Origin of the sequence: Kitasatospora sp. NPDC057904 (genome assembly GCF_042887925.1) — a bacterium.
Classification (GTDB): domain Bacteria; phylum Actinomycetota; class Actinomycetes; order Streptomycetales; family Streptomycetaceae; genus Kitasatospora.
In genome coordinates this window covers 1-115,343 of record NZ_JBHVOL010000003.1, presented here as the reverse complement: position 1 = coordinate 115,343, position 115,343 = coordinate 1, and the positions used below count along the sequence as shown (strand labels likewise).

Genomic DNA, 115,343 nt, shown 5'->3' with positions numbered 1-115,343 from the left:
CTTCCGCGCCACTCGACCACCGGCGCGTCCGGGGTGGCCGCGGAGCGGGTGACGACGGTGATCTCGTCGGCGACCACGAAGCAGGCGAGCAGGCCGATGCCGAACTGGCCGATGAAGTCGCCGCGGGCGCGCGCCAGTCCGGCGCCGTCCAGGCCGCCGTCGGCGTCCCGCTTGGAGCTGCGGCCGATGGTGGCGAGGAAGGTGTGGACGTCCGCCTCGGTGAGGCCGATGCCGGTGTCGGTGACGGTCAGCTCGTCGTCGGCGCGGACGGTGATCCGGGCCGGCGCCGCCGGGTCGAGCTTCTGGCGGGCGGTGATCGCGTCGACCGCGTTCTGCAGGAGCTCGCGCAGGTAGACGCGGGGGCTGGAGTACAGGTGGTGGGAGAGGAGGTCCACCAGGCCGCGCAGGTCCACCTGGAAGGTGTGCGCACTGGCCGGGCTCTGCGCACTCGTCGGGTTCTCGGATGGGGACACCGGGGGCTCTTTCGATTGCTGGATGGGTGAGGAGGTCCGGGGCCCGGACGGCGCGGCGGGCGTGCGGCGCGCGGTGGCGGGCGGTGGCGGGCGGGTGCCGGCCGTGGCCGTCAGTGGCCGTCAGTGGGTCGCGGCGTCAGTGGGTCGCAGCCGGTTCTATCGGGCGCAACGGTCGCGGTGGGCGCGGAAGTTGGCGACCGGATCGCCGGCCAGGTAGTGCCAGGGGGACTCGGTGACGAGGCCGTCCAGGGCGTCGAACAGCCGGTGCGCGGTCTGGCGCTGGTCGGCCAGCGAGAAGGCCATCGCGAAGGCGTTGAAGGCGGCCTGCCAGCCGCGGGCCGGCGTGAAGTCCGGGTGCAGGACGGACCGGGCCGCGGCCTCCTGGAGCTCCGCGAGGACCGTCGGGCTGGTGAGGTAGGCGTGGTCCTCGCCGTCGGGCAGGTCCAGCCAGCGCTCCAGGTGGGCGAGCGCGACCAGCTCGCCGAGCTGGCTCCCCTCGGGGGCGGCGAGCATCGCCGAGCGGGCGAACTCGTGCATCTCGTCGTGCGAGCCGCCCCACTTGGCGCACAGCTGCTGGAGCCGCTGGCGGTGCGAGGCGGCGTGACCGGGCGCGCGGCGCAGCGCGGCCTCGAAGCGGCAGGTGGCGACGTCCGCGTCGAGCGAGGCGCCGCGGGCGCTGATCTGGAGGAAGTACCACGGCGCCAGCCAGCCGGGCTCGCGCTCGGCGACCTCCAGTAGCTGCTCCTCGGCGGTGTCCAGGCGCTCGTGGAAGAGCTTCCACTGCTCGTCCGTCACGTGCTTGGCGCGGGCTCCCGTGCGGGCCTCCCAGGCCCAGGTGATGTGCCGGGCGCCGGAGAGGAGGAGGGGAAGGGCGTCGTCGGGGTGGTCGGTGACCGCGCGGGCCGTCCAGGCCTCGACGCCGTCGACGTCGGCGAGGGCGCCGAGGATCCACGTCTGGTCGGCCTGGTCCTCGACGGCGGCGAGCGCGGGGCGCAGCGCCGTCCAGTCCCCGGCGGCGGCCTGGCCGAGCATCACGCGGACCGCGTCGTCGCCGAAGGCCGGGTCGAGCGCCGGGGCCGGGCCCGCGGGGACGGGGACGGCGGGCTCGGCCGTCCGCGCCCCGCGCCCGAACCCGAGCCCGCGGCGGCCGGACCGGCCCTGCGTGGCGTCCTCGCCGGAGCGGCGACGGAAAAGCGGCATCGGGTGGTCCCCCTCGAACGTGATCGGCATCTCTCGCATGGCCGCACAGTGGCCGCCCAGATGCAGTACATATCACGCGCACCCGACATCCGTTCGCGCAGCCCGCACCGGGCCTGACGAGGGGGGTAACAGATGACAACGGACAGATAACAGATAACAGATTTCAGCGAACAGATTCTGTTATCTGTTCGCCGTTCGTTGTCCGCCCGCTCACCCGGCGGTCAGATCGGATCGCCGGACCTTCGGTTGATCCGGGCGATCCGATCGACCCGGGAGACCTGGCCGGCCGACGGGCGGCCGGGCGGCCGGGCGAGCCGTCAGAGCGTGGCGAGTCCCGCGTCCGGGGTCTTGCCCGTCTGCGCCTGCTCGATCCGCTTGACCAGCATCGCCGCGAACCGCCGCGTCGCCGCGACGTCCACCGGGCCGCCCTCGGTCGTCACGCTCGCCACCACCGTGCCCGAGCGCAGCACGATGCCGACGCCCTCACTGCCGGCCAACTGCCCCTGGAACACCTGACTTTCACTCCCCAGCACCGCAGCATCCACGGCCTTGAATGGCCCGCTCCGGTACGACGCGTACGTCTCCTTGAGGCGGTCCTTCGCCGCGTCCCGGGTCGCCAGTGTGTCGATCATGAACCGGGCCACCACGTCGCCCGAGGAGAACCGGACCGACCCACTCAGCGGCTTCCCGGTGCAGGGCGCCGCCGCCGTGCAGGTGGTGACGTGGTCGGCGGTGTCGACGCGCCGCTTCTCCTCCTCCCACCCGGCCATCGTCTTGACGTCCGGCAGCACCTGGAGGACCAGCTTGTCGTCCAGCAACACGGCATCCGAGTCCGCCCCGGGCGCCCCGGCCCCGCCAGCGGCCGACGGCGGCACAGCCCCGCCGGCGCCCGCGGCCGGCGGCGTCGCGGCACCGGGTGCAGGCGCCGAGGCCGCGTCGGACGCGCCGCCCGCGGCAGCCGGGCCGGACGCCTGGGCACCGGACGTACCGGCCGCGCCGCCCGCCGCCGCCGACGCGCTCGACCCCGAACTCGCCCTGCCCGCAGCGTCCTTGGTGGTGCCCTTGTCCCCCGACGCGCATCCGCCGAGCACCCCCACCAGCACCCCGACCGCCACTACGGCGGCCGCCCGCCGACCGATCCTGCCCATCGCCCGCTCCCTCCCGGTGTCCGTGACCCATCAAGATAGCCGTTCGCCCTCGGACCAGCCGCGGGCGGCCTCACCCCCCGGGAGCCACCGTCGCCCCGGGACTCCCAGCACCCCGGGAGCCTCACCCCCCCCCCGGGGGAAACGGCACGGCGGCGGGAAACGGAACGGCGGCGGGCGGCGACCTCTCACGAGGCCACCACCCACCGCCGTCACGGTGTCACGCGGTCCGGGCGGTTCAGGCCGCCGGGGCCGGGAAGGTCGGGTACTCGACACCCGAGATGTACTGGACGACCCGGACGACCTGGCACGAGTAGCCGAACTCGTTGTCGTACCACAGGTAGAGGATCGCGTTGTCGCCCTCGACCTTGGTGGCGCCGGCGTCGACGATCGAGGCGTGGCGCGAGCCGATGAAGTCGCTGGACACCGCGTCGGGCGAGTCGATGAAGTCGATCTGGCGCTTCAGCGGCGAGGTCAGCGAGACGTCGCGCAGGTAGTCCAGGACCTCCTCGCGGTTCGTCTCGCGCTTCAGCTGGAGGTTGAGGATGGCGATCGAGACGTCCGGCACGGGCACGCGGATCGAGCTGCCGGTGATCTTCGCCTTGAGGTCCGGCAGCGCCTTGGCGACGGCCGAGGCGGCACCGGTCTCGGTGATCACCATGTTCAGCGGTGCCGAGCGGCCGCGGCGGTCGGCCTTGTGGTAGTTGTCCAGCAGGTTCTGGTCGTTGGTGAACGAGTGGACGGTCTCCACGTGGCCGCGGACGACGCCGTACTCGTCCTCCATCGCCTTCAGCGGCGGGACGATCGCGTTGGTGGTGCAGGAGGCGCAGGAGATGATCTGCTCGTCCGGCTTGATCATGTCGTGGTTGACGCCGTGGACGATGTTCGGGACGTCGCCCTTGCCCGGCGCGGTGAGCACCACCTTGGCGATGCCGGGGCGCAGGTGCTTCGACAGGCCCTCGCGGTCGCGCCAGCGGCCGGTGTTGTCGATCAGGATGGCGTCCTTGATCCCGTACTCCGTGTAGTCGACCTTGGTCGGGTCGTCGGAGTAGATCACGGTGATCTCGTTGCCGTTGGCGATGATCTTGTTGTTCGCCTCGTCGACGGTGATCGTGCCCTGGAACTGGCCGTGGATCGAGTCGCGGCGCAGCAGCGAGGCGCGCTTCACGAGGTCGTCGCCGCCGCCGTTGCGCACGACGATGGCCTTCAGGCGCAGGCCGTTGCCCGAGGCCTTCTCGATCAGCAGGCGGGCGACGAGGCGGCCGATGCGGCCGAACCCGTACAGCACGACGTCCTGGGCGGACCGGCGCTCCAGCTTGTTCTCACCGGTGGCGCCGGCGACGGCGCGGGCGGTGAACTCCTCCACCGTCAGGCCCTGGTCGTCGGCCCGGTAGGTGCTGGCCAGCATCCCGAGGTCGATCTGCGAGGGGCCGAGGTCCAGGGCGGTCAGCGCCTGGAGGAACGGCATGGTGTCGGTGACCGAGAGCTCCTCGCCGGCTATCTGGCGGGCGAAGCGGTGCGTCTTGAGGAGGCTGACCACCGACTTGTTCACCAGGGAACGGCTGTGCAGCAGGACGGTGACGTCCTTCTCGCGGTGCAGCCGCCCGATGATCGGGATCATCGACTCCGCGATCTCCTCGCGGTTCTTCCAGTCCGTGAACACGTCGTCGTTGACAGTCACAAGTCCATCTTTCGAGCTGAGGGTGTTGCCCACATGGTAGCTTCGCGGATTTTCGATCCGGCGGCCTCCCCCGGCCGGCGCTGACCGGGCGACCCTCACGGCTCTAATTTGAACGCGTTCAATTCTCCGTGAACGCGTTCGGAATCGGCGGAGGGAGAAACGGTGGAGACAGGTCGTCGAAGGCGGCGGGCGACGGGCGGTCGAGCACGCCTTCGGGGCGCCGGTGCCGACGGCCGTCCTGGCCCAACCCGCCCTCGCGCTCGGGCTGTACGGCTACCGCTACGGCACGCGGAACGTCCGCAGCGCGTGCCTGGCGATGGGCGCTCCCGCCCTGCTGATCCTGCTGGGCGGCTGCGCCCGCCGGAACGCCGGGCAGCGCGTCCTCGCGGAGACGCGGTGGCTCGCGCAGGCGGCGGCGCGCTGCCTCGTGTGTTGTACGACACCCTTTTACGTGCTGCTGCTGATCCGCATGGCGACGGGCGCCCGCATGCCGGACCGCGGGCGGGTGCGACCACGGGGACGTCGGCGGGATCGCGCTGGGATTCTTCCTGTGCACGGCCGTCCTGGCAGGGCCCGCGCTGGTGCTCCTGCTCCTCCTGGCTCCGCACGCACTGCGCGTCCGTCCGTCCGTCCGGCCGACCGGACGGCCGGACGGACGCGCCCGGTCAGGCCGGGGCCCTCGGCGGGATCCGCTCCCCTCCGGACAACTCGTCCACCACACGCGCGAGTCCGTCACCGCCCGGTGCCATCGGTCCGCTCGCCACGACGCTCCCGCCGATCATCACCGCCGCGTGGTCGCAGAGCCGCTCGACCGGTGCCACGGCCGCACCGGCGAGCAGCACCGAGCCGCCGGCCGCGACGAACTGCGTCAGGACGGCCCCCATGACCGCCGCCGACCGCGCGTCCACCGCGTCGAACGGCTCGTCCACCAGCAGCAGTCGGGGGGCGTGGACCAGCGCGATGGCCAGCCCCATCCGTTTGCGCAGCCCGGGATCGTACTCCGGCGGCGACGCCCGCTGCGCGCCGTCGAGTTCGAGCAGGGCGAGCAGCGCCCCGGCGCGGGCCTCGGCCACCGGCCCCTCCTCGCCGCACAACCGGCCGAGTGAGGAGAGCAGTTCGCGCCCCCGCGGCCACGGCGGCAGGGCCACCAAGTCCGGCACCAGCCCGACCGCCGGGCGGGCGCGCTGCGGATCCGTCCGGACGTCCGCCCCGAAGACCTCCGCCGTGCCCTTGTCCGGCCGCACCAGGCCCGCCGCCATCGCCAGCACGGTGCTCTTGCCGGCCCCGCGCGGACCCACCAGCCCGAAGCAGGACCCGCTCGGCACGCTCAGCTCCACCCCGGCCACGGCCGTCGTCCGCCCGAACCGCTTGCGCAGCCCCGACAACCGCAGTGCCGGCCCACGGACCGCCCCCATCCGCGCACTCCCGTCTCCTCGGCCCCGGCCACCGCACACCGATGGCCCCGGGATCGACGCTAGGCCGCCCGCGCCGGCGAAGGGATGTGCCTTTCTGCAGGGTTCGGGTGCACCTAGCTGCACCCCCGACGGAGAAATGTGCCGATCGGCAGGGTCGGCCGAGCCCGCGCACCGGGGCGACACGCCCCGCCGGGGTTGACCTTCACACCGGTGTGAGGGGGCACCATGAGCCCATGACCGACACTGGGTTCGACCCGTACGCGTTGCTGGAGGCGAGCAGGCTCGGGGTGCTCGCGACGATCAAGGGGGACGGGCGGCCGCAGTTGTCGCCCGTGCTGCCGTACTTCGACCGGGCGGCCGGGGTGGTCCTCGTCTCGACGACCGACGGTCGGGCGAAGACCGCGAACCTGCGGCGCGATCCGCGGGCCGCGCTGGAGGTCACCGGGCCGGACGGCCGCTCGTGGGCCACGGCGGAGGGGACGGTCACGCTCACCGGGCCGGGGACGGACCCGCACGGGCCCGAGGTCGAGGCGCTCGTCGCGTACTACCGGACGGCCGCCGGGGAGCACCCGGACTGGAACGAGTACCGGGCGGTGATGGTGGCGGACCGGCGGGTGCTCGTCACCATGACGGTCGACCACGTGTACGGCGCGGACCTCGCCTGAGGACGAGCCCGGGAGACGCACCGGAAGACGAGCCGGGCACGGACCGAGGACGGACCGGCGACGGACCGGCGACGAGGGCCCCGGGGCGCACGGCCCCGGGGCCCTCGCCCGTCAGCGGTGCCAGCCGCGTTCGGCGATGCGCAGGCCGGCCTGGAAGCGGCTGCGGGCGTCGAGGCGGCCCATCAGTTCGGCGACGACGCGGCGCGTGGTACGGGTGGATAGGTCGAGCCTGCGGGCGACGATCTCGTCGGTGTGCCCGTCGGCCAGGAGCTTGATGATCTCCCTTTCCTGGAGTGTGAGTTCGTTCCCGTCACGAGTCGCGCTCTCGCCGAACGGGGTCGCGTTCAGCCAGGTCTGCTCGAAGAGGGCGTAGGCGGCGGTGACCACGCCGGGGCTGCGGAGTTCGAGGGCTCCGAGGCGGCTGTTGGCGGGGTCGATGGGGACGAGGACGGTCTCCCGGTCGATGACGATCATCAGCAGGGGCACCGTCGGCACGGTCCGGGTCTGTCCGCCGAGCTCCGCCAGCCACCGGGCCGCGGCGAGGGTGGCGGGGTCGTTCCGGAAGCTGTCCTGGTAGATGCAGCGGATCGCGACGCCGCGTTCCAGCAGTTGCTGGTTGAGGGGCTTGCTCGCGGCCTTCGCGTCCGGCGTCTGGGCGCTGTTGGGATTGAGGGACACCATCTCCGTGCGGGTGGCGGCGGCGAGTTCCTCGATCCTCGCGCGGACCGCCTCGATCCCCTCGTGCCGGGTGATCGACTCCCGGGCGCGGGCGCCGTCGTGTTCCGCGGCGATCGTGGCGACGGCCGCCCTGGTGGCCTCGATCCGGCGCTGCCGGTCCGCGAGTTCGGCCTCGGCGCGGGCGAGCAGGGTGGCCAGCCCGACCGACGGGCTGATCGGCAGCAGCTCGTCGGCCGGGCCGCCGGCCGGGCGGAGGAGCGCAAGATCGGCCAGCTCGTCCAACGCCGATCTGACATGACGATCTGTCAGTGTCAGGTGGGCGGCGATGTCCGTGAGCTTCCAGCTCGGCTGGGCGAGCAGAGTCCGGTAGACCCGCTCACCGTCGGACGACAGCCCCAAAGGCTCCAACATCCCTGACACTCCCCCGAGTTGATTCCGCTACGCCGCTCCCCCGCGGCTCGGTCACCACGATTGTGCGCCCGGCGGGGAGCCCCGGCAACGACTTACTGTCAGGATGCGGCCAGGCCGCTTGCTGAACCGCCGCCGACCGTGACAGCAGTCGGGCGGGCAGGCAGAGTAATTCCCGTCGGAGCGGGCGACCGGGACGGAACGCGGGAAGCGGGAATTCCGGATCGATCAGGCGCTCACACCAGCCACGGTGGAATTCCCCGGAATCCGCCGACCGTTCATGAGGGGAATAGTCATGTCGAAGATGAGGACCGTCATCGCGGGATTCGCCGTTGCCGCCGCTGTCGCCATCGCCGGTACCGCGGCGAGCGCGGTCGCGGGCGGCGCGGCGGACGGGACGACCGGCCGGGCGCCGGCGGAGGTCCGCATCCACACCGCCGCCGGGGCGCCCGTCGGCGGGGCGGAGTGGGGCTGCGTCGGAGGCTGCTCCAAGCCGCTGCCGTCCGGCGCGCCGACCCCGGCAGCCGACCCGGACCCGACCCCGGCCGCCACCCCCGACCCGACTCCGGCGGACACGCCCGCCGGCACCCCGACCACACCGCAGGCGCCGGCCGCACCGCAGGGCTGAGCCCGTTGTACCTGGTCACGGTCCGACTGGTGGCGACCGGCCGGACCGCTGACACCGACCACTTCACCCCACCGGGCCCGCCGCACCCGACGCGCCCGCATCTGACCGACACCGCCCTCGCCGCCCTCATCCGGCGGCACGCCCGGCCCTGCGACGGCCTGGAGCACCTGCGGGTGCGCGGCACCGCACACCGGTTCGACGTCGCGGCCTTCGTGAGCGCCGAGAACGCCGCCGCCGCCCGCACCGCGGCGCACGCGATGTGTGCGCGCATTCTCGCCGAATCCCCCGCGCTGCACGGCTGGCGCGTCGCCGGCGACATTCCGGCGCCCTGGATTCTCTGAACTCCCCTTCTTTCCGTCGCATTTCGCAAGTCCGACCAAATATCGCTCCACCGTGCCCGAAACCGCCCGGACCGGCTCTTCCGTGCCGCCCGGTCGCACCGCCCTGGACGAATTCCGAAAGGACACCCGGAAAATGACCGCCGTTTCCCGCCGCCTCGCCGCCGCACTCGCCGCCGTCGCCGTCGCCGGAGCCCTGTTCACCGCCACCGTGTCACCGGCCGAGGCCGGCACGCCCGGCTCCGCCATCGTCACCCAGGCCCGAGCACACATCGGGCAGCACCGCACGGACTTGGGCTTCCCGTCCGAGGAGTGGTGCGCCGATTTCGCCCTCAAGATCTGGCGCGACGCCGGCGTGGAGAACCTGAGCGGCCTCGGCAGTTCCGTGCAGAGCTTCAAGGACTACGGGACCCGCAACAACACCACCTCGAACACCCCGCACGTGGGCGACGCCGCCGTCCACAAGACGGCGGCCATCTCGCACGTGCAGATCGTCATCGGAGTCTCCGCGGACGGCAACATGATCCAGACCATCGGCGGCAACGAGGGCAGCAACAACCTCGAAACCAGCTGGGTCAAATTCGAGGACTGGCACGACTGGCACACCCAGCCCACCGTCTTCGTCAGCCCGGTCGGTCTGACCAACAGCCGCCTGCCGGCCTCGCTGGCGGGTGACGGCCGGGCGTCGGTGGTGAGCGACTCGGCGGACGGGACGCTCACGGCCTGGCACAACGCGGCCGGGTTCGCCCAGATGCCGTTCGACACCTCGGCCGTCATCGGCCAGGGCGTCATGGACCCCACCCGCGTCAAGTTCGCCGACCTCGACGGCGACGGACGCACCGACCTCATCTACGTCCAGCCCGCAGGCAACCCCCAGAACGACCCCGAGGGCACCCTGCGCGCCTGGCACAACGACGGCGGCATGAACACCATGCCCTTCGGCAACAGCGTGATCATCGGCCAAGGCTTCATGGACCCCACCCGCGTCAAGTTCGCCGACCTCGACGGCGACGGACGCGCCGACCTCGTCTACGACCAGCCCGCGAACAACCCCCTCAACGACGCCGACGGCACCCTGCGCGCCTGGCACAACGACGGCGGCATGAACACCATGCCCTTCGGCAACTCCGTCATCATCGGCCAGGGCTTCACCGACCCCACCCACGTCCACCTCGCCGACCTCGACGGCGACGGACGCGCCGACCTCATCTACGACCAGCCCGCGAACAACCCCCAGAACGACCCCGACGGCACCCTGCGCGCCTGGCACAACGACAACGGCTTCACCACCGCCCCCTTCGGCGACAGCGTGATCATCGGCCAGGGCTTCATGGACCCCACCCGCGTCAAGTTCGCCGACCTCGACGGCGACGGACGCGCCGACCTCGTCTACGACCAGCCCGCGAACAACCCCCAGAACGACGCCGACGGCACCCTGCGCGCCTGGCACAACGACAGCGGCATGAACACCATGCCCTTCGGCAACTCCATCATCATCGGCCAGGGCTTCACCAACCCCACCAGCACCTACTTCGCCTGAGCCCCCAGCCGAGCACCCGGGGCGGCGGCCTCACCCGAAGCCGCCGCCCCCGCCCATGCCATCAGCCGATACCTCGCCGACAGGAGTTCCGTCATGCTCTCCCTCCGTTCCCGCGCCACCCGCTTCGCCGCCAAGTCCCTTGCCGTGCTCGCCTTTTCGTCCAGCGCCTTCGGCGCCGCCGCCCCGGCCTCCGCCACCGCGAACGCCACCGCCGCCACCGGGATAGACCTCTGCGCCCAGGTCGCCAAGCAGGCCGGCTTCAGCCGCGACACCCTCGTCACCGCGATCGCCGTCGCCATGGCCGAGTCGCACTGCAACCCGCAGGCTAGCCACGTGAACTCCAACGGCACGGTGGACTACGGGCTCTGGCAGATCAACACCGTCCATCCCCAGGCCCAGGACCCGAACTGCCGTTTCGACCCGCAGTGCAACGCCAACGCGGCCTGGGAGATATCGAAGCACGGGACGAACTTCTGCCCGTGGTCGACCTACGACTCCACGATCTGCACGACCTGGGTCCACAACAACGCCTACAGGACCTACCTCGCAGCGGCGCAGGCCGCCGCCGCCCGGGTATCGGGGGGCGGTTCCGCCTCGCTGGCGGGTGACGGCCGGGCGTCGGTGGTGAGCGACTCGGCGGACGGGACGCTCACGGCCTGGCACAACGCGGCCGGGTTCGCCCAGATGCCGTTCGACACCTCGGCCGTCATCGGGCAGGGCTTCATGGACCCCACCCGCGTCAAGTTCGCCGACCTCGACGGCGACGGACGCACCGACCTCATCTACGACCAGCCCGCAGGCAACCCCCAGAACGACCCCGAGGGCACCCTGCGCGCCTGGCACAACGACGGCGGCATGAACACCATGCCCTTCGGCAACTCCGTCATCATCGGCCAGGGCTTCATGGACCCCACCCGCGTCAAGTTCGCCGACCTCGACGGCGACGGACGCACCGACCTCATCTACGACCAGCCCGCAAACAACCCCCAGAACGACCCCGACGGCACACTCCGCGCCTGGCACAACGACAACGGCTTCACCACCGCCCCCTTCGGCAACAGCCTGATCATCGGCCAGGGCTTCACCGACCCCACCCGCGTCCACCTCGCCGACCTCGACGGCGACGGACGCACCGACCTCATCTACGACCAGCCCGCAAACAACCCCCAGAACGACGCCGACGGCACACTCCGCGCCTGGCACAACGACAACGGCTTCACCACCGCCCCCTTCGGCAACAGCCTGATCATCGGGCAAGGCTTCACCGACCCCACCCGCGTCCACCTCGCCGACCTCGACGGCGACGGACGCACCGATCTCATCTACGACCAGCCCGCAGGCAACCCCCAGAACGACCCCGCCAGCACACTCCGCGCCTGGCACAACGACAACGGCATGAACACCATGCCCTTCGGCAACAGCGTGATCATCGGCCAGGGCTTCACCAACCCCACCAGCACCTACTTCGCCTGAGCCCCAGCCCCCGCCCGCAGCCCCCAGCCCGCAGCCCCACCCCCCGGAAGCCACCTGGCCACCCCAGGTGGCTTCCGCCGTCGGCCGCCCCCGAAAGCGCTCACCCCAGCTGGGCCAGGCCCTCGGTGGCGATGCGCTCGAACACGGCGAGGTCGGCGGCGAAGCACGAGTCCGGGATCGGCCAGTGCACGACCAGCTCGGTGATCCCCAACTCCCGGTACGTTCCCGCCCATTGGACGAAGGCGTCGAGTGAGTCGAGCGGCCGCTCGCCGGTGAAGCCCTGGAGGAGCAGCCGGTCGAGCGAGGCCGCGTCCCGCCCCTCGGCCTCGCACGCGGCGGTGAGCTTCGCGAGCTGTGCGGCGACGACGCCCGGGGCCCGCTCCGCCGGGACGTCCGGGTCGGCCGGGTCCCCGCAGGTGACCCAGCCCTGGCCGTACCGGGCGGCGAGCCTCAGCCCGCGCGGGCCGGTCGCGGCCACGCAGAAGGGCACGCGCGGGCGCTGGACGCAGCCGGGGATGTTCCGGGCCTCGACGGCCGCGTAGTAGCGGCCGTCCCGCGTGGTCGCGTCCCGGCGCAGCAGCGCGTCCAGGAGGGGCACGAACTCGCCGAAGCGGTCGGCCCGTTCCTTCGGGGACCACTCCTCGTGCCCGAGCACCTGCGCGTCGAAGCCCGTCCCGCCGGCGCCGATGCCGACCGTGAGCCGTCCGCCCGAGACGTCGTCGAGCGTGATCAACTCCTTGGCCAGGGTGACCGGGTGGCGGAAGTTGGGGTTGGTGACGAGGGTCCCGAGGCGGATGCGTTCGGTCGCGGTGGCCGCCGCCGTCAGGGTGGGCAGCGCGCCGAACCAGGGTTCGTCGCGGAACGACTGCCACGACAGGTGGTCGTAGGTGTAGGCGGCGTGGAAGCCGAGCTCTTCGGCCCGCCGCCAGAGCTTCCGTCCCTCGCCCCACCGGTGGACGGGGAGGATCACGGTGCTGAGGCGCATGCGGCCGACTGTAACCCGTCGGTTCCGCGCGCCGGCGGCGACAGGCCCCGGTCGGCGGTCGGCCCTCGTGGGGCGGCGCCCTGGCCGCAGCGCCGTCGGCCGGGTGGAACCGGTGCCTCCACTCCTCCGTCGCTGTCCTCAACTACCCGTCTCCTCGTATCCGTTCCGCGCCATCACGCGCAGCAGTGGATCCGGGACCGACCGCCCCGACACAGCGATGAACCCCTATCCGACCGCCCCCACCCCACTACCGGGCGCTCCGCGGGCATGCGAAAGGGGACGGCCCCCCTGGTGCGGGAGGAGGGCCGTCCCCGATGTCTTCACCTCACGTCAGAAGTGCCGCAGCAGCTCGTCGAAGCGCGCCAGTCGCAGCGTCGCGTCCTCGGGTCGCAGCTCCTCGTGCTCCATGACCCAGGTGTGCTCGTGCGGGATGAAGACGGCCTTCAGCCCGGCACGGACGGCGGGCAGGATGTCCGACTTGGGCGAGTTGCCGATCATCCAGGTGCGGCCGGCGTCCAGGCCGAGCTCGGCGGTGAGCCGCCGGTAGGTGTCCTCGTCCTTCTCCGGCACGATGTGGACGCTCCGGAAGTGGTGGGCGACGCCGGAGGCGTCCACCTTCCACTGCTGTTCCTCCACCGCCCCCTTGGTGAGCAGCAGCAGCTCGTGGCGCGGGGCGAGGGCGGCGAGCGTCTCGGCCACGCCTTCGATCAGCTCGACCCGACGGTCCGTCAACGGCCGTAGCAGCTCGGTGATCCGGGCGTCGTCCTCATCCGTCGCCACCCGGCCGCGGACCTCCTGGAGGCACTCGCGCAGGCTCAGCCGGAACACCTCGGAGCCGTAGCCGTGCGCCGCCACGTTCCGCGCCTCGATACCGTCGAGCAGGGCCCTCGTCCGCGCCTCGTCCCCGGGAGCGGCCACCCAGTCGATGAAGCCGTCGATGACGCGCTCGAAGAGAACGTTGTTCTCCCACAGTGTGTCGTCGGCGTCGAAGACGAGCGTCTGGCCCTTGAGCATCTGCTCCACTGATCCACCTCACATGTACGGCAGGACGCCCGACGCTACCCGTTCCGCTTCCGCCCGCCACCCGATTTTCCCGGCCGCCCGGCACCGCGCTCAGGCCCCCAGCAGCCGCCCGGCGCGGTCGATCGTCTCCCGGAAGTTCGCCTCCGTGGTCCGCTCCCGGGCCTGCGCCACGGTGAGCCACTCCAGCGGCGACTGCGGGTTCTCCGGCCGTACGGCCTCGGGCGTCGCGGTGGCCAGCAGGAAGCGCAGGTCCGCGTGCTCGTGCGCCGGTTCGCGGGTCGAGGCGGGCACCGGCACCACGGCGACGTGCACGAGCGCCGCGTCGGGCCAGGGCGCGAGGTCCGTCAGCCCGGTCTCCTCCAGCCCCTCCCGCAGCGCGACCGCCAGGGCCTCCGTCTCCCCGGGATCGCCGTGCCCGCCGACGTGCAGCCACGCCTGCTGCCGCACGTGCCACCGCAGCAGCACCCGCCCGCTCTCCGGGTGCACGATCAGCGCGGACGCCGTGAAGTGCAGCGGCGTCCCGCGGTCCCACGCGTCCACGCCGCTCCCGAGGAGCCCGCGCGCCCGCTCGACGTCCGCCGCCTCGACCGCTCCCCGCGCCCGGTAGTCCCCGAGCAGTTCCACAGGCCCCGTCCCACTCACCACGCCGACACCCTCCACACGCCCCTTGCCCCGCAAGCCCGTTGACCACGTCAGCCCCCACCGTACCGGGCACGCGCGCTCCCCCGGCCGAATTGAATCCGGGCCGGCCGTCGCCCCTACGGCCGCGTGAACGTCACGTGCGTGACGCCGCTCGGGGTCGTGACCGACTCCACCTGGAAGCGCTCCTCCAGGCCCTCCAGGCCGTCCCACAGGCGCTCGCCGCGGCCGAGGACGATGGGGACGACCACGACGTGGAGGTGGTCGACCAGGTCCGCGGCGAGGAAGGCGCGGACGGTGCTCGGGCCGCCGCCGATCCGCACGTCCAGGCCGCCCGCGGCCTCGCGCGCCTGGTGGAGCACCTCGTGCGGGGTGCCGTCGACGAAATGGAAGGTGGTTCCGCCGTCCATCTCGACGGACGGGCGCGGGTGGTGGGTGAGGACGAACACCGGGGTGTGGAACGGCGGGTTGGCGCCCCACCAGCCGGTCCAGTCGTGGTCCTCCCAAGGCCCCTGCTGGGGGCCGAACTTGCGGCGTCCCATGATCTCCGCCCCGATGCCCTCACCCCACGCGCGCGCCACGGCGTCGTCGACGCCCGTGCTGCCGCCCTCGGCCCCTTGCATCTCGCGGAACGTCCGGGTCCCGAAGAACCACTGGTGGAGCCGCGTCCCGGCGTGGCCGAACGGCTGGTCGAGGCTCTGGCCCTCCCCGGTGCCGTAGCCGTCGAGGGAGATCGAGAAGTTGTGGACTCGCACGCGGGACACGACGTGGCCTCCTGCCATCGATCCGGGGTGCGGCGGCTCACCGCACTCACCGCTGCCGAGCGTAACCGCGCCCGGCACCGTATCCCGGCAGCCCCCGGCCGCGCGTCGTACCGCCCACCGCGGCCGCCCGCGATCCTGTCGGTGCTCCGCGCCAGAATGGGACCATGCACTCCCTGGAGACCACGCCCGAGACCCGCGATCGGATGAGCAAACAACGCAGCCACGACACGAAGATCGAGGTGGTGCTCCGCAGCACCCTGCACGCCGCCGGACTGCGCTTCCGGAAACACCGCAGGCCACTCACGGGGGTGCGCCGAGAGGCGGACATCGTCTTCGGTCCTTCGCGCGTCGCGGTCTTCGTCGACGGCTGTTTCTGGCACGCCTGCCCCGAGCACGCGACGTGGCCGAAGAACAACGCCGAGTTCTGGCGGGAGAAGATCGAGAAGAACCGCGCGCGGGACCGCGACACGGATGCCCGCCTCGCCGAGGCCGGCTGGTTGGCGGTCCGGGTCTGGGAGCACGAGAAGGCCGCCGAGGCCGCCGAACGGATCGCCGCCGTGGTCCGGGAACGGCGACCGCAGCGCAGGGCTGCGCGTAGCACGAACACGGACTGAGTAGGTCGTGGCAGCCGTCGCCGGCTAGACTCTCGCCACATGACCAGCTCGGACGCCGCCGCCTTCCATCTCGAGGTTCCGTACATTCTGGACCTCTTCGCCGGTCCAGGCGGTCTGGACGTGGCTGCGCACATGCTGGACGTGCCGTCGCTCGGGATCGAGTGGGACAAGGACGCCTGTGACACGCGGTACGCGGCCGGGCTCAAGACGTGGCACGCGGACGTCAGCGAGGTCCGGCGCAACCGCTTCCACGAGCTGCCTCCCGGCCTGAACGTCCTGGCCGGCGGTCCGCCCTGCCAGACGTACTCGGTCGCCGGCAACGGCGCCGGGCGCAAGGCGCTGGACAAGGTCGAGAAGCTCATCCACGAGTTGGTGGCCGGTGTCGGCGAGAAGGAGATCGACGAGGAGCTGAAGAAGCTGGGCGGCGACGGCAGGACCGCCCTCGTCCTGGAACCGCTCCGGTACGCGATCAAGGCCCTCGACTGCGAGAACCGCGACAAGCGACCGTTCGACGTGATCGTCCTGGAGCAGGTTCCCGCGGTCAAGGCGCTGTGGCAGGTCTACAAGGAGGCCTTGGAGACGGGCCTGCCCCGGGAGGACGGCACGAGGGTCCGGTACAAGGTGGCCGAGGTGAAGACCCTGCACACCGAGGCGTACGGCGTCCCCCAGACCCGCCGCCGGACGATCCTGATCGCGCGGCTCGACAAGCACCCCGCTCCCCCGCTCCCCGCCCCCACCCACCACACCTTCAATCCGCACAAGCCGGAGCAGGGCGGCCCGGAGGAGAAGCAGACCGCGCTGCCGGTGGACGGGACCACCGTGCTGCTCGAGCCGTGGGTCTCGATGGAGAGGGTCCTGACGAGCCGTAAGGGCCCCTTCGAGATCGTGTCGAACTACGGCAGCGGAGGCGATCCCAAGAAGCGCGGCATCCGCACGTACCGGCAGCCGTCGTTCACCGTCACGGGCAAGGTCTCCCGCAACGCCGTCCGTCGACACCCGGACGGCCCGGCACTGGACCCGGACCGCCTGACCATCCCCGAGGCCGGCATCCTCCAGACGTTCCCCCCCGACTACCCCTGGGACGGCGGCGACCGATCGCAGCAGGTGGGCAACGCCGTGCCTCCGCTGTTCGGCATGCACGTGCTCGCGGCAGCGCTCTCCCTGCCCCTCCCGCCGGAGGAGAAGCTCCGCGGGAGCTGGGGCCGACTCGACCCGAAGTCGGCCGAATACGCGCAGCTGCGTACCGACGGTTGCAAGGCTCCGGACGGTTGCGGACCCGACTGTCCGGAGCCCGAGGGTCAGTCCGCTCCTTCTTCCTCCTCCGATTCGTCCCGCCCGCGGACCGGCGCGTCCGCCAGGAGATCGGCGAAGTAGTCCGCCAGGACGGTGACCGAGAGCTCCGGCGCGCGTTCCTCGTCGGGACCGGTCGGGAGCACGTTCCTGGACACCTGGCGCGCGGTCTCGGCCTCGTCGATCCAGTCGAGCAGCGGACGGGGGTCCCGCTCCGGGTGGTCGGGGGCGATCACGTCGTACATCAGCGTCGCCGCGGCGGCGTTGACGGCGCCGGCCAGGGCGTTGGCCTCGCGGCCGGTGGCGACCGAACCCTTCTCGACCAGCCGGACGATCGCCTGGGCGGTGGGTCGGTGGTTGACGAGGGACATCCGGAGCGCGGTGTTGAGGATGTCCTGGTTGCCGCAGGCCGTGACCACGGGACCGTAGTCCGAGCCGTCACGGAAGAGCTCCGCCGCCCACCAGAGCCGGGCGAAGGCCTGCTTGTGGTACGAGCCCCGGAAGCGTTCGGCTGCCACCTTGGCGACCTTGCCGTCCTTGGGCTCCGAGAGGTGCCGCCAGACCACGTAGTCCGGGGCGACCCCGAGCGCGAGGTAGTTCCAGAAACCGGGATCGGCCGCCTCGCGGCGACTGAGGCGGAGCACCGAGTGGAGGCGGGGGGCGAGCCAGGCGTCGGCCTGGGTGGTCTTGAGCCCGCCGTTCCGGCAGTAGGCCATGGCGTCCTCGGCCAGGTCGCGGACGGGCCGCAGCTCGCCGCGCCGGTCGGCGTGCGGGAGCGGTTCGGTGACCTGGTTGAGCGCGATGCTCGGCACGTCCTCGCGGCCGGTGAGCAGGCCCTCGGTGAGGAAGTCGCCCACCTCGGCGTTCGGCAGCAGGGCGAGGCGCTCCGGGAAGTGGCTGGGCCGGTCGGTCATGCGTCCCCCTGCGTGAGGCGTTCCAGATCGCGGATGGTGGTGGAAAGCGTCCGGGGGACGTTGGCCCGCCGGGAGGCGGCGAAGTGGATCCGGGACTGGAGTTCCCCCCACCCTGCGGCGGAGGAACCGATGCGCGCCGCGTGAACCTCCCGAAGCGCCTCCTCGGGCCGGCGGTCGGGGTACATGTCGGGAAGCATCTCGCGCAGCACCTCGCCCTGCCAGCCGTGCGGGAACACCGGGGTACCGTCGTCCTCCACCTCGAGGTCTCCGACGGCCGAGTGGAAGACGGCCGTCCAGACCTCGGAGCACATCTGCGCGAGGAGGAGTTCCCGGACGGTCTTCTCCGGGCCCGTGCCGCCGTCGGCGCCGATCAGGTCGCCGAGGCCGTCGAAGTCGATGTTGACGCGCACGGCCGGGATCCGGCCGGTGGTGTCGACCAGCCAGGGAGAATCCTTGTAGCGCTGGAGTCGACTCGCCCCTGCGCCGAAGTTCACCATCTTGACTTCGAGTTCACGGGCGAGCAGCGGCACGACCTCGATGACGTCGACGAACCACTCCGCGTCGGAGGTGGCGATCACCCGGCCGGGCACGCCGTCGACGGTGGCCACGACGTGGACGACGAGCGATGCCCGGTCGAGGAGGTCGCGCCGGTAGAGGTACAGCTCGGCGGTCCGGTCCCGGCCGTCGTCGGAGACCGGGGAGAACTCCACGCTCGTCCGGGTGTTGGTGGCCCGCTCGGTCAGGACCGCGACGACCTTGACGTCCTGCCACGGCCCCGAGGGATCGAGCGCCCTGGCCGGGAGGCCTACGGAGAGCCGCAACCGGGCCTGCGTCCAGTCGGGGCGGTCCTCGTCCGGCCCGAGTGCGACGACGCGCTCGACGGTGGAGAGGTACTTGCTCTCCACGTCCTCCCACGGCTCGCCCTCGGCCTTGGTCTGGGCGCTCTCGACGCGCCAGGACACGTTGCCGGTCAGCCGCCGGTAAGGGTAGACCTTCACGCCTGCTCCCCCTTTCCGATGCGGAGTTCGACGACCAGCCCGGTGAGTTGGGCCCGGACCGGGTGGCGCGACACGTCGGTGACACCGCGGAAGACAGCCTTGCGGCTGCCCGGCGACAGCTGCAGGGCCCCGTCGACGACCTCGCACCCGCTGATGGCGACGAGGTCCCTCCAGGGCGCGGCCGGACGAGGGCCGGAACGCACGTCGAACTTTGCGACCGGTGTGACCGGACGGTCCGTGTCCGCGCCGGACGGGACCCTGAGGTCCACGGTGACCGACCAGGCTCCCGTCTCGTCGATCAACGCGTCCACGTTGTCCAGTTCGGGCAGGACCGCGGCCGCTGCAGGGCGCGGCTTCTTCGCGCCGCCGCCCACCTTGAGCCGGCCGGCGATCTTGGCCTCTCCCCCGTTTCGGCGCTTCGCCCGCGGCACGGCGACCAGGTCGCGCACCGCGGTGTTCGCCGCCGTGGTCAGGGCGGCGATGCGCCGGTAGGCGGAGGGCGAGTAGGCGAGGCGCAGTTCCTCCGTCTGCCCCCACTTGTCGTGCTCGGGCGGTTCGGAAGCACGGAGGAACTCCTCGGCCGCCTCGGCGCCGGGGGCGTCCGGGCCCGCCGCACGACCGGTGAGGAGGATGGCCTGGAAGGGGTCGGTGCCGATCGGGAGGTTGGTGACCGGACTGTCCTTGACGGTCATGCGGTTGCCCCGCATGGAGACCAGCCGGTTGGAACCGCCATCGGCGTCTTCGGCGGCGGTGACCAGGACCACCGCCTCGTGCGTCACTCCACCGCGCACCTGGCCTCCGTGCAGAGGCACGTTGAGCGTGACGGCGGTTCGGGCGACCTGCCCGGGGCCCGTGAGGCGGTCGACGGTGGTCCCCTCCAGGAAGGCACGCAGGGCACGGGTACGGGAGGGCTGGGTGACGACCGGATCCACGTCCTCGTCACGCACGAGGGAGCCGTCGATGTAGGTACGGACGGACGCTTCCAGGTGCGGCTTGTGGTCGCCACCGCCGGTCATGGCGGCCCAGAAGTTGCGGCCGAGCGCGTCGACGAGCCGGGCGTGCATGCGGAGGACGGCGTCGTGCTCGTTCTCCTCGGCTTCCACCTCGTCTTCGGTGCCCTTGGCGGGCACTCGGCTGGCGACGTCGTGAGCACCGACGATGAGGAAGGAGGTGCCGGGCGCCGCGCTCTCGCGGGTGAGGTAGAGCTTCTCGACGGTATCCTCGTCCGCCCACCAGGAGCGGGCCACGTCCGCGGACTTGGTGGTCGAGTCGGGGCGCCCGAACCAGGCCGGCCCCGCGAACTCCCGGCCGTCGACCTCACGCCAGGGCAGATCGAGCCGGCCGATCAGCCGACGTTCGGTTCGACCCTCGTGAGGTTCCGAGAGCGTGGAGTTCATCAGCACGAGGCCGAGCCGGCTGGTCGCCCACAGGGTGGCCTTGCCCAGGCCGTAGGAACCGCCCGCCCCGAGGTCCCGCTTCTGGCTGTCGAGTTGACGCCGGACGACGGCAGCGAAGATCCCGTCGTCGTAGTCGCCACCGGTCAGGCCGGTGGCGTTGTAGTCGTCGATCCGGAGCAGCACCAGGCGGTGGCTCTGGTACATGTCACGCAGTCCACCGGCGATCGTGCGCGCGACCTTGCCCTGCTTGCCGTTGTCGACGGTCAGCGCGTCGTAGTGCGGAAGGAGGTTCTCCCAATCGATGGCCTCACGGAACCGGGCAACGGCCTCGCCGGAGAGGTGGTGCAGCGTGTAGCGCACCCGAACCGGCTCCGCCGGGTCAAGGCGCGCGTCGAGACTGTTCTGCGTGGCCTCGCGGGCGAGGACCTCGACGTCGGCCTCGAACGCGAACGCGGCGGCGTTGCCGTACTCGCGGCCGCCGTCGGCGTGCGCCGGCCGGTGGTACCAGGAGACGGGAAGCCCCAGTTGAGCGTCGGCACTGCGAGTGTGGATGGTCTCCAGGTCGGTGTTGAGCACCTCGGCGATCAGCCGGATGGTGTCGTCGCGGGGCACGGAACGGCCCACGATCCAGGCCGAGACCGCTGCCCGGGTCACGCCCAAGTCCTCCGCGAGCTCCGTCTGGCTCTTCCCTGCGTTCTTGAGCTGGCGCGCCAGCCAGGGGCCGAAGTCCTCAGCCGCCTTCACGTCCCACCTGCTTCCGCATGGCTTGTTTCACGAGGTGGGAGCCACGCTACCGCACCACTGTTGACAGCGACACCCCATTGTCAATCAGCCTTTGACGGGTGCCATGTCCGGCGCAAACAAACCCCGAACGCAATCGAAAACTCCAGCCCGGGACCCGATCCCATTTGCCCGAATTCCCCCAAAAAAGCCTCGAATAGGCCCGGCGAACCTGGGTCCACAGGCCCCCCATCAGGCCTCTTGCGCGCCGACGGAGCCCGTGGCAGACTTGTCGCCACTTCCACGGCGAACGTCATGGAAAGTGGCCCTCGAATGGGCCCGGCTTCGTTGTTTTCCTGGGGGGAATTCATTACGGCCGCCTCCGGAATCGCTTCCTGGATTCCGTGGATTCTCGCGCGGTCCGCTTTCCCTCCTGCCCCACCTCGCACCACTTCGTCGCATGGTCCACGAAAGCGAAAGCGCAGGTAACCCCGGTGTCCCCGCAGAATTCCCCGCATGCCATTCAGTTCATCTGCCGCACCGCCATGTTCACCGTGCACCAGGACCGTTGACGGAACGTCCGACGTACAGCGCCGCCCGACCTCTCCCTCCGCACCCGAAGTGGAACCATCCGTGGCCGACCTGCAGTCCCCCGTGATCCGCACCGTCGTCGAACAGTCCCTCCGCGTCCTGGAGACGTACGGCATCGACGCGGGCCTGATCCCCGAACACGCCAACGGCGAACGCCGCATCACCCAGGGCGGGTACGGCGACCGCCAGCTCTTCGAGCTCGTCCAGAACGCGGCCGACGAGCTGCGTGACGAGCCCGGCGGCCGGATCCACGTCGTCCTCACCGAAACCCATCTGTACTGCGCCAACCAGGGCAACCCGGTGACCCCCGAGGGCGCGGAGACCATCCTGCGCATGAGCATGTCCCGCAAGCGCGGCGGGCAGATCGGCAGGTTCGGCGTGGGGGTGAAGTCCGTCCTGGTGGTGACGGACGCACCCGAATTCTTCTGCCTCGAAGGGAGCTTCGGCTTCGACCGGGCCTGGTCCTACGAGTTGATCCGCAACGTTCCCGGTGTGCGCGAGCGGCTCGGCGAGGACTTCGAGGCGCCCGTACTGCGCATGGCCCGCGAGCTGGACATGGTCGCCGAGCGCCTCCGCGACCAGGTACTGGACGAACTGCTGGAGTGGGCCACCACGGTGGTCCGCCTGCCGCTGCTCCCCGGCGCCGCCGCCCGGCTGGGCAAGGACATGCACGGGCACCAGGGCGTGGCCGGTCACGACACCCGCGAGGAGTTCCCCTCCGGCTTCCACCTCTTCTCCCCGCACGTGGGGCAGGTCGGCCTGGAGGACCGCCGGCCCCGTCCGATCGCACGCCGGGCGCTGCGCTCCGAGCGGGCCGGCAGCCTGCACACGATCCACGAGGAGCGGGTCGGCAAGCCGCCGGCAACGTCGCAGTGGCGGGTCTTCACCCGCACCCACGAGCCCACCGAGGTCGCCCGGCGCGACGCCGGCGAGCTGCACGACCGACTGACCGTCGACCTGGCCTGGGCGGTCCCGGCGTACAGCCCGGACGAGCGGACCGGACTGCTCGGCGCCGCCGACGCGCGGGGGCGCGGCCGGTTCTGGTCGTTCTTCCCGACCAAGTACGAGATGACTCTCAGCGGCATCCTGAACGGGGCGTGGAAGACCAACGAGGACAGGCAGAACCTGCTGGACTCCTCGCCGTTCAACGTCGAGATGATCCGGACCGCCGCCGGTCTGGTGGTCGATTCCCTGCCCGAACTCGCGCCGGCGGAGGACCCCGGGGCGTACCTCCCGCTGTTGCCGGGCCGTTCCAAGGGCGTGGAGACGATCAGTTGGGCCGACCGGCTGCTCACCGAGCAGATCTGGGCCACCACCGCGGTGCGCCCGTCGCTGCCCGACCAGGACGGTGTCCTGCGCGTTCCGGCCGGCCTGAACATCCACCCGGATCTGGGGAAGGACAGCACTGCGGTCAACCGCTGGCTGCGGGCCTGGCACGCGTACCCGGGGCGCCCGCGCAACTGGGTGCACCCCTCGGCCGAGGCCACCGACCTGCGGACGGGCAAGGTCCAGCACATCCTCGCCGCGGCCCGTCGGCAGCGGGCCTCGATCGTCGAGTGGCTGGAGGCGCTGGTCTCCGACGGCACCGCGGAGGCTTCGGCGGCCGCGATCCGGATCGTCGCCGACATGATCGCTTCGAACGCCGGCTGCGCCGCCGAGGCCCGCACGGCCAGGATCGTACTCACCGAGGAGAACGGCCTGGTCGCCCCGCGGGGACGCGAGGTGTACCGCCGGACCGAGGAGGACGGCCTGCGGGAGTCGCTGGTCTACGTGGATCGCGCTCTGTCCGACGACCTGTCGCTGCACTCCGCCCTCACCGTTCTCGGCATCCAGGAGGCCGACGTCCGGGGGCGTTTCGTGAGCGTCCTCGACCAGGGCTTCGGCTCGTACGGCCCGCAGGAGTGGAACCGGTTCTGGGAGCTCTTCCACCGTGCGGGCGCCTCCGTCGTGGGCCACGAGGTGACCAAGCGGGTGGAGTCGCCGCTGGAGACGCTGATGGTGCGAACGGCTGACGGCCATTTCCACGCCATGCGCGAGTGCATGCTCCCCGGTGTCGTCGTCGCCGCGGAGAGCGACCCCGCGATCGCGGTGGACATGCGCTTCCACTCCGACGACGCGGGATTCTTCCGCGAGTTGGGCCTGCGGGACCGCCCGACCGGCAAGCACAGGCCCGAGGAGGAGCCCTGGTTCGAGGAGTACCGGACGGCCGTGCACGCGGCGTACTGCCGCACGCTGGACGACCGGGCGAGTCGACCGACCCTGGCCAGGATCAGGATCGAGGGCTCGCCCGTCGGCGGGCCGCTCCACCTGCTGCCCCGTCTCTCGGAGCCCGCACGCGCGGCCTTCCTCCGGGAGCTGCCCGAGGACGCGCTGGTCGAGCACTGGACCCGGCAGATCGGGGCTCAGGTCGACTCCCGCCGATCGGTGTCGTCCCCCATCCGTTGGATGCTCTCCCGACACGGACTCGTCGAGACCTCGCAGGGCCTCAAGCCTCTCAAGGAGGCCGTGGGGCCACAGCTCGGCGCCTATCGCGACGTGCTTCCGGTCGCGTCGATCAGCGGGGAGAAGGCCCGGAAGCTGGGGCTCGCCGACAGCGTCGAGAAGGTCCGTCCGAAGCAGTGGGAGCAGCTCCTGGAGAAGCTTCAGGAGAGTGAGGACGACACGTTCGTCGGATCCACCTACGCCCTGCTGACCCGGCTGGAGATCCCCTTCCCCGAGGACTCGCTGACCCGGTGCCGGGTCGGCGACGCCTGGGACACCCGGGCGGACAGCGAGATCGCCGTGGCCGCGAACCCGGAGGAGTACCGCTCCTTGCAGACCGAACGGGTGCCTGCGCTGCTGATGCCGAACCAGGAGTCCGCCGACCTCATGGTCGAGCACTGGGGCATGCTGCGCCACGACGACGTCGTGAGTCGGGAGACCCGGCACGAGTCGAGCGTGGAACCGATTCCGCTGGTCGAGGAGTTCCCGACGCTGCGACAGAAGATGGGCACTTCCGTCGGCACGTACTCCCTGCTGCGCTGCTCCACGCTGGAGGAGGTCGTCCGCACTCCGCACGGCGCACGGGCGAAATCCCTGGAGAGCGCCCGCCAGAACAACGTGATCAAGGTCCTGGACTCCCTGGACCGGCTGGGCACGCTCCGGGCGGTGGACCGTGAATTGGGTCTGCGGATGGGAGAGGCCGGCTGCCGGTCCCTCCTGGAGGCCCAAGACCGTCAGGAGCAGGACGAGAAGGTGCGGTCCGCGCTCAAGGCGATCCGCGAGGCCGCGGACGTGACGACCAAGCTGGAACTGCTGATCGGCGCGGAGGCCCTGCGAGACCGGCTCCCCGCCGGCCTCATGGATGCCGAACGCCAGGACCCGGACGGGCAGGAGCCCACCGGTCGGCGGATCGCACAGATGGCGTTCAACGCGCACGGCGACACCGTGTTGAAGACCCACACGCGCGACATCCAGGAGCGCTTCCCCAGCGCCCCGTCCTCCTACAGCGGAGGACCGGCGGCGGTCTCCTTCGTCGCCGAACTCGGTCTGCCCGCGCCGTTCGCAGGCCACCGAGCCCCCGTCCTGGAACAGAGCCTGACCGTGGAGGGCCCCCGGGACTTCCCACGCCTGCACGACTACCAGGAACGGCTCGCGCTCAACATCTTCGAGATGCTGGACCGACTCGCCCCGCAGCGGGCCATGCTCTCGCTGCCCACCGGCGCCGGAAAGACCCGCGTCACCGCCGAGGCCGTCATCCGCTGGGTCAAGCAGACGGGCACGCTCAAGGGCCCGATCCTGTGGATCGCCCAGACCGAGGAACTGTGCGAGCAGGCCGTGCAGAGCTGGCAGTTCGTCTGGAGCAAGGCCGGCGCGCAGGATCGGCTGACGATCAACCGGCTGTGGACCTCGAACGAGGCCGCCCCGATCACGGACGGTCCGCAGCTCGTGGTGGCCACCGACGCCAAACTGCGGGTGTGCCTCGAGACCGACCGCTACGCCTGGTTGCGCGAGGCCGCCCTGGTGGTGGTGGACGAGGCTCACGTGGCGACCAGCCCGAGCTACACCGAGATCCTGAGCCTGCTCGGTCTGACCCAGCACCGGACCGATCGGCACCTGCTCGGTCTCACCGCCACACCGTTCCGGGGCCACAACGAGGAGGAGACCCGCCGGTTGGTCAACAGGTTCGGCGCGCGCCGGCTGGACGAGGGAGTCTTCCCCTCCGACGATGCCTACGGTCACCTCCAGGAGATCGGCGTGCTGGCACGCGTCGAGCACCGGGAGTTGACCGGCGGCATCATCGAACTGTCCCGCCAGGAGCGTGAGAGCGCCGAGCAGTTCAGCCTGCTGTCCAAGGCCGCCGAACAGCGACTGGCGGAGGACCACGACCGCAGCCGCCGCATCGTCGAGGAGGTCGCGGCGATGGACGAGAACTGGCCCGTCCTGGTGTTCGCCACCTCCGTGGAGCACGCCAAGCTCCTGGCGGCCATGCTGATGGACCAGAAGATCTCCGCGACCTCGGTGGACGCGACCACCTCCGACGCCGACCGCCGGGCCCGGATCCGGGAGTTCCGAGACGGCCGGGTGCGGGTGCTCACCAACTACGGCGTCCTCACCCAGGGGTTCGACGCGCCGGCCACCCGCGCGGTGGTCGTCGCCCGCCCCGTCTACAGCCCGAACGTGTACCAGCAGATGATCGGACGCGGTCTGCGCGGGCCCCGCAACGGCGGCAAGGACACCTGCCTCATCCTCAACGTCCGCGACAACATCCGGAACTTCGACAGCGCCCTCGCGTTCACCCGGTTCGAGCACCTGTGGAGCGCCCGATGACCCTCTCCCCTGCGGACGGCCCCGCCCTCACCGCCGAACAGCAGGCCGTCGTCGACCAGCCGTGGGACGCCCGGCTCCTGGTCACCGCCGGCGCGGGCACGGGCAAGACCCACACGCTGGTGCGTCGCATGGACGCGCTCATCGGCCGCACCGACCCGGACGAGGCGCTGGAGGCCTCCGAGCTGCTGGTCCTCAGCTTCTCCCGCGCCGCGGTCCGCGAGCTGCGGGACCGGATCGCCCGGCACGGAGAACACGCTCGACGGGTACGGGTCCAGACCTTCGATTCCTGGGCGTACTCCCTGCTGCTGCAGGCGTACCCGGACGGGGAGTGGTCGGCGCTCTCCTTCGCCGAACGCATCCGGGCCGCCACCGAGGCGATCGAGAAGGGTGCGCTCGAAGCCCTGGAGGCCGGCCCTCCCGCGCACGTCGTCGTCGACGAGGTGCAGGACCTGGTGGGTACTCGCCGGGAAATGGTGGAGTCGCTGCTCGACCGGCTCCAGGATTCCTCAGGGTTCACCCTGGTCGGCGACCCCGCCCAGGCGATCTACGACTTCCAGATCGAGGACCCGGAGGAGTACGCCGATCGTGCCGACCTCTTCCTGCGCTGGGTGCGGGTCTCCTACGCGGACGACCTGGTCGAGCTCCGTCTGACCCGGAACTTCCGGTCGGTCACTCCCGAGGCCCGCACCGCGCTCCCGCTCGGCCCCGCCGTCCAGGGCATCGGCAGTGCCGCCGAGGGCGCGGACGCGTCCGCCGAGCGCCTCCACGGGGAGCTGCGCGAACTCCTCCTCGACCTCCCCGACCTGGGTCCGCTCACCAACTCCTTCACCTTGGACTCGCTCCGGTCGTTCCCGGGCACCTGCGCGATCCTGTGCCGGGACAACCGACAGGCGCTGGTGCTCTCGGAACTCCTGCACACCCAAGCGGTCCCGCACGCCCTGCGACGTTCGCTCCAGGACCGACCGGTGCCGCACTGGGTCGCCGAAGTGCTCCGTCGCACCCGGGCCGTCACTCTCGACGAGCAGCAGCTGCGCGCACTGCTCACGGCGATCCCGTTGCCCGAAGGCACCGACGTCGACCGCGTGTGGCGCTCCCTGCGGGTGGCGGCACGCGGCGCCGGTCGCGGCACGCTCGACGTGGCGCGGCTGCGCCGTCTGGTGGTGGAGCGCCGGTTCCCGGACGAGCTGGCGGATCCGGAACCGGCGCGCCTGGTGGTGTCCACGGTGCACCGCTCCAAGGGCCTGGAGTTCGACCGGGTGGTCCTGCTCAACCCGCCGGCCATGACCGAACTACGGCGCCGGACCCCCGAGCTCGACGTCCCGGCCGAGGCGCGCGCGCTCTACGTGGCGATGACCCGTGCTCGGGAGGACCTGTACCGGCTCGCCGCGCCCGACACGGCGACGGTACTCCGGCACAAGCCGACCGGACGGTGGTACCGGGGAGTCCCGAACCCGAGCCACTGGTGGCGCCGCGACGGGGTCGAGGTGCGGGCCGGCGACGTGGACACGCTGGAACCTGCCGACGCCCCGGTCGATGCCCCCGCGGCCCAGGCCTACCTGCTGGAGCGGGTGCGTCCGGGCGACGCGGTGACCTTCCGGTTGCGCGACGACCTCCCCACCGGCCCCGAGCAGAGCCCCCGGTACGCCTTGCTGCACGGAGATCGGGAGATCGGCGACGCCTCCGAAGCCTTCAGGAGCCATTTGCACTCCGTCCTGAAGGTCGGCACGAACTGGGAAATCTGCTGGCCCGTGGAGGTCTCCGGACTGCGGATCGACTGCCTGGAATCGGTCGCGGGCAGCCGGGCGGCCGGAACCAACGCGGGCCTGGGCAACCAAGGGGTGTGGATCGCCCCCCGCATCAGTGGAATCGGACGGTTCCGGCACGCCGCCGGAACCGAGGAGGAGCAGGAATGACCATCCACGCAGGACGGCACGCCGGGCACTACGAGGTCCGCGAGGACCTGGTGGCCCGGCTCCGCCGAGAGCTGCTCGGCCCCGACACCGACGCCTCCGTCGAGGACCGCGCCGAGGTCCTCGACCAGGACGCTCCGATCACCCGCTATCCGATCGGCGTGCTCTTCCCCCGCCCTGCGGACTCCGCGGCCGGCCGTCGCCTCCTGGAGGACGCCGCCGAGCAGGACGGCCTCGACGAGGAACCCGTGAGCAGGGCGGACAGCCCCGACGAATCCGGGGCGGCCGCCGAACGCCCCAACGCCGGCGACCGCCGTCCGTCCTCCGTCGGCCTGACCTTCGCGGTCGACCTCGACGCATGCCGGGAGATCGTGGTCTCGGCCCGCGCCGCCGCATACGAGCCGGAGGACTCCGCAGGGCGCAAGGTCTCGGCCCGCCGGAGCGAGGCCCGCACCACCGCCGACCAGCGGGAGCACTGGCGCCGGGTCGAGCTGGACCTGCCGGATACCACGGTCGACGTGACGTACCCGGGCCGCGGTGCCTCCCGCGACCTGCTCGACGGCACGGCCCGGCTGGAAGTCAACGTCCGCCGGCCCTCGCCGGAGACCGGTACGGTCACCGTCACGGTCACCCTGGTGAACATCCAGAAGGTCGGCGAGCGCGAACTGCAGGACGCCTTCGCCCTCTTCCAGACCGGGCTGACGGTCCGGGCCGGCAACGGATCGAGCGCCTTCGTGGAGCGCCCGGGCGCGCTGTCCGCCGTCGATTCCGAGCTGGAGACCAGCCGACTGCTGCACCGCCACGCCCCCACCTTCGCCGCGGGCCACGGCTGCGCGGCCGTGTGGGACTGGACCCCGTCTCCGATCGGCCTCACCGACGTGGTGCGAGCGGGCGTGGCCGAGGTCCGCACCGAGTTCGTGCCCACCCACGAAGTGCTGCTCACCGACTCCAACCCGACGATCGACGCGAGCGCCCTCACCATGCTCGGACTCGCCGAAGCCGACGACGCCGAGGTGACCTCCGCTCTGGAAGGGCTCGCCCTGGGCTACGAACGGTGGATCGACCGGAAGCGGGACGAAGCCGCCGCCCTCGCCGGCACCCCGTACGAGCAGGCCGCCGACGACCAGGTCCACGCGTGCGAGGAGGCGCTGGCTCGGATCCGCGAGGGCATCGCCCTGCTGCACGACAAGCCCGACCTGATGCGGGCGTTCCGCCTGGCCAACCGGGCGATGGCGACCCAGCGTGCCAGGGCCGCCTGGGTCAAGAACGGCCGAGCGGGCGAGCCGGACCCGGCCTCGGCGCGCTGGCGACCCTTCCAGATCGCCTTTGTACTGCTCTGCCTGGCCGGGGTGGACGATCCGAAGCACCCCGACCGTGGTGTGTCCGACCTGCTCTGGTTCCCCACCGGTGGTGGCAAGACCGAGGCGTACCTGGGCCTGATCGCGCTGACCACCTTCCTGCGCCGGATGCGCCTGGACACGGCGGGTGGCGGTGTCACCGTCCTCATGCGCTACACCCTGCGCCTCCTGACGCTGCAGCAGTTCGAACGCGCGGCCATCCTGATCTGTGCAATGGAACGGATGCGTCGGGAGAACCCCGGCGAGCTGGGCCACGAGGAGATCTCCATCGGCATGTGGGTGGGGCGTTCCGCCACCCCGAACACCCTGGACGTCGCCGCCCGGCAGCTCGGTACCGCCCGCTCCGGCCGGGTGCTCCAGAAGGAGAACCCCGTCCAACTGCACGCCTGTCCGTGGTGCGGCACCGCCCTCGACGCCCACCACTACTCGGTGGACGACGAAGCCCAACGGATGGACGTGCGTTGCCCCGGTGCGAACTGCGACTTCTCCGACGGACTGCCCGTACACCTGGTCGACCAGGCGGTGTACGCGGCCCGGCCCACCCTGGTGATCGCGACCGTCGACAAGTTCGCCTCGATGCCCTGGCGCGCGCAGACCGCCGCCCTCTTCAACCGGGACCGTCAGGACGCCACCCCTCCACCGGAGTTGATCGTGCAGGACGAACTGCACCTGATCTCCGGCCCGCTGGGCACCCTGACCGGCCTGTACGAGACGGCCGTCGACGTCCTCGCCGACCGCCCCAAGGTCATCGCCTCGACCGCGACCATCCGCCGGGCCGCCGACCAGGGCAGGGCACTGTTCTCCCGCGAGGTCCGGCAGTTCCCGCCCGCCGGTCTGGACGCCCGCGACTCCTGGTTCGCCGTGGAGACGCCGGCGAGCGAGAAGGCGTCCCGCCGCTACGTGGGGTTGCTCGCCCCGGGCACCAGCCAGTCCACCCTGCTGATCCGCACCTACGCCACCCTGCTCCACCAGGCAATGCGTGCCGACACCACGGACGAGGTGCGGGACGCGTACTGGACGCTGGTCGGCTACTTCAACAGCCTGCGTCTGCTGTCCGCTGCCGAACTCCAGGTGCACGACGACGTCGTGGCCTACCTGGACCACCTCGCCGACCGCGACGGGTGCGCACCGCGATCCGTCGGCAACCACTCCGAGCTGACCAGCCGGGTCGACGCCAGCGAGATCCCGGCCCGTCTCAAGCAGATCGAGCGCCGGCTGGCGGACGACGCGGCGGACGTGGTGGACGTCCTCCTCGCCACGAACATGATCGCCGTCGGCGTGGACGTGGACCGGCTCGGCCTGATGGCCGTCATGGGCCAGCCTCAGACCACCGCCGAATACATCCAGGCCACCAGCCGGGTGGGCCGCGCCCACCCCGGTCTGGTCGCGGTGATGCTCAACGCCGGCCGCTCACGGGACCGTTCGCACTACGAGAACTTCCAGCACTTCCACTCCGCGCTCTACCGCGAGGTCGAGTCCACCTCGGTGACGCCCTTCTCTGCCCGCGCACGCGCCCGCGGACTGCACGCGGTGATCGTCGCCCTGGCCCGCATCGCGATCCCCGTCGCCCGCAGGGACGAGGACGCGGGGAGGATCCACCTCTTCCGGGACGAGCTGCGGGAGACGATCCGCCCGCTGATCCTCGAACGGGTCGCGAGGGTCTCCCCGGCGGATACCGCAGCCAAGGAGGTCGCCCACGTCGCCGCGGCCTTCGACGAGTTCGTGGACTGGTGGTACGACGAGGCCGAGGCACACGGCGGTCTGTACTACGAACCGAAGCGCGGGCGCTCCGTCCCCTCGCTGCTCAAGCCCTACAACGACGCCCTGGAGGACGTCGAGGCATGGGAGACCCTGTGGTCCCTGCGCGACGTCGACGCCGAGTCCGCCCTGTTCATGGAGGCATCCCGATGACCCCGCCCCCGTCCCGCCGCCGGCGCGGCACCGACGGCTCCACCGCACCGGCCCGCAACCTGCCCCGCCGCGGTGCGGTCCGCCGGGCCCAGGCCATCACCACCTACGGCGTGGGGTCGCTCATCGCCGTCGACCAGGAGTCCTTCATCGTCGCGGGCATCGACGGTGCCGCGGAGCACTGGCCCCACGACGAGGCACCGGTGATCCGCGAACCCCGCCTCGCCCGGGTGTTGGACGTGCGACACTTCCGGCTTCCACCCGCCTCCGCCGACGACAGTCGGGACGGCATCCGGGTCCGCCGCTTCCCGCTCTGGCACCATTGCCCCGAGTGTCACGCCCTGGACCACGTGGGCAAGTTCAACCCGCCTCCCGGACGCAACGAGTGCGGCGAGTGCGCCGAGCCACTGGTCCCCTCCCGCTTCGTGGTCGCCTGCGAGGACGGGCACATCTCCGACTTCCCGTACCGGGCTTGGCTGCACCGACGGCTGCGCGGGGAAGGCACGGTCGTCACCTGTGACGGCCGGATGAGCCTCCGGTCGTCGGGCCGAACCTCGTCGCTTCGCTCGGTGGTGCTCTCCTGTTCCTGCGGAGTGCCCGAGGTGTCCATGGAGGGATCCTTCCGGGCCGGCGCCCTCAAGGAGCTGAACATCGGCTGCAAGGGCGAACGGCCGTGGCTGAAGGACGCACCCAAGGACTCCTGCCTCCTGACACCCCGCACCCTCCAGCGCGGTTCGTCCTCCGTCTGGCAGCCGGTGCTCCGCTCGGCCCTGTCCATCCCGCCGTGGAGCGACACCAGGGTGAACGCCCTGGACAAGCATTGGGACAAGCTCCGCGGCTGCACCAGCCTCGTGGAGATGGAGATCCACCTGAAGCACATCTTCGACGGGGTGCCCTCTCCGGTGACCGCCCAGGAAGCCTTGGACCTGGTCGCTGCCATGGAGGCCGAGGACCCCTCCGGCGAAGACGCTCCCGACCGCGACCAGGAGCAGCGCTACCGGGCCCTGCGCGGCCTCGAGTACCAACGCCTGTGCGCCGGCAACCCCGAGGAGTTCGGCCACCATACCGAGCAGTTCGTCTGCGAGCCGCCGGTCGGCGACGAGAAGCCCCTGACCGGCCTGGGCCTCGTCGCCCCGATGCTGGTGAAGAAGCTCCGCGAGGTCCGCGCGCTCAAGGCCTTCACCCGGGTCATCGACCCCGAGACCTCCTCCGAGGGCCACGAGGCGCCGCTGTCCCTCTCTCCCACCGACTGGCTTCCCGCCATGGAGGTGCACGGCGAGGGCGTGTTCCTCCGCTTCGACGAGGAGAAGGTCGACGCCTGGGCCGAACTCCCGGCCGTCGCGGCCCGCGTGGCCCGGATGCGGCACCGCCATCAGCAGGTCCTCACCGAGCGGGCCTCCGACCCGACCCGGGCCCCGGTCTCGCCCGCCGATCCCCGCATGGCCCTGCTGCACACCTTCGCGCACGTGATGATCAACGAGTGGAGCCTGGACTCGGGGTACCCGGCTGCCTCCCTCCGTGAGCGGATCTACTCCGGCGACGAGATGGCGGGCGTCCTGATCTACACGGCCACCAGCGACTCGGCCGGGAGCCTCGGCGGACTGGTCGCCCAGGGGGAGATCGAGCGACTCGCCCGGGCCGTGCGCTCGGCCGTCCACCGCGCCGAATGGTGTTCCGCCGACCCGCTCTGCGTCGAGACCGAGATCTCCGGTGCGGGCGGCACCAACCTGGCCGCCTGTCACGCCTGCGTGATGCTCCCGGAGACCAGCTGCGAACACAACAACGGCCTGCTCGACCGGGCCCTGATCGTCGGTACCCCCGAGGACCCGTCGATCGGCTTCCTTTCACACCTGCTCACCCACTGAGCACCGAGCAGTGACGCCCGCGGCGGACGGCACCCTTGTGTGCCGCCCCGCCGCGGGCGTCACCGTCACACCGCGACTCGGGTCACCGCCGGTCCCGCTATGCAGGTGCGGGCAGGCCCAACGCCGCCCGGATTGCGAGCCCGAGAGCCCGGGCCACCGGGGGCGGCGACGCGTGCCCCACTTGCCGATAGCGGACCGTCTTCCCACCGGCGAAGGCCCAGTCGTCGGGGAAGCCCTGAAGCCGGGCCGCCTGTTCGACCGTCAGCTTCACCATGTCCGTGCCGTCCGGCGAAGGGTCCCAGCCGTCCTCGGGTCCGGGGACCCGGTCGGCGACGGTCCCTCCGTTCACCCTCATGCGGGCCCACGAGCGCTTCGATCCGGTCGGGCCCAGATCCGGCCCACCGCGGTTCCAGGAACCTCCGACCAGGGTCGGGGCGATCTCCCGGGCCTGCTCGGCCCAAGCCTCGGCATGCGGCCATCCGCGGGCCGCCATCGAGTCGCCCAACGCCTCCCCCACCGTCAACGGCGGCTCACCGTTCGGTGCCGGCGGCACGAAGTCATGCATGCCGTCGTCCTTCAATGCCACCAGGATCCCCTGCTTGCGGTCCTGGGGCACGCCGTGCCACTTCGCGTTGACGACGAACCAGTCGTACGTGTATCCGAGGTGTCGGAGCTCGACCTCGACCTGGGAGCGGATGGGTTCGTACTCGGGCTTGACGGCCAGCTCGGAGACGTTCTCGATGAGCAGGGCACGCGGCTGCACACCGTGCAGGAGCATGACCGTCGCTTCGAGCAGGCGGAATTCCGCGTCGCTGTCCTCGCGCCCCACCGCCGCACTGGCCTTCACCCGGGGCAGACCGGCCGCCACGAGGTCCACGTCGTAGACCTCCTGGTGCTCCTCCGGAACGAAGTCGAGGAGATCGGCCTCCAGGACGTGCCACTCCGGGCGGTTCAGCCTCAACGTCTCGCAGGCCACCGGACGGTTGTCCAGCAGCAGCACGGGATCGAACCCGGCCTGCTCCAAACCGAGCGCGAGCCCGCCCGCCCCGGCGCACACGGCGAGGGAGGTCAGGCGTTCGCGACGGGACTCTTCCATGATCACCATCTGCACTCGTCGGGAACTCGGCGAAGGCTGACGCCCTGAGCCACCGATGATCGCATCTCCCACCCACACACGTCGATGGTGCGGATGCGCACGACATGTGGTCGGGCAGGGTGGCCACGGATGCCGGCCGCTCGCTCTCGGACAGTCGTGGGCGCAGCGAGCTTCCTCGGTGACGGCACGGAGCTTGTCGTCCAGCGATTCGGGCGCGGTGCTCTCGTTCTCGACCAGTGCGGTGGCCGCCGTGCCCCTGTCTTCGTGATCGTCGCTGTCACGCCTGCCACAGGTGCTCCATGCGAGTGTAGGCCAACCCCCGACCGAAGTTCTCGATGTTGTCGGCAACGTTGAGGATCAGGCAGGAGGCCTTCCCGCCATTGAGCTCGCCTCGCAGACCACGACCGATCATCTGGATATAGGTGTTCGGGCTGAAGGTCGGACGGGCGACCACCACGGCACGCACCGCGGGAGCGTCGAATCCCTGAGTCAGCACCTTGAAGTTGGTGAGGACCCGGATACCGCCGCCCCGGAAGGCCGCGATGCGCCTGCGGCGCGTGCTCGGAGGAGTTTGACCGTCGATCGAGGCGGCGGTGATGCCCCGGTCCTGGAGCAACGCGGCCAGCACCTGCGCGTGTTCGACCGAGGTGGCGAAGACCAGGACCGGCCAGTTCGCCGGGAGCTGTTCGATCCGGTCCACGATGCGGCGCGTCCGCTCCACGTCCTGCGCCAGCCTCCGAACGACGTCTGCCGGCAGCGCCATCGCGTGAGTGCGCTCCATCTCACGCACTTGGAGCTCGTCCAGGACACAGGAAGAACCGAGCAGTTCCTCGTGCTCGACCTTGGCCAGCACACGGAGCGACTGCAGGTGCGCGTAGGGATCGTCGTCCGCGAACACACCCTTGTCGAGGCGCTTGTGCCCGAACCGCGATGCCAGGGCCTTCGTCTCCTCCGTGTTGTCACCACGGAAGGCAGTAGCGGTCAGGCCCACGAGGTGTCGCGAGGTCCGGCGCTGATCGATGCCGAGGGCATCGAAGATCCGGGTGTAGGTACGGGGTACGGCGAAGTGGGCCTCGTCGACGATGACCAGCGAGCAGTCACGCAGCCAGGCGTAGTTGTCCTGCGGCAACCGCTTCACGGCTGTGTCGTCGATCGCCACGACGACCTGCGGCCCGTCGGCGACGGGAACGGCCGCCGGGAGACCACCCCACATGCGGGTGACGCGCAGCGACTGCGCGGAACCCTCGCTCTGCCACACGTAGGCCCAGGTCTCGATGGCCTGCTCGGCCAACTCCTGGCTCTGGGCGATCCACAGCACCGGACCCTTCAACAGGCCGTCGCGGATCGCCCGGACTGTGGCCTCGGCCGCGATCCGGGTCTTCCCGGATCCTGTCGGAACCTGCAGCATGGCGCGCTTCTCTTCGTGCTGAGCAAGGTGCGCGTACATCCGGTCCACCAGGGCTTCCTGGTACCCGTGCAGGGCGAACGGCCGCCGAGGGCCGGGAACCGTCTCGTAAGGCGCGGGCGAAACAGGCGTCTCGGGGTCACCGGCCCAGCCCTCGGGAAACCCGTAGGCACTGACGAACCGCTGTGCAGTCGCACCACCGGTCCAGGAGTACGGCACCTGGAAACCGACGTCGGTCAAAGCCGACGACAGAACGCGCAGGACGTCCTCGCCGTGCGCCGCGATGAGCAGTTGTGCGGCCCGGAGCCCGGTCGTGGGGGTGCCCCCGATCTCGGCGTCCGCCAAGGCGAGTCCCGGGGGGAGCTCTTCGAGGAGCCGCTTCTCCCCAAGGGCGAGGAGCAACTTCTTCGCCTGGTCGGCCTCCTGGCGCACGCGCAGGAAGCGTTCGCTTTCGCGATCCTTGACTTGCAGACGCAGCAGATCCCGACAGCCCTCGACGCCCAGACGCAGCCCCACCAGACGGTCGATGGCCCGAAGGGTCGCCTCCTCGTCCTGTTCCTCCGCGAGCAGGACGGTGTACCCGTCGAGGGCCTCGGTCAGTGGCTCCTCACGCCGCCCTTCAGGCCGCCCCCGCACGATCTTGACCAGGTCGGAGCAGTGCGCCAGCTTCCATGCGGTACCGCGGGGCAACACCTGGCGAAGACGCGGGAACAGGTCGGTGAGCGGGACCGGGGCCTCCGAGAGCACCGCGTGGATCTCCTCGATCAGCAGGTCCGAGGGGAGTCGGAAGCGGTGCCGGTCGATCAGGAACGCGGCGTCCTCCTCTGTGGGCACGAGAAGAGCGGGCACCCGTTCGCGCAGGAGCACGTCGTACTGTTCACGGTCCGCAGTGACGGCGACATCGTTGCTCTTCGCCGCATCGTCCCCGGCACTGCATCGGAACGCATGGTTGGCGCTGTCCACCACACCCACGGGCGCGGACCGCAGCAGGAAGGTGTAGGCGGCTCCGACGAACCGGGAATCCGTCGCGGTGTCGATCCGCTCGACGAGCTCGTCCCAGAGCGCCCGCGGCACGTCCGTCGTCCTCGCGGGAAGGCCTAGCGCGCGGGCGTACCGGACCGGTATGTCGGCCTTCGGCAGGAACGCGCCGTCGACGTCGAGTTCGGGGCTTACACAGGCGCCGGGCCGGCGGTGGGACAGTGTGGTCGCCAACCAGCCCTCCTGGCGAAGGATCCAGATCAGCGGAGAGTCGACGCTCAACCGGCTGCCTACGCCGTTGGTGCGCGCACAGGACCAGTCCGCCGTGTTACCTTCCGGCGGCAGCTCCTGGGCGAACGCCGCCTTCCCCTCCCGTGACAGTTCCCGGAGCAGGTCGATTGGACCGGGCGGGTACGTACCCATGAGGCTGACCGACGAGGAGCGGGGGCGGGTGGTGTCCGCGGGCAGGGACGCGCAGTACTGGTGGTACATGACCTTGCTGTACTCGACGTAGCAGGCCGCACCATAGGGCGCCGTGTTCGCCGCGGGACGGTCGACCGCGCCCAGCTCGCGCAACAGGTCGACGTCACCGGCGTGGAAGGCGGGGTCGATCAATACCGTCCGGTCACGCTGCCCGTCCGCCGGGATGACCGGCCCCGCAAGCAACGTCTGATGAACGAAGCGGTAGACCCCGGAGGCTGTGCGTACTTTCAACAGCCTGAGCGGGTCCGGCAGGATCTCCCTGAGGATCCCGGCGGCGGAGCCTGGATCCACCGTGCGGACCAGCTGCCAGAAGTCCTCCCAGTCGGCGTTGCGGTAGCGGGTGAAGCCCGCGCTCGCCGCTGCCCTCAGGCGCCCTGCCGGGTTCGCTTCCTGAATGCCGAGCTGCCCGAGCACTTCCGTCAGATCAGGAGCCTCGGCGATCGACGGGTGCAGATACACGGTGCTCTCGTAGGGCAGGCGGGTGCCGCCGTGTCGCCGGTACACCGTCCCGTCGGCTGCGGATCGGAAGTCTCCTCGTTCGGTGAGGAGGATCCTCGCCGAACGAGCTTCGGTGGCCTGCGCCGCGTTGCCGGCCTCGGTGATGGCAGCCGCGATCACCAGGGCCCGCTTCGCCCCTTCGACGGACCGGTCCTCGACGAGGGCCTCCAACCATTCGCGCAGCGAGGACACCGCGCCGCCGGCAGCCTGGAGGATGTCCCTCGCACGAGAGCGCCGGTCACGGCTCTCGACGCTGTGGTGGCACCAGTTCCGGGGACGCCCGGGATGGTCGGACCACATGTGCAACCAGTCCGGGTCGAGACCTTCCGGATGGAGCTTCAGTTCGAGCGGGAGCTGCAACAGGCCTTCTTGATCCGGCAGGGACGGGAGGCGGGCAGCAACCGCCAGCACAGAGTCGCTCAACAGGGCATCGCCCCACTGGGACGCCTCACGGCCTCGTGCGGTCAGGAGAGTGAGGTACGACCCCGGATCCGTCGACTCGATCAACTTCGGAATCGAGGTGACGACAAGTTCGGCAGCCTTCCGGACCAATTCCTCGTTGAACACGCTCTTGGTGAGATTCTGACGGTCCTCCGGCGTACGCCACGGCGCGTTCAGAATTCCCGTTAGGGTCGTGTCGTAGTGCGTAGGGAAGTACGCCCAGAAATTACCACGCTTCGCACGCAGCGGGTGCCCCTTTGCAGGAACGGCCCAGGATATGGTGATGACCGGGCGGTCGTGAAGCTCGCCGGCAGCAGCAGCGGCTTCCTCACTCGGACTGTGGTCCCAGCTGAATACGGACCATCGCTCACCGGGACGCAGGTCGTCGTTGAAGCGCTCGACCAATCGATGGTCACCCGGGTCGACCCGCTGCGTCAACTCCCTCCTGAGCCCATGCCCGGGGCGTTTGTCCTCCAACACCAATCGATCGAGGTGTGCCGAGAAGAGCATGAAGTGCGCGGGGAAGTTCACAATGTCCCGCGCAAGCCTTTCGCGTGCGCCTTCGTTCAGGGGAAGCACCACCACGGTCGATGCCCATCCCATGAGCTCATCGAGATACCCGTCGAACTTTCGATCCACCGCCAGGTCGAGAGGCTGCGCCATTCGGAGAACGGGAGTAGGGTCGAAATCCGTGAGCTCCGGGACGATTTCCCGGATCCTCAGCCCCGACCATTTCTTGTCAAATCCGAAAGATCCTGTGCGACTGTAGAAGCGAGGCGTATCCGAGACGCTCAGGACGGACTTGACCCCCACGCCGAAGCGCCCGATCTTCCCCGTCCGCTTCCTCGACACAGCCATGCGCAGGATCGTGTCGGCACCCTCCGGCGTCATAGGGGCGCCGGTGTTCGCGCAATAGAGATGCGTCTCCGTCAACAACACATGGATCTTCGTGTCGCCATCGGCCTCCCACTCCAGGTTCTCGTCCGCACCGTTCTGCACCAGCTCGTACAGCTGGCGCTCGCCGTAGCCGCCCTGCGTGATGCGACGCTCGTTGTTCGCGTGTTCCCGCACATGGCCCGGATCGACCCGATAGACATCGAGCACACGGCGCGAGAGTTCTTCCACGACGGCGACCACATCGTTTTCGTACGACCCCGAGGCAGGCATGGACACGACACCCCTCCGATTGACATTGCCGCGACAATTTCGACGGGGAACGGCGGCTTGATTCGCGACCGTCCCGACCGCCCCATCAAATGTCGAACAACAGCGCTAATTCATCGACACGGCAGACCCCCGACTCCGCGATCAACCCATCGGTCGACACCGGAGCCCGGGGTGCACACGATAACCGGACCCCATGGGGCACACAAGAAAACGCCCGACCGGGTGAACCGGGGGCCGAAACCGACCGGGCCAGCACTCACATCGACCCATGCGCTTTGTCACGACCAGTCCGATTTGCCCGACCATTGGGGAATCGAAGCCGTCGAAACGCCTGAGACATTCGCACGGACGACACCCTCCCGCACATACTGCCCGATTCACACCGGCCAGACCCTCTCGCCCATATCACGAACTCGACAATCCCGCGTGCAACTTCGAGATCCTCGTTATCGATTTGCGAAGACCTCGACAACAGGCGTCACACGAATCGAGACCAGTGATGACGCCGAGCGCTTCCGGGCGTCCAGGGGCCGACGCTCGACGTCCCAACGCTCCACGCCCCCGATCACCCCGTCAGGCTCGCCGCACGCCTGCGGCGAGGGCGGCGGCCAGGGACTGGACGGCGGTCAGGCCGGCCGGGAGGTCCGGGGCGTCGAGGAGGAGCTTGACGAAGGCCGAGCCGACGATCACGCCGTCGGCGAAGCCGGCGACCTCGCGGGCCTGTTCGGCGGTGGAGACGCCGAGGCCGACGCAGGCGGGCAGGTCGGTCGTGGTGCGGGTGCGGCGGACGAGATCCTGGGCCTGGTCGCCGACCGACGTGCGGGGTGCCGGTGACGCCCATGAGCGAGGCCGCGTAGAGGAATCCGCAGCCGGCGGCCGTGATGGTGGCCAGGCGGGCGTCCCGGCTGCTGGGGGCGACGACGAAGACGGTCGCCAGGTTGTGCCTGGCCGCGTGCTCGCGCCGCAGCGCGGACTCCTGGACCGGCAGGTCGGGCAGGATGCAGCCCGCGCCGCCCGCCGCCGCCAGTTCGGTGGTGAAGCGCTCGACGCCGTAGCGGTCGACGGGGTTCCAGTAGGTCATGACCAGGACCGGCGCGCCGGTCGCCTCGTACGCCTCGTACGCCTCGCGCACGGTGCGCAGCACGTCGGCGATCTTCACGCCGCCGCGCAGGGCGATGTCGTCGGCGGTCTGGATGACCGCGCCGTCCAGGATGGGGTCGCTGTGCGGCAGGCCGGCCTCGACGACGTCGGCGCCGCCCGCCAGGACGGCCTTGACCGCGTCGATGGCGCCGTCCACGGTCGGGAAGCCAGCCGGGAGGTAGGCGACCAGGGCCGCCCGGTCCTCGGCGCGGGCCTTCGCGAGGGTGGCGCTCAGCGGCTCCGGGTTCCCGGTGTGCTCGGTGCTCACTTGGTCGTGCCCTCTGCGGTGCCCTCGTACAGGCCGAAGTAGCGCGCGGCCGTGTCCATCTCCTTGTCGCCGCGTCCGGACAGGTTGACCACGATGAGGCCGTCCGGCCCCAGTTCCCTGCCCAGGTCGAGGGCGCCGGCCAGCGCGTGGGCGCTCTCGATGGCCGGGATGATGCCCTCGGTGCGGGAGAGCAGGCGCAGGGCTTGCATCGCGGCGTCGTCCGTGACGGCGCGGTACTCGCCGCGGCCGCTGTCCTTGAGGTAAGAGCGCTCGGGGCCGATGCCGGGGTAGTCCAGGCCGGCCGAGATCGAGTACGGCTCGGTGATCTGGCCCTCCTCGTCCTGGAGGACGTAGGAGCGGGAGCCGTGCAGGACGCAGAGCTCGCCGGCGGTCACGGTGGCCGCGTGCTCGCCGGTCTCGACGCCGTGTCCGGCGGGCTCGAAGCCGACCAGGCGGACGCCGGCGTCCGGGACGAAGGCGTGGAAGAGGCCGATGGCGTTGGAGCCGCCGCCGACGCAGGCCGCGACGGCGTCGGGCAGGCGCCCGGTGCGCTCCAGGATCTGGCGCCGGGCCTCGACGCCGATGACGCGGTGGAAGTCGCGGACCATGGCTTCGTGTTTACAACAGGCGCGTATACCGCAGGTCAGAGCCCCTCCCCCGGCCTCCGGGAGCACGGCAAGCTGATCACGAGAGAAGGCGACCGGAACAGCTCGGTCCGCATTTCACCAGATCACCCAGAACAGGATCACCCCCATGCAGTCGCTCTCCGTGCGCATCGCCCTCGTGGTCTCCACCCTCACTGCTGCGCTCGCGCTCTTTATCAGCCACACCGACGCCGATTCGGCCACCCCCCGCGTCATCGCCGACAACGGCTGGTCCTAACCGCCCCCTCCCCTCCCCTCCCCCACCCCACCCCGCCCCCCGCGTCGAGCGGGCCCGGGAGCCGCCCCCTCCGCCGCACCCATCACCCCCCAGCCGGCCAGCCGGCCAGCCGAGAGGCCAACGCAAACCCACCAGCTCACGGTGTATCAAAAAGGCCGTTCCCACACACAGCAGAACGGCCTACGCCCTGCGAAAGCAACGCGGGATGACACGATTTGAACCCGCGTTGGCGAAGGCTCAGGTGTTCGGGTACGAGCTCAGGCTCTCCGTTGTAGGTTTGGCCCTGTCATCAGCGCGGCCCGCCGGGCTTCCCTCCAGGGACATGCCCCCACCCGCACGAGTCACTTCGTGCTGCCTGGGAGCATTCCTTGCTGTTCCGCGACTCCGCGTCCGCGGTCGCCGCCGAGAGCCTGGCCGGATCACTGTTCGTGCGCCTCATCGACCAGTTCGTCCACAAGCACGGCCACAAGCCCAGCCCGTCCGAGGTGCGTTCGTGGGAACGGAGCATCCCGGTCCTGACCAATGCTCTGCTGGACGCCGGGCTCGGCATGGTGGAGGTGCTCCTCGAGTACTCGCTTCCGCTCAACAGCAAGCGCGCGGACGTCATACTCGCCGGCGTCCACCCGGGCACGGGCGCACCGTCGTACGTGGTGGTCGAGCTCAAGCAGTGGAGCAGCGCGCTTCCGGAGGACGGCGAGCCGCTGCTCTGCCGGGTCGACGCGTACACCCGACCGGTGCTGAACCCGATCGAGCAGGTCCGCGGCTACTGCGACTACCTGATCTCCTTCAACGGTGCGCTCGCCGCTCATCCCGAGCGGCTGTCCGGCGTGGCCTTCCTCCACAACGCGACGGAGTTCGGCGTCCAGGGCCTCTACGAGGTGCCGCAGGACGAGCGCGGCCGGCTCTTCACCGCCGAGCGCCGCGGGGAGTTCGTGCAGTACCTCCGTTCGAAGCTGAAGCCGGCCTCCGGCGCGGAGGCGGCGGATCAGTTGCTCGCGGGCAAGGTGGCCCCGTCCAAGCAGCTGATGGCGGTCGCCGCCGAAGAGGTCCGCGAGCGCGAGCAGTTCGTCCTGCTGGACGAGCAGAAGGTCGCCTACGAGCTGGTACTGCGCGCGGTCCGTCAGGCGCAGCGGTCCGACCACAAGGAGGTCGTCGTCATCACGGGCGGCCCCGGCACCGGGAAGAGCGTCATCGCGCTGTCCCTCCTCGGCGATCTGTACCGGCGTGGCGTCACGGCTCTGCACGCGACCGGGTCCAGCTCGTTCACCACCACCATGCGTCGGGTCGCCGGCGCACGGAAACGTGCGGTCCAAGACCTGTTCAAGTACTTCAACAGCTTCATGACCGCCGAGCGCAACGGGCTGGACGTGCTGATCTGCGACGAGGCCCACCGGATCCGGGAGACGTCGGCGAACCGCTACACCCGGGCCGCCCAGCGCACCGGCAAGCCCCAGATCGAGGAGCTGATCGACGCCGCCCGAGTGCCCGTGTTCCTGCTGGACGAGCACCAGGTCGTCCGGCCGGGCGAGATGGGCACCGTGGCCCAGATCCGGGCCGCCGCCGCCGTGAAGGGCCTGGACTGCCAAGTGGTCGAACTGGACAGCCAGTTCCGCTGCGGCGGCAGCGACGCCTACCTGCACTGGGTGGTACGCCTCCTGGACCTCGAACCCGGCGGCCCCGTCGATTGGGAGCCCGACGGCAAGGTCGCCCTGGAGGTGGCCGACAGCCCCCAGGAGCTGGAGGCCTTCCTCGACGCCCGGCGTGCGGAGGGATACGGCGCCCGCATGTCGGCCGGCTACTGCTGGAAGTGGACCACGAAGGTCGCTCCCGGAGAGCCGCTCCCCCTCGACGTGCACATCGGTGACTGGGCCCGGCCGTGGAACGTCTACGGCGACCGCTCTATCGCCAGCGCCCCTCCCGCCGCACTCTGGGCCACCGACCCGGCCGGCTTCGGCCAGGTCGGCTGCGTGTACACGGCCCAGGGCTTCGAGTACGACTGGAGCGGCGTCATCCTCGGGCCGGACCTCGTCTGGCGGACCGACCGGTGGATCACCGACCGGACGGCGTCGAAGGACCCCGTCTTCCGCAAGTCCACCACCGATGCCGACATCGACCGCCTGATCCGCAACACCTACAAGGTGCTGCTGACGCGAGGAATGATCGGCACAGTCGTGTACTCGACGGACCCGGAGACCCGCGCCAAGTTGCGGGACCTGGTCAACGGGCAGCAGACGGGCCGGATCGAAGCAGCGCACGACCGCGGCCGATTGCCACTCACTGATCACACGTGAGGCAATCGCGACGAACCAGTCTGCACGGTCGGGGACAGCCGTGCAGGCTGGAGTCGGACGGCACATGACCACCGCTGATGGGTCGGCGATCGGACGGCCCGCTCTCAGCCGACAGGAGCCGGACCCAGAGCCGCTCGGGGCGTACCGCGGAAGACCTGTTCGGCGTGCCACTCCCGGTGTCGCCCGGCGACCGATGGAATCCCTGCCTGCGGGCCGATGACCGGCCGCCCGGCCAACGCGAGCACATGCTGCCTGCTGGCCTCGCTGCGTCCGACGAAGCGCTGCGAGACGAGTATGCGGTGCCCCGCGCCCAGGCCCAGGACGCCCTTGTCGAAGAGCTTGTGGTGCAGGGAGCACAGGCACAGACCGTTGTCGACCTCATCCGGCCCGTCGTAGGACCACCAGCGCACGTGAGCTGCTTCCAGGCCCACCGTGCTCGCTCCCAGCATCCCGCCGTAACCACAGAAGGCACACTGGAACTCGTAGGCGGTCAGGACGAGTTCACGCATCCGCTTGTCCCGCTGCCGTCGCGCCGCCCGCTCTGCTCCGCCCAGGGTGCCGGTCACGCCCTCGGTCTCGACCAGGTCCAGGTCGAGACCAACGGCCTCGCACAGGTCTGTGTGCAGCGACGGCGGGAAGTGGAAGTCCAGGATCACCCGCGCCAGACGGCCCAGGAGGGCCGGCTCCTTCCACAGAGCCGTTCGCAACTCGGGCGCGAGCCTTCCGGTCGCGCCGCTGGAGCGGAGGACCCGCACCCCGCTTCCAGGGCTCCCGAGCCCATGGTCGGTCCTGACCTCCCAGACACCGTCACTGACCAGATGATGGAACGGGTACGCAGGGGTCGTCGGATGGGACGGCCCGTACTCTTCGAGCAGCCGCTTCAGCTCCTCCTCGACAGCGCTGTACCTCAGTTCACCATCAGCATCGCGCTGGAAGCTGCCCAGCGCGTACAACAGCAACAACGGTTTGTGCGGCGCCCGAACATCGTTGTTCGTCCACCGCCGCAGCTTCGCCACCCGCTCCAGCCAGTCCATGGCCGCCCAGCGTATTCCGGGACACCGACACGACCTCAGCCTCAGCCCTCCACACTGAAGATCGGCCTGGCGTCGCCGCCCTACACAGGGTGGTCCCAAACTCCTCCCGACGATCCTCCGCCTCACCAGGCAGCACTACCTGCTCCGTGCACCCTGAGATCCCCCGATGCGCCCTTGATCCACCGTGTCGTTCAGCGGACTGTCAGACCCTGAGTTGGTCATAGGACGATCGATCGGGGGATTCTCATGTCGGACGCACACTCCGCCAGTCCGTGGGCACGTACGGTCTTCGGCTCCCTCGCGGCCGAGGTCACGGCAATCGTGCCCGCATGCCTTGTCCGGGCCCACGAACGCGCCCAAGGCGGCCACGAAGGCGTCCACACGCAGACGCTCGAAGCGTACGGACACGGGCTCTACGCCGCACAGTACGAGGAACTATCGGCCGGCCTCTCTCAGCTCCCCGGCGTTGAGCTGGTGCGGCTCCAGGCGCGGACCGTCGCAGTGATCGCCGGCCATGTCATCTACCCCTACCGGTACGCGAAGAAGGACGTGCCCGTGACTGCTGCCAGACTCCGCAGCGCGTCAGGGCTTCGCGCTGACCTCATCCGCAGGCACGGCCCCGACCCACGTCAGGGAGAGCTGGATCTCGACATCGAACTGCCGGATGAGGACGAGCCTCATGCGGATCTCGCCCGCCTCTCGCCGGACACCAAGCTTGTTCTCGTCGCCTACGCCTGCTCGCTGACTGACGGCGTGGTCCGCCTGGAATGGGGATCCGCGGAACTTCGCCGCGAAGATCGTTCACTAATCTGGCACCGCCATGAGCCCCTGCCTATCCCCCGGAAGCGCTGACGTGAGACCTCCCAGCGGGTGGCTGCTGAAATTCGACCAGCAGCGCACGGTGGCGGGTGGTGGCGGAGTGATGGCAGCTCCAACGCCATGCTGCGTCGGCGGACGCCGTCGAGGTGCTGCTGGTGTGGTGGAATCTCACCGCCGTAATCAAAAACCACCTCCACCTTGTCCACCCGAGTCATCGTCTCGCTGGAGCGGTGTGCTGCGGCCACGCGGGCAAGTCTGCCGGATAGCGCCTCCTTCGAAGGACTCGTGTTCTGCCAATCGGACGGCGCACCGCTACGCCCGCCCGCATCCTGATCGACTCAGAAGTCCCGCCGGTCGTCGGATCGAAGACGCTGGGGCACTCGACGCTGTCGACCACGGTCAACATCTACGGGCCCCTGCTCCCGCACGCCACCCGCGATGCGGTCACCGCACTGCGCCAGGCCCTGAACGACGCCTCGCCACCATCCGCCATCCCCAGCGGCGAGTCGCCAGTCCTCTCGAACACCTCATAGCCGGCGGCGCGTCACGGGACCACAGGCCTGCCATCACCATTCACTCAAACGAGAACAGCGGGTCCGTCATTTCTGACAGACCCGCTGGTCACATACGTCGGGACGACAGGATTTGAACCTGCGACCCCTTGATCCCCAGTCAAGTGGTTCAACTATTGTCGACATTCGAGTCCTCAAGGTCTCGGTTTCTCCATCACTCTACTGCCCTAAGGCATAGGCGAGTTGAGGACCCACCAGCGTGAGTTGCGTTTCAGGCTGCGGACGGTAGCTCAGTATTTACTTTTGCACACAAGCGTCCGTTTTCGCCCATCAGCGTTCATGAGCCCATCCCGCGCGGTCCCAAAATGGCCCCCAGGCTGTCCACCCCGCCATAGCTACTCCCGGTGACCGAGATCTGTCGACCTTTCAGCAAGCATCACCGCGTGATGCCGACAGCCGCCGCGTCGACGGCGCCGGCCGGCCCGCAGGTCCGGCTTTTGCGAGCCGATCATGGTCCCTTACCCACGGCCTACGGATGGTGATCTTCCGAGCGGTGCGTCGCCTTGGGCGTGTCGTCTCCAGATGGTTCTGATGCGCCTCGCGCACCGCCCCGCACACTCTGCCGCCAAGCGCCCCGCTGGACAGCCAGCCTTGGAATGGCATCACCGTGCTCTTCGCGCAGCGCGGTCGGTTCTATCAGCAGTGCTGGTGCAAGGACGGACAAGGGGAGTATTTAGGTCCGTAGCGTTCGAGGCTGGCTATGGAGCACCACGATCGCTCACAGCCGCATTCTCGAGAACTCGGCCGACGAGACCGCTCTCACACTGACACGGGCCATCGACCGCGCTGAATCGGGCAGCGGCTGTCCGAGCACACTGGGGTTGGCAGCGGTGACCCCGTGGCAGCGTGAGCTATGCCTGCCGTCGGCCGAAGCTTGAGCAAGCCCGGCAGAGCGGTCGCCGTCACACGATCACTGCAGGTGAGCCATGGCTGCTTCCGTCAGCGCTGCCGGGCTCCGAACCAGGTGCTGCGCCCAGTGCATCTGACCCGCTTCTGGAGCACTCCGGCGTACGAACACACTGTTCGATCACGCGAGCACGGGAGTGACTGTCTGGGGCCGCACACTCAAGTCAGCTTTGATTCCGCTAGGTTGAGAAGCAATAGTCGAAAGGGCCTCAGTCAGACGTGGTGGCCCAACAGGAGGCCACTGGTGAGCGATCGCAGCGCCATCGAATGGACGGAGGCGACCTGGAACCCCACCACCGGGTGCGACCGGGTCTCATCCGGATGTGACAACTGCTACGCCCTCGCGCTGGCACGGCGGTTGAAGGCGATGGGCGCGGCGAAGTACCAGGCGGACGGTGACCCCCGCACGTCCGGGCCGGGTTTCGCTCTCACGCTCCACCGGGACGCCCTGACGGTGCCGTACGGCTGGAAGAGCCCGCGGACGGTGTTCGTGAACTCGATGTCGGACTTGTTCCACGCGAAGGTGCCACTCGACTTCGTGCGCCGGGTCTTCGCGGTGATGGCGGACACCCCCCAGCACACCTACCAGGTGCTGACCAAACGGGCGAGGCGGCTTCAGCGCGTCGCCGACCGGCTCGAGTGGCCGGAGAACGTGTGGATGGGCGTGTCCGTGGAGAGCTCGGCCGAACTCGACCGCGTCGACGACCTCCGCGGTGTCCCGGCGGCGGTGCGGTTCCTGTCGTGCGAGCCGCTGCTCGGCCCGCTGGAGGGGCTCGACCTGGACGGCATCCAGTGGGTGATTGCCGGCGGCGAGTCGGGCCCCGGGCACCGGCCGATGGACGCGTCCTGGGCCAGGCAGGTGCGCGACGCCTGCCAGGAGGAGAACGTGGCGTTCTTCTTCAAGCAGTGGGGAGGCCGCACTCCCAAGGCCGGCGGGCGGTTGCTGGACGGACGGACCTGGGATCAGATGCCCTTGCCTGTCACGGTCTGACCGGCGGGCGCACCTCCAGCTTGTGGACCGGGGATCCCTTACCGTCACTGGGCGTTCCCCCCGCTCCGTGCAAGTGCTTGACCGCCTGGCGGGCGATGGTCTCGGGCACCTGGCCGTAGTGCTCCCCGAACACCTCCAGCGTGTGGTCGACCAGCTTGAACGGACGACCGGCCCGCAGCAGTTCGTCGAGGTTCGCGGCCATGGCCGGCACAGCCTCGGCCCGGACGTGGTCAGGATCGGGACGCTGCAGGGTCGCCATCGCGAACAGCGCGCTGTCCTCGGCCTCCTCCGTCAGTTCGAGCCCCTCCCACCACGTGTCCCGGGCCCGGGCGTGTGCATCACCGAAGGCCCACAGGCCGTGGTTGCTGCGCGTCCCGAACACCAGGTTGTAGACGGCCTTCCGGCCCGGTGCGCTGGTGACCGGCACCGAGACCGTACTCATGCCCGTCCGTTCGCCGAGGCGCCTGCTGTACTCGGCGGCCACCTTGTCGTCGGCATCCCTGGTGTAACCGTCGGCGAAGAAGTCCCGCCACCAGCGTCCGCCGCACACCTCGTCCAGGCGCTCGTTGGTCCGCTCATTCCCCTTCGCGGAGTGGGAGTTCCCCCCGATCCGGCGCACCGCCATCATGCTGAAGTTCAGCAGCAGCTCGGTCGGCGGCCAGGTCTCCTTGCGGCGCCTGGCGAGGACGTCGACGAGGGTGTCGAACGGCAGGGCGAGCCCGCACGGGTCCAGGAACAGGAACAGCGGACGGCCTGCGGCGGCGGCCAGCACCTCGTCCATGAGTCCAGTCACGTCACCGTGGAAGGCGCGGGCGTCGACGCCCTGCCTGCGGTACTCGGCGACGACGGACTCCAGATGGGAGAAGGACGTCGCGGACTTCTCCGCGAAGAAGCAGGTCCAGCGGACGAGGTTCTTCGCCTGATGGTCGGCTGCGATCTTGAGAACGAGTTCGGCCGATCCCGCGGTTCCGTTCTCGTAGCGGCCCTCGCCGGCATACCCGTCCAGATAGACGACCTCGCCACCGCTCTTCGAGGCGGTCATCCCTCCGAACCGGGGTATGTAGCGGCTGAGCAAGGTGTGCTTGAAGATGCTGGGCAGCGCAGGTGCCGACCAGTACTCCCCCGATGTGCCCTTCGACATTCGTCCCCCTCCGCGCCCGGCAGGACCCGACCACTGATCGCTCCAGGGTGGGTGAGGCGCATGCATTGCGTAAAGACCACGCGTCAGCCATCCCGCCACCCCGCGTGCCGCATGGGACACGACGGGCACAGTCCCGTGGGCAGGCACCCAGGGGCATCGCAGTGGGCAGGGAAGGCGCGCTTCACGCTGGGAGGTGCCACTCGCCATCGGAAGCGATTACATGAAAGCACAGACGTGAAAGCATCGTCTAACACGTTTCTGAAGTTGACTTGTGCTGTATGGTGCAACCAAGCCGACGATCGGAGCCAGGACCACACCCATGTCGCAGCCACCAGCACCATCCGCCCAGGTGACAGCCGCCGAGATCTCCCGCATCGCGGGAGTCACGCGCGCCACCGTCAGCAACTGGCGCCGTCGACACGAGGACTTCCCCGCGCCCACTGGCGGTACGGACAGCAGCCCGCTGTACGACCTGGAGAAGATCCGCGCATGGCTCGCCTCACGCGGACAGCGCACGGCGGCCACGCCCAGCGGGGAGCTGCGCACCACCCTGCGCCTCCGGGAGCGTGCCGGCGCCGGCACGTCCGATCTGCTCCTGATGGTCATGACAGCAGCCCGCCGCCCCACCGACGTCCTCACCGATCTGAACGCGCTGTCCGATACCGATCTGGTGAGGCAGGCGAACGACGCGGCGGCCGAGGTCGTGGATGTGGTGCCGGGCACTGAACCCGTCCAGTTCACCGTTGCCGACGCCCCGGTGCTGCGAGCCCTGCTGCTCTGTGTCCGCGATGAGGGCGCACAGATGGCGCTGGACGTACTCGCGGACAGGGAGCTGGAGGACAGTGCCGTCAGTGGGGCCTACCGGACTCCGGCCCCGCTCGCTGACCTGCTGGCCCGCCTGGCACCAGGCTCTCCGGCCCGGGTTCTGGATCCCGCCTGCGGCAGCGGCACCCTGTTGTCAGCCGCCGCCGCGCTCGGCGCACGCGAGCTGTACGGCCAGGACAGCCTTCCCGTCCAGGCGCGACGCACTGCGGTCGACCTGACCCTGACGGCCGACGAGGACGCCGCCGTCACCGTACGCACGGGTGACAGCCTGCGGGCCGATGCCTTCCCGGACCTCGCCGTCGACGCCGTGCTGTGCAACCCGCCATACGGCGACCGTGACTGGGGCCACGACGAACTGGCCTACGACCCGCGCTGGGCGTACGGTTTCCCGCCCCGCGCCGAATCCGAACTCGCCTGGGTCCAGCACGCGCTGGCCCACCTCGAGCCGGGCGGCCACGCCGTGCTTCTTCTACCGCCGGCCACGGCATCCCGCTCCTCCGGCCGCCGCATCCGCGCCGAGCTGATCCGCAGCGGCGCGCTGCGAGCGGTGGCAGCCCTGCCGCCGGGGGCAGCGATTCCGCTCCACATCGGCCTGCAGGTATGGGTACTGCAGCGGCCGAAGCCGGCTTGGCCGACATACCAGACGGTGCTCTTCGTCGACACCACGGGCGAACCCACGGCTCCAGGCCGAGGCGGAAGCCGTTCCGGTGCGGTGGACTGGACGCGAGTGACCGAGCAGATCCTCTCCGCGTGGAAGACCTACACCGAGGACCCGAACGCGTTCGAACCGAGAGCCGGTGTGGCACGAGCAGTGAGCGTGGTCGACCTGCTCGACGAGGTCGTCGACGTGACCCCTGGCCGCCAGGTGCGTGCGTCCCAGGCCGACATGGACCCGCGGGAACTGGCCGACCAGGCTGTCACGGCCCAGGAGGCACTGACCGGAGCAACGCGGTCGGTCGCCTCGCTGGCAGCCACGGAGCTATGGGACGCGGCGGGCGCCTCGGCCCGGCAGTGGCGATCCGCCACGGTGTCCGACCTGGCCCGGGGCGGCGCGCTGAAGGTTCTGCGGACACCCTCCGCGGCACCGAGGCAGGCGGACGGCGAAGGCGGTCCGGGGACAGGAGGCGGGGCAACCCGACCTGCCCTCACCGGTGGCGACATCGCCCGCGGAAGCAGACCTACCGGGAGGATCGACGCACACCTCACCGAGCAGGTACCGGAGATCGCCGTCGGCGACGTGCTGGTCCGTGGCCTGATCGGCGGCCGGGGCCCCGTTGCGCGGGTCGCGGGCGAGGAGGAGGCGGGCGTGCTGCTCGGCCCGAACATTCACCTCTTCCGGCCCGACCCGGCGCGACTCGACTCCTGGTTCCTCCACGGCTTCCTCGGCTCGGAAGCCAACCTGGCCGGCGCCTCCACCGGCAGCTCCACCCTGCACCTCAGCCCAGGCCGGCTGCGCGTCCCCCTGCTGCCGCTCGAGGAACAGAGGCGGTACGGAGAGGCGTTCCGGCATGTCGCCGCCCTCCGCGAACAGGCCCGCCGAGCCGAGGAGTTCGCCGAGCAGACAGCGCAGCTCGTGGCCAACGGCCTCACAGGCGGGCAGCTCGTCCCGAGCGCACCCGGGGCACACGAACTCCCCCACTCATGATGCGGACAGACGAGGCCTCCAGTCTCCCACCGCACTCCATGTCATCCGTACCGGCCCTGGAAGGGAAGCGGAAGAAGTCTTGAACAGCAGCAAGCACACGGAGTTGGCGAACCATGCATGGTCCGTCGCCGACCTCCTGCGGGGGGACTACAAACAGTCCGACTACGGCAAGGTCATCCTGCCGTTCACGGTGCTGCGGCGACTGGAGTGCGTGCTGGAACCGACCCGCGAGAAGGTCGCGGAGCTCGCGGAGCAGTACAAGGACAGCGACATCGACCCGGACCGCTTCCTGAGCCGGGCCTCGGGCCACACCTTCTACAACAGGTCCAGCCTGACCCTGAAGAAGATCGCGGCGGACCCGCAGAACGCAGCCAAGAACCTCGCGGTGTACGTCGGGGCGTTCTCCGACAACGCCCGAGGCGTGCTAGATCGCTTCGAGTTCGCCCAGCAGATCAAGCGACTGGACAGTGCAGGTCTGCTCTACCAGGTCATCGGCAAGTTCACCGACCTGGACCTGCGGCCCGAGATCGTGCCCAACCACAACATGGGCTACATCTTCGAGGAGCTGATCCGCCGCTTCTCCGAACAGTCCAACGAGACGGCCGGTGAGCACTTCACGCCGCGTGAGGTCATCCAGCTCATGGTGCGGCTGCTGGTCGCTCCGGACGGCGACGCGCTCCAGCTTCCGGGCGCGGTGCGCACGGTCCTCGACCCCGCGTGTGGCACGGGCGGCATGCTCTCCGCGATGGAAGACCTGATCACGGAGCTGAACCCGGACGCCACGGTGGAGGTGTACGGCCAGGAGCTCAACCCCGAGTCGTGGGCGATCTGCCGGTCCGACCTCATGATCAAGGGCCAGGACCCGGAGAACATCGCCTTCGGCAACTCTTTCTCCGACGACGGCCACGCCCGCAAGACCTTCGACTACATGCTGGCCAACCCACCGTTCGGCGTGGAGTGGAAGAAGGTCAAGGACGAGGTCGAGGCCGAGCACAAGTCGCTGGGAGAGGCAGGCCGCTTCGGCGCGGGCCTGCCCCGCATCAACGACGGGTCGCTGCTGTTCCTCCAGCACATGATCTCGAAGATGAAGCCGGTGGATGTCAACGGCGGGGGCGGCTCACGTCTCTCGATCGTCTTCAACGGCTCGCCGCTGTTCACCGGCGCGGCCGGCTCGGGTGAGTCGGAGATCCGCCGCTGGATCCTGGAGAACGACTGGCTTGAGGGCATCGTCTCCCTGCCTGACCAGCTCTTCTACAACACCGGCATCTCTACGTACTTCTGGATCCTGACCAACCGCAAGAGCCCCGACCACAAGGGCAAGGTCGTCCTCCTGGACGCCCGCGACCAGTGGCAGAAGATGCGCAAGTCACTGGGCGACAAGCGCAAGCAGCTCAGCGCCGACCACATCGCCACGGTGGTCAAGCTGTACGGCGAGGCCCTCGACGTGGCGGCGGACTCGGACCACCCGCTGCACGGCAAGGTGAAAGTCTTCCGCAACGAGGGCTTCGGCTACCAGCGGATCACGGTGGAACGCCCGCTGAAGCTGCGGTTCGAGGTGACGGAGGAGACGCTGACGGAGCTGGAGGCGTCCAAGGTCATTCAAAAGCTCCCGCAGGCCCCGGCCCTGGCGGACGCGTTCAAGTCCCTACTGGGCACGAGCTGGGCAACGAAGCAGGACGCCTGGCTGACCCTGAAGGACGCAGTGGTCCAGGCCGGCGGAACCTGGCCCACGGGCGCACCGTTCAACAAGGCACTACGCGAGGTAATCGGCGTCCGGGCCCCGGAGGGCGAGGTCCAGCTCATTAAGGGCCAGCCCGAGCCGGACGCGGAGCTCCGCGACTACGAGAACGTCCCGCTGGGCGAGGACGTCGAGGAGTACCTGGCACGAGAGGTCCACCCGCACGTACCGGATGCGTGGATCGACCACGACAAGACGAAGATCGGGTACGAGATCCCGTTCACGCGACACTTCCACGTATACGATCCGCCGCGGTCGTTGGCCGAGATCGACGCTGATCTGAAGTCGCTGGAGTCCGAGATCCAGGAGCTGCTGGGGGAGGTTACCGAATGAGGCATGCTCGGCTTCCGTACGGTGGTGGTGCCATGCCTGACACCTGGGCCATCGTCCCCCTCAGGTACCTGGCCACACTCACGAATGGCTACGTGTTCAACTCCGCGGACCGGTCCGACGAGGGCACCCCCATCATCCGGATCGAGAACCTGAACGGTTCGCCCAACTTCAATTGCTCCAGCCTGTCCCTCCCCGACAAGTACCGCGTGGAGGCAGGAGACTTGCTGTTCTCCTGGTCGGGGAACCCTGGGACCTCTTTCGGCCCGTACCTGTGGACGGAACCCGGCAAGCACTATCTGAACCAGCACATCTTCAAGGTGGGAGTCCACGGCTGCGACCCTCGATGGCTCTACTGGGTCCTCAAAGCGGCCACGCACTGGATCGAGCGGCACCTGGCCAGCGGCATGATCGGCATGGTGCACGTCACGAAGGAGGATCTCACCGGAGTTCCGATCCCGGTTCCGCCCAGGGAAGCACAGATCCGCATCGCCGATTACCTCGATGCCGAGACCAGTCGCATCGACGCCCTGGAACGCGTCCTCCAGCGCGAACTGGATCTTCTCGCGGAGCGCCGTTCGGCAGGTGTGGTGGCGGCCGTGTCCGGCAGTTCGCACGAGCGTTGTCGGACGTCGACGCTGGCCTGGCTCGACACCGTCCCTGTGGCCTGGCAGGAGGTGCGTCTAGGGCTGCTGGCTCGTATGGGCAGTGGCCACACCCCCAGCCGCTCCCATCCGGAATGGTGGACCGACTGCACTATTCCGTGGATCACAACAGGCGAGGTCAAGCAGGTACGGGACGATCGCATCGAGGATCTCTATGAGACCCGGGAGAAGATCAGTGAAATCGGACTCGCCAATTCGGCGGCCGAGCTGCACCCGCAGGGAACCGTGTTCCTGTGCCGTACGGCCTCGGCCGGCTATTCGGGGGTCATGGGGCTCGACATGGCGACGAGCCAGGACTTCGTGACGTGGACCTGTGGACACCGCCTGGTCCCGCACTTTCTCTTGTGGTGCCTTCGGGCCATGCGGCCTGATCTTCTGGGGCGCTTGGCCATGGGATCCACCCACAAGACGATCTATGTTCCCGACCTCCAGATGCTGCGCATTCCGTTGCCGCCCGTCGAGGAGCAGGAACGGATCGTCAAGGAAATCCGCCGGCAGAACACACGACTCGACGCGTTGACCGACCGGGTACGACGCCAGCTGGAGCTCCTCAAGGAACGCCGCCAGGCCCTCATCACCGCCGCCGTGACCGGCCAGTTCGACGTATCCACCGCCATCGGCCACAACGTCACCGGAGGAGTCTCCGCATGAGCCCCGTGCACGATGAGTCGTCCTTCGGCTCCGCCATCGTCGCTGCCCTCTGCGAGCGGGGCTGGCGCGAGGCGAACCCCGAGGACTACCGGCCCGACCTCGGCCTGGACACCAACGAGCTTTTCACCTTCATCGGCGCGACTCAGCTCGACGAGTGGAACGAGCTCCTCACCGTCTACGGCGGCAACCCCGACGAGGCACAGCGCGGTTTCGCGCAGCGCCTCGACCGGGCGATCTCCGACGACGGCCTTCTCCACGTGCTCCGCAACGGCGTGAAGGACCGCGGGGTCCGTCTCCGCGTCGCCTACTTCAGGCCCAACCTCATCTCCGCCGACTCCGTCCTCGACGGCTACCAGGCCAACCGCCTCACCGTTGTCCGGGAACTCCCCTACGCCACCAAGCAGGCCGACTGGGGCCACCGCCTCGACCTGACGCTGTTTCTCAACGGCATCCCCGTCGCGACCGCCGAGTTGAAGAACCCGCTCACCGGTCAGGGCGTCGAGCAGGCCAAGGAGCAGTACCGGGACGACCGCGACCCGACCGAGCTGATCTTCACGCGCCGCGTCATCGCCAACTTCGCGGTCGACCCGGACCTGGTCTTCGTCGCGACCCAACTGCGCAGCAAGAGCACCCGGTTCCTGCCGTTCAACACCGGCTCGAACGGCCCCGGCCAGCCCGGCGGGGCGGGCAACCCGGCGCCCACCGCCCACGGCAAGTACGCCACCTCCTACCTCTGGGAGGAGGTCTGGCAGCGCGACAACTGGCTCGACCTGCTCCAGCGTTTCGTGCACCAGCAGAAGCACAAGACGCCCGGCGGCGGCACCACCAAGTCGACCGTCTTTCCTCGCTTCCACCAGTGGGACGTGGTCCGCAAGCTCACCGCGCATGCGGCCACCCACGGCGCCGGCCAGAACTACCTGATCATGGCCTCGGCGGGCTCCGGCAAGTCGAACACCATCGGCTGGCTCTCCCACCGCCTGAGCGACCTGCACGCCGACACCGACCCGGAGATCCTCGACCCCGAGGCCGTCGCTGTCGGCCGTATCAAGCCCGGCGAGCCCGTCTTCGACAAGGTCATCGTCATCACCGACCGCCGCAACCTGGACGCTCAGCTCCGGGAGACGGTCGGCAGCTTCTCACAGACCGACGGCCTGGTCGTAAAGGTCGACGAGAAGCACGGGGCGAAGAGCGAGCAGTTGGCCCGCGCCCTCTCCCGGGACACTGGCAAGATCGTCACGGTCACCCTGCACTCGTTCCCGGCGCTGCTGGACTACATCAAGCGCAACCCCACCGAGATCAAGGGCACCCGCTTCGCGATCATCGTGGACGAGGCGCACTCCTCCCAGTCCGGCGACGCCGCCACCGCCGTGAAGTCCGCCCTGCGCGACCTCGGCCTGGACGCCGACTCGGACGACCAGGGCACGACCAGGGTCACCGTGGAGGAGAAACTGAAGGCGAAGGCGGTCGAGCGCTCCCAGGCCGCCAACCTCTCCTACTTCGCCTTCACGGCCACCCCCAAGGCCAAGACGCTCGAACTCTTCGGCACGGAAGGCGTGGAGGACGGCAAGGACGTCTACCGCCCCTTCCATACCTACTCCATGCGCCAGGCCATCGAGGAGGGCTTCATCCTCGACCCCCTGCGCAACTACGTCACCTACAACACCTACTGGAAGCTCGCGAACCTCAACCGGGACGAGAAGGAGGTTGACCCCTCCAAGGCGAACAGTCTGCTGGCTCGTTTCGCGCTCATGCACGAACACACGGTGTCCCAGCACGCCCAGGTGATCGTCGAGCACTTCGTCGCCCACACCCGCGGTCGGCTCGGCGGACGCGCCAAGGCCATGGTGGTCACGGCGTCCCGCCACTCCGCCGTACAGATGGCCCGCGCCATCCGCAGCTACATCGCCGACCGCGAGTACGACACCAGGTACCCGGACCTCGGGGTCCTGGTCGCCTTCTCCGGTTCCCTCACCATCGACGGTGAGGAGACCACCGAGAGCAAGGAGAACGGTGGCCTGTCGGAGAGCGCTCTGCCCAAGGCATTCGCATACACCCGCGCCGACGACAAGGCAGCCAAAGCCGGCGGCAAGGGGCAGCAGGAATACCGGATCCTCGTCGTCGCCGAGAAGTACCAGACCGGCTTCGACCAGCCACTCCTCACCACCATGTACGTCAACAAGACGCTGACCGGCATCGCCGCTGTGCAGACGCTCTCGCGCCTCAACCGCACCGCCGACCTCAAGTCGCAGGCCGACCTGGCCATCCTGGACTTCGTCAACGAGGCCGAGGACATCCAGGACGCGTTCCGTCCCTACTTCGAGGAGGCGCATACCCTGCCCTCCAACCCGAACCTCCTGTACACGGCCCAGGGCCGCGTCATGTCCGCGCCGATCATCTCGGACAAGGACATGGACGAGTTCGTCGCCGCGTACTTCGAGGCGCAGGAGAAGGCCGACGGGTCCCAGACCAAGTGGGAGAGGCTGCACGCCGAGCTGTATCGGCTGCTGTCCCCCGCCGTCATCCGCTTCAGCACTCTGCTGGAGAGCGGGGAGGAGGACGACGTCGAGGCTGCCGAGGAGTTCCGGGCCAACCTCAACGACTACGTCCGCAAGTACGGGTTCCTCGCGCAGATCGTTCCCTATCAGGACGCCGACCTGGAGCGGCTGTACCTGTACGGGCGTTACCTGCTCAACCGGCTGCCCCGCCTCGCGGACGGCGGCGTAGACATAGGCGAGGTCGACCTCAGTCACCTGCGCGTGGAGAAGACCGGCGAGCACGACAAGTCCCTGCTCCCCGAAGGTCCCGCTGAGCTCAAGGGTTTCGGCGACGGGGTCGGCGGCGGGAAGGACGCCGAGAGGTCCCTGCTGTCCGAGCTGATCGAGAAGTTCAACGCGAAGTTCGGCACGGAGTTCACCGAGGAGGACGTCCTCCCGGCCTTCAACGCGACGAAGAAGGACCCGAAGGTCCGGGCCGCCGCCCTCGTCAACGACGAGGAGAACTTCGGTGTCGTCTTCGACAAGAAGTTCGAGGAGAACATGATGGACCACGTCTCCACGATCGACACGCTCGGCAAGCGGTACTTCGGGACGGACCGGGACTTCAAATCCAACCTCGACCGCAGCGCCCGCCGCGCCGCCTGGCGGATGATCCGCCGGGAAGAGGGGCTGGACGACTTCTGACGGGTTGCGGTCCGGCACCATCGGTGTCGGACCGCAACCTCGCCTGATGGGCATGCCCGGGTCCACAGGCCATGCCCATCAGACGATCGGTGGATCACCGCCCCATCGAGAGCACTTCAACGCCCGAAGCAGTGGGACCCTGCGCGGCCCCGGAGGCGACGCCCGGATCTTGAAGCTGCCCACGCCAACCCGCCGCGCTCCGAACATCCACCGACTTCGCCTACGGACCGTCATGAAGGATCTAAACTGCGTCAGGAGACGCAGGTCATAGCGCTGGGGGAAGAGTTGGACGAAGCAGAACGCAGGGCCGCAACCGCCCCTGTCCATATCCACCAGATCCGCACTGCGCTTCTGCAGCAGTACAAGGGACTCATCTACGACGAGGACCTGAAAGGGTACGACCAGCAGGGTTACGAACAGCGCTTCCTCTCCCGTGCGTTGACGGCGGCTGCTGTACGCGAAGTGACCGGCTGCGATCACGAGGCCGCTGGCGCCTCCGTCATCGATGGCGAAGATGATCAAGGCATCGACGGCGTAGCAGTCACCGAGGGCACACAGGAGGTCTGGCTGGTTCAAGCCAAGTGGAGCGACGAGGGTAAGGGCAAGCTCGACACCAATGCGGCCCACAAACTCATCGCTGGTCTCCGCCTCATCGAGCAGCGAAGTTTCGACCGCTTCAACGACCGCCTGGAGCCAATCGCCGCTCGTGTCAACGCAGCGATGCACGACGCCCGGCTAAAGGTGACTCTGGTGATCGCTGTCATGGGTGTCGGGACCCTCAGCAAGGAAGCCGCCAACGTTCTCGAGGACGCTCGGAACGAGTTCAACGGCCTCGGGCCGGTTCTTGAGCACCGCGTAGTCCACGCCGCGGACCTCCTCCGACAGATCCGTGACGATCTCGCGCCCAAGCCTGTACGGGTGACCGTTCGGATGACGAACTGGCTCCGGCGGAACACTCCACTCACCGCTTACCAGGGCACGGTTCCGGCCAGCAATGTGGCCGAGTGGTACCAGGCACATGAAAGCCGATTGTACGAGCAGAACTTGCGCCAGTCCCTCGGTACTACGCGAGTCAATTCCGGAATGCTGAGCACTCTGATGAATGAGCCGGAGAACTTCTGGCTCTTCAACAACGGGGTGACGGTACTGTGCGATCAACTCGAAGAGGAGTGGCCAGGACGCCGCCGGCCGGACGAGCCCGTACACTTGCATGCCTCGGGAGTCAGCGTCGTGAACGGCGCACAAACCGTCGCGGCGGCACATCGCGCGATGGAGGCGTCCCACCAAGCGGTGGAGGACGCCGAGGTCACGGTCAAGGTGATCGTTGTCGACAAGAACGTGCCGGACCTCGCGCGGCGCATCACCGAGACGACCAATACTCAGAACCACGTAGAGCAGCGCGACTTCATCGCCTTGGACGAGGTACAGGCGATGATCCGCGAAGACTTCATGCTGTCGCTTCAGAAATCCTACGTGTTCAAGCGTGGTGAGCCCGACCCAGCACCGGACGAGGGCTGTTCGGTCGTGCACGCCGCCATTGCCCTGGCTTGTGCGCATCGCAACACCGAGCTCGCCGTACGTGCAAAGCGGGACACGGACCTCCTCTGGGAACGCGGCAGCAGAGGCGCCTATCCCCGCCTCTTCGGAGAGCGCCCCAGCGCCTTCCAGATCTGGCGCTCGGTACTGGTGCACCGCGCCGTGGGTACTGCTCTCAACGAAGAACGCAAGCGGTTCCAGAAGCGCGCCGCCGACGTGAGTCAGCGGGGCGACCTACTCATCACCCATCTGGTCTTTCAGCTTCTCGATCAGGATCGCATCGACGATCCGGAATTCGACTGGAACGCGGCACTGCAGGGGGTGTCTGCACTCACCAGTCGGGTCCTGTCCTGGTTGATCCACCACATCGACGCCGAGTACGGACCCACCTCCTTCCTGAGTGGGACACTGACTGACGCCGGACGCTGCAAGCGGCTTGCGGAGCTGGTGCTGCGCGACGCCGAACGTGAGGGAGTCATCCCCGACCTGCCGGCGATCTACAAGGCCACCAAGGAGAGCAAGCGCAGGCCACGTCGACCCAACGCCGTGCCGACCCTCGTGGACAACGGAAGAATCAAGAACGGCACGCCTGTCCGGCTACGTTTGTGGAACAAGCCCGAGATCGAGGCACTTACCCCTTGGCTCGCGGAGGACCCGCGACGCGGTGAAGCAACCTGGGTGAACGACCGGACACGGTGCCTCGTATGGGCGGTCGACGGGAAGGCGTATTCGCCGACCCGCCTGGTCCTCAACCTGTACGAACTCGCCGGCTGGCAGGAGGCGCCCGTGGCCGTGCAAGGACCAGCACGGTGGACGCTCGACGGTACTGACACTCTTTCTGATCTTGCACGAGCACTGCACGATGAGGAGACCGAACAGGAGTGAGCACGCACGTGCCGTGGCGCGAGCTGCGGCATGGCAGTTCGCTTGGTGACACCGACAAGGGTGAACTCGCGTGAAACCGGCCGAATACTCGGTGTGGCGCAATACGCGCCGCCTGCGGCCTTCTTGGCCCTCGGCTAGACGCCGCGATCCCTTCCCGGAGAGACTGACTGCGACGAACAGGGCTCAGGGAGAAGAGCGAGCGCAAGTGCAGGACGCGGGGCGGGGACAGATGCCGAACAAACCGATCGCGGGCCGCTACGAGCTGCTGGAACAGCTCGACAACGGCGGCATGGGCGACGTGTGGCGGGGCTACGACGCGGTGCTGGACCGGCCGGTCGCCGTGAAACGGATCCGACCGCAGGCCATCGCCGCCACCCCCGGACTGTCCGAGGAACTCGAAAAGCGCTTCCGCCGCGAGGCACGGATCACCGCCCGCATCCAGCACCCGGGTGTGCCGCAGGTGTACGACGCCGTCCTCAACAGCACCTACGAACACCTGTTCCTCGTTATGGAGCTGGTGGAGGGCGTCCCCCTCACCCGGTACGTGCACGCGGATCGGCCCCTCCCCGTCAGCTGGGCGGTGGCCGTCGCCGCGCAGGTCGCCACCGTGCTGTCGTACGCACACGACGTGCCCGTGGTGCACCGCGACCTCAAGCCGTCCAACATCCTGGTCGCGCGGGACGGCACGGTGAAGGTCCTCGACTTCGGCGTCGCGGCGATCCTGCAGACCGACGTCACCAGGCTGACGGCCACCGGTCGGCCGATCGGCACCCACCGGTACATGTCACCCGAGCAGGTGCGCGGCACCCGGGTCACCCCGCGCACCGACCTCTACGCCCTCGGCTGCGTCCTCCACGAACTCTTCTGCGGAAAGCCGCTGTTCAACGCACGCAGCGAGTTCGAGCTGATGGACCAGCACGTCCGAACCGCGCCCACCCCACTGCGAGGCCTGCGCGCCGACGTACCGGAGGAGTTGGAAGCACTGGTCCTGCATCTGCTCCGCAAGACGCCGGAGAGCCGGCCGGCGGACGTGCAGGAGGTTTACGAGCGGCTGATGCCGTTCCTGCCCGCACCTGGGGAGCCCTCCGCCCTCAGGGAGGCCGGGCCGACCGGAGTGCCGGACCCGACCGGGCTCTACCGCCGCCCCTACGCACCCCGCGCCCGGGCCGAGAGCCGTCTCCGCGTCACCCCGGATACCACGGGCCGGGCCGCCAAGCACGTGGTCTCGCCGTCCGAGCGGGAGCAGCTGCGGGCCCAAGTGCGGGAGGTCGACGAGCACTACATCGCCCTCATGGAGGAAGAGCGCTACACGCAGGCCGCCGAGATCGCGGGCGAGATGATCGAGCCGCTGGCGCGAGCCCTGGGCGCCGAGAACAAGGCCGTTCTCCGGATGCGGCGCCATCGAGCGGTCAGTCGGCAGCTGGCGGGCGACCACCGGGCGGCCCTGCCCGAGTTTGAGGCGCTGGCCGAGGCTTACAGCCGCATCAACGGACCGACCGACGAGGCCGCCCGGGACTGCCGCGCCCAGGCAGCCCGCTGCCGCGGCGAACTCGGCCAGGTGACCGAGGCGCTGGCAGAGCTGCAGGGGGTCCTCGACATGGAACGGGCCGTCGAGAGCGACGTCAGCGACGCGGCTGTGGAACTGCGCCGCGACATCGGCATGCTGCTGCTCAGCCAGGGCAACCCGGAGGAGGCCCGGGCATGTCTGGCGGCCCTGTACGAGGACGTCGCGCTCGTCCACGGCCCGCACCACGACGTGGCCGCCGAGGCCGCGGAGGTCCTGGCCATGCTCCACCGCGAACTGGACGGCGAGTGACCGGCAGCGGACGACCGGAAGCAGGTAAACGGCCGTTCGAAGCGTGCTGCCATGCCGCGGCCGCCTAGAATCCCGCCATGCCGCACCTCGCCCTCGACAGAGCCTTCTGTCAGCAATTGGAGAAGCTCGAGAAGCACGTCAGGAACGGCGTGTTCGACGCCTGGGAGAAGTTCGAGCGACTCACCCTCGACCAACTCTTCAAGGATCCGGGCCTGAAGCTGGAATCCCTGAAGGGCGCCAGGGACCGGCAGATCCGGACCATCCGGATCACCCAGGGATACCGCGGCGTGGTCCTCGCGCCCGAGACCGGGGACACCTTCGTGTTGCTCCGGGTCGGCCCGCACGACGACGCCACCGAGTGGGCGGTGAAGCAGAAGGCGACCATCAACGCCATCACCGGCGCCGTGGAGCTCCGTGAGATCGCCACCCTGGAGGAGCTGACCCCCACCTACCAGCGCATCGCACCCGCAGAGGAGCAGCGGCTCTTCGCCAAGGTCTCCGACGGGGAGATGGCCGCTCTCGGTATCGACGCGACCACTCTCACCCAGGCGCGCGTGCTGACCAGCCTGGAACAGCTCGACGTCTTCGGGCGGTTCTTCCCGCCGGACCAGTACAAGGTGCTGGAACACCTCGCCCTCGGGGCGAGTGTCGAGCAGACGTGGCAGGAAGTCGTCGTGCCGGCGCTGGCCGACGCTGCGTCGCAAGAGCCCGTCGACACCACCGACTATGCGACCGCCATCGCGCACACCCGCACCCGGATCGCCGTCGTCACGGACGCCGACGAACTGCGCGACATCCTCGACAAGCCGTTCGCCGCCTGGCGGATCTTCCTGCACCCCGCCCAGCACAAGATCGCCTACCGTCCGTCGTACTCCGGCCCCGCGCAGGTGACCGGCGGGCCCGGCACCGGGAAGTCCGTCGTCGCCCTTCACCGGGTGCGGCATCTGCTTCGGCACCTGCGCGACGGCAACCGCATCCTGCTCACCACCTTCACCAACGCCCTCGTTGGCTCCCTTAACGAAGGGCTATTCCTGCTGGTCGACGACCCCGACCTGCGCGACCGGGTGGACATCGTGACCGTCGACGCCTTCGCCGGGCGCCTGGTCAACACCTCGCGTCGGCCGCTCACCGGGTTCCAGGAGACGGCCCGGTGGGAACGGGCCGCGGAAGCCACCGGCTTCACCGGTACCCCGCAGTTCCTGGCCCAGGAGTACAAGCACGTCGTCCTCGCCCAGGACATCCGCAGCCTGGAGGAGTACGAACGCTGCGAACGCCGGGGCCGCGGCAGCGCGCTGCCGTCCTCCGCCCGGCCGCTGGTGTGGCGGACCGTGGAGGAGTTCACCCGACGCCTGACCGAGGACGGGCTGCGCACGTACCTGGGCACCTGCGTGGAGGCCACCGACCTGTTGGCCGCGCAAGGGCCGTGCTACCGGCACGTCGTCATCGACGAGGCCCAGGACCTCCATCCGGCCCAGTGGCGGATGCTCCGCGCGGCCGTCCCGCGGCGCCCCGATGACCTGTTCATCGCGGGCGACCCTCACCAGCGGATCTACGACAATCGGGTGTCACTGAGATCCCTCGGCATCAACGTCGTCGGCCGTTCGACCAAGCTGCGCAAGAACTACCGCTCCACCCAGGAGATCCTGAGCTGGACGACGGGACTTCTGCTCGGCCGCCCCTACGCCGAACTGGCCGACAGCGGACGGCACGACACCCTGATCGGGTACAGCTCTGCCCTGCACGGCTCCGGACCGCGCGTCCGCTCGGCGAAGACGGCGGAGGCCGAACTCGATGCCCTGGTCGAGCAGGTGCGTGAGTGGTTGGACAGCGGCGCCGCGTACGGGGAGATCGGCGTCTGCGCACGGTTCAACAAGACCTGCGAGAAGGCCACGGACCGCCTGATCGCGGCCGGGATCCCCGCCAGCCGGATTCGCGCGGGAGCCACCCGCACGGACGAGGCGGTCAATGTGGGCACCATGCACACGTTCAAGGGGCTCGAATACCGCTACACCGCCGTCGTCGGCGTCAACGACCGTGCATTGCCGAACCCTTCGGCCATCACCCCGGAGGAGGTCGACTGCCTCCAGCACGAGGCCGACCTCGCCGCGGAACGCTGTCTGCTGTTCGTCGCCTGCACCCGGGCACGGGACGGCCTGTACGTCTCGTGGACCGGGCAGCCGAGCCCCTTCCTGGTGGAGGCCGGTTGCGAGGCGGGGTAGTCGGCACTGTCCGCTCACCATCCCTGATTCAAGCCAACGCAAGCCCCTCGACCGCACTCCCGAGTCCCTCGACAGCACCACCGCCGACGCCGCCTATCGCCAGCTCTGCCACAAGACCACAGCCGTCCGATGCAACGCACCACACCGCCTCAACTACGAATATTCGCATTAGCTATCCCACCCGCATCCCTCAATCGGACGTCGACATGGGCTTGATTCGCTTTGACGGACACCCCTGATCAGGGGCTTCGGCCCCGGTAAGGATGACGTCCATCATGGAGAGCATGGGGAAGAAGAAGCCACGCCCTCGCCGCTCGTTCACGCCGGACTTCAAGACCGAGATCGTCGAGCTGTGCCGACGCGGTGACCGCTCGGTCGGCCAGGTCGCCAAGGACTTCGACCTGACCGAGACCGCGGTGCGCGACTGGGTGAGACAGGCCGAGGTCGACGCCGGTGATCGCGACGGCCTGACCAGCGACGAGCGCGAGGAACTGGCGAGGCTGCGGCGGGAGAACCGCCGCCTGCGCGAGGACGTGGACATCCTCCGCCGGGCCACGGCTTTCTTCGCGACGGAGACCCGGTGACGGTGCACCCGTTCATCGAGGCGGAGAAGCAGGCAGGCCACAACGTCAAACGGGCGTGTGAACTGCTCCAGGTCTCCCGAGCCGCCTTCTACGCCCGCCGCACCGAGACCCCCGGCCCCCGCGCCGTGCGCGACGCGGAGCTCACCGAGAAAATCACCAAGGTCCATGAGACCTCCCGCGGCACCTACGGCGCCCCGCGCGTCCACGCCGCCCTGCACCGCCAGGGCACCACCTGCGGCCGCCGAAGGATCGCACGCCTGATGCGCCAGGCCGGCCTCGAAGGCCGGCACCGAAGACGGCGCCAGCGAATCACTATCCCCGACCCCCGCGCCGCCACCCGCCCGGACCTGGTCCTACGCGACTTCCAGCCCCACCCGGCAGCCCTCGACGCGCGCTGGTGCGGCGACATCACCTACATCCCCACCGACGAGGGCTGGCTCTACCTGGCCACCGTCATCGACATCGCCTCCCGCCGCGTCGTCGGCTGGGCCACCGCCGACCACCTGCGCACCGAACTGATCGCCGACGCCCTACGGGCCGCCTGCCACACCCGCCGCCCGACTGGTCCGGTGATCTTCCACTCCGATCGCGGCTGCCAATACACCAGCCGTGAATTCGCTGACCTGGCAGCCGAGTTCGGCGTTCAGCTGTCGGTCGGCCGCACCGGCCAGTGCTGGGACAACGCCCTCGCCGAGTCCTTCTTCGCCACCCTCAAACGGGAACTACTCGGCGACCACCCCTGGCCCAGCAAGGCCGCAACACGGACCGCGATCTTCGAGTGGATCGAAGCCTGGTACAACATACGCAGACTGCACAGCAGCCTCGGCTACCGCAGTCCCGCCGAATACGAGACCGCCCTGGCGGCCTGACCACCACACCAACGGTGTCCGTCAAAGCGGAGCAAGCTCAGGCACCTGCGGATCGAGCCCGAGCTCGGGCGGCTCCCCCTCCGCCTGATCACCACCGCTCTCATCACTACCGCAGTCTTCGGCTGGATCGCCGACGGCTGCAGCCGCTCCACGATCAAGAACACCCTCGCCACGCTCTCCCGCGTCTTCGAACAGGCCATCGCGGACGGCATCCTCGAACGCAGCCCCGCCCACATCACCGGCTGGCAGCGCGAATACCAGCAGGTCGAAGACGAACTGCGGGACCCCCACTCCCTCGCCCTGCGCGACTGGGACGCACTCACCGAACTCGCCGGTGCCCTGGTCGCGGCCTCATGCAACCGCTATCGCAGATGGGGTGATGTCGTCGTCCGCAGCGCCTGCACGGCCACAAGGATCGGCGAGGTCTCCGGAGTCCGGGCCCGCGACGTCGATACCGACAAGTGGCTCCTGACCTGCCGCCGACAGACCATCCCCGCCCCCGGCGGGCTGGTCGACAAGCACACCAAGGGTAGGCTCGCCCGCCTCATCCCGATCATCGAACCATTGCGCCCACTCATCATCAGGCGGCTCCAAGCGACGCGAGGCGACCCAGACGCCCGCCTCTACACCGGCCCGCGCGGCGGTCGCATCAGCACCGCAGTCCTGCGCGACGCCACTCACTGGGACGACGTCACCCGGGACCTCGACTACGAACACCTGCGCCGCCACGACCTGCGCCACACCGGCCTGACCTGGATGGCCGACGCCGGCATCCTTCCGCACATCCTCAAGGAAATCGCGGGCCACCGGCTCATCACCACCACCCAGCGCTACTTCCACCCCGACGTGCTCCGGACCCTGGAAGCCGGCCAAGCCCTCACTCATCACCTCGAGAAGCTCCAACGCAACGGCCAGATCACCCGTCGCTGGTAACACGCCGTAATTGCCATCGCCTCGAAATGGCCGCTGACAAGCCGCTCCGATGCTGCCCGAGTCACGCCACGGCAAGCAGTAGGCGTCAGAAAGGCCTTAGAAATGCCCCGATATGAACCAGTTTGACCCGCTTGACCCGCGGCCGGCGCACTTGACCGAAGGTCAAGTGCGCCACCACACCTCGCTCCAGCAAAACGGCAAGGAGGTCTCGCACTTCACCTTGAAATCGAAGAACAATCCGCACACCAGCCGCTGGAGCAACGGGTGGCGACGGACCTGCGGCCAAACCTGGGGACCATTTTGGGACCACCCGGGACCAAAAATGAGCCCCGAAAACCAGCAAGAGCGGGTCCTTGGCTTCCCAAGCACCCACTCTCACAACCGACTTCACAGTCGGGACGACAGGATTTGAACCTGCGACCCCTTGACCCCCAGTCAAGTGCGCTACCAAGCTGCGCCACGTCCCGTGGTCTCGGTGCCGGGCGGCGGGGCCTGGGGGGCTCTGCCGGTCGGCTTCTCGACCTTGTCTCCGGTTGTCCCGGCGACGTGGAAAACAATACAGCACGTGGAGGGGTGCTCGCTGCCGGGTTTCGAGGTGGGGCGGGGCAGGGGGTTGATCAGGGCGTCGGGTGGCGGGCGTCGTAGGTGAGGAAGGCGGGGCGGCGGGCGGCGAGGAGGAGGACGGCGGCGACGCAGGCGAGGCCGCCGGTGATCACGGAGGTCGCGGGGCTGGTGAGGGCGGCGACGGCGCCGGACTCGAAGTCGCCGAGGCGGGGGCCGCCCACGACGACGACCATGAAGATGCCTTGAAGGCGTCCGCGCATCTCGTCCGGGGCCGCGACCTGCATCATCGTGCTGCGGAAGATCATGCTGACGGTGTCGGCGCAGCCGGCGAGGGCGAGCAGGAGGAGGCCGAGCCAGAGGTTGTGGAGCAGGCCGAAGGTGGCGATGGCGAGGCCCCACGCGGCGACGGCGGCGAGGACGGCGACGCCCTGGCGGTGGATGCGGGCGACCCAGCCGGAGAAGAGGGCGCCGATCAGGGCGCCGACGGCGGGGGCGGAGACGAGGAGGCCGACGGTGCGGGCGTCGCCGCCGTAGAAGGTGACGGCGATGGCGGGGAAGAGGGAGCGCGGCAGGCCGAAGATCATCGCGGCGAGGTCGGCGAGGAAGCTGGTGCGCAGGTTGGGCTGCTCGCGCAGGAAGCGGAGGCCGTCGAGGACGGAGGCGCGGGCCTTGCCCTCGCCGAGTGGCCGCATGGCGGGCAGGCGCCACATCGCGTAGAGGGTGCCGGTGAAGGCGACGGTGTCGACGAGGAAGGCCGACTGGGCTCCGTAGGCGCCGATGAGGAGTCCGCCGAGCATGGGGCCCACGGTCATGCCGAGGTTCATGCTGACGGTGTTCAGGGCGTTGGCCGCGGGGAGCTGGTGGGACGGGACGAGGCGCGGGATCATCGCGGAGCGTGCGGGCGAGCTGAGGGCGAAGAAGCAGGCCTGGGCGGCGACGGCGGCGTAGAGGACGGCGACCTGGCCGAGGCCGGCGATGGCCTGGACGGCGAGGACGGCGGAGACGAGGGCCAGGCCCGCGGCGCCGATGAGGCCGAGCTTGCGGCGGTCCACGCGGTCGGCGATCACGCCGCCGTAGAGGCCGAAGGCGATGAGCGGGACGAACGAGAAGAGGCCGACCACGCCGGTGGCGAAGGCGGAGTGGGTCAGGTCGTAGACCTGGACGGAGACGGCGACGGCCGTCATCTGCTGGCCTATGGAGGAAACGGCCTGGCCCACCCAGACCCGCCGGTAGTCGGCGTGGTCGCGCAGCGGGCTGAGGTCGGCGAACGCCCGCCGGTACCAGGGGGCGGCGACCTCGGGGGACGACGGAACGGGGTCGGCGGGCGGCGAGGCCTCTGAAGGACGCGTTGATGAATGATGGTCGTTCGGCACAACCGTCCATGTTCCGCCCCGCCGTCCGCATGCTCCCCACCGGGGCCCGGACGAACAGCCGCCGGGGGCCGGACGAGCGGCCACCTGCCCCGGGGGAGCAGCCACCGACGCCCGGGAGAAAACCGCCGGCGCCCCGGGAGAGAGCCGCCAGGCCCCGGTCGGCCCGCGGCTACCGGGTCAGGACCTGCTTCTCCCCCGCCTCCACCGCGAAGTCCAGCCGGTTGCCCGGCGGCGGGAACGGGCAGATGAAGTGGTCCGCGAAGGCGCACGGCGGCAGGTAGGCCCGGTTGAGGTCGAGCACGGTGCGGCCGTCGGCGTCCGGTGCGGGGAGGGTGATGAAGCGGAAGCGGTAGGTGTCGATGCCGCTCGTCGCGTCGGCGATGACGCCGCTGAGGCGGTCGCCCGCGCTGCTGACGGTCAGGGTGCGGTGCTCGCCGGCGACCGTGAACGCGATCTGCCCGGTGACGGCCAGCGGGCGCTCCTTGCCGTCCGCGTTCGGGACCACGACCGACTGCGCGTCGGCGGCGTCAAACGGGGTGAAGACGGCGGGGACGGCCCACTCCGGCGAGTAGGGGTAGGCGGAGATGCCGGCGAAGGACGCCCGGCGGGGCGCGGCGGGGTCGAAGACCCGCAGGGCCAACTCGCCCTCGCGCTCGATCGGGACGAGCAGGACGTCGCCGAGGGTGGCGATGTCGGCGGCCGGATCGGTGTCGGGGCGGAGCAGGACCTCGCCGTCGACGGGCGAGGCGTCGCCGCCGACCGTGGCGCCGCCGACCGTGATGCCGTCGGCCGCCACCGCACGCAGTCGGACGCCCTCCGCGTCGGCCCACCAGAGCCCGGGCAGGCCGGGGAGCTCGCCGGGCTCGGGCTCCAGCCAGTGCGTGCCAGTGAGTGCGAGCTGCCCGTGCGGCGCGCTCACCGACGCCGCCCGGTGGTCACTCCAGTGCTTCCAGTCCTCCGCGGCCGTCTCCGTCATCGGCAGACCCTCCCAATCCGGTCCGCGGCCCGCCGCCCGGCGGACCGCCCGTCTCGGCGACCAGCCGTTCCGCGGGCCGCCCTTTCTCGATCACCCAGCACAACACCGGCCACGCGGCCGGTCCATTCCCGTCACCGCCGCCCGACCGGAAACGGAAACACGGCGGCAACGGGACGCAATCGGACCGCGCCCCTTCAGCCCGTCACCGCTTCAGCCCCGTCACCCCTCCAGCCAGTCACCCCTTCAGCCGCCGGAACAGGCCTTCCTGCACCACGGAAACGACCAGTTGCCCGTTCCGGTCGAAGATCTCCCCGCGGGCGAGCCCGCGCGCGCCGTGGGCGATCGGGGATTCCTGCTGGTAGAGCAGCCAGTCATCGGCGCGGAACGGACGGTGGAACCACATCGCGTGGTCCAGCGAGGCCATGTCGAAGTGTCTGGTGCCCCAGAGCGGCTCGACAGGGGCGCGCACGGCGTCGAGGAGCGTCATGTCGCTCGCGTACGTCAGGGCGCAGACGTGTATCAGCGGATTGTCGGGCAGGGCGCCGTTCGTCCGCAGCCAGACGCCGCTGCGCGCCTCGACGTCCGTCAGCTCCTCCTTCGTCCAGCGCAGGCGGTCGACGTAGCGGATGTCGAAGGGCTGGCGGCGGCTGATGAACGGGGGCAGTTCGCCGAGCCGGGCGCCGACCTCCTCCAGGGCGCTGGGCAGCTCCTCCGGAGCGGGGACCCCCGGCATGGGGACCTGGTGCTCGATGCCGCCCTCCTCGGGGTGGTGGAAGTCGGCCGTGAGGGCGAAGATCGAGCGCCCGCCCTGGATGGCGAGCACGCGCCGGGTGGTGAAGGAGCGGCCGTCGCGGATCCGGTCGACCTGGTAGACGATCGGCACGCCGGGGACCCCGGGGCGCAGGAAGTAGGCGTGCAGCGAGTGCACCGGCCGGTCGTCGTCGACCGTCCGCCCCGCCGCGACCAGCGCCTGTCCGGCGACCTGGCCGCCGAACGTGCGCTGCAGCGCCTCCTCGGGACTGCGACCACGGAAGATGTTCAGCTCGATCTGCTCCAGGTCGAGCAGATCGACGAGGTCGTCGACGGGGGTACCCATGGCTGCGCTTCCTCTCCGGGCTTTCCGGGACCGCGGCCCGGACGAAGGTATTCCGCCCGCCTGCCGGAGCCCGTTCCTCTCGAATTCTCCAGCTCACTCGAATCCTCCGGCGACCGCTGGAATTCCCGCTCCCCGGACCCGACCCCCCGATTCACTCGAACGAGTGCCCGATCGCCGACCTGCCGACCCGCCAACCCGCCGGCCTGCCGGCCTGCCGACCACCCACTCGCCGGCCACCCACTCGCCGCATCGGCCCTACACCAGCCCCGACTCCCGCACGGTGATGTTGAGCCGCCCCACCAGCCCCAGCGCCGGATCCGCCGTCCCCGCGAGCGTCCGCACCACCCCGTGGTACGCGAACCGGGCCGGCCCGCCGAAGACGAGCAGGTCGCCGCTGCGCAGCTCCAGATCGGTCCAGGGCCGGGTCCGGGTCTCGGTGTTCCCGAGCCGGAAGACGCAGGTGTCGCCGAGCGAGAGTGATACGACGGGGGCGTCCGTCCGCTCGTCGCGGTCCTGGTGGAGGCCCATCCTGGAGCCGTGCGCGTAGTGGTTGACGATCGCGGTGTCCGGCTCGTAGGACGAGGCGCCTGCGATCCGCGCGGCCCGCTCCCCGTACGCGTCCGCCACCGCGCACCGGGCGAGGTCCGAGAGGAGCGGCGGGAACGGCTTGACCGGCGCGCCGTCGTCGGCGGTCCGCCGGTAGCCGTAGGGGTACCAGTGCCAGCCGAGGCTCACCATCCGGACGGACATCAGCCCGCCCGTGGGCATCCGGACGGCGTGCAGGCCGGCCGGGCCGCGGGCCCACTCCCGGCAGGCCGCGACGAGGCGCAGCTGGGCGTCGGCGTCCAGCCAGCCGGGGAGGAGGACGGCGCCGGGCGCCGGTTCGGAGCGCTCGCGCGGGGCGGAGGGCTCCGAAGGGTCACCGAACAGCTCGCCCTGGATCACGCCACCATCCTCGCGCACCACCAGCCGGAAGCCCCCACCCGGCCGGAAGCCCCCACCCGACCAGAAACCCTTGCCTGACCGGAAACTCCCACCCGACCGGAAAGCACCACTGGCCGGAAGCCCCCACCCCAGCAGAAACCTCACCCACCAGAACCTCACCACCCAGAAGCCCCGCCGGAGACCGGAGACCGAGGCGGACGCCCTCACCCCACCAGCCCCAGTTCCCGCGCGCAGTCCGGCCACGCCTCCCAGCCCTCCCGCCGGAGGATCTCCTCCCCCACGGTGGTCTGCTCGCGGCGGGTCGCGTGGTCCGGCCGGTCGGCGAAGCGGAGGCCGCCCGCCTCCGTCCAGGTGGGCGCCCAGATCTGCAGGCCGCCGTAGTAGCCGTTGCCGGTGTCGGCCCGCCAGTCGCCGCCGCTCTCGCAGTCGGCGAGCTCGTCCCAGATGAGGTCCGCGACTCGCACGGCCGACCAGGCCCGTCCCCCGACCGGCACCAGTGCCGCCGCGCAGAGCGCCGTCACGGCCAGCAGGACGGCGACCGGCAACGCCGCCACGCCCCACCCGGAACGCTCATCACACGAATGCGGCACAGCAGCCGACCCTAGGCGCGCCGCGGCGACCCCCGCCCCGACACGCCGGACACGCCGACGGCCGCTCCCCCGCGCAGCGGAGAAGCGGCCGTGACGATGACCTGGACGAGGCAACGGGCGCCCTCAAGGGCCCCTGGTGTCACCCGCCGTCGATCGACGTCAGATGCTCAGAACCTGGCCCGGGAAGATCAGGTCCGGGTTGCCGCCGACGACCTTGGCGTTGTTCTTGTACAGGTCGTGCCAGTCGAGGCCCTGCGCGGCGGCGATGGCGCTCAGCGTGTCACCGGACTTGACGGTGTAGCTGCCACCCTTGGCCGGAGCAGCCGGAGCAGCCGGAGCGGTCGGAGCGACGGGCTTGGCGTCGTTCGAGCGGTTCCAGGACTGCGCGCCCTTGTCGGCCTTCGGCGCGGCCTTCACGGCGGCGTCGGCCTTCGGGGCCTGGGTGGGCTTCGCGGCCGGAGCGGCCGGAGCAGCCGGCTTCGCGGCCGGAGCGGTCGGCTTGGCGGTGTTCGCGCCGGCCGAGGTGTCGACGGCGGCCGGGGCCCCGCCCTTGGTCAGGCCGGCCTTGACGGAGCACACGGGCCAGGCGCCCGGGCCCTGCGAGGCGAGGACCTTCTCCGCGACGGAGATCTGCTGCGCCTTGGTGGCCTGGTTGGCCTGCGAGGCGTAGGCGGTGCCGCCGAAGGCGGCCCAGGTGCTGGAGGTGAACTGCAGGCCGCCGTAGAAGCCGTTGCCCGTGTTGATGGCCCAGTTGCCGCCGCTCTCGCACTGGGCGACGGCGTCCCAGGTGGAGACGGGGGCGGCGGAGGCCGAGGTGGCCGTGACGAGGCCGGCCACCGGCAGGGCCGCGACGGCGGCGCCCGCGACGACCGCCATGCGCACGCGGTTGCGCTTGGTGGCGGTGGAGGTGGTGGCAGCGGCGGTCTCGTGACGGAAGGTCATGGGGTTCCTCTCGACAGCCCCGGGCGGGCAGGCGGAACCAGGCCCTGGAAGGGGCCGCGTTCCTTGCCGCGTCCGTCGGACGGCCGTGCACGTGTCGGACGTGCCGCTGCCGCCCCGGCCACCCAGCCGCTCGCCGACGACCTGTTCGAGCGGTCGCGTCGGCGGGCACGTGCCGCTGCCGGTGCGGGACCGGCGGGCTGTGCGTCGGGGGTGAACCCGGGTGGCGCTCGTTGCGCCGTCCAAAAAGCTACGAGGCGGTCGGCGGGGAAACCAAAACCCGAACGGTCTGCCCAGCTCACGCAAGGGTTACCAGCGGTAACGACAACACAATCCTGCCCGAATTGTCCGTTTTGGCCACTACTTCCAAGATCAAACATCCAGGCCGGGTGACCTACCTCACGGTTTCATTCTGGCAGGCCCGCCCACGACATCGACACATTGCGACCACAGGAACACGCACTGCGGTCGGATCCGGGGCAATTCCCGTCAGCCTCGACGACCACCCGTGACGCCTGACACAGGGGTCCGTTGGTTATGGCGACCTCCCCGTAACCGCAATCAAGACCCACTCCAGGAGACCCTGTGCCGCGCATGCTCGACGTCAGCGACGAGGTCCGGTCCGAGATCGGCGACGACGAGGCCGACCGCCTCCTCGGCGGCGACCGCGCACCCGACAGCTACGAGTGCACCTCCTGCCGCACTCCCGGTGACACCTACTCGGACCCCACCAGCACGGTGCTGTTCGTGGGAGACGAAACCGCCGTGCTCGCCTTCGCCCACGCCCGCTGCATCCCGTCCCAGGTGGTGCCGGTGGCGGAGGAGCAGCTGGCCGGAGCCGTCCGCAGCATCAACCAGGCCCAGACCGACACGCCGGGCCTCCCCGCCGTCAACGCGCCCGCGCCGTCCGCCGTGGTGACGCCCACCGCCCCGATCCCCGCGGCGACCACCCCGGCGCTTGGCGCCCCGGTCGCCGACGACCGGCCCAGCGCCCCCGGCCAGGCCGCCATCCTCGGCATCACCTGCGGCCTGGTGCTGCACGGCAAGGTCGGTCACGCGTCGCTCGTGGTCGAGCCGACCGGGCCGGTCGGCCGGCCGGGCAACACCACCGGCGAGGACGAGTTCCTCGACCTGCTCCAGGACGCCGGCTTCCAGCCCGTCGCCGACCTCGACGAGACGCCCGACCAACTCCCGGGCTGGTCGGTCCTGGTGGCCATGGGCAAGCTGCACGCGATCCTGCAGCCCGCGGCGGCCGGCGGCAGCACCGGCTGGTGGCAGGCGCACCAGCCGCTCCAGGTGACGGACGCGTGGCGGCTGGCCGCGAGTCAGCTGTCCGAGGTGACGATGTACGCCGTACCGGCCGGGACGGTCGGCCGACAGCCGCGCGAGGACCTGCTCCGCCAGGCGCTGGAGCGCGCGGTGTCGATGGGCCGGGTCGTCGCCGCCTCCCTCCCGCTCGCCGGCACCTGAGCCGTACCCCCGCCCCACGCCACCCCACCCCACCGCGCCGCCCGGCCCGCGCCCCCGCGCATCGACCACCCCACACCGCAACACCCCGCAGCACGCCGCAACACCCCGCACCACCCCGGCCCGACGCCCCCACGGCCGGAAGGCGGCCCTCCGATCGGCATAGGCCACCTTCCGGCCGGGTCCCCCGCCCCCGCATCCCCGGACGACTTCGCTCGTTGGCCCCTGTGTGTACAGCTACGACGTCTCCGCGACCCCCGGCAGGACCGCCACCGTCCCCCGATCGATCCCGGGCATGCGCCCGTCGTACGACGCCGAGCACCCCCACTCGACGACGCCGATCTACGACGAGCTGTACTCCGAGTACCGGCGGCTGTTCCGCGCGCTGCCGGGCGACCGGTCGGGCGAGGAGGACCTGAAGTTCACCGGCTTCGCGATCCGGGAGGGGTACCCGCTACCGGTGGACCCGCGGTCGTACCCGCAGCAGCAGGCGTTCCAGACCTACGGGGGCCAGGCGGCGGGCCTGCCACAGTTCATGCCCGCCCAGCAGGCGAACGCCCACCCCGCCAACCCCACGAGCGACGGCTACGGACAGGCCACGCAGCACGCCACCGGCCACCACCCGACGGGACACCACACCACCGGACACCACAGCACCGGGCACCAGACCACCGGAAACCACCCGGCCGGTCCCCACACCACCGGCCCCCACGCCACCGGCCATCACCACATCACGAACCACCACCCCGGCGGGCACCACCAGCCGAACGGCCACCAGGTCCAGCCCGCACCGCAGTTCACCAACGGCCAGGGATGGGTGGCCGCCGGCTTCCTCGGCTCGCCGGGCCAGGTGCCCCACCCGATGCCCGCGCCGCCCCCGGTCCCGTCCCCGATGATGGGCACGGCCCCGTCCGCCGCCGCCGGCGGACGGCACCGGCAGATGCTGTCCCTCCCGCCGGGCCGCATGGGCGACCACCACTGACCCGCCGCCCGAACCGGGCCGGGCCGCATGGGCGACCACCACTGACCCGCCGCCCGAACCGGGCCGGGCCGCATGGGCGACCACCACTGACCCGCCGCCCGAACCGGGCACCACCGAACGACCCGACCGTGCACCGCCAGGCCACCCGAACCAGGCACCACCGAACGACCGAGGGCCCCGCCGCCGAAGCGACGAGGCCCTCACTCGCGAAGGTGCGCGGGCGCCTACGGCCCCACGCACCAAGCGGTGCCGGTGCTACTACTACTTCTTCTTGTTGCGCTTCTCCCGCACGCGCACCGAGATCGAGATCGGCGTCCCGACGAAGCCGAACTCCTCGCGCAGCCGGCGCTCGATGAAGCGGCGGTAGCCCGCCTCCAGGAAGCCCGAGGCGAACAGCACGAAGCGCGGCGGACGGGAGCCCGCCTGGGTGCCGAACAGGATGCGCGGCTGCTTGCCGCCGCGGATCGGGTGCGGGTGGGAGGCGACGAGCTCGCCGAGGAAGGCGTTCAGGCGGGCGGTCGGGATGCGGGTCTCCCAGCCGTCCAGCGCGGTCTCGATCGCCGGGACGAGCCTCTCCATGTGCCGGCCGGTCTTGGCCGAGACGTTGACGCGCGGGGCCCACTGCACCTGGACGAGGTCGCGCTCGATCTCGCGCTCCAGGTAGTAGCGGCGCTCCTCGTCGAGCTGGTCCCACTTGTTGTAGGCGATGACGACGGCGCGCCCGGCCTCGACGGCCATCGAGATGATGCGGGTGTCCTGCTCGGCCAGGGTCTCGCTGGCGTCGATCAGGACGACCGCGACCTCGGCCTTCTCCAGCGCGGAGGCGGTGCGCAGCGAGGCGTAGAAGTCGGCGCCGGCGGTGAGGTGGACGCGGCGGCGGATGCCGGCCGTGTCGACGAACTTCCAGGTCTTGCCGCCGAGTTCGATCATCTCGTCGACCGGGTCGCGGGTGGTGCCGGCCAGCTCGTTGACGACGACGCGCTCCTCGCCGGCGACCTTGTTGAGCAGGCTGGACTTGCCGACGTTCGGGCGCCCGATCAGCGCGACGCGGCGCGGGCCGCCGGGGGCGGCGCCGCCGAAGGTCTGCGGCGGGGCCTCGGGCAGGGCGGCCATGACGGCGTCGAGCAGGTCGCCGGAGCCGCGGCCGTGGAGGGCCGAGACGGGGTACGGCTCGCCCAGGCCGAGGGACCACAGGTAGGCGGCCTCGGCCTCGGTGGACTGGCCGTCGACCTTGTTGGCGCACAGGACGGTCGGCTTGCCGGCCCGGCGGATGATCTTGATCAGGGCCTCGTCGGTGTCGGTGGCGCCGACGGTGGCGTCGACGACGAACAGCACCGCGTCGGCCTGCTCGATGCCGAGCTCGGCCTGGGCGGCCACCATCGCGTCGATGCCGAGGACGTCGATCTCCCAGCCGCCGGTGTCGACGACCTTGAAGCGGCGGCCGTTCCAGCTGGCCTCGTAGCTGACCCGGTCGCGGGTGACGCCCGGCTTGTCCTCGACGACGGCCTCGCGGCGGCCGATGATGCGGTTCACGAGGGTCGACTTGCCGACGTTCGGGCGGCCGACGATGGCCAGCACCGGCAGCCGGAGGTGCTCGGCGGCGTCGAGGCCGTACACGTCGTCGAGGTCGAAGCCCTCTTCGGCGGCGAGGGCCATGAACTCGGCGTACTCGGCGTCGTCCAGCTCACCGTGGCCGGTGGCGTGCTCTGCGGTCATGTTCGTCTGTTCCGTTTCCCGGCCCGGCCCTTCCCAGGGGCGCGCCGTGCGTACCTGCCCCGCTCGGGGCAGCGCGAGTACTTCTCCTGCGGCACCTCGGCGGTGCCGCAGTTCGTTCGGGATCACCCGGGGCCGGAGCCCGGCGGGCCACCCCCATGAAGGATCACACCGACGACAGGCCGGCCCGCTCCTCCACCAGGGCGACGATCCGCCCGATGACCTGCTCCAGCGTGAGGTCGCTGGTGTCCACGAGGACCGCGTCGGCGGCCTGGGTCAGCGGGGCCGTCTTCCGGGAGGAGTCGGCGGCGTCCCGGCGGGCGAGGTCGGCGGCCATCGCGGTGATGGTCGCCTCGTCGACGCCCTTGGCGCGCAGCTCGGCCGCCCGGCGCTCGGCGCGGGCGGTCTCGGAGGCGGTCAGGAAGATCTTGACGGTGGCGTCCGGGAACACCACGGTCCCCATGTCCCGGCCCTCCGCGACGATGCCGCGCTCGGCGACCCCGGCGCAGCCGCGCTGCAGCTCGACCAGCCGGGTGCGCACCGCCGGCACCGCGGACACGGCGCTGACCCGCGCCGTCACCTCGGGGCCGCGGATCGGGCCGGACACGTCCTGCCCGTCCACGGTGATGGTGGGCCCGTCGGCGTCCGTCCCCGACACGATCACCGGCTTGCCGCACGCGATGGCCACCGCCTCCGCGTCGTCCGTGTCGACGTCGTTGGCCAGCATCCACCAGGTCATCGCCCGGTACATGGCACCGGTGTCCAGGAAGCTCAGGCCCAGCCGGGCGGCCACGGCGCGCGAGACGGTCGACTTGCCCGAACCGGAGGGTCCGTCGATGGCGACGACGACCGGGGCGTGCGCTCGGTCGGCAGTGTCCACGGGGTCGAACCTCTCTCTGAGCATGGGATCCGGCGCCTGGACGGCCAGTGGGCAGGCGTTGAACAGGCATGCGGCCGGGGATTGTCTCCCTCAAGGTTAATGGACCGGCGCGGGCCCCCGCCCCGCCAGGCCCGACCGCCCCGACGGCCCTACCGCCCCAGCAGCTCCACGACCGCGTTCCCCAGCCGGGGCCGGACGTACTCGCCGTCCCGCTCGATGCCGAGCACCCCGCCCAGGAAGGCCATCGCGAGCTGCCCGTCCGGCCTGCCCCACGCGAAGGGCACCGTCGAGACGTGCGACGGAAAGGCGTTCTCCTCGAAGGACAGCCCCCGCCACCCGAAGACCGTCCGCGGCTCCGGACCGGAGGGCCTCCGGGTGTGGGCGAAGAAGGCCGTGATCCACCCGGAGACGAAGTCCCCGCCGGAGTCCGACCGCCACTTGTACAGCGAGCGCCAGAACTCCTGGTCCACCGGCCAGCCGGCCGCCGTCCGCGCCAGGACCCTCAGCACCGGGCGCAGCTCCGCGAACCAGGGCGCGAGCGGCTCGAACCACGGCGCCAGCTCGCCGACCCGCTCCGCCAGCAGCGCCCAGTCGTTCGCGGTCCCCTCCAGGCGGACCCGGGGGATGCCGCACAGCGTCTCCCACCGGAACTCGTAGTAGGGGCTGACGACGTCCATCAGCGCGACCAGCACGGACGAGACGTCGTCCGGCGTGGTCGTCGAGAAGTCCGGCCGGAACAGCTCGACGAGTTCCGCCCCCACCGCCTCCGCCAGCGGCTCGCGCACCAGGCGGATCGACGCGGCCCAGTCCGGCTCCGGGCCCAGCAGGGAGTTGTCCCGGACGACGATCGGACGCTTCTCCCCCGACGGGTCCGCGCCGAACACCCCCGCGTACAGGTCCGCGTTCAGGCGCACGTGGACGGCCACCTCGTGCACCACCGCGTACCAGAGCACGTCCGGCGACAGGCTCAGCGGCAGGTGCCCGCAGAACGCGACGTGCGCCGCCCGCAGCAGCAGGCTCCACGTCGGCTCGTCCCCGGCCGGCCGCTGCCGTTCCGCCGGGGCGGCCAGCAACGAGACCGCACTGCGGTGGTGGAGGCGGAACTCCCCACCCACCACGGCCGCCAGGAACGCGTCGTTCCCGACGACGTCCAACTCCCCCACGTCGCCCGGCTCCTGGCCTTCACCGAGTGGTATCTCGACGATCACGACAGCTCCCCCGCGCCCCTCGGCCCCGCACGCTCTGCCCGCTCTTCCAGGGCCCTCAGTCCCGCACGCTCCACCCGCTCGCCCGCAGCGCCGCCGTCAGCGGCTTCACGGCCGCCGGGGCGACGGACAGCTGGACGAAGCCGACCTGCTGCCCGTCGGAGTGCTCGATGACGACGTCCTCGATGTTGACCCCGGCCGCGCCGACCTCGCCGAAGAGGCGGCCGAGCTCGCCGGGCTGGTCGCCGAGGACGACCGACACGGTCTCGTACCGGGTGGGCGGCGCGCCGTGCTTGCCCGGGATGCGGGCCTGCCCGGTGTTGCCGCGCCGCATGACGGCCTCGATGCCGGCCGCGCCCGAGCGGCGTTCGGCCTCCTCGGCGGCGTCCAGGGCGCGCAGCGCGGTGACGGTCTCGCCGAGGTCCGCGGCGACCTCCTCCAGGATGTCGGCGACGGCGCCCGCGTTGGCGGAGAGGATGTCGACCCACATGCCGGGGTTGGAGGCGGCGATCCGGGTGACGTCCCGGACGCCCTGCCCGGAGAGCCTTATCGCCGTCTCGTCGGCGTGCTCCAGCCGGGCGGCGACCAGCGAGGACACCAGCTGCGGGGCGTGCGACACGAGTGCGACCGCCCGGTCGTGCGCGGCGGCGTCCATGACGATCGGCATCGCGCCGCACAGCGCGACGAGCTCCAGGGCGGCATTGAGCGTCTCGGTGTCGGTGTCGGCGGTGGGGGTGAGCACCCAGGGCCGGCCCTCGAAGAGGTCGGCGCGGGCGGCCAGCGGGCCGGAGCGCTCACGGCCGGCCATCGGGTGGCTGCCGATGTAGTGGACGGTGTCGCAGCCGAGCGCGGCGACCTCGGCCCGCGGGCCCTCCTTGACGCTCGCAACGTCGGTGTACCAGCGGGCCAGGTTGCGGCGCTGGCAGTCGGCGAGCACCTTGCCGACCAGCGCGGGCGGGACGGCGATGACCGCGAGGTCGACCGGGCCGTCGGCGGGTTCGGTGGTGCCCGCGCCGAGCGAGGCGGCCGTGCGGGCGGCGTCCGGGTCGGCGTCCTCCAGGTGGACGGTCAGCCCGCGGCCGGTCAGGGCGAGGGCGGCGGAGGTGCCGATGAGTCCGGTGCCGACGACGACGGCAGTGCGCATGGCGGGTCGCTCTCCTTCACGGGCCTGTTCACGGGCCTGGCCGGCGGGCCGGGGTGTGCTCGCCCCATCCTCTCGCATGGCCCCCGCCCTCGCGCCCACCACCCACCCCACCACCGGAGAGGCCCGCCCCACCACCGGGGAGAACCACCCCACCACCACAGCGACCCACCCCACCACCGGACAGAACCGCCGACACCCGGCCCCCGTCCCACAGAGTGCACACGCCACCGCGCGGGCGAATTCCGGAGACGCCCGCCCGGAAGCGGGGCAGACTGGCCGCCCGAGCAGAGACCGTCGGCGCAGGCGGCAGGACGCGAACGAAGGGGTTGCGCATGGACGATCAGCACAGTGGCGAGGTCCAGCGGCGGAAACCGGCGGCCGTACCGGCGCACCCGTCGGTCCTCGACTCGGTCGTGGTGTACGCCGAGGGCGCGGTCTGCCGCCGCCGGGCCACCGTGCCCGTCCCGGCCGACGGCCGCCTGCGGCTGACGGGCCTGCCCCGCACGCTGGACGGCCGCTCGCTGCGCGCCCGGGTGCTCGCCGGCCCGGCCGGCGCGGCCGTGACCGAGGCGCGCGTGGAGCAGCTCGCCGAGATCCGCGACGAGTCCGAACTCCCCTCCCTCCGACGGGAATTGGACGAGGCCAGGGAGCACCTGAGCGCCCTCGTCGAACGCCACCGCCTGGTCCTCGCGTCGATCGCCGAGACGAGCGACCTGCGCGCGGTGCCGCCGCAGCGGCGGCGGCCCGACGAAGTCCTGCGCCGCACCCCCGCCGACGCGTGGCTGGAGCTGGCCGAGTTCGTCGACGAGCGGCTGGCCGGACTCCAGGCGCGCGCCGAGCAGCTCACCCGGGAGATCGAACTCGCTGACCATGCCTGCGAGTTGATTAACGACCGGCTGGAGCGCGCGTCCACCGCAGGACCGTCCCACCCGGTGGAGACGGCCACCACCGTCCTGCTCACTCTGACGACCGCCCCCGCCCCCGCCGGCGAACCGGCCACGGCCGCACCCACCCCCGCCGGCACCCCCACCGCCGACGAACCGGACACCGCCGCACCCACCCCCGTCACCCCCGCCACCCCCGCCCACCTGGAGATCGAGCTGGAGTACGGCGTCGCCGCCGCCCGCTGGATCCCCGCCTACCGGCTGTCCTACCGGCACGGCGCCGACACCGGCCGCCTCGTCCTGCGCGCCTCCGTCGCCCAGCAGACCGGCGAGGACTGGACGGGCGTCCGCCTCGCGCTGTCCACCGCGGACCTCGACCGCCGCACCGACCTGCCCAGGCTGCGCTCGCTGCGGATCGGCCGCAGCCAGCCCGCGCCGCCGCCGTCCGGCTGGCGCGAGCCCCCGGGCGGCCTGTCCGACCTGTTCTCCGGCTACGACGCGGCCGACGAGCTGCCCGGCAGGCCCCGGCCCCGCGGCGGCGGCCCGCTCGCCGTCTCGGCGCCGACGCCCAGCCCCCCGGCCTGGCTGCAACAGCCCCGCCCGTCCGCCCCCCAGCCCGCGCCGCCCGGCCGCCCGGGACGCGCCGCTCGCCCCGGCGGCAGTCCGTACGGTGTGAGCGGGCGCGGCGGCGGCACCCTGGACGCCGCCGACGGCGACTACCCGCTGCCCGCATCGCCGCCCCCGCCCGGCCCCGGCTTCGCCGGCTACGGCGGCGCTCCGGTCCCCCAGTCGGGGCCCCCGGCACCGGTCGCGCCCGGCGGCCCCGCCCCCGCCGCCTTCGGCGCCCCGGCGCCCGTGCCCGGAGCCGCCCCGGCCGCCCGGTCCGCACCGCCCGAGGCCATGAAGCGCATGGCCCACCGCAAGCGCGCCGGCGCCGTCGAATCCGCCGACGTCTGGAACGACGGCCCGCCGACGGCCCACGGCGGCCTCACCCCCGCCGCGGCCCTGCTCGACTACCCCGAGCTCGTCCTGGCCGGCCCCGACGAGCCCGCCGCCCGCCGCGGCACCCTCCGCCCGCCCGCCGCCACGCCGGACACGGGCCCCGGCAGCCCCGGCGCCCTCGGCGGCCTCGGCCGCGTGCGCGGCCTGCGCCTGCCCCGGCACGCCGTGGCGCCGCGCGTCTCGGCCGGCTCCTTCGACCACCGCTTCGACGCCGCCGCCCCCGCCGACATCCCGTCGGACGGCACCTGGCACACCGTCACGGTGGACGAGATCCCGCTGTCCGTCCGCCCCGAGTACGTCACCGTCCCGGCCGTCGAGGAGAAGGTGTACGCGACGCTCGTCCTCGCCAACCGCACCGACCGCGCCGTCCTGGCCGGCCCGGTCGAGGTCACCGTGGACGACGAGTTCCTGCTCACCGCCGCCCTGCCCACGCTCGCCCCCGGCGGAGTGCGGCGGGTGGGCATCGGCGTCACCGAGAGCATCGAGGTGGCGCGCCGCACCGAGCTGCACGAGGCCGCCGCGGGCAAGCTGAACGTGCTGAACAACAGCACCGTGCTCGACCACCGGGTGCACGTCGAACTGGCGAACCGGCTCGGCCGGGCCGTCACCGTCGAGGTCCGCGAGCGCGTGCCGGTCTCCTCCGACGCCGAGATCCGGATCGAGGAGCGCGCCGACTGGCACGCCCCGACGGTCCCGACCCCGGAGTGCCCGCCCAGCAGCCGGCTCTGGCGGGTCGAACTGCCCCCGGGCGGGCGCGCCGAGCTCGACGGCGGCTACCAGATCAAGATCCCGGCCGGAAAGGCCATCGTCGGCGGAAACCGGAGGAACTGAGAATGACCGGAACCATCCCCCTCCCCGTCACCGCCGTCACCTGCCTGGAGGACCGAAGCCAGGTCGAGCGCACGACGACGGTCGACCTCGTCGCGGGCGTCCAGCGCCTGCGCCTGGGCCCGCTCACCGCGCTCGCCGTGGACCGCACCCTGCGCGCCGAGAGCAGCACGCCCGGCAGCCGCGTCCTGGATGCCCGCCTGGTGCGCAGCTGGACCCCTCGCTCCCCGCAGCCGCCGGGCCCGGAGGACTCCGAACTGCGCCACCGGCTGCACGAACTGGACGCCGAGACCCGGCTGACCGACCAGGCCCGCACCCGCCTGGAGGCCCGGCTGGCGCTGCTCGCCCAGCTCTCCGCCGACCTCCTGCGCGAGGTCGGCGAGGGCGCCGGCGTCGGCGAGGTCGAACGCGCCCGCTGGACGCGCGAGCTGGACCGGGTGGACGCCGAGCGCGAGCGCCACGGCGAGGAACTGCGCGCCACCCGCTCCCGGCTGCGCCGCCTGGAGGAGGAGCGCTCGCAGGCGCTGACCGCGCTCGACGAGGCCGAGGAGGAGCCGGCCGAGCTGGTCGCCCACCTGGACCTCACCGTCGAGGCCGCCTCGGCCGGCCCCGGCACGCTGACCGTCAGCCACCTGGTGCCGTGCGCGCTCTGGCGCCCGTCCTACCGCGCCACCCTCGCCGGCGGGAGCCTGCGCCTGGAGTCGGAGGCCGTCGTCTGGCAGCGCACCGGCGAGGACTGGACCGGCGCGCGGCTCACCTTCTCCACCGCCCGCTCCGCCCTCGCGACCGCCCCGCCCGCGATCACCGAGGACGTCCTGATGCTGCGCGAGCGCACCACCGAGGAGCGCCGGACGGTCGAGGTCGAGCTGCGCGAGGAGACGGTCGGCACGCTCGCCCCGGACGCCGCCGTGCCGGGCGTGGACGACGGCGGCGAGGTCCGGGTGCTGCCCGCGCCCGCCCCGGCCACCGTGCCGTCGGACGGCCGGGCGCACCGGGTGCCGCTGGGCGGCTTCGACGCACCGGCGAGCAGCGAGTACGCGTGCGCGCCGGAGCTGTCCCCGCTGGTCACCCAGGTGGTCCGGTTCCGCAACGCGGCCGGGCACCCGCTGCTGGCCGGCCCGGTCGAGCTGGTCCGCGGCAGCGGCTTCACCGGCCGGGGCGAACTGCGCTTCACCGCGGCCGGAGCCGAGGCCGAGCTGGCGTTCGGCAGCTCGGACGGCTACCGGGTGGTCCGCGAGACCGAGGAGCGGCAGGCCACCGCCGGGCTCACCGGCCGCCAGACGACCACCCGGAAGGTCCGGCTGCACCTGTCCCGGTTCTCCGGCCCGGAGGAGCGGGACGAGCAGGTCGTCACGGTCCGCGAGCGGGTGCCGGTCTCGGAGGTGTCGGCGGTGGAGGTGCGGCTGCGCAAGGAGGAGTGCACTCCGGCCCCGGACGCCTTCGACGCCGAGGGCATCGTCCGCTGGGACGTGCCGCTCGGCCCGGGCGCCCGCCGGACGGTCACGCTGGTGTACGAGGTCTCGGCCTCCTCGAAGGTGGCCGGACTCTGACACCCGCGCCGGAGTGACACCGGATCAGCACCAGCCCGCTCAGCACCAGAGGGACCGAACCGGGTACAAAAGGAACATGATCCTCCACCTCGCACCCCTGGACGACTGGCTGGCCGACCCCGGCCGCCCGTACGCCGCCGCCTCGCTGCTCACCGACGGGTTCATCCACTGCTCGGCGGACGAGCGGACCGCGCTCGCGGTGGCCAACCACTTCTTCGCCGACGCCCCTGATCCGCTGATGGTGCTGCTGATCGAGGAGTCGCTGGTGGAACCGATGGTCAAGTGGGAGGCCCCGCACGGCGCACCGCCGCCCGGGGCCACGCCCGGCGTGCAGTTCCCGCACATCTACGGCCGGCTGAACCGGTCCGCCGTGGTGGGCCTGGAGAAGGTCCTGCGCGGCCCGGACGGCCGCTGGGCCTCCCTCACGCCCTGGAGCTGAGCCCGCAAGAGCCGGGCCCCGAAGCCGGGCCCTCGACGACCGTCAGGCCGCGGGCTCACAGCCACCCGCGCTCCCGCGCCGCCATGCCGGCCTGGAAGCGGGTGGTGGCGCCCAGCGCCCGCATCAGGCTCTGCAGCCGGCGCTGGGTGGTGCGGGCGCTCCAGCCGAGCGAGCGGGCGATCGACTCGTCGGTCAGGCCGGCCGCCAGCAGGCCCAGCAGCTTGCGGTGGTCGGCCGCCGGCTCCAGCGCCGTGTCCGTCGCGCCGATCGCGGCCTGGAGCTGGACGGCCCGCTCCCACTCGGCCTCGAACAGGGTGTCCAGCGCCTGGAGCAGCGCCGAGGGATGGATGACGTAGGCGGCGTCGAGGACGCTGTCGCCGACGCTGATCGGGATGATCGCCATCCGGTCGTCCGAGATGATCATCTTCATCGGCAGCGTGGGCCGGACCCGCGCCTCCTCGCCGTCCGCGACGCCGACCAGGATGTTCTTCTCCAGCCGACCCGGCCAGGCGACCGCCTCCCGGTCGTAGATGGTCCGGAAGCGCAGCCCCTCGCGCAGCCGGTCGCGCTGCGTCGGCATGAGCCCCACCGGGTCCTGGATGTACGGCGGGCAGTCGAAGCCGCGCACCTGGTACTGGCTGGTCTCGGTGATGTGCTCCAGCCGCTGGGCGATCGCCTCGCCGCCGGTGAGCACCTCGACCGAGTGCGCCGGGTCGGTGTAGCGCGACGCCTCCCGGAAGGCGTCCATCAGCCGGTGCATCTCGGCGCGCGCGTGGCGCAGTTCGGACTCGCGGTGGCCTATCAGGGTCCCGATCGCGACGTCGGGGGCGACCGGCAGGTAGCGCTGGCGGTCCACCGGCGCGCGGGTGGCCATGCCCTGCTGGGCGAGCCGGTCGAGCGCGCGCACGCTCTGCTGGAGGGTCAGCCCGCAGGTCTCGGCCAGGTCCTCCGCGGTGGACTGCGGGTTGGCCACCAGCGCGGCGTAGACCTGCCCGTCCGGCTCGGCCAGTCCCAGTGCGCTGAGTGGTGCATCGGACACGACGCGGTCTCCCCCTGTTCGCCCCCACCGGCGCCCGCCCTGGCGCACTCCCGCCACGTGGCGCGGCGGTGGTCAGATGGCCATCCTCTGCCACGGATCACGGCGCTGACAAGGCCGTGACCAGCGGGTGCGTCCCGGCTCACACACACGCCGGAGGGTCCCCCGCCACCACGGGCGGGAGACCCTCCGGAGAACTGTCGGTGAACCGGGGCCCTACAGGCCGACCTCGTGCATCAGCTGGCCGACCTCGGGGTTGGTGAGGCGGCGCAGCCAGCCCGACTTCTGGTCGCCCAGCGCGATCGGGCCGAAGTGGGTGCGCACGAGCTTCTCGACCGGGAAGCCGACCTCGGCCAGCATCCGGCGCACGATGTGCTTGCGGCCCTCGTGCAGGGTGACCTCGACCAGGTAGTTCTTGCCGACGTTCGAGATGACCTTGAAGCTGTCGGCGCGGGCGTAGCCGTCCTCCAGCTCGACGCCCTGGGCGAGCTGCTTGCCCAGGTCGCGCGGGATCGGGCCCTGGATGGCGGCCAGGTAGGTCTTGGTCACGCCGTACTTGGGGTGGGTGAGGCGGTGGGCCAGCTCGCCGTGGTTGGTGAGCAGGATGATGCCCTCGGTCTCGGTGTCCAGGCGGCCGACGTGGAACAGCCGGGTCTCCCGGTTGGTCACGTAGTCGCCGAGGCACTGGCGGCCTTCCGGGTCCTCCATGGTGGAGACGACGCCGGCCGGCTTGTTGAGCGCGAAGAACAGGTAGGACTGGGTGGCGACGGTCAGGCCGTCGACCTTGATCTCGTCCTTCTGCGGGTCGACGCGCTTGCCCTGCTCGGTCACGGTCCTGCCGTTGACCTCGACGCGGCCCTGCTCGATCAGCTCCTCGCAGGCGCGGCGGCTGCCGATGCCGGCCCGGGCCAGGACCTTCTGCAGGCGCTCGCCCTCGGGCTCGCCGAAGGTCTTGGGCAGCTTGACGGCGGGCTTGTCGTGCCGGGCGAGGACGGCGTCCTCGATCCTGGCCTGGAGCTCGCGCGAGCGCTGCGGCTGACGGCGCGGGTCGCCCGGGGCACCCTGGCCCTCGCGGCGCGGGCGCGGCGCCGGGCCGGGGCGCCGGCCGGCGAAGCTGCCGCGGGCGGGGGTGGCGTTGGGGCCGCCGCCGAACTCGGGGCGGTCGTAGCGCCGCTCCTCGGGCCGCAGCGGGCGGTCCGGGAAGCGGCGGTCGTCGCGCCGGTCGTCGCGCCGGTCGTCCCTGCGGTCGTCGCGGCGGGGGTCCCGCCCGGACGAGCCGGAGCCGCCGCGCGAGCCCGCGCCGCCGCCGTAGGAGCCGCCCCGCGAGCCGCCGCCGTACGAACCGCCGCCGGACGAACCGCCCCGCGAGCCCGAGCCGCCGCGGCCGCCGCCGCCCCCGTAGGAGCCGCCGCCCCGGCCCCCGCCCTGTCCGCCGCGACCGCTTCCGCCGCCGCTGCTGTTCCTGCCGTTGCCACTGCTACGCATCAAAGTGTCCGTACGTCGTTCCGTCTGGGATGTGCGGTCGTTTCGGCCGACCTCACCGCCCCCTGCCGATCGTGCTCAGCCCGACCGGCCTCGCCACTGCCGTCCGCGGCCTGCGCGGCAGCGGCGGCGACCGCCTCCGCGATCATCGTGCCCTCCAGGGACTCCGCTTCCACGTCGTCGACCTCGGGCAGGAAGGGAGCGAGCTCCGGCAGCTCGTCCAGGCCGCGGAGCCCCATCCGTTCCAGGAAGTAGTTCGTCGTCCGATACAGGATCGCACCTGTTTCGGGCTCGGATCCGGCCTCTTCCACCAGTCCTCGCTGTACCAGGGTACGCATCACGCCGTCACAGTTCACACCACGGACGGCCGAGACCCGCGATCTGGACACCGGCTGACGGTAGGCGACGACCGCCAGGGTCTCCAGCGCGGCCTGGGTGAGCCGGGCCTGCTGGCCGTCCAGGACGAAGCGGTCGACGGCCGGGGAGCAGGCGGCCCGGCTGTAGAAGCGCCAGCCGCCGGCGACGTGCCGCAGGTCGAAGCCGCGCCCCTGGGCGGTGTACTCGGCGGACAGCCCGCGCAGGGCGTCGGCGATCTCGGTCCGGGGCCGCTCCAGCACGCCGGCCAGCCGGTCCTCGGTCACCGGTTCCTCGACGATCATCAGGATCGCCTCTAGCTCGGCCCGCAGCCCGACGCCGGGCGCCCCGGCCTCCCCGACGCCGGGCGCCCCGACCTCCCCGGCTTCCTCTGCGTACTCGGCCTCCGCCGGGACCGCCGGCACGTCGGAAGTCGGCGGAGCCGACTTCTGGTGCACCACACGCGCCCCCGCCACGCGCACCTCAGCCACCGGCTCCGCCATGGGCGCCTCAGCCACGCGCGCCTCAGCCACCGGCTCCGCCGCCCGCTCCGGCTCGTCCGGCACGAGCTCGAAGACCGGCTCCAGCCACTCCTCGGCCCGCGGCCGCCCGGGCAGCCCCAGCCGGCGGCGCTGCGGCCGCCCGCCGCCGTCCGCAGACGTCTCCGTCACCCGTCCTCCTCCTTCTCCCCCGCCGGCCGGTCGAACTCGTCCGTGACCTCCACCGCGCCGCGTCCCGGCTCGGCCACCCACCGCACGGTCAGCTCCCCGAGCGCCTCCGGCTGCTCGAAGGCGAGCGCCTGCTCGCGGTAGAGCTCCAGCAGCGCGAGGAAGCGGGCCACGACGACCAGGGTGTCCGGCGCGTCCGCGACCAGCCGCCGGAACGACGCCTCGCCCAGCTCCGTGAGCAGGGCCGCCACCAGCCCGGCCTGCTCGCGCACGCTGACCGGCGGGGTGTGGATGTGGTCCACGTACACGACGGGCGCCGGCTTCGGCTCCATCGCCTTCGCCGCGAGCTGCGCGAGCCGCTCAGCGCCGATGGTGATCACCACCTCGGGCAGCAGCTCGGTGTGGTGCGGCTCCAGCCCGGCGGTGCGCGGGCGCAGGCGCAGCTCGGCGGCCCATCGCTCCCCGAACACCTCGGCCGCCCGCTTGTACGCCCGGTACTGCAGCAGCCGCGCGAACAGCATGTCGCGCGCCTCCAGGAGGGCGAGGTCCTCCTCGTCCTCGACCTCGGCGGCGGGCAGCAGCCGGGCGGCCTTGAGGTCGAGCAGGGTGGCGGCGACGACGAGGAACTCGGTCGCCGCGTCGAGGTCCCAGTCCGGGCCCATGGCCCGGATGTGTGCGAGGAACTCGTCCGTCACGGTGGCCAGCGCCACTTCGGTGACGTCCATCCGGTGCTTGGCGATCAGGCCCAGCAGGAGGTCGAAGGGGCCCTCGAAGTTGTCCAGCCGCACCCGGAACCCGCCCCGCGACCCGTCGTCGGTCCCGGGGCTCGCGGTGGTGGCAGGCGGTTCGGTGGTGCTGGGCATGGCGTTCCATCTTCACCCGGCCCCGGCGCCCGCCCCGCCCCGGGGCCGTCGACACGCCGTGCGCCCGAATCCCCGGGGCGCCCCGGGGACGCCCGCCGAGGCCCGGAGGGCCCTTGGCCCTGCCCCTGGGGCCCTCAGCGACCGCGCAGGCGCCGCACCAGGATGGAGGCCTCGCCGCGCTGCTCCAGGTCCGCCAGGACGACCGCGATGGCCTCCCGGACGATCCGCCCGCGGTCCACGGCCAGGCCGTGCTCGCCGCGCAGCACCAGCCGGGTGTGCTCCAGGTCCATGAGCTCCTCGGCGGACACGTACACGGTGATCTTCTCGTCGTGCCGCTCGCGCCCGCTGGGCCGCCGCGGCGCGCGGCCGCGCGGGCGGGCCCGTCCGGCGGTGCCCGCCTGCTCCTCGGCGGTGCCGGCGTGCCGGGCGGCCGCCGGGGCGCCGGCCGGGGTGGCGGCGGCGCCGCGGCCGCCCTGGACGGTCTTGCCGCCCGGGGCCCCGGCGGAGCGCTGCACGGGCGGCTGCGCGGGCGCCGGGACGGTGGCGGCCGACTGGTCCTGCGGGGACGGCCGGCGTCCCGTCTCGCCGGTGCCCCGGGCGTCCTGCGTGCCCTCGGCGCCCTCGGCGCCGTCCGTGCCGTTGCCGGTCCGCGCGGTCTCCGGTCTGGATGCCTCGGCGGCCGGACGCGGCGCGAGGGACGGCGACAGCGCCATCCCGCCGGTGGTCCGGAACAGCTCGTCGGCACCCGGGAGACTCACTCGGCGGGGCGGCACCGGTCGAGCACCTCCCTGGCGAGCTGGCGGTAGGCGGCGGCACCGACCGAGTTGGTCGCGTACGTGGTGATCGGCTCGCCGGCGACGGTGGTCTCCGGGAAGCGCACGGTCCGCCCGATGACGGTGTGGAAGACGTGCTCGCCGAACGCCTCGACGACGCGCGCGAGCACCTCGCGGCTGTGCACGGTGCGCGAGTCGTACATGGTGGCGAGGATGCCGTCCAGGCGCAGCTCGGGGTTGAGCCGCTCGCAGACCTTCTCGATGGTCTCGGTGAGCAGCGCGACGCCGCGCAGGGCGAAGAACTCGCACTCCAGCGGGACGATGACGCTGTGAGCGGCTGTCAGCGCATTGACCGTCAGCAGGCCCAGCGAGGGCTGGCAGTCGATGATGACGTAGTCGTAGTCCGGCAGCAGGGGCTTCAGGGCGCGCGCCAGCGCGGACTCCCGGGCGACCTCGCTGACCAGCTGGACCTCGGCGGCGGAGAGGTCGATGTTGGACGGCAGCAGGTCCATGCCCGGCACGGCCGTCTTGAGCAGGACCTCATCGGCCGTCAGGCCGCGCTCCATGAGGAGGTTGTAGACCGTGACGTCGAGTTCCATCGGGTTGACGCCGAGTCCGACCGAGAGCGCGCCCTGCGGGTCGAAGTCGACGAGCAGCACCCGGCGGCCGTACTCGGCCAGCGCGGCGCCCAGGTTGATGGTCGACGTGGTCTTGCCGACGCCGCCCTTCTGGTTGCACATCGCGATGATCTGCGCGGGGCCGTGCTCGGCCACCGGCGCGGGGATCGGGAAGTAGGGCAGCGGGCGGCCGGTGGGGCCGACCCGCTCGCGGCGCTGGCGCGCGGCGTCGGGGGCCAGCGTGGCGGCGTACTCCGGGTCCGGCTCGTACTCGGCGTCCGGGTCGTCGTAGGCGCCGTAGGCGAACTCGCCGTAGGCCGCCAAGTCGGCGTCGTGATCGGTCACCGTGGTCACCTGCGCTGTGTTCTGGCGTGCTTCGAAGGTACGGAGTGCGACCGAGCCGACCTCGGCCGAGCCCACGGAGGGCTGCCGGGCCCCGGGCTCCTCACTCGGCTGGCCGGCGGTGCGTTCCGCCAGTCCTGGCTGACCACCCCCGGGAGCAAATGTCGACTCATTCACAAGTCGTCTTACCTCCTTGGGCATCCAGGACTCTATGTCGATTCGTCAGCGTGGCAGCAGCCGACGGTTTGCGACTCTAGGCCGTTCAAGGCGTTCGCAGCAACACAATCCACGGTAGTGGGCCTCATGTGTCGACTATCGGGCGGGCCGCTGTCAAGGGATGAGTGGCCTGTTGACCCTAACGTTTCTGCGCCGGGGTGCGGTGGGGTGACACGACCGACGAAAATTGACGACAGAGCGACCCGCCCGCGCCACCGGCCGTTCACGCGCACGGCGAAGCCCCCGACCCGAGGGGAGAGGGTCGGGGGCGAACGACCGCCGTGCGGTCAGGGTGTTCAGGCGAGCACGCTCTCCAGGGACACCGACTCCAGGCCGAAGGCCTCGGCGACGGCCGGGAAGGTGATCTGGCCCTCGTGCACGTTCAGGCCCTTGGCGAGCGCCGGGTCACGGCGCAGCGCCTCCTTCCACCCGCGGTTGGCCAGCTCGACGACGTACGGAAGCGTCGCGTTGGTCAGCGCGTAGGTGGAGGTGTTCGGGACGGCGCCCGGCATGTTGGCCACGCAGTAGAAGACCGAGTCGTGGACCTGGAAGGTCGGCTCGGCGTGCGTGGTGGGACGCGAGTCCTCGAAGCAGCCGCCCTGGTCGATGGCGATGTCGACGAGCACGGAGCCCGGCTTCATGCGGGAGACCAGCTCGTTGGTGACGAGCTTCGGGGCCTTGGCGCCCGGGATCAGCACGGCGCCGATGACCAGGTCGGCCTCGATGACGGCCTTCTCCAGCTCGAAGGTGTTGGAGACGATGGCCTTGATCTTCGTGCCGAAGATGCGGTCGGCCTCGCGCAGCTTGTTGATGTCGCGGTCGAGCAGGGTCACCTCGTAGCCCATGCCGATGGCGATGGTGGCCGCGTGCCAGCCGGAGACGCCACCGCCGATGACGACGGCCTTGGCCGGGTGGGTGCCGGGCACGCCACCGGGCAGCACGCCGCGGCCGCCGGCCGGGCGCATCAGGTGGTAGGAGCCGACCTGCGGGGCCAGCCGGCCCGCGACCTCGGACATCGGGGCGAGCAGCGGCAGGGCGCCGTTGCCGAGCTGCACGGTCTCGTACGCGATCGCGGTGGTGCCGGACGCGACGAGCGCGTCGGTGCCGGCGCGGTCGGCCGCCAGGTGCAGGTACGTGAAGAGGGTCTGGCCCTTGCGGAGGCGGTGGTACTCCGAGGCGATGGGCTCCTTGACCTTCAGCAGCAGGTCGGCGGTGGCCCACACCTCGTCGGCGGTGGGGAGGATGGTGGCGCCGGCGGCCACGTACTCCTCGTTGGGGATCGAGGAGCCGACACCGGCGTTGTCCTCGATGTAGACCTCGTGTCCGTTGCGGACCAGCTCATGCACGCCGGCGGGCGTGATGGCCACGCGGTACTCGTGGTTCTTGACCTCGCGGGGGATGCCGACCTTCACGGCTAAACACGTCCTCTTGCCATGGGGGTCCCTACCGGAGAAGACCGGCGGGCGCCGCGCACAGGGGGAAGCCTCCGGGGGCAGCCCGGGGCATGGATCGCTGCGCGACTGAGTTCGAGTGTAATGAAGCCCAGTCGGCGTGTCAGCCTTCCAAAGTGACTAATTTTGCCGGACACATTGGCAGGTTCGTAGGCTTCCACCGCGATCTTCCCATCAAAGATGCCCGAACCAGACATCTAAGACAATACCCCTGAACCGCCCCTCACCACCCGGCGTAGAGGCGTTCGCGCAGGTCCGCGAGGCTGGCCCCGACGGCCTCCCGGCCCCGTTCGTCGCCGAGCCTGCGCAGCACCGCCAGGGCGGCGCGGTACTCGCGCTCGGCCTCCTCGAAACGGCGCTGGGCGGTGTGCGCCTCGGCCACCCGGGCGAGCAGCCGGGCCTCCGCCGCCTGCTCCCCCATCGACTGCCGCAGCCCGAGCGCCCGCCCGTACCAGTCGGCGGCGCGGACGGCGTCCCCGAGCGCCCGGTGGCACCCGGCCGCGCCCTCCAGCGCCCGCGCGCAGAGCGGCTGGTCGCCGACGCTGCGGGCGTGCTCCAGGGCGGCCCGGTAGTGCGTCCCGGCGAGCTCCCAGCGCCCGGCGGCGGCCTGCAGGTCGCCCAGGTTGAGCAGCGCGGCCGAGGCGCGCCGGGGCCGGCCGTTGCGCTCGGCGACGGTCAGCACCAGCTCGTGCAGCCGGTGCAGGTCGGCGGGCGCGGCGCCGCCGGTGAGCGGCAGCGCCCGCAGCAGCGCGGTGACCAGCCGCCCGGCCGAGCCGTCGAGGTCGCCCTGGCCGATCGCGTCGCCGACGGCGGTGAGCAGGAGGTCCCGCTCGCCGAGCAGCCACTCCCGGGCGTGCGCGGCCGAGCGCAGCCGCAGCGCGGCGGGCAGCGGGTCCGGTGCGGGGCCGGCGGCCGGGTCGAGCAGCGCCCGGGCCGACTCGGTGAGCCGGACCATCCGCTCCAGCAGCCGGGCCCGGGCGAGCTCGGTCTCGGCGGGCCGGTCCTCGTGCTCGCGCAGCCGGACGAGCCGCGGGTAGAGCCGCGCGGGCACCCGGTAGCGCGGCGTGCCGTCGGGGGCCGGCGGCTCCTCGGCGAGCAGTTCCCGCCCGGCGAGCGCGGCCAGCGTCGCGGCGGCGTCCGGTGCCGGGCAGCCGACCAGGGCGGAGGCGGTGCGGGGGTCGGCCGTCTGGGCGGGGGCCAGGGTGAGGGTGCGCAGCATCCGCGCCTGGGCGGCCGGCAGCGTGCGGTACACCAGGGTGAACGCGCCGACCAGCGGGTCGTTGTCGGGGACGGGCACCGGCTCGGCGGGCTCCGGGGCGGGCTTGACCCAGGCCGCCGGGTCCGTGGCCGGTTCGGCGGGCGGCTCCGGCGCCGCGGCGGCGCCGGTCCCGGCCCCCTTGGCGTCCTTGAGGCTGTTGGTCCCCTTGCCCGCCCTGGCTCCCTTGGCGGTCTTCGCGCCCTTCGGGGCCGCCGCCTTCTCCTCCTTCTTCCCCTCGTTCACGACACTCTTCGCGGCGCTCTGCGCGGCGCTCTTCACGGCGCCGTTCACGACGCTCTGCGCGGCCCCCTTCGCCACGTCGTTCGGAGCGTCCTTCCCGGCGTCCTTCGCGCCGTCCCTCGCCGTCTTGTGCCGGTCCGCCGCCGGCCGGGCCGCCTCCTCGCCCAGGACGCCCGCGAGCTCGCGCGCCGCGTCCGTGACGGCCGTCTTCGGGTTGCCGCGCAGCCACCCGGCCATCAGCCGCAGCGCGGCCGGCCGGGCGGCGCAGGCCTCGGCGAGGTCGGCGCCGCCGACCGGGTCGCAGGAGAGCCGGGTGCCGCCGACCAGGTCGGCGAGCAGCTCGCCGGAGGCCTGCCGGTCGAGCCCGCCGAGGATGACGGGGTCGATGTCCTCGATGCCGGTGAGCGGCCCGGCGGTGGTGGCGAGCACCAGGCAACCGGGCTCGTCGGCGAGCAGCGGCCACAGCTGCCCGGCGTCCCGGACGTCGTCGAGCAGCAGCAGGACCCGGCGGCCGGTCAGGGCCTCGCGCAGCGCGACGCAGGCCGGTTCGTCGCGCCCGTCCTCGGCCGCGCCGGGCAGCGGCACGTCCGCGGCCGGGTCGAGCTGCTCCAGCAGCAGGCGGGCGGCGCGGGCGGGCGGCACCCGGGCGCCGTCGGGCGCGGACAGGCGGGTGAAGAGCACGCCGTCGGGGTAGTCCGCGGCGACGGTGCGGGCGAAGCGCACGGCGAGCGCGGTACGGCCCGAGCCGGGGCGCCCGGCAAGCACGAGCACCGGGCTGCGGCCGGCGGCCGGGCGGGCCGCGGCGGCCCGCAGCGCGGCCAGTTCGGCGCGCCGCCCGGCGAACACCGTGGGGCCCGTCGGCAGCCGCTCCACACCGGGCACGGACCCGGCGGGCACTCCGGGGCCGGCGTCCATCGTCACCGTCTTCCTCGCCACCCGTGCCCACTCCCGACGTCGTCCGGTGCTCAGCGCGCGCGGCCCGGGACGGACCGCCTGTCTGCGAAGCGTAGTTGCGCCGTCCGGCCCGGCCGAGGTGACATCCGGTCGTACGAACCGGCAAATCACCCCGCCGGATCAACGGGAGCGCCGGGAACGCCCCGAGCGGGCCCCGAGAGAGCCCCGGGAGGGCCGGCTCAGGCCTCGAAGGGCCGGGCCGGCCAGGGCGCCTCCGGCGGGCGCAGCGCGTCCAGCCCGCCGGGAGTCGTCAGCGCGGCGTGCACCGCGAGCGTGCCGGTGACCAGCGTCGGGTTGTGCAGCCGCCCGGCCTGGATCAGCCGGATCAGCTCGGGCACCGGCACCCGGGCCGTCTCGATCTCCTGCTCCTCGCCCTCGGCCGCGTAGCGCTCGCCCTCGGCGTCGGACAGGTCGGTCGCGAGGAACATCCGCAGCGCCTCGTCGGTGCCGCCCGGGGAGGTGTAGTAGTCGGCGAGCACCCGCCAGGTGCCGGCCTCGACGTGCGCCTCCTCGTACAGCTCCCGCTTGGCCGCGTGCCACGGGTTCTCGCCGGGCACGTCGAGCAGGCCGGCCGGCAGCTCCCAGAGCCGCTGGCGGACGGGGTGGCGGTACTGGCGCAGGATGAGCACCCGCTCCTTGTCGTCCAGGGCGAGCACCGACACCGAGCCGGGGTGAGTCTGGTAGTCGCGGCGGGCCCAGCTGCCGTCGGGCATCCGGACCTCCTCGCTGCGCACGCCGGTGACCCGGCCCTGGAACGGCGTACGGCCCTCGCGGACCTCCCACTCCTCGGCCGCGTCGGCGATCACCCGGTCGCTGCTGTCGTCCATCGCTCTCCCCTTTTCGTCAGTACGACACAATCTAACGCCGAACGGCGGCCCCGCGGGAATCGCGGGACCGCCGTCGGGTGAACGACCGGGGCCGAGGAGGGTGTGACTACTCGGACGCCGCGGTCTTGATCACGATGGCCGCCTTGACCAGGCCCGCGAACAGCGGGTGCGGGCGGGTCGGACGGGACTTCAGCTCCGGGTGGGCCTGGGTGGCCACCAGGTACGGGTGCACCTCGCGCGGGTACTCCACGTACTCGACCAGGTCGCCCTTGGGCGAGAGGCCGGAGAACTGCAGGCCGGTCTTCTCCAGGTCCGCGCGGTAGGCGTTGTTGACCTCGTAGCGGTGGCGGTGGCGCTCCTCGACGTACTGCTCGCCGCCGTAGACCTCACGGACGATCGAGCCCTCGGCGAGCTTGGCCGGGTAGAGGCCGAGGCGCATGGTGCCGCCCAGGTCGCCCTTGCCGTCGACGATCGCCAGCTGCTCGGCCATGGTGGAGACCACCGGGTGCTTGGCGGCGGCGTCGAACTCGGTGGAGTTGGCCTCCGGCAGGCCGGCCAGGTTGCGGGCCGCCTCGATGACCACGCACTGCAGGCCCAGGCACAGGCCCAGCAGCGGGACCTTGTTCTCGCGGGCGAAGGTGATGGCGCCGACCTTGCCGTTGACGCCGCGGTCGCCGAAGCCGCCGGGGATGCAGATCGCGTCCACGTCGCCGAGCTGCTCGCGGGCGCCCTCGGGCGTCTCGCAGTCGTCGGACGTGACCCACTTGATCTCGACCCGGGCGTTGTTGGCGAAGCCGCCGGCGCGCAGCGCCTCGGTCACCGACAGGTAGGCGTCCGGCAGGTCGATGTACTTGCCGACCAGGGCGACCTTGACGATGTGCTGCGGCTCGTGGACGCGGCGCAGCAGGTCGTCCCAGGTGGTCCAGTCCACGTCGCGGAACGGCAGGTCGAGCCGGCGCACCACGTAGGCGTCCAGGCCCTCGCCGTGCAGGACCTTGGGGATGTCGTAGATCGACTTGGCGTCGATGGCCGCGACCACGGCCTCCTCGTCCACGTCGCACATCAGCGAGATCTTGCGCTTGATGGCCTGCGGGACCTCGCGGTCGGCGCGCAGCACGATCGCGTCGGGCTGGATGCCGATGTTGCGCAGCGCGGCGACGGAGTGCTGGGTGGGCTTGGTCTTGAGCTCGCCCGAGGGGCCGATGTAGGGCAGCAGGGAGACGTGCACGAAGAACACGTTGTCCCGGCCGACCTCGTGGCGGACCTGGCGGACGGCCTCCAGGAACGGCAGCGACTCGATGTCGCCGACGGTGCCGCCGACCTCGGTGATCACGACGTCGACGTCCTCGGTCGCCATGCGGCGGATCCGGGACTTGATCTCGTTGGTGATGTGCGGGATGACCTGCACCGTGTCGCCCAGGTACTCGCCGCGCCGCTCCTTGGCGATCACGGTGGAGTAGACCTGGCCGGTGGTCACGTTGGCCGAGCCGTGCAGGTTGGTGTCCAGGAACCGCTCGTAGTGGCCGATGTCCAGGTCGGTCTCGGCGCCGTCGTCGGTGACGAAGACCTCACCGTGCTGGAACGGGTTCATGGTGCCCGGGTCCACGTTGAGGTACGGGTCGAGCTTCTGCATCGTGACGCGCAGTCCGCGGGCCTTGAGCAGGGCGCCGAGGCTGGAGGCGGTGAGCCCCTTGCCGAGCGAAGAGGCGACACCCCCGGTGACGAAGAGGTGCTTGGTCGTCACGGCGCGGCCGTTCGCTGCCTTGCCGGAATGGGGCTGTGCCAAGAGGGGGCTCCCGTGGGTCGCGTGTCGAAAGTGACGTGGGTGGGGGCTCACCGGCTCGCCGGGCGACGAGGGGGTGCGGTGTGAGGCACGGCACCCGAAGGGTCGTCGGTTCGGCTGGTCCGGGGCGTTTGATCCCACCGGTCCACGGGATACCAGGGTATCAGTGACCCGACCCGGACGCCTTCCCGGCCGCTCGCACCGCCGACACGGCGCACGCGGGGCGCACCACCGGCGCACCGTACGGCGCATCCGTCACACCGGTCGCACCACCGCCGGACCGGGCCACGACGGCACTCCCCGACCGGGCCATGCCACCCCCTCCTGGCGGACCACGCGGAACTGATCCGTCCGGACCATCCTTCACGCCGCCTCCGCGATGCACGGCATTTCCCCCGAATTGTGGCGCCACACGGGGCTGCGTCCGCGTGCTTCGCCCCTTTCGTCCGTCGTAAGCTGCACGGACGCATCGCCGACAGCACGAGCACGCGGAGGGCGTGGGAGGGTCAGGACGCTCCCGGTCCCCGATGCGCGACCGGACCTCTCCGTAATCCAGCTCCTCCCCCACCCACCCCGGGGGCTCCACCGAGCCCCGCGCGGACACTCCGGCAAGGCCCGCCACCACCCACCGGCGGTCCGGACGTCCCGGGGTGGGCCTCCGGCCCCGCAGACCGCTCGCTCCCCTCGGATCGCCGATGCGTCGTGACCACATTGCGAACTGGAGATCCACGTGGCCGGCCGTATCGAGGACTACGCACTCATCGGGGACATGCAGACCGCCGCCCTGGTCAGCAGGGACGGGGCGGTCGACTGGCTGTGCCTGCCCCGCTTCGACTCGCCGGCCGTGTTCGCCGGCCTGCTGGGCACCGATGAACACGGCTTCTGGCGGATCGGCCCGGCCGAAGCCGTCGCGAGCGAGGTCCCCGCCCCCACGGCCGTCCCGGCCCCGGTCACCGGCCGGGTCCGCTTCGCCGACACGGCCGACCTGCGGGTCCCCCCGCCGACCGCCGCCGCTCCCGCCGTGCCCGCCGACCGCCGCCGCTACCGGGGCGACTCGCTGATCCTGGAGCAGGAGTGGGACTCCCAGGGCGGCACCGTCCGGGTGATCGACTTCATGCCGCCGCGCCCGCTGGCCGGCAAGGACGCCGTCCCCCAGGTGATCCGGATCGTCGAGGGCGTGGCCGGCACCGTCCGGATGCGCTCGGCGGTGCGGATGCGCTTCTCCTACGGCCGCATCGTGCCCTGGGTGCACCGGGTCGAGCAGGCCGACGGCGGCCACCGCACCGTCGCCGTCGCCGGGCCCGACTCGGTCTGGCTGGACGGCGAGGCCGACACCTACGGCCGCAACCTCACGACCTACGCCGACTTCACCGTCACCGCCGGCGAGCGGATCGCCTTCGCCCTCACCTGGCAGGCCTCCCACCTGGACGCCCCGAAGGCCCCGGACGCCGAGGCGATGCTCGACGCCACCGCCGACTTCTGGCACGAGTGGGCCGAGCAGTGCACCTACCAGGGCCCCTACCGCGAGGCCGTGATCCGCTCGCTGATCACCCTCAAGGGCCTCACCTACGCCCCCACCGGCGGCATCGTCGCCGCCCCCACCACCTCCCTGCCCGAGGACATCGGCGGCGAGCGCAACTGGGACTACCGCTACACCTGGCTGCGCGACGCCGCGATCACCCTCTCCTCGCTTCTGCGCACCGGCTACCGCGACGAGGCCCGCGCCTGGCGCGAGTGGCTGCTGCGCGCGGTCGCCGGCGACCCGGAGAACCTGCAGATCATGTACGGCATCGCGGGCGAGCGCGAGCTCACCGAGTCCTCGCTGGACTGGCTGCCCGGCTACGAGAACTCCCAGCCCGTGCGGATCGGCAACGGCGCCGCCGGCCAGCTCCAGCTCGACGTCTACGGCGAGGTCGTCGAGGCCCTGCACCTGGCCCACATGACCGGCCTGGTCCGCAACGACCACGCCCACCACCTCCAGCTGCGCCTGATCGGGTACCTGGAGGACCACTGGCAGAACCCGGACGAGGGCATCTGGGAGGTCCGCGGCCCGCGCCGGCACTTCGTCCACTCCAAGGTGATGGCCTGGGTCGCCGTCGACCGCACCATCAAGCTGCTGGAGCAGACCCCCGAGGACGCCCCCGGCGACGACCAGCTGGAGCGCTGGCGCGAGCTGCGCGACACCATCCACCGGGACGTCTGCGAGAAGGGCTACGACCCCGAGCGCAACACCTTCACCCAGTACTACGGCGGCCGGGAACTGGACGCCTCGCTGCTGCTCATCCCCCAGGTCGGCTTCCTCCCGCCGGACGACAAGCGCGTCATCGGCACCATCGAGGCCATCCAGCGCGAACTGTCCACCGAGGACGGCTTCGTGCTCCGCTACCCCACCCACGACGAGAGCGGCAGCAACGTCGACGGCCTCTCCGGCCACGAGGGGGCCTTCCTCGCCTGCTCGTTCTGGCTGGCCGACGACCTCGCCATGATCGGCCGGGTCCAGGAGGCCCGCGAGCTGTTCGACAGGCTGCTCGGGCTGCGCAACGACCTCGGCCTGCTCGCCGAGGAGTGGGACCCGCGCGAGAAGCGCCAGGTCGGCAACTTCCCGCAGGCCTTCAGCCACGTCCCGCTGATCGACACCGCGCTGCGCCTGACCGCCTGCGGCGGCGCCTACCTGTCGGCCCAGCCCGACGGCCACGCCGGCGAGCGGGTGGAGCAGGCGACCGTCTGACCCCCTAGGCGCGCTGGACCAGCTCGTCGTAGGTGCTCAGCACCTGGGCGACGGTGGCGGCCTCGTCCGGCCAGGTCTCGGCCTGCTGGCGGCCGGCCGCCACCAGCCGCTCCCGGCGCCGCGGGTCGGCCAGCAGCTCGCGCACGGCCCGGCCGACCGCGGCCGGGTCGCCTGCGGGCACCAGCACGGCCGCGTCGCCGACCAGTTCGGGGATCCCGCCGACGGCGGTGGCGACCACCGGCACGCCGGCCCGCATCGCCTCCTGGACGACCAGCGAGCGGGCCTCCCAGCGGCTGGAGACGACCACGACGTCGGCGGCCGACAGCAGGTCGGGCACGTCGGTGCGGTAGCCGAGCAGCCGCACCGGCAGCTTCTCCGCGGCGACCCGCTCGCGCAGCGCGCCCGCCTCCGGGCCGTCCCCGGCGAGCAGCAGCAGCGGCTGCGGGTCCAGCGCGGACAGTTCGCGGGTGGCGTCCAGCAGGAGCCCGAAGGCCTTCTGCGGGACGAGCCGGCCGACCGCCAGCACCAGCGGCCGGTCCGGGCCCCCGCCGAGCAGCGCGGCCCGCGCCGAGGCCCGGTCGAGCCGTCCCTCGGGCATCGGCGGGGCGGCCACCGGGCCGAGCCGGGCGTCGGTGGCGCCCAGCTCGCGGGCCCGGGCGACGAGGTCGGAGGAGGCCCCGAGGACGAGGTCGGCGGCGCGCGCCACCCGGCGCTCCATGAGCCGCTGGAGGCGGCGCTCCATGCCGGTGGCCAGCAGCGCGTGGTGCGAGGTGACCACCAGCGGCGTCTCCGGGCGCAGGCCCGGGAAGCGGCCGGCGGTGCGCAGCGCGAGGTCGGAGAGCAGCCCGGCGCGCAGGCCGTGGGCGTGCACCACGTCGGCGCCGGTGAAGGCGCGGCGCAGCTCGCCGATGGCGGTGGCGTCGCTGCGGGCGCCCGCGGTGGGGGTGATGTCGACGGTGTGGAACCGGGCGCCGGTGCGGGAGAAGCCGAACAGCGCGTCCGTGCCGGCCGGGGCGCAGACCGTGACGCCGACCCCGTGCGCGACCAGGCCCTGGGCGAGGGAGCGGACATGGGCACCGATCCCGCCGGTGCTGGCGGCCAGGACGAGCACCACGTGCAGCTGGCCCGGCTCGGGGGCGGCCGGGGTGACCCGGGCGGCGGAATGGTCCACGTCGTCTCGCATCCGACTCGATCAGGTTCGCGCGCCCCGCTGCGGGGGTTGCCCGCCGGCGGCGCTCGGGACTGGAAAGCCAGTGTCCAGCCGCCACCATGCCAGGTCGGCGGCCCTCTTGGACAGTCGGCGCCACCGGGGGCGCGTCGTCGTGCCGCGAGGGCCGCCGGACCCGGCGAAGGGGCCGGCTAGCGCCGGCGCGGGGCCCGGGCGGCGGCCAGCAACTCCTCGGCGTGGGCGCGGCCCAGCTCGGAGTCCTCCAGGCCGGCCAGCATCCGGGAGAGCTCCCGCACCCGCTCCTCGTCGTTGAGCACCTTGACGCCGCTGCGCGTCACGGTGCCGTCGTTGGTCTTCTCCACGACGAGGTGCCGGTCCGCGAACGCGGCGACCTGCGGGAGGTGGGTGACGACCACGACCTGGGCGGACTCGGCCAGCTTGGCGAGCCGGCGGCCGATCTCGACCGCGGCCTTGCCGCCGACACCCGCGTCCACCTCGTCGAACAGGTAGGTGGGGACGGGGTCGGCGCCGGCGAAGACCACCTCGACGGCGAGCATCACCCGGGACAGCTCACCGCCGGAGGCGCCCTTGGCGATCGGGCGGGGCTGGGCGCCGGGGTGCGGGGCGAGCAGCACCTCGACCTCGTCCACGCCGTGCGGGCCGTAGGCGACGGTGCGGCCGTCGACCTCGATCCCGGCGAGGTCGTCGACCAGGGAGATCGCGAAGGTCACCCGGGCGTGCGGCATGGCCAGTTCGGCGAGTTCGGCGGAGACGGCCTCGGCGAAGCGCCCGGCGGCGGCGTGCCGGGCGGCCGACACCTCGGCCGCGAGTTCGGCCAGCTCGGCGCGCAGCTCGGTCTCCCGGGCGCCGAGCTCGTCGATCCGGTCGTCGTCGCCGTCGAGTTCGGCGAGCCGGGCGGACCCGGCCTCGGCCCACGCGAGCACCTCGGCGAGGGTGTTCTCCGCACCGCCGTACTTGCGCAGCAGCTGGGCCAGCGCGGCCCGGCGCTCCTCGACGGCGGCCAGGCGCACCGGGTCGGCGTCCAGGTCGTCCGCGTAGCCGGCCAGGTCGCCGGCCACGTCGGCGAGCAGGTAGCCGACCTCGTTGAGGCGGTCGGCCAGGGCGGCCAGCCGCTCGTCGTGGTGGCGGACGGCGTCCAGGGCGCGGCGGGACTGCGCGAGCAGGGTGCCGGCGTCCAGCGCCTCCGGGTCGGCCGGGTCACCGGCCAGGGCGGCGTGGGCGAGGGTCGCGGCGGAGGACAGCGCGTCGGCGTGGCCGAGGCGCTCGGCCTCGGCGGACAGCTCGACGTCCTCGCCGGCCACCGGCTCGGCGGCGGCGATCTCGTCCAGCCCGAAGCGCAGCAGGTCGGCCTCCTGGGCGCGCTCGCGGGCCCGGGTGGTCAGCTCCTCCAGGGTCGCCGAGACCTCGCGCAGCGCCCGGTAGGTCTCCCGGTAGCGCGCCAGCGGCTCGGCGACCGTCTCGCCCGCGTACCGGTCGAGCGCGCCGCGCTGGCGGGCCGGGCGCAGCAGCCGCTGCTGGTCGGTCTGGCCGTGCACCGCGATCAGGTCCTCGCCGAGTTCGGCGAGCAGCCCGACCGGCACGGACCGGCCGCCGACGTGCGCCCGCGAGCGCCCCTCGGCCGAGACGGTGCGGCTGATCAGCAGGGCGCCGTCGTCCAGTTCGGCCCCGGCCTCGATCGCGCGGGCCGCCGCCGGGGAGCCGGCGGGCAGTTCGAGCCGGCCCTCGACGACGGCGCGTCCGGTGCCGTTGCGCACCAGCCCCGGGTCGGCCCGGCCGCCCAGCAGCAGGCCGAGGCTGGTCACCACCATGGTCTTGCCCGCGCCGGTCTCACCGGTCACGGCGGTGAAGCCGGGCGCCAGTTCGACCACCGCGTCGTCGATGACGCCAAGATCCCGTATCCGCATCTCGTCCAACACGGAGACGACCTTACGAGGTTCCACCCCCGGCGCGCGACGAGCGGCAACGGCGCGCGGCAACTCCGTGCCCGGAAGTTCATCCCTTCCGGGAGGTTTGCCCCGGGCCGGGCGCGGTGCACCAGGGCAGGAAGAACTGCACCAGCGGGCCGATGGCCAGCGCGTACACGACGGTGCCGACCCCGGCGGTGCCGCCGAGGAGGATCCCGGCGGCGAGCACGGTCAGTTCGATGCCGGTGCGGATGAGCCGCAGCGAGCGGCCGGTGCGCCGGTGCAGGCCGGTCATCAGGCCGTCGCGCGGGCCCGGGCCGAGGCGGGCGCCGATGTAGAGGCCGCTGGCCAGGCCGTTGAGCAGGACCGCGGCGGTCATCAGGGCGATCCGGGCGGGCAGCGCACCGACCCCGCCGACGACGGTGAGGGTGAGGTCCATGGCGGCGCCGATCACCAGCACGTTGGCGACGGTGCCGAGGCCCGGCCGCTGGCGCAGCGGGATCCACAGCAGGAGGACGAGCGCGCCGCAGATCGTCACCCAGGCGCCGACGGTCAGGCCGAGGGCGCGCTGGAGGCCCTGGTGCAGGACGTCCCAGGGGTCGAGGCCAAGGCCGGAGCGGAGCATCAGCGCCATGCTCGCGCCGTACAGCGCGAGGCCGCCGAAGAGCTGCGGGAGGCGGCGGCCGAGCGCATGGGTGTCGCCGAGCACGCGGACGGCGAGCGGGGCCCGCCCGGACGGGACGGCGGTCGGGGTCGCGGTGGTGGCCAATGGTGCTCCTGCGGTGGTGCCGCACCCCGGGGGGGGACGGCCCCGGTGGTGGCGGCCTCGACGGCCGCCCTGTCATGATGAGCGGGCCAAACTGGCCCACTCCAGGGCCAATCCCGAGCAAGTGGACTGATCACCCATGGCCGACTGGCACACCACCGTCACTCCCCCGGCGCTCGCCCGGCTCCTCTCCACCGCCCGACTGCCCGCCCCGGCCACCGCCCGCCGGCCCGCCTACCGCACCCTGGCCGGCCAGATCCGGCTGCTGGTCACCGAGGGCCGCCTGCCGGTCGGCGCCCGCCTGCCCGCCGAACGCGAACTCGCCACCGCCCTGGAGCTCAGCCGCACCACCGTCGCCACCGCCTACGAGGCGCTGCGCACCGACGGCTACCTGCGCAGCCGCCGCGGTTCCGGCAGCTGGACCACCCTGCCCGAGGGCGCCCCGCCGCCCAGCGACGCCCTGCACCCCGTCCCGCCGGACGAGCAGAACCGCACCCTGGACCTCGGCGTCGCCGCCCTGCCCGCCCCGCAGCCCTTCCTCGGCGAGGCCGCCGCCCGCGCCGTCGAGCAGCTGCCCCGCTACGCCGCCGGGCACGGCCACTACCCCACCGGCGTCCCGGTGCTCCGCGAGGCCGTCGCCCGCCGCTTCACCGAGCGCGGCCTGCCGACCACCCCCGACCAGATCCTGATCACCACCGGCGCGATGGGCGGCCTCCACCTGCTCCAGCGGGTGCTGATCGGCCGCGGCGACCGCGTCGCCGTCGAGGCGCCCACCTACGCCCACACCCTCCAGGCCCTGCGGCTCGCCGAGGCGCGGCTGGTGCCCGTCCCGTACGCGTGGCCGGACGGGCCGCTGCGCGGGCCGCGCTGGGACCTCGCCGAGTGGCGCCGGGTGCTGCACGGCGCCGCGCCCCGGCTCGCCTACGTCCTGCCGGACTTCCACAACCCGACCGGCGCGCTGATCCCCGAGGACCAGCGCCGCGAGCTGCTCGCCGCCGCCCGCACGGCCGGCACGGTCGTCCTGGTCGACGAGACCACCGCCGAACTCGGCTGGGGCGTGCCGCCCGACGCGCCGGTGCCGCGCCCGATGGCCGCGCTGGACCGCACCGCCCAGGTGGTCACCGTCGGGTCGGCGGGCAAACTGCTCTGGGGCGGCCTGCGGATCGGCTGGGTGCGGGCCGCGCCCGCGCTGGTGCGCCGGCTGGCCTCCGAGCGGGTCTACAGCGACGTCGGCACCCCGGTGCTGGACCAGCTGATCGCCGCCGACCTGATGGGCGAGACCCTCCCCGCCGTCCGCGCCCACCAGCTCGACCGGCTGCGGGCCACCGCCGACGCGTTCGGCGCCGCGCTGCCGCGCCACCTGCCCGGCTGGAGCTACGCGCCGCCGCCCGGCGGCCTCTCGCTCTGGGTCTCCACCGACGGCCTGTCCGGCGCCGCGCTCGCGCTCGCCGGGGAGCGCGGCGGGGTGCGGATCGCCTCCGGCAACCGGTTCGGTGCGGACGGCGCGTTCGAGCACCACGTCCGGATCCCGCTCACCGTGCCGGCGCCCGCCGTGCCCGCCGCCGTCGAACGGCTCGCCGCCGTCGCCGCGCAGGCGGGCAGCGGCGGCCGGTTCGGCACGGCGGACGACAGCCAGCCGCTGGCCGTGTGACGCCGCCCCGGTTCTCCGGATCCCCGGATCCCCGGATCAGCAGGGCGTGTTCGAGCGCCCGCGCCAACCCGTCACCGGCAGCGCGAACTTGGCCACCAGCCGGTCGGTGAACGGCGCCCGGTGCAGCCGCGCCAGCCGCACCGGCGTCTGCCCCCGGCGCACCTCCACCCGCGCGCCGGCGGGCAGTTCGACCGAGCGCCGCCCGTCGCACCACAGCACGCCGTGCGGGGTCTTCGGCTGCACCTCGACCGCCAGCACCGAGTCCGGCGAGGTCACCAGCGGGCGCGCGAACAGCGCGTGCGCCGAGATCGGCACCATCAGCAGTGCCTCCACCTCCGGCCACACCACCGGCCCGCCGCCCGAGAAGGCGTACGCCGTCGAACCCGTCGGCGTCGCGCAGACCACCCCGTCGCAGCCGAAGTTGGAGACCGGACGGCCGTCCACCTCGGTCACCACCTCCAGCATCCGCTCCCGGGACGCCTTCTCGATCGAAGCCTCGTTCAACGCCCAGTCCTGGTGCACCACGTCGCCGTTGGTGCGGACGATGACGTCGATCGTCATCCGCTCCTCGACCTCGTAGTCGGCCTTCACCACGCGCTCGACCACGACCGCGAGGTCGTCCCGCTCGGCCTCCGCGAGGAAGCCGACCCGGCCCAGGTTGATCCCGAGCATCGGCAGCCCGTGCTCGCGCGCCAGCTCCGCCCCGCGCAGCAGCGTGCCGTCGCCGCCCGCGACCAGGATCAGCTCGCAGCCGTCCGCCGCACCCGGCCCGCCGGCGACCTTCTCGACCCCGTCCGGCAGGTCCAGGCCCACCGCCTCGGCCGCCAGCAGCCTGATCCGGACGCCCGCCTTCAGCAGCCCGTGCACCAGGCCCTCGACGCTGCGCAGCGCCGCCTCCCGGCCGGTGTGCGCGATCAGGAAGACCGTACGTTCTTCATCGCTCATGCCGCTGCCCTCTCCCTCACGCCTGCCGGGTCGCCCTCGGCCCGGTGCGGTCGCGTCACCCAGCAATCACACAGCATGACGGACCCGACGTCCCCCGAGCACCCTATCGGGGGCCCTCCGCGACGGCCCGGTCCGCCTCCGCCGGGTCCAGTCGCGGGGCGTCCCGGCGCATCCACAGGAAGTACTCGACGTTCCCGGACGGCCCCGGCAGCGGGCTCGCGGTGACCGCCCGCACGCCCAGCCCCAGCTCCCACGCCTGCGCCGCGACCTGGCGAACCATCTCGGCGCGCAGCTGCGGGCTGCGCACCACGCCGCCGCTGCCCAGGCGTTCCTTGCCGATCTCGAACTGCGGTTTGACCATCAGCACGAGGTCCGCGTCCGCGGCCGCGCACCCGGCCAGGGCCGGCAGCACCAGGCCCAGCGAGATGAACGACAGGTCGCCGACCACCAGGTCGACCGGGGTGCCGCCGATCATCTCCAGGGTCAGCTCGCGGACGTTGGTGCGGTCCATCACCGTCACCCGCTCGTCGCTCTGCAGCGACCACGCGAGCTGCCCGTAGCCGACGTCCACCGCCAGCACGCCGGCCGCGCCGGCCCGCAGCAGCACGTCGGTGAACCCGCCGGTGGACGCGCCCGCGTCCAGCGCCCGGCGGCCCTCGACCACCAGGCCCTGCGGCACGAACGCCGCGAACGCCCCGGCCAGCTTGTGGCCGCCGCGCGACACGTAGTCGGGGTCGTTGTCGTCCTTGGCCACGACGACCGCCGCCGAGGTCTCCACCTGGGTGGCCGGCTTGGTCGCGGTGGTACCGCCGACGGTCACCCGGCCCGCCGCGATCAGCTCGGACGCGTGCTCGCGCGACCGGGCCAGCTTGCGGCGGACCAGCTCCGCGTCGAGACGGCGTCGTGCCACTGCCACTGGTGTTTCAGCTCCTACGGGTCGTGCGGGTCGGTGGTGCGGGTCGTACGGGTGGTGCGGGTCAGTCCCCGTCGAGCGCGGCCAGCGCGTCGGCGAAGCGCCGGTGAACATCTTCGTACACCGCGACGTGCGCCTCGGCGGGCACCCCGTCCAACGCCTCCAGCCGGGCCAGCCCGGCGTCCACGGCGGGGTGGCCGGTCGGGGCCAGGTCGACGCCGAGCGGCTCGGGGGCGGCACCGGGGACGGGGGCCGGGGCGGGGGCGTCAGGCATCGGGCTTCTTCGTGCTGGTGGCCTTGCGGACGGTGGTCTTCTTCGTCGCGGTGCGCTTGGCGGGCGCGTCGGCGGCGGCCGTCTTCTTGGCTGCGGTGTTCTTGGCAGCGGTGTTCTTCGCGGTGGCGGTCTTCTTCACGGCCGTCTTCTTCACCGCCGTGGTCTTGGCCATCGTGGTCTTGGCCGCCGAGGCCTGCGCGGCCGTCTTCTTCGCGGCCGTCTTCTTCGCGGCGGGCTTGGCGGCCGCCTTCGTGGCGGGCTCGGACGCGGACTCCTCGGCGGGAGCCTTCCGCACCGGCGGCTTCCTGGCCGCCGAATGCGCCGGCGCCACCGGCGGATCGACCTCCACCGGCTCGTCCACCTCCACCCGCTCCGCCGCTATCGGCTCGCCCACCGCACGGGCCGGCGGCTCGTGCCGCTGCTCCCAGCCGCGGCCGAACAGGCCGTCCGCACGCGGCGCCGGCACGGGCTCCTCGTCCTGCGCCTCCGCCGCGGGCCGCGCCGCCGGGACGGCGTCCTCCTCGACCTCGCGCAGCTTGCTCTCCAGGTACGCCAGCACCACGCCGACCTTCGTCACCTGGTCGCCGACCCTCTCGAAGGCCTTCTCCACCTCGCCGCGCGCCACCCCGACGGCCAGGTCCACCCCGGCCCGCCCGGCGGTGACCGCCTCCTCCGCGAGGGTCTGCAACTGCTTGGCCGACGGCGGGAACTGCCCGCCCAGCCGGCGCTCGACCTCGGCGACGTCGACCCCGGTCCGTTCCAGGATCGTGGCCGCCGTCCCGACGACCCGCTTGCCGACCTCCTCCACCACCACGGCCGCGGCCTCCACCACTCCCCGCACCGTCCTCGGCAGCATCCGGGTGCCTCCTTAGCGCCTGCGCGCATCGCTCCGTCGCCGTCGGCCCCCGGCCGGTACCGGGCGCCCCACTGACGACGCTACCGCCAAAACCCGCCTGCGGTACCGTGGCCCCGCGCCGGCCGCCGCCGTCGGCCACCGGAACCCGGGACGCCCAGGGAGGGACCCACCGCCATGGCCAACGCCGAGGAGTGCCGCGAGGCACTGGAACAGCTCAGCCGGAACATGGCGAAGTCCACCGGCGACGTCCGCAAGGCCGCCGCCCTCGACCGCTCCCTCTCCTGCCGGATCACCGACCTCGACCTGACCTTCACCGGCCGCCTGCGCGACGGCCGGATCCAGGACGTCGTCCCGGTGCCCGGCACTCCCGCCGAGAAGGCGGAGATCCGGCTCACCATGGCCAGCGACGACCTGGTCGCCCTCGTCGGCGGCGGGCTCAACTTCGCCTCCGCGTGGGCGAGCGGCCGGATCAGGCTGGAGGCGGGCTTCCGCGACCTCCTGCGGCTGCGCACCCTGCTCTGACCGGGCCGCCGCCCGAAGACCCCGCCCGAAGGCCCCGAAGCCGCCTGGAAGGTCAGAAGCCCAGCTCGGCGAGCGCCTTCCGCCCGTCGGCCGGCTCGCCGTCCGCGTCCAGCGCCGCCCAGGAGGCCGCGCACAGCGCCCGCAGGCCGTCCCAGCGGTCCGCCCCGGCGCCGTCCAGCCGCAGCACGCCCTCCTCGGCGCGCGCGATCCAGCCCCGGCAGGCGAAGCCGCCCTCGGCCGCCTCCACCGCCGGGTGCGGCTCCAGCAGGCCGCGCAGGTCCGCCGCGAGGTACGTCGGACGGTGCTCGACCGGGGCCGTGAGCAGCTGTGCCGCCGTCGTCACCCCGGTGAAGACCAGCAGGCTGTCCACCCCGCCGTTGAACGCGCCCTCGATGTCGGTGTCCAGCCGGTCGCCCACGACCAGCGGCCGCTCGGCCCCCGTCCGCAGCACCGTCTCGCGGTGCATCGGCGGCAGCGGCTTGCCCGCGACCTCGGGCTCCACCCCGGTCGCCGCGCGCACCGCCGCCACCAGCGTCCCGTTGCCGGGCGCGATGCCCCGGGCCGTCGGCACCGTCAGGTCGGTGTTGGACGCCACCCACGGCAGCCCGCGCTGCACCGCGTACGAGGCCTCCGCCAGCTGCGCCCAGCCGACCGACGGGTCGTAGCCCTGGACCACCGCGAGCGGCTCCTCGTCGAGCGTCCGGACCGCCACCAGACCGCGCTCGGCCAGCGCCTCCTCCAGCCCGAGACCACCCACGACCAGCACCTTCGACCCGGCCGGCACCTTCTCGGCGACCAGTCGGGCGGCGGCCTGCGCCGAGTTGATCACGTCGGCGGGCTCGGCCGGCACGCCCAGCTCGGTCAGGTGCCCGGCCACCACCCGGGGCGGCCGGGAGGCGTTGTTCGTCACGTACGCGAGGCGCATCCCGGCCGCGCGCGCGGCGTCCAGCGCGTCCACGGCGTGCTCGATCGCGTGCGGTCCGGCGTACACCACGCCGTCGAGGTCCAGCAGGGCCGTGTCGTACGCCTCGGTGAGCGGGCGCTCGCTGCTCCCGGGGGCGGTCCGTCGCACGGGGGTGGCCGTCTCGGTCATGCCTGCTCTACCTCATTCACTGCGTCGTCGTTCTGCGTCGTCGTTCACTGCGTCGTCGTTCACTGCGTCGTCGTTCACTGCGTCCGGTGCGTCGTTCACCGCGGTGACGGGCCCGCCGGTCACGCGTCATCGTCGACGCCGGCCGCGCTCCCGTCGGCAGCGCCGCCGGACCCGCCCGCCGGGGGCTCCAGGTACCCGGGCGCCCCGGGCAGCAGCGGGCCGAACGCCCCGGCGCGGGCCGCCAGGGTGGCCCGGGTCTGCCGCAGCGCCGCCCGGTAGTGCTCGGCCTCCGGCCGCATCGCCACGGCCAGCGCCAGGTGCTCGGCGGACGTCTCGAAGTCGCCCAGCCGGGCCGCCGCGACGCCCCACCCGAACTGAGCGTAGTCGTCGGAGGGATCCGCCAGCGCAACGGCCTGGAAGTTCTCCAGCGCCGCCGCGTACGAACCCGCGTCGAACTGCGCCCGCGCCAGCGACTCCCGGATGCTCCGCGAGTGCGGCTCGGCCGCCGCCGCCCGGGCCAGCAGCTGCTCGGCCGCCGCCGGGTGCCCCTGGGCCAGCAGCTTCCCGCCCCGGCGGAACCACTCGTACACGTCCCCGGCGGGCTCGCCCGGCCGCTGCGCCGGGACGCCGCCCGCCCCGGCGGCGCCGCCACCGGTGGCGCCGTCCCCACCACCAGGCTGGACCGGAGCGCCGTCGTCCACCTGGTTCCACCCGTCGTTCATGCCGTACCTCGCCCTCGTTCGCCCCTCGGTCGCCCACCCGTCCCACCGACCGGCACAGGTGTTCCGATCTCTCAACAACGCGTACCCGGTTACGATGCCCAGAATGAGCACCTCCAGTGCAGAAGACGGAGCCGAGACTCCGCAGGGCGGCCCCGGCGATCCCGGGCACGTCGCCACCGCAGGTCTGTCCCTGTCCCCGTTCCGGGGCCTGCGCTACGTCCCCGACCGGGTCGGCACGCTGGCCGCGGTCACCTCACCCCCGTACGACGTCGTCGACCCCGGCCGCCGGCTCGACCTGGAGACCGCCGACCCGCACAACGTGGTCCGGCTGATCCTGCCGCGCCCCGAGCCCGAGGACAGCGGCGACCGCCCCGACCGCGACACCCGCTACCGGCACGCCGCCCGGCTGCTGAGCGACTGGCAGCGCGAGGGCGTCCTCGCCGCCGACCCCGAGCCCGCGCTCTACGTCTACGAGCAGCGCGTGCCCGCCACCGCCGACTCCCCCGAGCTGCTGCAGCGCGGCCTGATCGGCGCCCTCGCGGTCAGCGGCCGCGAGGGCGGCGTGGTCCTCCCGCACGAGGACGTGATGCCGCGGCCCGTCGCCGACCGGGTCGGCCTCATGCGCACCACCCGCGCCAACCTCGAACCGCTCCTGCTCACCTACCGGGGCAAGGGCGGCGCGGCCGACGTCATCGAGCGCACCGTCCGCGACGAACCGCTGCTCACCACCGCCACCAGCGACGGCACCCACCACCGCCTCTGGGCCGTCACCGCACCCGACGACATCACCGAGATCGGCCGCGACCTCGCCCGCTGCCGGGCCCTGATCGCCGACGGCCACCACCGCTGGGAGATGTACCTGCGCCTCCAGCGCGAGCACCGCCACCTGCCCCGCAGCCCGTGGGACCGCGGCATGGTGCTCCTCGTGGACACCGCCCGCTACCCGCTGCGCGTCCGGGCCATCCACCGGGTGCTCTACCGGCTGCCGGTCGCCGAGGCCCTGGAGCGGCTGGGCGACCAGTGGCAGGTCAAGGAGATCCCGGGCCCGCTCGCCTCCGCCCTCCAGGCGCTCGCCGAGCAGAAACGACACGGCGGCAACGGCTTCGTCCTGACCGGCGGCGACGGCGTCTTCTGGCTCGTCGGCGAGCCCGAGGAGGCCCTCCTCGACGCGACCGTGCCGCGCGACCGCCCCGAGGAGTGGCGCCACCTCGACGCGACCGTCCTGCACGCCACCCTGCTCGACCACACCTGGCACGTCCCCGACGGCCCCGACGACATCGGCTACCTGCACACCGCCGTCGCCGCCGAACGGGAGGCGGCCCGCACCGGCGGCACCGCCGTCCTGCTGCACCCGGTGCGCGAGAGCGTCGTGCGGCGGCTCGCCGAACAGGGCGTCACGATGCCGCGCAAGTCCACGTCCTTCGGGCCGAAGCCGGCCACCGGACTGGTGCTGCGCAACCTCGAACTGGGCTGACGCGCCCGGGCCCTGACGCAGTGAGGCCCTGCCGCGCCCCGGAATCTCCCGGGGTGCGGCAGGGCCTCACTCGTCGGTCGCGCGTCAGCTCTTGGCGTCGGCCTCGGCCGCGTCGGCCGCGATCTTCTCCTCGGCCTCGGCGTCCTTAGAACGCTCGGGCACCACGCCGTCGAACTCCTCGTCGATCTCGAGGTCGTCCTCGTCGTAGTACTCCTCGACGTCCTCCTCGTCCTCGTAGATCACGCGGTCGTCGGACACGTCGCCGCCGCGCTTCTTCGCCGGGGCCTCGGCCTCCTCGGCCTCGTCCTCCAGCTCGGGGTCGAGCGCGTCCACGAACTCGACGCCGTCGATCTCGGCCAGCCGCTCGGCGGCGTTGGTCGAACCGTCGGTGTCGGCCTCGACGGCCTTCACGAACCACTCACGGGCCTCGTCCGCCCGGCCAGCCGCGATCAGGGCCTCGGCGTAGGCGTACCGCAGGCGCGCGGTCCACGGGTGCACGGCGCTGGAGGCCAGCTCCGGGCTCTGCAGCGTCACCACGGCGGCGTCGAACTGCTCCATGTCGGAGCGCGCACCGGCCGCGACCAGGCGCATCTCGACCTGGCCGGCCTTGTCCAGCTGCTTCACCTCGGGCTCGCCGGCCATCGCCAGCGCCCGCTCCGGACGGCCCAGACCGCGCTCGCAGTCGGCCATGACCGGCCACAGGTCCACGCGACCGGTCATCCGGCGGGCGGCGCGGAACTCGGTCAGCGCCTCGGAGTAACGCTGGGTCATGTACGAGGCGAAGCCGGCCGCCTCGCGGACGGCCGCGACGCGCGAGGCCAGCCGGAGCGCGACGCGCGAGTACTGGTACGCCTCCTCCGGCTCGCTGTCGAGCAGGCGGGCGACCATCACCAGGTTGCGGGCGACGTCGTCGGCGAGCGTCTTGGGCAGGCTCTTGAGCTCCTGGCGCACGTCCGCGTCGATCTCGAAACCGGTGACGTCCTCCGGGATCGGCAGACGCTTGACGGGCTCGTAGTTGCCACGGCGGTCGTCGTAGTCGCGGCCGCCACGGTCGTCGCGGCGGTCGTCACGACGGCCCTCGAAACGGCCGCCACGGTCGTCGCGACGGAAACCGCCGCCACCCTGGCGGTCGTCACGGCGGAAGCCGCCACCGGAGGGACGGTCATCGCGACGGAAGCCACCGCGGTCATCGCGGTCACGGTTGAAACCGCCACCGGAGGGACGGTCGCCGCGGTCGTCACGGCGGAAGCCACCGCCGGCCGGACGGTCATCGCGACGGAAACCGCCGCCCTGACGGTCGTCGCGGTCACGGTTGAAGCCACCCGACGGGCGGTCGTCACGACGGAAGCCACCACCGGCCGGACGGTCATCGCGACGGAAGCCGCCGCGGTCGTCACGGTCACGGTTGAAACCGCCACCGGAGGGACGGTCGCCGCGGTCGTCACGACG

82 protein-coding genes, 1 tRNA gene and 3 pseudogenes (1 of these 86 running past the window's edge) are annotated in these 115,343 nt (G+C 71.7%); 34 read left to right on the top strand and 52 right to left on the bottom strand.

The genetic code is table 11. The annotated features are described in order from the left end of the window. The 5 genes from ACFVSN_RS09335 to ACFVSN_RS09315 form a co-directional block, all read right to left on the bottom strand. Window positions 1-473, bottom strand: partial view of an HSP90 family protein gene (locus ACFVSN_RS09335; RefSeq protein WP_380435995.1) — the beginning only. 1,426 nt of this gene lie to the left of the window's left edge; the window shows 473 of its 1,899 coding nt (coding positions 1-473); its start codon is at window positions 471-473; its stop codon lies beyond the left edge, outside the window. A gap of 156 nt (window positions 474-629) precedes the next feature. Continuing rightward, on the bottom strand, window positions 630-1,712 hold the full coding sequence (locus ACFVSN_RS09330; RefSeq protein WP_387595721.1) for a hypothetical protein: 1,083 nt from the start codon (window positions 1,710-1,712) through the stop codon (window positions 630-632). A gap of 278 nt (window positions 1,713-1,990) precedes the next feature. Next, on the bottom strand, window positions 1,991-2,821 hold the full coding sequence (locus tag ACFVSN_RS09325; RefSeq protein WP_387954274.1) for a hypothetical protein: 831 nt from the start codon (window positions 2,819-2,821) through the stop codon (window positions 1,991-1,993). A 235-nt stretch (window positions 2,822-3,056) separates the two neighbouring features. Then, window positions 3,057-4,499, bottom strand: a complete 1,443-nt coding sequence (locus ACFVSN_RS09320; protein ID WP_380446290.1) for a glyceraldehyde-3-phosphate dehydrogenase — start codon at window positions 4,497-4,499, stop codon at window positions 3,057-3,059. A gap of 665 nt (window positions 4,500-5,164) precedes the next feature. Next, window positions 5,165-5,914 carry an ATP-binding cassette domain-containing protein gene (locus ACFVSN_RS09315; RefSeq protein WP_387954272.1) on the bottom strand — a complete coding sequence of 250 codons (750 nt, stop codon included), beginning with the start codon at window positions 5,912-5,914 and terminating at the stop codon, window positions 5,165-5,167. 233 nt (window positions 5,915-6,147) lie between these two features. Between ACFVSN_RS09315 and ACFVSN_RS09310 the strand changes: the two genes are divergently transcribed. Continuing rightward, a complete protein-coding gene (locus ACFVSN_RS09310; RefSeq protein WP_387954270.1) occupies window positions 6,148-6,579 on the top strand; it encodes a PPOX class F420-dependent oxidoreductase in 432 nt (143 codons plus the stop codon). Between the two features lie 111 nt (window positions 6,580-6,690). On the opposite strand, the gene ACFVSN_RS09305 is transcribed toward ACFVSN_RS09310, so the two are convergent. Then, window positions 6,691-7,668: a LuxR C-terminal-related transcriptional regulator gene (locus tag ACFVSN_RS09305; RefSeq protein ID WP_387954269.1), complete on the bottom strand. Its 978-nt coding sequence runs from the start codon at window positions 7,666-7,668 to the stop codon at window positions 6,691-6,693. Window positions 7,669-7,960: 292 nt separating this feature from the next. On the opposite strand from ACFVSN_RS09305, the gene ACFVSN_RS09300 reads away from it, so the two are divergent. The 4 genes from ACFVSN_RS09300 to ACFVSN_RS09285 all read left to right on the top strand — a co-directional run bounded on the left by ACFVSN_RS09300 (window position 7,961) and on the right by ACFVSN_RS09285 (window position 11,644). Next, on the top strand, window positions 7,961-8,293 hold the full coding sequence (locus ACFVSN_RS09300; protein ID WP_380498771.1) for a hypothetical protein: 333 nt from the start codon (window positions 7,961-7,963) through the stop codon (window positions 8,291-8,293). Between the two features lie 29 nt (window positions 8,294-8,322). Continuing rightward, window positions 8,323-8,634, top strand: a complete 312-nt coding sequence (locus ACFVSN_RS09295; RefSeq protein WP_387954268.1) for a hypothetical protein — start codon at window positions 8,323-8,325, stop codon at window positions 8,632-8,634. A gap of 133 nt (window positions 8,635-8,767) precedes the next feature. After that, complete coding sequence (locus ACFVSN_RS09290) at window positions 8,768-10,171, top strand: CHAP domain-containing protein (protein WP_387954267.1); 1,404 nt, start codon at window positions 8,768-8,770, stop codon at window positions 10,169-10,171. A 93-nt stretch (window positions 10,172-10,264) separates the two neighbouring features. After that, window positions 10,265-11,644: a transglycosylase SLT domain-containing protein gene (locus ACFVSN_RS09285; RefSeq protein WP_387954266.1), complete on the top strand. Its 1,380-nt coding sequence runs from the start codon at window positions 10,265-10,267 to the stop codon at window positions 11,642-11,644. Window positions 11,645-11,744: 100 nt separating this feature from the next. On the opposite strand, the gene ACFVSN_RS09280 is transcribed toward ACFVSN_RS09285, so the two are convergent. From ACFVSN_RS09280 to ACFVSN_RS09265, 4 genes are all read right to left on the bottom strand, one after another. Then, window positions 11,745-12,629, bottom strand: a complete 885-nt coding sequence (locus ACFVSN_RS09280; protein WP_387954265.1) for an LLM class flavin-dependent oxidoreductase — start codon at window positions 12,627-12,629, stop codon at window positions 11,745-11,747. 330 nt (window positions 12,630-12,959) lie between these two features. Further along, window positions 12,960-13,643, bottom strand: coding sequence for an HAD family hydrolase (locus ACFVSN_RS09275; protein ID WP_387954682.1), 684 nt, complete (start codon window positions 13,641-13,643; stop codon window positions 12,960-12,962). Between the two features lie 99 nt (window positions 13,644-13,742). Then, window positions 13,743-14,276, bottom strand: a complete 534-nt coding sequence (locus ACFVSN_RS09270) for an NUDIX domain-containing protein (RefSeq protein ID WP_387954263.1) — start codon at window positions 14,274-14,276, stop codon at window positions 13,743-13,745. A gap of 134 nt (window positions 14,277-14,410) precedes the next feature. Beyond that, complete coding sequence (locus ACFVSN_RS09265) at window positions 14,411-15,055, bottom strand: dihydrofolate reductase family protein (RefSeq protein WP_387954262.1); 645 nt, start codon at window positions 15,053-15,055, stop codon at window positions 14,411-14,413. A gap of 164 nt (window positions 15,056-15,219) precedes the next feature. On the opposite strand from ACFVSN_RS09265, the gene ACFVSN_RS09260 reads away from it, so the two are divergent. Together ACFVSN_RS09260 and ACFVSN_RS09255 are read left to right on the top strand one after the other, a co-directional pair. Further along, window positions 15,220-15,669: a very short patch repair endonuclease gene (locus ACFVSN_RS09260; RefSeq protein WP_387595689.1), complete on the top strand. Its 450-nt coding sequence runs from the start codon at window positions 15,220-15,222 to the stop codon at window positions 15,667-15,669. Window positions 15,670-15,708: 39 nt separating this feature from the next. Then, window positions 15,709-17,043, top strand: coding sequence for a DNA cytosine methyltransferase (locus ACFVSN_RS09255; protein ID WP_387595686.1), 1,335 nt, complete (start codon window positions 15,709-15,711; stop codon window positions 17,041-17,043). On the opposite strand, the gene ACFVSN_RS09250 is transcribed toward ACFVSN_RS09255, so the two are convergent. From ACFVSN_RS09250 to ACFVSN_RS09240, 3 genes are read right to left on the bottom strand one after another with little or no spacing between them, the layout of a single operon-like run. Continuing rightward, window positions 16,968-17,873, bottom strand: a complete 906-nt coding sequence (locus tag ACFVSN_RS09250; protein WP_380497648.1) for a DUF6339 family protein — start codon at window positions 17,871-17,873, stop codon at window positions 16,968-16,970. The genes ACFVSN_RS09255 and ACFVSN_RS09250 overlap by 76 nt on opposite strands. Next, entirely contained in the window at window positions 17,870-18,871 is a 1,002-nt protein-coding gene (locus tag ACFVSN_RS09245) for a hypothetical protein (RefSeq protein ID WP_387954260.1), read from the bottom strand. Before ACFVSN_RS09245 ends, ACFVSN_RS09250 begins: the two co-directional genes overlap by 4 nt. Beyond that, complete coding sequence (locus ACFVSN_RS09240; RefSeq protein ID WP_380497646.1) at window positions 18,868-21,012, bottom strand: helix-turn-helix domain-containing protein; 2,145 nt, start codon at window positions 21,010-21,012, stop codon at window positions 18,868-18,870. Before ACFVSN_RS09240 ends, ACFVSN_RS09245 begins: the two co-directional genes overlap by 4 nt. Window positions 21,013-21,621: 609 nt before the next feature. On the opposite strand from ACFVSN_RS09240, the gene ACFVSN_RS09235 reads away from it, so the two are divergent. Genes ACFVSN_RS09235 through drmB form a run of 4 tightly spaced genes read left to right on the top strand, consistent with a single transcriptional unit; the run spans window position 21,622 to window position 33,429 of the window. Beyond that, a complete protein-coding gene (locus ACFVSN_RS09235) occupies window positions 21,622-26,388 on the top strand; it encodes a DEAD/DEAH box helicase (RefSeq protein WP_387954258.1) in 4,767 nt (1,588 codons plus the stop codon). Continuing rightward, a complete protein-coding gene (locus ACFVSN_RS09230) occupies window positions 26,385-28,301 on the top strand; it encodes a UvrD-helicase domain-containing protein (protein WP_387954256.1) in 1,917 nt (638 codons plus the stop codon). The genes ACFVSN_RS09235 and ACFVSN_RS09230 overlap by 4 nt, the downstream gene beginning before the upstream one ends. Continuing rightward, on the top strand, window positions 28,298-31,567 hold the full coding sequence (locus ACFVSN_RS09225) for a helicase-related protein (RefSeq protein WP_387954254.1): 3,270 nt from the start codon (window positions 28,298-28,300) through the stop codon (window positions 31,565-31,567). Before ACFVSN_RS09230 ends, ACFVSN_RS09225 begins: the two co-directional genes overlap by 4 nt. Further along, window positions 31,564-33,429: a DrmB family protein gene (drmB, locus tag ACFVSN_RS09220; protein WP_387954252.1), complete on the top strand. Its 1,866-nt coding sequence runs from the start codon at window positions 31,564-31,566 to the stop codon at window positions 33,427-33,429. Before ACFVSN_RS09225 ends, drmB begins: the two co-directional genes overlap by 4 nt. 97 nt (window positions 33,430-33,526) lie before the next feature. On the opposite strand, the gene ACFVSN_RS09215 is transcribed toward drmB, so the two are convergent. The 4 genes and pseudogenes from ACFVSN_RS09215 to ACFVSN_RS09200 form a co-directional block, all read right to left on the bottom strand. Then, window positions 33,527-34,534 (bottom strand): DNA cytosine methyltransferase, encoded by a 1,008-nt coding sequence (locus tag ACFVSN_RS09215; RefSeq protein WP_387954680.1) that lies wholly within the window; start codon window positions 34,532-34,534, stop codon window positions 33,527-33,529. A gap of 268 nt (window positions 34,535-34,802) precedes the next feature. Beyond that, a complete protein-coding gene (locus ACFVSN_RS09210) occupies window positions 34,803-39,497 on the bottom strand; it encodes a sacsin N-terminal ATP-binding-like domain-containing protein (protein WP_387954678.1) in 4,695 nt (1,564 codons plus the stop codon). A 573-nt stretch (window positions 39,498-40,070) separates the two neighbouring features. Beyond that, window positions 40,071-40,905 (bottom strand): annotated as a pseudogene (gene trpA / locus ACFVSN_RS09205) (tryptophan synthase subunit alpha). Further along, window positions 40,902-41,516 (bottom strand): annotated as a pseudogene (locus ACFVSN_RS09200) (pyridoxal-phosphate dependent enzyme); the annotation flags it as partial. The pseudogenes trpA and ACFVSN_RS09200, both read right to left, overlap by 4 nt. A gap of 142 nt (window positions 41,517-41,658) precedes the next feature. On the opposite strand from ACFVSN_RS09200, the gene ACFVSN_RS09195 reads away from it, so the two are divergent. Then, the gene (locus ACFVSN_RS09195; RefSeq protein ID WP_380446279.1) at window positions 41,659-41,787 is read left to right on the top strand and encodes a hypothetical protein; all 129 of its coding nucleotides are present in this window, start codon (window positions 41,659-41,661) and stop codon (window positions 41,785-41,787) included. A 368-nt stretch (window positions 41,788-42,155) separates the two neighbouring features. Then, complete coding sequence (locus ACFVSN_RS09190; protein WP_387954250.1) at window positions 42,156-44,078, top strand: DNA/RNA helicase domain-containing protein; 1,923 nt, start codon at window positions 42,156-42,158, stop codon at window positions 44,076-44,078. Window positions 44,079-44,182: 104 nt separating this feature from the next. Here the strand turns inward: ACFVSN_RS09190 and ACFVSN_RS09185 are convergent, their stop codons facing one another. Then, complete coding sequence (locus tag ACFVSN_RS09185; RefSeq protein ID WP_387595664.1) at window positions 44,183-45,112, bottom strand: phosphorothioated DNA-binding restriction endonuclease; 930 nt, start codon at window positions 45,110-45,112, stop codon at window positions 44,183-44,185. A 246-nt stretch (window positions 45,113-45,358) separates the two neighbouring features. Between ACFVSN_RS09185 and ACFVSN_RS09180 the strand changes: the two genes are divergently transcribed. Both ACFVSN_RS09180 and ACFVSN_RS09175 read left to right on the top strand, forming a co-directional pair. Then, window positions 45,359-45,964 (top strand): hypothetical protein, encoded by a 606-nt coding sequence (locus ACFVSN_RS09180; RefSeq protein ID WP_387595661.1) that lies wholly within the window; start codon window positions 45,359-45,361, stop codon window positions 45,962-45,964. A gap of 1,689 nt (window positions 45,965-47,653) precedes the next feature. Then, window positions 47,654-48,400: a DUF5131 family protein gene (locus ACFVSN_RS09175; RefSeq protein WP_387954248.1), complete on the top strand. Its 747-nt coding sequence runs from the start codon at window positions 47,654-47,656 to the stop codon at window positions 48,398-48,400. Here ACFVSN_RS09175 and tcmP read toward each other — a convergent pair. After that, window positions 48,390-49,541, bottom strand: coding sequence for a three-Cys-motif partner protein TcmP (tcmP, locus tag ACFVSN_RS09170; RefSeq protein WP_387595655.1), 1,152 nt, complete (start codon window positions 49,539-49,541; stop codon window positions 48,390-48,392). The two genes, ACFVSN_RS09175 and tcmP, sit on opposite strands and share 11 nt — an antisense overlap. A gap of 349 nt (window positions 49,542-49,890) precedes the next feature. Between tcmP and ACFVSN_RS09165 the strand changes: the two genes are divergently transcribed. The 9 genes from ACFVSN_RS09165 to ACFVSN_RS09125 all read left to right on the top strand — a co-directional run bounded on the left by ACFVSN_RS09165 (window position 49,891) and on the right by ACFVSN_RS09125 (window position 66,483). Beyond that, on the top strand, window positions 49,891-52,011 hold the full coding sequence (locus ACFVSN_RS09165; protein WP_387954246.1) for an N-6 DNA methylase: 2,121 nt from the start codon (window positions 49,891-49,893) through the stop codon (window positions 52,009-52,011). A gap of 79 nt (window positions 52,012-52,090) precedes the next feature. Beyond that, on the top strand, window positions 52,091-54,082 hold the full coding sequence (locus ACFVSN_RS09160) for an N-6 DNA methylase (RefSeq protein ID WP_387595649.1): 1,992 nt from the start codon (window positions 52,091-52,093) through the stop codon (window positions 54,080-54,082). 32 nt (window positions 54,083-54,114) lie between these two features. Next, window positions 54,115-55,395 carry a restriction endonuclease subunit S gene (locus ACFVSN_RS09155; RefSeq protein ID WP_387595646.1) on the top strand — a complete coding sequence of 427 codons (1,281 nt, stop codon included), beginning with the start codon at window positions 54,115-54,117 and terminating at the stop codon, window positions 55,393-55,395. Beyond that, on the top strand, window positions 55,392-58,574 hold the full coding sequence (locus tag ACFVSN_RS09150; protein WP_387954244.1) for a type I restriction endonuclease subunit R: 3,183 nt from the start codon (window positions 55,392-55,394) through the stop codon (window positions 58,572-58,574). Before ACFVSN_RS09155 ends, ACFVSN_RS09150 begins: the two co-directional genes overlap by 4 nt. A 285-nt stretch (window positions 58,575-58,859) precedes the next feature. Beyond that, the gene (locus ACFVSN_RS09145; RefSeq protein WP_387595640.1) at window positions 58,860-60,995 is read left to right on the top strand and encodes an AIPR family protein; all 2,136 of its coding nucleotides are present in this window, start codon (window positions 58,860-58,862) and stop codon (window positions 60,993-60,995) included. Between the two features lie 229 nt (window positions 60,996-61,224). Next, on the top strand, window positions 61,225-62,811 hold the full coding sequence (locus tag ACFVSN_RS09140; protein ID WP_387603868.1) for a protein kinase: 1,587 nt from the start codon (window positions 61,225-61,227) through the stop codon (window positions 62,809-62,811). Window positions 62,812-62,888: 77 nt separating this feature from the next. Continuing rightward, window positions 62,889-65,030, top strand: a complete 2,142-nt coding sequence (locus tag ACFVSN_RS09135) for a UvrD-helicase domain-containing protein (protein ID WP_387954243.1) — start codon at window positions 62,889-62,891, stop codon at window positions 65,028-65,030. 275 nt (window positions 65,031-65,305) lie between these two features. Continuing rightward, window positions 65,306-65,614 (top strand): transposase, encoded by a 309-nt coding sequence (locus tag ACFVSN_RS09130; RefSeq protein ID WP_387954242.1) that lies wholly within the window; start codon window positions 65,306-65,308, stop codon window positions 65,612-65,614. Then, window positions 65,611-66,483, top strand: coding sequence for an IS3 family transposase (locus tag ACFVSN_RS09125; protein ID WP_387954240.1), 873 nt, complete (start codon window positions 65,611-65,613; stop codon window positions 66,481-66,483). Before ACFVSN_RS09130 ends, ACFVSN_RS09125 begins: the two co-directional genes overlap by 4 nt. Before the next feature lie 21 nt (window positions 66,484-66,504). Here ACFVSN_RS09125 and ACFVSN_RS09120 read toward each other — a convergent pair whose 3' ends face one another. Further along, window positions 66,505-66,774: a hypothetical protein gene (locus ACFVSN_RS09120; protein ID WP_387954238.1), complete on the bottom strand. Its 270-nt coding sequence runs from the start codon at window positions 66,772-66,774 to the stop codon at window positions 66,505-66,507. On the opposite strand from ACFVSN_RS09120, the gene ACFVSN_RS09115 reads away from it, so the two are divergent. Further along, window positions 66,682-67,416, top strand: coding sequence for a tyrosine-type recombinase/integrase (locus tag ACFVSN_RS09115; protein ID WP_387954677.1), 735 nt, complete (start codon window positions 66,682-66,684; stop codon window positions 67,414-67,416). The two genes, ACFVSN_RS09120 and ACFVSN_RS09115, sit on opposite strands and share 93 nt — an antisense overlap. 393 nt (window positions 67,417-67,809) lie before the next feature. On the opposite strand, the gene ACFVSN_RS09110 is transcribed toward ACFVSN_RS09115, so the two are convergent. The 7 genes from ACFVSN_RS09110 to ACFVSN_RS09080 form a co-directional block, all read right to left on the bottom strand. After that, window positions 67,810-67,883: transfer RNA gene (locus ACFVSN_RS09110), tRNA-Pro, on the bottom strand. A gap of 150 nt (window positions 67,884-68,033) precedes the next feature. Beyond that, complete coding sequence (locus ACFVSN_RS09105) at window positions 68,034-69,353, bottom strand: MFS transporter (RefSeq protein WP_380500401.1); 1,320 nt, start codon at window positions 69,351-69,353, stop codon at window positions 68,034-68,036. A 169-nt stretch (window positions 69,354-69,522) separates the two neighbouring features. Continuing rightward, window positions 69,523-70,329 (bottom strand): DUF1684 domain-containing protein, encoded by an 807-nt coding sequence (locus tag ACFVSN_RS09100; RefSeq protein WP_380445365.1) that lies wholly within the window; start codon window positions 70,327-70,329, stop codon window positions 69,523-69,525. Between the two features lie 235 nt (window positions 70,330-70,564). Beyond that, window positions 70,565-71,425 carry an acyl-CoA thioesterase gene (locus ACFVSN_RS09095; protein WP_380445366.1) on the bottom strand — a complete coding sequence of 287 codons (861 nt, stop codon included), beginning with the start codon at window positions 71,423-71,425 and terminating at the stop codon, window positions 70,565-70,567. A gap of 255 nt (window positions 71,426-71,680) precedes the next feature. Continuing rightward, window positions 71,681-72,367, bottom strand: coding sequence for an alpha-ketoglutarate-dependent dioxygenase AlkB family protein (locus ACFVSN_RS09090; protein WP_387954675.1), 687 nt, complete (start codon window positions 72,365-72,367; stop codon window positions 71,681-71,683). A 206-nt stretch (window positions 72,368-72,573) separates the two neighbouring features. After that, window positions 72,574-72,924, bottom strand: coding sequence for a transglycosylase family protein (locus ACFVSN_RS09085; RefSeq protein WP_387954236.1), 351 nt, complete (start codon window positions 72,922-72,924; stop codon window positions 72,574-72,576). Between the two features lie 195 nt (window positions 72,925-73,119). Next, a complete protein-coding gene (locus ACFVSN_RS09080) occupies window positions 73,120-73,902 on the bottom strand; it encodes a transglycosylase family protein (protein WP_387954234.1) in 783 nt (260 codons plus the stop codon). 582 nt (window positions 73,903-74,484) lie between these two features. Here ACFVSN_RS09080 and ACFVSN_RS09075 point away from each other — a divergent pair. Together ACFVSN_RS09075 and ACFVSN_RS09070 are read left to right on the top strand one after the other, a co-directional pair. Continuing rightward, complete coding sequence (locus ACFVSN_RS09075; protein WP_380445369.1) at window positions 74,485-75,369, top strand: hypothetical protein; 885 nt, start codon at window positions 74,485-74,487, stop codon at window positions 75,367-75,369. 226 nt (window positions 75,370-75,595) lie between these two features. Next, complete coding sequence (locus tag ACFVSN_RS09070) at window positions 75,596-76,348, top strand: hypothetical protein (RefSeq protein ID WP_387954232.1); 753 nt, start codon at window positions 75,596-75,598, stop codon at window positions 76,346-76,348. 261 nt (window positions 76,349-76,609) lie between these two features. Here the strand turns inward: ACFVSN_RS09070 and der are convergent, their stop codons facing one another. The 4 genes from der to ACFVSN_RS09050 form a co-directional block, all read right to left on the bottom strand. Continuing rightward, window positions 76,610-78,064 carry a ribosome biogenesis GTPase Der gene (gene der / locus ACFVSN_RS09065; protein WP_380497618.1) on the bottom strand — a complete coding sequence of 485 codons (1,455 nt, stop codon included), beginning with the start codon at window positions 78,062-78,064 and terminating at the stop codon, window positions 76,610-76,612. A gap of 163 nt (window positions 78,065-78,227) precedes the next feature. Further along, window positions 78,228-78,965: a (d)CMP kinase gene (gene cmk, locus ACFVSN_RS09060; protein WP_387954230.1), complete on the bottom strand. Its 738-nt coding sequence runs from the start codon at window positions 78,963-78,965 to the stop codon at window positions 78,228-78,230. 125 nt (window positions 78,966-79,090) lie between these two features. Next, entirely contained in the window at window positions 79,091-80,149 is a 1,059-nt protein-coding gene (locus tag ACFVSN_RS09055; protein ID WP_380497617.1) for a DUF4419 domain-containing protein, read from the bottom strand. A gap of 55 nt (window positions 80,150-80,204) precedes the next feature. Beyond that, window positions 80,205-81,290: a prephenate dehydrogenase gene (locus ACFVSN_RS09050; RefSeq protein ID WP_380445373.1), complete on the bottom strand. Its 1,086-nt coding sequence runs from the start codon at window positions 81,288-81,290 to the stop codon at window positions 80,205-80,207. 332 nt (window positions 81,291-81,622) lie between these two features. Here ACFVSN_RS09050 and ACFVSN_RS09045 point away from each other — a divergent pair, with 332 nt between their 5' ends. The 3 genes from ACFVSN_RS09045 (at window position 81,623) to ACFVSN_RS09035 (ending at window position 85,993) form a co-directional block, all read left to right on the top strand. After that, window positions 81,623-84,007 (top strand): DUF4139 domain-containing protein, encoded by a 2,385-nt coding sequence (locus ACFVSN_RS09045; protein WP_387954229.1) that lies wholly within the window; start codon window positions 81,623-81,625, stop codon window positions 84,005-84,007. A gap of 2 nt (window positions 84,008-84,009) precedes the next feature. Next, window positions 84,010-85,554, top strand: a complete 1,545-nt coding sequence (locus tag ACFVSN_RS09040) for a mucoidy inhibitor MuiA family protein (protein ID WP_387600230.1) — start codon at window positions 84,010-84,012, stop codon at window positions 85,552-85,554. Between the two features lie 76 nt (window positions 85,555-85,630). Beyond that, on the top strand, window positions 85,631-85,993 hold the full coding sequence (locus ACFVSN_RS09035; RefSeq protein WP_380445376.1) for a DUF952 domain-containing protein: 363 nt from the start codon (window positions 85,631-85,633) through the stop codon (window positions 85,991-85,993). A gap of 55 nt (window positions 85,994-86,048) precedes the next feature. On the opposite strand, the gene ACFVSN_RS09030 is transcribed toward ACFVSN_RS09035, so the two are convergent. From ACFVSN_RS09030 to ACFVSN_RS08985, 10 genes are all read right to left on the bottom strand, one after another. Then, window positions 86,049-87,032: a helix-turn-helix domain-containing protein gene (locus ACFVSN_RS09030; protein WP_380445377.1), complete on the bottom strand. Its 984-nt coding sequence runs from the start codon at window positions 87,030-87,032 to the stop codon at window positions 86,049-86,051. A gap of 213 nt (window positions 87,033-87,245) precedes the next feature. Further along, window positions 87,246-88,514 (bottom strand): pseudouridine synthase, encoded by a 1,269-nt coding sequence (locus ACFVSN_RS09025; RefSeq protein WP_380500394.1) that lies wholly within the window; start codon window positions 88,512-88,514, stop codon window positions 87,246-87,248. After that, the gene (locus tag ACFVSN_RS09020; protein ID WP_380446365.1) at window positions 88,514-89,170 is read right to left on the bottom strand and encodes an SMC-Scp complex subunit ScpB; all 657 of its coding nucleotides are present in this window, start codon (window positions 89,168-89,170) and stop codon (window positions 88,514-88,516) included. Before ACFVSN_RS09020 ends, ACFVSN_RS09025 begins: the two co-directional genes overlap by 1 nt. 362 nt (window positions 89,171-89,532) lie before the next feature. Next, the gene (locus tag ACFVSN_RS09015) at window positions 89,533-90,396 is read right to left on the bottom strand and encodes a segregation and condensation protein A (protein ID WP_380446359.1); all 864 of its coding nucleotides are present in this window, start codon (window positions 90,394-90,396) and stop codon (window positions 89,533-89,535) included. Window positions 90,397-90,530: 134 nt separating this feature from the next. Beyond that, complete coding sequence (locus tag ACFVSN_RS09010) at window positions 90,531-91,154, bottom strand: hypothetical protein (RefSeq protein ID WP_387954226.1); 624 nt, start codon at window positions 91,152-91,154, stop codon at window positions 90,531-90,533. Then, the gene (locus ACFVSN_RS09005; protein WP_387954224.1) at window positions 91,151-92,206 is read right to left on the bottom strand and encodes a ParA family protein; all 1,056 of its coding nucleotides are present in this window, start codon (window positions 92,204-92,206) and stop codon (window positions 91,151-91,153) included. The genes ACFVSN_RS09010 and ACFVSN_RS09005 overlap by 4 nt, the downstream gene beginning before the upstream one ends. Window positions 92,207-92,640: 434 nt before the next feature. Beyond that, on the bottom strand, window positions 92,641-93,756 hold the full coding sequence (gene ald, locus ACFVSN_RS09000) for an alanine dehydrogenase (RefSeq protein ID WP_380446357.1): 1,116 nt from the start codon (window positions 93,754-93,756) through the stop codon (window positions 92,641-92,643). A gap of 262 nt (window positions 93,757-94,018) precedes the next feature. Beyond that, window positions 94,019-96,229, bottom strand: coding sequence for a tetratricopeptide repeat protein (locus ACFVSN_RS08995; protein ID WP_387954223.1), 2,211 nt, complete (start codon window positions 96,227-96,229; stop codon window positions 94,019-94,021). A gap of 197 nt (window positions 96,230-96,426) precedes the next feature. Next, window positions 96,427-97,074: an NUDIX domain-containing protein gene (locus ACFVSN_RS08990; RefSeq protein ID WP_380446355.1), complete on the bottom strand. Its 648-nt coding sequence runs from the start codon at window positions 97,072-97,074 to the stop codon at window positions 96,427-96,429. Window positions 97,075-97,180: 106 nt separating this feature from the next. Further along, the gene (locus ACFVSN_RS08985; RefSeq protein WP_380446354.1) at window positions 97,181-98,860 is read right to left on the bottom strand and encodes a CTP synthase; all 1,680 of its coding nucleotides are present in this window, start codon (window positions 98,858-98,860) and stop codon (window positions 97,181-97,183) included. 727 nt (window positions 98,861-99,587) lie between these two features. On the opposite strand from ACFVSN_RS08985, the gene ACFVSN_RS08980 reads away from it, so the two are divergent. Further along, window positions 99,588-101,585, top strand: a complete 1,998-nt coding sequence (locus tag ACFVSN_RS08980) for a glycoside hydrolase family 15 protein (protein WP_387954221.1) — start codon at window positions 99,588-99,590, stop codon at window positions 101,583-101,585. A gap of 4 nt (window positions 101,586-101,589) precedes the next feature. Here ACFVSN_RS08980 and ACFVSN_RS08975 read toward each other — a convergent pair whose 3' ends face one another. The 3 genes from ACFVSN_RS08975 to ACFVSN_RS08965 form a co-directional block, all read right to left on the bottom strand. Next, window positions 101,590-102,768 (bottom strand): glycosyltransferase family 4 protein, encoded by a 1,179-nt coding sequence (locus ACFVSN_RS08975; RefSeq protein WP_380446352.1) that lies wholly within the window; start codon window positions 102,766-102,768, stop codon window positions 101,590-101,592. Window positions 102,769-102,944: 176 nt separating this feature from the next. Further along, window positions 102,945-104,678: a DNA repair protein RecN gene (gene recN, locus ACFVSN_RS08970; RefSeq protein ID WP_380446364.1), complete on the bottom strand. Its 1,734-nt coding sequence runs from the start codon at window positions 104,676-104,678 to the stop codon at window positions 102,945-102,947. 88 nt (window positions 104,679-104,766) lie between these two features. Then, complete coding sequence (locus ACFVSN_RS08965) at window positions 104,767-105,387, bottom strand: YitT family protein (protein WP_380446363.1); 621 nt, start codon at window positions 105,385-105,387, stop codon at window positions 104,767-104,769. Between the two features lie 196 nt (window positions 105,388-105,583). Between ACFVSN_RS08965 and ACFVSN_RS08960 the strand changes: the two genes are divergently transcribed. Next, complete coding sequence (locus ACFVSN_RS08960) at window positions 105,584-107,095, top strand: PLP-dependent aminotransferase family protein (RefSeq protein ID WP_380509152.1); 1,512 nt, start codon at window positions 105,584-105,586, stop codon at window positions 107,093-107,095. 36 nt (window positions 107,096-107,131) lie between these two features. On the opposite strand, the gene ACFVSN_RS08955 is transcribed toward ACFVSN_RS08960, so the two are convergent. The 4 genes from ACFVSN_RS08955 to ACFVSN_RS08940 all read right to left on the bottom strand — a co-directional run bounded on the left by ACFVSN_RS08955 (window position 107,132) and on the right by ACFVSN_RS08940 (window position 110,083). Next, window positions 107,132-108,040: an NAD kinase gene (locus ACFVSN_RS08955; protein ID WP_359965441.1), complete on the bottom strand. Its 909-nt coding sequence runs from the start codon at window positions 108,038-108,040 to the stop codon at window positions 107,132-107,134. A 103-nt stretch (window positions 108,041-108,143) separates the two neighbouring features. Continuing rightward, a complete protein-coding gene (locus tag ACFVSN_RS08950) occupies window positions 108,144-108,950 on the bottom strand; it encodes a TlyA family RNA methyltransferase (protein WP_380446362.1) in 807 nt (268 codons plus the stop codon). A 67-nt stretch (window positions 108,951-109,017) separates the two neighbouring features. Beyond that, a complete protein-coding gene (locus tag ACFVSN_RS08945) occupies window positions 109,018-109,227 on the bottom strand; it encodes a hypothetical protein (RefSeq protein WP_380509149.1) in 210 nt (69 codons plus the stop codon). Next, window positions 109,220-110,083 (bottom strand): hypothetical protein, encoded by an 864-nt coding sequence (locus ACFVSN_RS08940; protein WP_387602431.1) that lies wholly within the window; start codon window positions 110,081-110,083, stop codon window positions 109,220-109,222. The genes ACFVSN_RS08945 and ACFVSN_RS08940 overlap by 8 nt, the downstream gene beginning before the upstream one ends. A gap of 174 nt (window positions 110,084-110,257) precedes the next feature. Here ACFVSN_RS08940 and ACFVSN_RS08935 point away from each other — a divergent pair, with 174 nt between their 5' ends. Then, complete coding sequence (locus tag ACFVSN_RS08935; RefSeq protein WP_380499197.1) at window positions 110,258-110,605, top strand: SCP2 sterol-binding domain-containing protein; 348 nt, start codon at window positions 110,258-110,260, stop codon at window positions 110,603-110,605. Window positions 110,606-110,657: 52 nt separating this feature from the next. Here the strand turns inward: ACFVSN_RS08935 and ACFVSN_RS08930 are convergent, their stop codons facing one another. Together ACFVSN_RS08930 and ACFVSN_RS08925 are read right to left on the bottom strand one after the other, a co-directional pair. Further along, on the bottom strand, window positions 110,658-111,698 hold the full coding sequence (locus ACFVSN_RS08930; RefSeq protein ID WP_380446347.1) for an HAD-IIA family hydrolase: 1,041 nt from the start codon (window positions 111,696-111,698) through the stop codon (window positions 110,658-110,660). Window positions 111,699-111,817: 119 nt separating this feature from the next. Then, window positions 111,818-112,420, bottom strand: coding sequence for a tetratricopeptide repeat protein (locus tag ACFVSN_RS08925; RefSeq protein WP_380446346.1), 603 nt, complete (start codon window positions 112,418-112,420; stop codon window positions 111,818-111,820). 103 nt (window positions 112,421-112,523) lie between these two features. On the opposite strand from ACFVSN_RS08925, the gene ACFVSN_RS08920 reads away from it, so the two are divergent. Beyond that, window positions 112,524-113,894 (top strand): DUF1015 family protein, encoded by a 1,371-nt coding sequence (locus tag ACFVSN_RS08920; RefSeq protein ID WP_387602427.1) that lies wholly within the window; start codon window positions 112,524-112,526, stop codon window positions 113,892-113,894. Between the two features lie 84 nt (window positions 113,895-113,978). Here the strand turns inward: ACFVSN_RS08920 and ACFVSN_RS08915 are convergent, their stop codons facing one another. Both ACFVSN_RS08915 and ACFVSN_RS08910 read right to left on the bottom strand, forming a co-directional pair. Then, window positions 113,979-114,890: a tetratricopeptide repeat protein gene (locus ACFVSN_RS08915; RefSeq protein WP_387954673.1), complete on the bottom strand. Its 912-nt coding sequence runs from the start codon at window positions 114,888-114,890 to the stop codon at window positions 113,979-113,981. Continuing rightward, window positions 114,782-115,343 (bottom strand): annotated as a pseudogene (locus ACFVSN_RS08910) (hypothetical protein); the annotation flags it as partial. The pseudogene ACFVSN_RS08910 and the gene ACFVSN_RS08915, both read right to left, overlap by 109 nt.

Coding starts and splice junctions, on each gene's coding strand:
- ACFVSN_RS09260 (WP_387595689.1), top strand. CDS start 15,220: ATGCACTCCCTGGAGACCACGCCCGAGACCCGCGATCGGATGAGCAAA.
- ACFVSN_RS09310 (WP_387954270.1), top strand. CDS start 6,148: ATGACCGACACTGGGTTCGACCCGTACGCGTTGCTGGAGGCGAGCAGG.
- ACFVSN_RS08945 (WP_380509149.1), bottom strand. CDS start 109,227: ATGCCTGACGCCCCCGCCCCGGCCCCCGTCCCCGGTGCCGCCCCCGAG.
- ACFVSN_RS09255 (WP_387595686.1), top strand. CDS start 15,709: ATGACCAGCTCGGACGCCGCCGCCTTCCATCTCGAGGTTCCGTACATT.
- ACFVSN_RS09135 (WP_387954243.1), top strand. CDS start 62,889: ATGCCGCACCTCGCCCTCGACAGAGCCTTCTGTCAGCAATTGGAGAAG.
- ACFVSN_RS09180 (WP_387595661.1), top strand. CDS start 45,359: ATGTCGGACGCACACTCCGCCAGTCCGTGGGCACGTACGGTCTTCGGC.
- ACFVSN_RS09035 (WP_380445376.1), top strand. CDS start 85,631: ATGATCCTCCACCTCGCACCCCTGGACGACTGGCTGGCCGACCCCGGC.
- ACFVSN_RS09225 (WP_387954254.1), top strand. CDS start 28,298: ATGACCATCCACGCAGGACGGCACGCCGGGCACTACGAGGTCCGCGAG.
- ACFVSN_RS09330 (WP_387595721.1), bottom strand. CDS start 1,712: ATGCGAGAGATGCCGATCACGTTCGAGGGGGACCACCCGATGCCGCTT.
- der (WP_380497618.1), bottom strand. CDS start 78,064: ATGACCGCAGAGCACGCCACCGGCCACGGTGAGCTGGACGACGCCGAG.
- ACFVSN_RS08930 (WP_380446347.1), bottom strand. CDS start 111,698: ATGACCGAGACGGCCACCCCCGTGCGACGGACCGCCCCCGGGAGCAGC.
- ACFVSN_RS09130 (WP_387954242.1), top strand. CDS start 65,306: ATGGAGAGCATGGGGAAGAAGAAGCCACGCCCTCGCCGCTCGTTCACG.
- ACFVSN_RS09040 (WP_387600230.1), top strand. CDS start 84,010: ATGACCGGAACCATCCCCCTCCCCGTCACCGCCGTCACCTGCCTGGAG.
- ACFVSN_RS08975 (WP_380446352.1), bottom strand. CDS start 102,768: ATGCGAGACGACGTGGACCATTCCGCCGCCCGGGTCACCCCGGCCGCC.
- ACFVSN_RS09095 (WP_380445366.1), bottom strand. CDS start 71,425: ATGGGTACCCCCGTCGACGACCTCGTCGATCTGCTCGACCTGGAGCAG.
- ACFVSN_RS09290 (WP_387954267.1), top strand. CDS start 8,768: ATGACCGCCGTTTCCCGCCGCCTCGCCGCCGCACTCGCCGCCGTCGCC.
- ACFVSN_RS09050 (WP_380445373.1), bottom strand. CDS start 81,290: ATGCGCACTGCCGTCGTCGTCGGCACCGGACTCATCGGCACCTCCGCC.
- cmk (WP_387954230.1), bottom strand. CDS start 78,965: ATGCTCAGAGAGAGGTTCGACCCCGTGGACACTGCCGACCGAGCGCAC.
- ACFVSN_RS08960 (WP_380509152.1), top strand. CDS start 105,584: ATGGCCGACTGGCACACCACCGTCACTCCCCCGGCGCTCGCCCGGCTC.
- ACFVSN_RS09215 (WP_387954680.1), bottom strand. CDS start 34,534: ATGGTGATCATGGAAGAGTCCCGTCGCGAACGCCTGACCTCCCTCGCC.
- ACFVSN_RS09100 (WP_380445365.1), bottom strand. CDS start 70,329: ATGACGGAGACGGCCGCGGAGGACTGGAAGCACTGGAGTGACCACCGG.
- ACFVSN_RS09150 (WP_387954244.1), top strand. CDS start 55,392: ATGAGCCCCGTGCACGATGAGTCGTCCTTCGGCTCCGCCATCGTCGCT.
- ACFVSN_RS09280 (WP_387954265.1), bottom strand. CDS start 12,629: ATGCGCCTCAGCACCGTGATCCTCCCCGTCCACCGGTGGGGCGAGGGA.
- ACFVSN_RS08990 (WP_380446355.1), bottom strand. CDS start 97,074: ATGGACGACAGCAGCGACCGGGTGATCGCCGACGCGGCCGAGGAGTGG.
- recN (WP_380446364.1), bottom strand. CDS start 104,678: ATGCGGATACGGGATCTTGGCGTCATCGACGACGCGGTGGTCGAACTG.
- ACFVSN_RS09315 (WP_387954272.1), bottom strand. CDS start 5,914: ATGGGGGCGGTCCGTGGGCCGGCACTGCGGTTGTCGGGGCTGCGCAAG.
- ACFVSN_RS09155 (WP_387595646.1), top strand. CDS start 54,115: ATGCCTGACACCTGGGCCATCGTCCCCCTCAGGTACCTGGCCACACTC.
- ACFVSN_RS09230 (WP_387954256.1), top strand. CDS start 26,385: ATGACCCTCTCCCCTGCGGACGGCCCCGCCCTCACCGCCGAACAGCAG.
- ACFVSN_RS09185 (WP_387595664.1), bottom strand. CDS start 45,112: ATGGACTGGCTGGAGCGGGTGGCGAAGCTGCGGCGGTGGACGAACAAC.
- ACFVSN_RS09195 (WP_380446279.1), top strand. CDS start 41,659: ATGCAGTCGCTCTCCGTGCGCATCGCCCTCGTGGTCTCCACCCTCACT.
- ACFVSN_RS09300 (WP_380498771.1), top strand. CDS start 7,961: ATGTCGAAGATGAGGACCGTCATCGCGGGATTCGCCGTTGCCGCCGCT.
- ACFVSN_RS09025 (WP_380500394.1), bottom strand. CDS start 88,514: ATGCGTAGCAGTGGCAACGGCAGGAACAGCAGCGGCGGCGGAAGCGGT.
- ACFVSN_RS09325 (WP_387954274.1), bottom strand. CDS start 2,821: ATGGGCAGGATCGGTCGGCGGGCGGCCGCCGTAGTGGCGGTCGGGGTG.
- ACFVSN_RS09045 (WP_387954229.1), top strand. CDS start 81,623: ATGGACGATCAGCACAGTGGCGAGGTCCAGCGGCGGAAACCGGCGGCC.
- ACFVSN_RS09140 (WP_387603868.1), top strand. CDS start 61,225: ATGCCGAACAAACCGATCGCGGGCCGCTACGAGCTGCTGGAACAGCTC.
- ACFVSN_RS09015 (WP_380446359.1), bottom strand. CDS start 90,396: ATGCCCAGCACCACCGAACCGCCTGCCACCACCGCGAGCCCCGGGACC.
- ACFVSN_RS09250 (WP_380497648.1), bottom strand. CDS start 17,873: ATGACCGACCGGCCCAGCCACTTCCCGGAGCGCCTCGCCCTGCTGCCG.
- ACFVSN_RS09305 (WP_387954269.1), bottom strand. CDS start 7,668: ATGTTGGAGCCTTTGGGGCTGTCGTCCGACGGTGAGCGGGTCTACCGG.
- ACFVSN_RS09080 (WP_387954234.1), bottom strand. CDS start 73,902: ATGACCTTCCGTCACGAGACCGCCGCTGCCACCACCTCCACCGCCACC.
- drmB (WP_387954252.1), top strand. CDS start 31,564: ATGACCCCGCCCCCGTCCCGCCGCCGGCGCGGCACCGACGGCTCCACC.
- ACFVSN_RS08935 (WP_380499197.1), top strand. CDS start 110,258: ATGGCCAACGCCGAGGAGTGCCGCGAGGCACTGGAACAGCTCAGCCGG.
- ACFVSN_RS08920 (WP_387602427.1), top strand. CDS start 112,524: ATGAGCACCTCCAGTGCAGAAGACGGAGCCGAGACTCCGCAGGGCGGC.
- ACFVSN_RS08925 (WP_380446346.1), bottom strand. CDS start 112,420: ATGAACGACGGGTGGAACCAGGTGGACGACGGCGCTCCGGTCCAGCCT.
- ACFVSN_RS09020 (WP_380446365.1), bottom strand. CDS start 89,170: ATGATCGTCGAGGAACCGGTGACCGAGGACCGGCTGGCCGGCGTGCTG.
- ACFVSN_RS09275 (WP_387954682.1), bottom strand. CDS start 13,643: ATGCTCAAGGGCCAGACGCTCGTCTTCGACGCCGACGACACACTGTGG.
- ACFVSN_RS08955 (WP_359965441.1), bottom strand. CDS start 108,040: ATGAGCGATGAAGAACGTACGGTCTTCCTGATCGCGCACACCGGCCGG.
- ACFVSN_RS09210 (WP_387954678.1), bottom strand. CDS start 39,497: ATGCCTGCCTCGGGGTCGTACGAAAACGATGTGGTCGCCGTCGTGGAA.
- ACFVSN_RS08940 (WP_387602431.1), bottom strand. CDS start 110,083: ATGCTGCCGAGGACGGTGCGGGGAGTGGTGGAGGCCGCGGCCGTGGTG.
- ACFVSN_RS09285 (WP_387954266.1), top strand. CDS start 10,265: ATGCTCTCCCTCCGTTCCCGCGCCACCCGCTTCGCCGCCAAGTCCCTT.
- tcmP (WP_387595655.1), bottom strand. CDS start 49,541: ATGTCGAAGGGCACATCGGGGGAGTACTGGTCGGCACCTGCGCTGCCC.